At 36.4% G+C, this 115,343-nt stretch carries 99 protein-coding genes and 1 other annotated feature (1 of these 100 running past the window's edge); of the genes, 42 read left to right on the forward strand and 57 right to left on the reverse strand.

Annotated features, from left to right (window positions below; genetic code table 11):
* Nucleotides 1–318: 318 nt before the first annotated feature.
* From MT390_RS02965 to MT390_RS03000, 8 genes are all read left to right on the forward strand, one after another.
* Nucleotides 319–720 (forward strand): GIY-YIG nuclease family protein, encoded by a 402-nt coding sequence (locus tag MT390_RS02965; RefSeq protein WP_499439512.1) that lies wholly within the window; start codon nucleotides 319–321, stop codon nucleotides 718–720.
* A gap of 130 nt (nucleotides 721–850) precedes the next feature.
* On the forward strand, nucleotides 851–1,720 hold the full coding sequence (locus tag MT390_RS02970; protein ID WP_499439513.1) for a hypothetical protein: 870 nt from the start codon (nucleotides 851–853) through the stop codon (nucleotides 1,718–1,720).
* A gap of 153 nt (nucleotides 1,721–1,873) precedes the next feature.
* Complete coding sequence (locus tag MT390_RS02975; protein ID WP_499439514.1) at nucleotides 1,874–2,257, forward strand: hypothetical protein; 384 nt, start codon at nucleotides 1,874–1,876, stop codon at nucleotides 2,255–2,257.
* A gap of 35 nt (nucleotides 2,258–2,292) precedes the next feature.
* Nucleotides 2,293–3,057, forward strand: a complete 765-nt coding sequence (locus MT390_RS02980; protein WP_499439516.1) for a hypothetical protein — start codon at nucleotides 2,293–2,295, stop codon at nucleotides 3,055–3,057.
* 125 nt (nucleotides 3,058–3,182) lie between these two features.
* On the forward strand, nucleotides 3,183–3,911 hold the full coding sequence (locus MT390_RS02985; protein WP_499439518.1) for a hypothetical protein: 729 nt from the start codon (nucleotides 3,183–3,185) through the stop codon (nucleotides 3,909–3,911).
* A 129-nt stretch (nucleotides 3,912–4,040) separates the two neighbouring features.
* Nucleotides 4,041–4,583 carry a GNAT family N-acetyltransferase gene (locus MT390_RS02990; RefSeq protein WP_499439519.1) on the forward strand — a complete coding sequence of 181 codons (543 nt, stop codon included), beginning with the start codon at nucleotides 4,041–4,043 and terminating at the stop codon, nucleotides 4,581–4,583.
* A 148-nt stretch (nucleotides 4,584–4,731) separates the two neighbouring features.
* A complete protein-coding gene (locus MT390_RS02995) occupies nucleotides 4,732–5,130 on the forward strand; it encodes a hypothetical protein (RefSeq protein WP_499439520.1) in 399 nt (132 codons plus the stop codon).
* A 126-nt stretch (nucleotides 5,131–5,256) separates the two neighbouring features.
* A complete protein-coding gene (locus tag MT390_RS03000) occupies nucleotides 5,257–5,700 on the forward strand; it encodes a hypothetical protein (protein WP_499439522.1) in 444 nt (147 codons plus the stop codon).
* A gap of 3,982 nt (nucleotides 5,701–9,682) precedes the next feature.
* Here the strand turns inward: MT390_RS03000 and MT390_RS03005 are convergent.
* Together MT390_RS03005 and MT390_RS03010 are read right to left on the reverse strand one after the other, a co-directional pair.
* On the reverse strand, nucleotides 9,683–10,942 hold the full coding sequence (locus tag MT390_RS03005; RefSeq protein WP_499439524.1) for a Y-family DNA polymerase: 1,260 nt from the start codon (nucleotides 10,940–10,942) through the stop codon (nucleotides 9,683–9,685).
* Nucleotides 10,942–11,352, reverse strand: a complete 411-nt coding sequence (locus MT390_RS03010; protein WP_499439526.1) for a LexA family protein — start codon at nucleotides 11,350–11,352, stop codon at nucleotides 10,942–10,944. The genes MT390_RS03005 and MT390_RS03010 overlap by 1 nt, the downstream gene beginning before the upstream one ends.
* Nucleotides 11,353–11,608: 256 nt before the next feature.
* Here MT390_RS03010 and MT390_RS03015 point away from each other — a divergent pair, with 256 nt between their 5' ends.
* The gene (locus MT390_RS03015) at nucleotides 11,609–11,977 is read left to right on the forward strand and encodes a ribosome recycling factor family protein (protein ID WP_499439528.1); all 369 of its coding nucleotides are present in this window, start codon (nucleotides 11,609–11,611) and stop codon (nucleotides 11,975–11,977) included.
* Nucleotides 11,978–12,163: 186 nt separating this feature from the next.
* On the opposite strand, the gene MT390_RS03020 is transcribed toward MT390_RS03015, so the two are convergent.
* Complete coding sequence (locus MT390_RS03020; protein ID WP_499439529.1) at nucleotides 12,164–13,534, reverse strand: formimidoylglutamate deiminase; 1,371 nt, start codon at nucleotides 13,532–13,534, stop codon at nucleotides 12,164–12,166.
* 202 nt (nucleotides 13,535–13,736) lie between these two features.
* On the opposite strand from MT390_RS03020, the gene hutC reads away from it, so the two are divergent.
* From hutC to MT390_RS03050, 6 genes are all read left to right on the forward strand, one after another.
* Nucleotides 13,737–14,495: a histidine utilization transcriptional repressor HutC gene (gene hutC, locus MT390_RS03025; protein WP_166369507.1), complete on the forward strand. Its 759-nt coding sequence runs from the start codon at nucleotides 13,737–13,739 to the stop codon at nucleotides 14,493–14,495.
* 700 nt (nucleotides 14,496–15,195) lie between these two features.
* Nucleotides 15,196–16,728 (forward strand): histidine ammonia-lyase, encoded by a 1,533-nt coding sequence (gene hutH / locus MT390_RS03030; RefSeq protein ID WP_166369509.1) that lies wholly within the window; start codon nucleotides 15,196–15,198, stop codon nucleotides 16,726–16,728.
* Nucleotides 16,729–16,888: 160 nt separating this feature from the next.
* Nucleotides 16,889–18,094, forward strand: a complete 1,206-nt coding sequence (hutI, locus tag MT390_RS03035; protein WP_499439802.1) for an imidazolonepropionase — start codon at nucleotides 16,889–16,891, stop codon at nucleotides 18,092–18,094.
* Nucleotides 18,087–19,034, forward strand: coding sequence for an N-formylglutamate deformylase (gene hutG, locus MT390_RS03040; protein ID WP_499439531.1), 948 nt, complete (start codon nucleotides 18,087–18,089; stop codon nucleotides 19,032–19,034). The genes hutI and hutG overlap by 8 nt, the downstream gene beginning before the upstream one ends.
* Entirely contained in the window at nucleotides 19,034–21,031 is a 1,998-nt protein-coding gene (gene hutU / locus MT390_RS03045) for a urocanate hydratase (RefSeq protein ID WP_499439532.1), read from the forward strand. The genes hutG and hutU overlap by 1 nt, the downstream gene beginning before the upstream one ends.
* A 145-nt stretch (nucleotides 21,032–21,176) precedes the next feature.
* A complete protein-coding gene (locus MT390_RS03050; protein ID WP_499439534.1) occupies nucleotides 21,177–21,875 on the forward strand; it encodes a HutD/Ves family protein in 699 nt (232 codons plus the stop codon).
* On the opposite strand, the gene MT390_RS03055 is transcribed toward MT390_RS03050, so the two are convergent.
* The 3 genes from MT390_RS03055 to znuC all read right to left on the reverse strand — a co-directional run bounded on the left by MT390_RS03055 (nucleotide 21,864) and on the right by znuC (nucleotide 24,297).
* Nucleotides 21,864–22,403, reverse strand: a complete 540-nt coding sequence (locus MT390_RS03055) for an isochorismatase family protein (protein WP_499439536.1) — start codon at nucleotides 22,401–22,403, stop codon at nucleotides 21,864–21,866. The two genes, MT390_RS03050 and MT390_RS03055, sit on opposite strands and share 12 nt — an antisense overlap.
* Before the next feature lie 324 nt (nucleotides 22,404–22,727).
* On the reverse strand, nucleotides 22,728–23,510 hold the full coding sequence (locus MT390_RS03060; RefSeq protein ID WP_499439804.1) for an iron chelate uptake ABC transporter family permease subunit: 783 nt from the start codon (nucleotides 23,508–23,510) through the stop codon (nucleotides 22,728–22,730).
* Nucleotides 23,506–24,297, reverse strand: coding sequence for a zinc ABC transporter ATP-binding protein ZnuC (znuC, locus tag MT390_RS03065; protein WP_166372915.1), 792 nt, complete (start codon nucleotides 24,295–24,297; stop codon nucleotides 23,506–23,508). The genes MT390_RS03060 and znuC overlap by 5 nt, the downstream gene beginning before the upstream one ends.
* Nucleotides 24,298–24,527: 230 nt before the next feature.
* Here znuC and MT390_RS03070 point away from each other — a divergent pair, with 230 nt between their 5' ends.
* A complete protein-coding gene (locus MT390_RS03070; RefSeq protein WP_499439538.1) occupies nucleotides 24,528–25,643 on the forward strand; it encodes a zinc ABC transporter substrate-binding protein in 1,116 nt (371 codons plus the stop codon).
* A 761-nt stretch (nucleotides 25,644–26,404) separates the two neighbouring features.
* On the opposite strand, the gene MT390_RS03075 is transcribed toward MT390_RS03070, so the two are convergent.
* From MT390_RS03075 to htpX, 6 genes are all read right to left on the reverse strand, one after another.
* Nucleotides 26,405–27,286, reverse strand: a complete 882-nt coding sequence (locus tag MT390_RS03075; RefSeq protein WP_166372913.1) for an NAD(P)-dependent oxidoreductase — start codon at nucleotides 27,284–27,286, stop codon at nucleotides 26,405–26,407.
* A 754-nt stretch (nucleotides 27,287–28,040) separates the two neighbouring features.
* The gene (locus tag MT390_RS03080) at nucleotides 28,041–32,003 is read right to left on the reverse strand and encodes a translocation/assembly module TamB domain-containing protein (RefSeq protein WP_499439540.1); all 3,963 of its coding nucleotides are present in this window, start codon (nucleotides 32,001–32,003) and stop codon (nucleotides 28,041–28,043) included.
* Entirely contained in the window at nucleotides 32,000–33,718 is a 1,719-nt protein-coding gene (locus MT390_RS03085) for an autotransporter assembly complex protein TamA (RefSeq protein WP_166372911.1), read from the reverse strand. Before MT390_RS03085 ends, MT390_RS03080 begins: the two co-directional genes overlap by 4 nt.
* Nucleotides 33,718–36,246 (reverse strand): putative bifunctional diguanylate cyclase/phosphodiesterase, encoded by a 2,529-nt coding sequence (locus tag MT390_RS03090; RefSeq protein ID WP_499439543.1) that lies wholly within the window; start codon nucleotides 36,244–36,246, stop codon nucleotides 33,718–33,720. Before MT390_RS03090 ends, MT390_RS03085 begins: the two co-directional genes overlap by 1 nt.
* A complete protein-coding gene (locus MT390_RS03095; RefSeq protein WP_499439544.1) occupies nucleotides 36,239–37,216 on the reverse strand; it encodes an ABC transporter substrate-binding protein in 978 nt (325 codons plus the stop codon). Before MT390_RS03095 ends, MT390_RS03090 begins: the two co-directional genes overlap by 8 nt.
* Nucleotides 37,217–37,438: 222 nt before the next feature.
* Nucleotides 37,439–38,311 carry a protease HtpX gene (gene htpX, locus MT390_RS03100; protein ID WP_299667737.1) on the reverse strand — a complete coding sequence of 291 codons (873 nt, stop codon included), beginning with the start codon at nucleotides 38,309–38,311 and terminating at the stop codon, nucleotides 37,439–37,441.
* Between the two features lie 238 nt (nucleotides 38,312–38,549).
* Here htpX and MT390_RS03105 point away from each other — a divergent pair, with 238 nt between their 5' ends.
* A complete protein-coding gene (locus MT390_RS03105; RefSeq protein WP_299667734.1) occupies nucleotides 38,550–38,831 on the forward strand; it encodes a peptidylprolyl isomerase in 282 nt (93 codons plus the stop codon).
* 158 nt (nucleotides 38,832–38,989) lie between these two features.
* On the opposite strand, the gene MT390_RS03110 is transcribed toward MT390_RS03105, so the two are convergent.
* The 6 genes from MT390_RS03110 to yoaA form a co-directional block, all read right to left on the reverse strand.
* Nucleotides 38,990–39,544 (reverse strand): cell division protein ZapC domain-containing protein, encoded by a 555-nt coding sequence (locus tag MT390_RS03110; RefSeq protein ID WP_499439545.1) that lies wholly within the window; start codon nucleotides 39,542–39,544, stop codon nucleotides 38,990–38,992.
* 223 nt (nucleotides 39,545–39,767) lie between these two features.
* A complete protein-coding gene (gene pyrD / locus MT390_RS03115; RefSeq protein ID WP_299667729.1) occupies nucleotides 39,768–40,778 on the reverse strand; it encodes a quinone-dependent dihydroorotate dehydrogenase in 1,011 nt (336 codons plus the stop codon).
* Between the two features lie 235 nt (nucleotides 40,779–41,013).
* Nucleotides 41,014–41,826: a hypothetical protein gene (locus MT390_RS03120; RefSeq protein WP_499439547.1), complete on the reverse strand. Its 813-nt coding sequence runs from the start codon at nucleotides 41,824–41,826 to the stop codon at nucleotides 41,014–41,016.
* Between the two features lie 93 nt (nucleotides 41,827–41,919).
* Nucleotides 41,920–42,222 carry a hypothetical protein gene (locus MT390_RS03125; RefSeq protein WP_299667724.1) on the reverse strand — a complete coding sequence of 101 codons (303 nt, stop codon included), beginning with the start codon at nucleotides 42,220–42,222 and terminating at the stop codon, nucleotides 41,920–41,922.
* A gap of 68 nt (nucleotides 42,223–42,290) precedes the next feature.
* On the reverse strand, nucleotides 42,291–43,028 hold the full coding sequence (gene tsaB / locus MT390_RS03130) for a tRNA (adenosine(37)-N6)-threonylcarbamoyltransferase complex dimerization subunit type 1 TsaB (RefSeq protein ID WP_499439549.1): 738 nt from the start codon (nucleotides 43,026–43,028) through the stop codon (nucleotides 42,291–42,293).
* A 346-nt stretch (nucleotides 43,029–43,374) separates the two neighbouring features.
* Nucleotides 43,375–45,297: a DNA repair helicase YoaA gene (yoaA, locus tag MT390_RS03135; protein WP_499439551.1), complete on the reverse strand. Its 1,923-nt coding sequence runs from the start codon at nucleotides 45,295–45,297 to the stop codon at nucleotides 43,375–43,377.
* Nucleotides 45,298–45,476: 179 nt separating this feature from the next.
* Here yoaA and MT390_RS03140 point away from each other — a divergent pair, with 179 nt between their 5' ends.
* Nucleotides 45,477–45,863, forward strand: coding sequence for a nitrous oxide-stimulated promoter family protein (locus tag MT390_RS03140; RefSeq protein ID WP_499439553.1), 387 nt, complete (start codon nucleotides 45,477–45,479; stop codon nucleotides 45,861–45,863).
* A 73-nt stretch (nucleotides 45,864–45,936) separates the two neighbouring features.
* On the opposite strand, the gene MT390_RS03145 is transcribed toward MT390_RS03140, so the two are convergent.
* Nucleotides 45,937–46,170 (reverse strand): hypothetical protein, encoded by a 234-nt coding sequence (locus tag MT390_RS03145; protein ID WP_166372900.1) that lies wholly within the window; start codon nucleotides 46,168–46,170, stop codon nucleotides 45,937–45,939.
* Nucleotides 46,171–46,292: 122 nt separating this feature from the next.
* Between MT390_RS03145 and MT390_RS03150 the strand changes: the two genes are divergently transcribed.
* From MT390_RS03150 to hisA, 7 genes are all read left to right on the forward strand, one after another.
* Nucleotides 46,293–46,460: a DUF2986 domain-containing protein gene (locus tag MT390_RS03150; protein ID WP_166372899.1), complete on the forward strand. Its 168-nt coding sequence runs from the start codon at nucleotides 46,293–46,295 to the stop codon at nucleotides 46,458–46,460.
* Nucleotides 46,461–46,599: 139 nt separating this feature from the next.
* Nucleotides 46,600–46,715, forward strand: a sequence feature (His leader region).
* A 23-nt stretch (nucleotides 46,716–46,738) separates the two neighbouring features.
* A complete protein-coding gene (gene hisG, locus MT390_RS03155) occupies nucleotides 46,739–47,635 on the forward strand; it encodes an ATP phosphoribosyltransferase (protein WP_166372898.1) in 897 nt (298 codons plus the stop codon).
* 13 nt (nucleotides 47,636–47,648) lie between these two features.
* Complete coding sequence (gene hisD, locus MT390_RS03160; protein ID WP_499439806.1) at nucleotides 47,649–48,941, forward strand: histidinol dehydrogenase; 1,293 nt, start codon at nucleotides 47,649–47,651, stop codon at nucleotides 48,939–48,941.
* A gap of 106 nt (nucleotides 48,942–49,047) precedes the next feature.
* On the forward strand, nucleotides 49,048–50,109 hold the full coding sequence (gene hisC / locus MT390_RS03165; protein ID WP_499439808.1) for a histidinol-phosphate transaminase: 1,062 nt from the start codon (nucleotides 49,048–49,050) through the stop codon (nucleotides 50,107–50,109).
* 9 nt (nucleotides 50,110–50,118) lie between these two features.
* The gene (gene hisB / locus MT390_RS03170) at nucleotides 50,119–51,189 is read left to right on the forward strand and encodes a bifunctional histidinol-phosphatase/imidazoleglycerol-phosphate dehydratase HisB (RefSeq protein WP_499439555.1); all 1,071 of its coding nucleotides are present in this window, start codon (nucleotides 50,119–50,121) and stop codon (nucleotides 51,187–51,189) included.
* Nucleotides 51,186–51,785 carry an imidazole glycerol phosphate synthase subunit HisH gene (gene hisH, locus MT390_RS03175; RefSeq protein ID WP_499439556.1) on the forward strand — a complete coding sequence of 200 codons (600 nt, stop codon included), beginning with the start codon at nucleotides 51,186–51,188 and terminating at the stop codon, nucleotides 51,783–51,785. The genes hisB and hisH overlap by 4 nt, the downstream gene beginning before the upstream one ends.
* Nucleotide 51,786: 1 nt before the next feature.
* Nucleotides 51,787–52,524: a 1-(5-phosphoribosyl)-5-[(5-phosphoribosylamino)methylideneamino]imidazole-4-carboxamide isomerase gene (gene hisA / locus MT390_RS03180; protein ID WP_028867935.1), complete on the forward strand. Its 738-nt coding sequence runs from the start codon at nucleotides 51,787–51,789 to the stop codon at nucleotides 52,522–52,524.
* 171 nt (nucleotides 52,525–52,695) lie between these two features.
* On the opposite strand, the gene MT390_RS03185 is transcribed toward hisA, so the two are convergent.
* The 13 genes from MT390_RS03185 to MT390_RS03245 all read right to left on the reverse strand — a co-directional run bounded on the left by MT390_RS03185 (nucleotide 52,696) and on the right by MT390_RS03245 (nucleotide 64,389).
* Nucleotides 52,696–53,934 carry a class I SAM-dependent methyltransferase gene (locus MT390_RS03185; protein ID WP_499439557.1) on the reverse strand — a complete coding sequence of 413 codons (1,239 nt, stop codon included), beginning with the start codon at nucleotides 53,932–53,934 and terminating at the stop codon, nucleotides 52,696–52,698.
* Between the two features lie 29 nt (nucleotides 53,935–53,963).
* Nucleotides 53,964–54,746, reverse strand: coding sequence for a DUF1365 domain-containing protein (locus MT390_RS03190; protein ID WP_499439558.1), 783 nt, complete (start codon nucleotides 54,744–54,746; stop codon nucleotides 53,964–53,966).
* A gap of 44 nt (nucleotides 54,747–54,790) precedes the next feature.
* Complete coding sequence (locus MT390_RS03195) at nucleotides 54,791–56,110, reverse strand: NAD(P)/FAD-dependent oxidoreductase (protein WP_499439559.1); 1,320 nt, start codon at nucleotides 56,108–56,110, stop codon at nucleotides 54,791–54,793.
* Nucleotides 56,110–56,832, reverse strand: a complete 723-nt coding sequence (locus MT390_RS03200; RefSeq protein ID WP_499439561.1) for an SDR family NAD(P)-dependent oxidoreductase — start codon at nucleotides 56,830–56,832, stop codon at nucleotides 56,110–56,112. The genes MT390_RS03195 and MT390_RS03200 overlap by 1 nt, the downstream gene beginning before the upstream one ends.
* Nucleotides 56,832–57,512, reverse strand: coding sequence for a nuclear transport factor 2 family protein (locus MT390_RS03205; protein ID WP_499439563.1), 681 nt, complete (start codon nucleotides 57,510–57,512; stop codon nucleotides 56,832–56,834). Before MT390_RS03205 ends, MT390_RS03200 begins: the two co-directional genes overlap by 1 nt.
* A gap of 226 nt (nucleotides 57,513–57,738) precedes the next feature.
* Nucleotides 57,739–59,190, reverse strand: coding sequence for a deoxyribodipyrimidine photo-lyase (phrB, locus tag MT390_RS03210; protein ID WP_499439564.1), 1,452 nt, complete (start codon nucleotides 59,188–59,190; stop codon nucleotides 57,739–57,741).
* A gap of 111 nt (nucleotides 59,191–59,301) precedes the next feature.
* Nucleotides 59,302–60,261 (reverse strand): YbgA family protein, encoded by a 960-nt coding sequence (locus MT390_RS03215; protein ID WP_166372889.1) that lies wholly within the window; start codon nucleotides 60,259–60,261, stop codon nucleotides 59,302–59,304.
* A gap of 117 nt (nucleotides 60,262–60,378) precedes the next feature.
* Entirely contained in the window at nucleotides 60,379–61,071 is a 693-nt protein-coding gene (locus MT390_RS03220) for a ChrR family anti-sigma-E factor (protein ID WP_499439566.1), read from the reverse strand.
* A complete protein-coding gene (locus tag MT390_RS03225; protein ID WP_166372887.1) occupies nucleotides 61,064–61,690 on the reverse strand; it encodes a sigma-70 family RNA polymerase sigma factor in 627 nt (208 codons plus the stop codon). The genes MT390_RS03220 and MT390_RS03225 overlap by 8 nt, the downstream gene beginning before the upstream one ends.
* A gap of 278 nt (nucleotides 61,691–61,968) precedes the next feature.
* A complete protein-coding gene (locus MT390_RS03230) occupies nucleotides 61,969–62,544 on the reverse strand; it encodes an LON peptidase substrate-binding domain-containing protein (protein ID WP_166372886.1) in 576 nt (191 codons plus the stop codon).
* 97 nt (nucleotides 62,545–62,641) lie between these two features.
* The gene (locus MT390_RS03235) at nucleotides 62,642–63,247 is read right to left on the reverse strand and encodes a DUF3833 domain-containing protein (RefSeq protein WP_499439568.1); all 606 of its coding nucleotides are present in this window, start codon (nucleotides 63,245–63,247) and stop codon (nucleotides 62,642–62,644) included.
* Nucleotides 63,240–63,812 carry a chalcone isomerase family protein gene (locus MT390_RS03240; protein ID WP_499439570.1) on the reverse strand — a complete coding sequence of 191 codons (573 nt, stop codon included), beginning with the start codon at nucleotides 63,810–63,812 and terminating at the stop codon, nucleotides 63,240–63,242. The genes MT390_RS03235 and MT390_RS03240 overlap by 8 nt, the downstream gene beginning before the upstream one ends.
* Nucleotides 63,805–64,389: a DUF2878 domain-containing protein gene (locus tag MT390_RS03245; RefSeq protein WP_166372884.1), complete on the reverse strand. Its 585-nt coding sequence runs from the start codon at nucleotides 64,387–64,389 to the stop codon at nucleotides 63,805–63,807. The genes MT390_RS03240 and MT390_RS03245 overlap by 8 nt, the downstream gene beginning before the upstream one ends.
* Before the next feature lie 457 nt (nucleotides 64,390–64,846).
* On the opposite strand from MT390_RS03245, the gene hisF reads away from it, so the two are divergent.
* Nucleotides 64,847–65,620: an imidazole glycerol phosphate synthase subunit HisF gene (gene hisF / locus MT390_RS03250; RefSeq protein WP_299667670.1), complete on the forward strand. Its 774-nt coding sequence runs from the start codon at nucleotides 64,847–64,849 to the stop codon at nucleotides 65,618–65,620.
* Nucleotides 65,617–66,240, forward strand: a complete 624-nt coding sequence (gene hisIE, locus MT390_RS03255; RefSeq protein ID WP_499439572.1) for a bifunctional phosphoribosyl-AMP cyclohydrolase/phosphoribosyl-ATP diphosphatase HisIE — start codon at nucleotides 65,617–65,619, stop codon at nucleotides 66,238–66,240. The genes hisF and hisIE overlap by 4 nt, the downstream gene beginning before the upstream one ends.
* 229 nt (nucleotides 66,241–66,469) lie before the next feature.
* Here the strand turns inward: hisIE and MT390_RS03260 are convergent, their stop codons facing one another.
* The 7 genes from MT390_RS03260 to MT390_RS03290 all read right to left on the reverse strand — a co-directional run bounded on the left by MT390_RS03260 (nucleotide 66,470) and on the right by MT390_RS03290 (nucleotide 73,148).
* Nucleotides 66,470–67,429 (reverse strand): collagen-binding domain-containing protein, encoded by a 960-nt coding sequence (locus MT390_RS03260; protein WP_499439574.1) that lies wholly within the window; start codon nucleotides 67,427–67,429, stop codon nucleotides 66,470–66,472.
* 326 nt (nucleotides 67,430–67,755) lie between these two features.
* Nucleotides 67,756–68,316, reverse strand: a complete 561-nt coding sequence (locus tag MT390_RS03265) for a heme-binding beta-barrel domain-containing protein (protein WP_499439576.1) — start codon at nucleotides 68,314–68,316, stop codon at nucleotides 67,756–67,758.
* Between the two features lie 295 nt (nucleotides 68,317–68,611).
* Nucleotides 68,612–69,355: an amino acid ABC transporter ATP-binding protein gene (locus tag MT390_RS03270; RefSeq protein ID WP_499439577.1), complete on the reverse strand. Its 744-nt coding sequence runs from the start codon at nucleotides 69,353–69,355 to the stop codon at nucleotides 68,612–68,614.
* 2 nt (nucleotides 69,356–69,357) lie between these two features.
* Nucleotides 69,358–70,029, reverse strand: coding sequence for an amino acid ABC transporter permease (locus MT390_RS03275; protein ID WP_499439579.1), 672 nt, complete (start codon nucleotides 70,027–70,029; stop codon nucleotides 69,358–69,360).
* A 25-nt stretch (nucleotides 70,030–70,054) separates the two neighbouring features.
* Nucleotides 70,055–70,813, reverse strand: coding sequence for an amino acid ABC transporter substrate-binding protein (locus MT390_RS03280; RefSeq protein ID WP_499439581.1), 759 nt, complete (start codon nucleotides 70,811–70,813; stop codon nucleotides 70,055–70,057).
* Nucleotides 70,814–71,291: 478 nt separating this feature from the next.
* Nucleotides 71,292–71,894 (reverse strand): glutathione S-transferase family protein, encoded by a 603-nt coding sequence (locus MT390_RS03285; RefSeq protein WP_499439582.1) that lies wholly within the window; start codon nucleotides 71,892–71,894, stop codon nucleotides 71,292–71,294.
* Between the two features lie 9 nt (nucleotides 71,895–71,903).
* Complete coding sequence (locus MT390_RS03290; RefSeq protein WP_499439584.1) at nucleotides 71,904–73,148, reverse strand: DUF711 family protein; 1,245 nt, start codon at nucleotides 73,146–73,148, stop codon at nucleotides 71,904–71,906.
* Nucleotides 73,149–73,461: 313 nt separating this feature from the next.
* Here MT390_RS03290 and MT390_RS03295 point away from each other — a divergent pair, with 313 nt between their 5' ends.
* Complete coding sequence (locus MT390_RS03295; protein WP_499439585.1) at nucleotides 73,462–75,291, forward strand: sensor histidine kinase; 1,830 nt, start codon at nucleotides 73,462–73,464, stop codon at nucleotides 75,289–75,291.
* A 52-nt stretch (nucleotides 75,292–75,343) separates the two neighbouring features.
* A complete protein-coding gene (locus MT390_RS03300; protein WP_499439587.1) occupies nucleotides 75,344–76,675 on the forward strand; it encodes a sigma-54-dependent transcriptional regulator in 1,332 nt (443 codons plus the stop codon).
* Nucleotides 76,676–76,928: 253 nt separating this feature from the next.
* On the opposite strand, the gene MT390_RS03305 is transcribed toward MT390_RS03300, so the two are convergent.
* The 5 genes from MT390_RS03305 to yegD all read right to left on the reverse strand — a co-directional run bounded on the left by MT390_RS03305 (nucleotide 76,929) and on the right by yegD (nucleotide 83,288).
* Nucleotides 76,929–78,302: a TRAP transporter large permease gene (locus MT390_RS03305; RefSeq protein WP_166371452.1), complete on the reverse strand. Its 1,374-nt coding sequence runs from the start codon at nucleotides 78,300–78,302 to the stop codon at nucleotides 76,929–76,931.
* Complete coding sequence (locus MT390_RS03310) at nucleotides 78,302–79,015, reverse strand: TRAP transporter small permease (protein ID WP_166371450.1); 714 nt, start codon at nucleotides 79,013–79,015, stop codon at nucleotides 78,302–78,304. The genes MT390_RS03305 and MT390_RS03310 overlap by 1 nt, the downstream gene beginning before the upstream one ends.
* A gap of 133 nt (nucleotides 79,016–79,148) precedes the next feature.
* Nucleotides 79,149–80,147, reverse strand: a complete 999-nt coding sequence (locus tag MT390_RS03315; RefSeq protein ID WP_166371448.1) for a TRAP transporter substrate-binding protein — start codon at nucleotides 80,145–80,147, stop codon at nucleotides 79,149–79,151.
* Between the two features lie 596 nt (nucleotides 80,148–80,743).
* Nucleotides 80,744–81,466: a PEP-CTERM sorting domain-containing protein gene (locus MT390_RS03320; RefSeq protein WP_499439589.1), complete on the reverse strand. Its 723-nt coding sequence runs from the start codon at nucleotides 81,464–81,466 to the stop codon at nucleotides 80,744–80,746.
* Between the two features lie 484 nt (nucleotides 81,467–81,950).
* Nucleotides 81,951–83,288 carry a molecular chaperone gene (gene yegD, locus MT390_RS03325; RefSeq protein WP_499439591.1) on the reverse strand — a complete coding sequence of 446 codons (1,338 nt, stop codon included), beginning with the start codon at nucleotides 83,286–83,288 and terminating at the stop codon, nucleotides 81,951–81,953.
* 312 nt (nucleotides 83,289–83,600) lie between these two features.
* On the opposite strand from yegD, the gene MT390_RS03330 reads away from it, so the two are divergent.
* The 3 genes from MT390_RS03330 (at nucleotide 83,601) to MT390_RS03340 (ending at nucleotide 87,200) form a co-directional block, all read left to right on the forward strand.
* Nucleotides 83,601–84,044, forward strand: coding sequence for an RrF2 family transcriptional regulator (locus MT390_RS03330; RefSeq protein WP_166371442.1), 444 nt, complete (start codon nucleotides 83,601–83,603; stop codon nucleotides 84,042–84,044).
* Between the two features lie 91 nt (nucleotides 84,045–84,135).
* Nucleotides 84,136–85,344 carry an NnrS family protein gene (locus MT390_RS03335; protein WP_499439593.1) on the forward strand — a complete coding sequence of 403 codons (1,209 nt, stop codon included), beginning with the start codon at nucleotides 84,136–84,138 and terminating at the stop codon, nucleotides 85,342–85,344.
* Nucleotides 85,345–86,297: 953 nt separating this feature from the next.
* Nucleotides 86,298–87,200, forward strand: coding sequence for an ATP-binding cassette domain-containing protein (locus MT390_RS03340; RefSeq protein WP_499439595.1), 903 nt, complete (start codon nucleotides 86,298–86,300; stop codon nucleotides 87,198–87,200).
* 131 nt (nucleotides 87,201–87,331) lie between these two features.
* On the opposite strand, the gene trhA is transcribed toward MT390_RS03340, so the two are convergent.
* Nucleotides 87,332–87,958 carry a PAQR family membrane homeostasis protein TrhA gene (gene trhA, locus MT390_RS03345; protein WP_166371434.1) on the reverse strand — a complete coding sequence of 209 codons (627 nt, stop codon included), beginning with the start codon at nucleotides 87,956–87,958 and terminating at the stop codon, nucleotides 87,332–87,334.
* A gap of 214 nt (nucleotides 87,959–88,172) precedes the next feature.
* Here trhA and MT390_RS03350 point away from each other — a divergent pair, with 214 nt between their 5' ends.
* From MT390_RS03350 to MT390_RS03360, 3 genes are all read left to right on the forward strand, one after another.
* Nucleotides 88,173–89,102 (forward strand): M14 family metallopeptidase, encoded by a 930-nt coding sequence (locus MT390_RS03350; protein WP_499439597.1) that lies wholly within the window; start codon nucleotides 88,173–88,175, stop codon nucleotides 89,100–89,102.
* A gap of 210 nt (nucleotides 89,103–89,312) precedes the next feature.
* Entirely contained in the window at nucleotides 89,313–89,765 is a 453-nt protein-coding gene (locus MT390_RS03355; protein WP_166371430.1) for an Xre family toxin-antitoxin system antitoxin, read from the forward strand.
* Complete coding sequence (locus tag MT390_RS03360; protein ID WP_499439599.1) at nucleotides 89,765–90,235, forward strand: RES family NAD+ phosphorylase; 471 nt, start codon at nucleotides 89,765–89,767, stop codon at nucleotides 90,233–90,235. The genes MT390_RS03355 and MT390_RS03360 overlap by 1 nt, the downstream gene beginning before the upstream one ends.
* Before the next feature lie 143 nt (nucleotides 90,236–90,378).
* Here MT390_RS03360 and MT390_RS03365 read toward each other — a convergent pair whose 3' ends face one another.
* The 5 genes from MT390_RS03365 to MT390_RS03385 all read right to left on the reverse strand — a co-directional run bounded on the left by MT390_RS03365 (nucleotide 90,379) and on the right by MT390_RS03385 (nucleotide 95,526).
* Entirely contained in the window at nucleotides 90,379–90,996 is a 618-nt protein-coding gene (locus tag MT390_RS03365) for a MarC family protein (RefSeq protein WP_499439601.1), read from the reverse strand.
* A 360-nt stretch (nucleotides 90,997–91,356) separates the two neighbouring features.
* Nucleotides 91,357–92,178, reverse strand: coding sequence for a pseudouridine synthase (locus tag MT390_RS03370; protein WP_499439603.1), 822 nt, complete (start codon nucleotides 92,176–92,178; stop codon nucleotides 91,357–91,359).
* Between the two features lie 144 nt (nucleotides 92,179–92,322).
* Complete coding sequence (locus tag MT390_RS03375) at nucleotides 92,323–93,270, reverse strand: PhzF family phenazine biosynthesis protein (RefSeq protein WP_499439605.1); 948 nt, start codon at nucleotides 93,268–93,270, stop codon at nucleotides 92,323–92,325.
* Nucleotides 93,271–93,585: 315 nt separating this feature from the next.
* Nucleotides 93,586–94,704: a glycine cleavage system aminomethyltransferase GcvT gene (gcvT, locus tag MT390_RS03380; RefSeq protein WP_499439606.1), complete on the reverse strand. Its 1,119-nt coding sequence runs from the start codon at nucleotides 94,702–94,704 to the stop codon at nucleotides 93,586–93,588.
* 195 nt (nucleotides 94,705–94,899) lie between these two features.
* On the reverse strand, nucleotides 94,900–95,526 hold the full coding sequence (locus tag MT390_RS03385; protein WP_166371418.1) for a helix-turn-helix domain-containing protein: 627 nt from the start codon (nucleotides 95,524–95,526) through the stop codon (nucleotides 94,900–94,902).
* 389 nt (nucleotides 95,527–95,915) lie between these two features.
* Between MT390_RS03385 and gcvH the strand changes: the two genes are divergently transcribed.
* The 3 genes from gcvH to MT390_RS03400 all read left to right on the forward strand — a co-directional run bounded on the left by gcvH (nucleotide 95,916) and on the right by MT390_RS03400 (nucleotide 101,736).
* Nucleotides 95,916–96,293, forward strand: coding sequence for a glycine cleavage system protein GcvH (gene gcvH / locus MT390_RS03390; protein WP_299662120.1), 378 nt, complete (start codon nucleotides 95,916–95,918; stop codon nucleotides 96,291–96,293).
* A gap of 224 nt (nucleotides 96,294–96,517) precedes the next feature.
* Entirely contained in the window at nucleotides 96,518–99,433 is a 2,916-nt protein-coding gene (gene gcvP, locus MT390_RS03395) for an aminomethyl-transferring glycine dehydrogenase (RefSeq protein WP_499439608.1), read from the forward strand.
* A 590-nt stretch (nucleotides 99,434–100,023) separates the two neighbouring features.
* Nucleotides 100,024–101,736, forward strand: a complete 1,713-nt coding sequence (locus MT390_RS03400) for a hypothetical protein (protein WP_499439609.1) — start codon at nucleotides 100,024–100,026, stop codon at nucleotides 101,734–101,736.
* Nucleotides 101,737–101,949: 213 nt separating this feature from the next.
* Here the strand turns inward: MT390_RS03400 and lhpI are convergent, their stop codons facing one another.
* Nucleotides 101,950–102,897, reverse strand: a complete 948-nt coding sequence (gene lhpI / locus MT390_RS03405) for a bifunctional Delta(1)-pyrroline-2-carboxylate/Delta(1)-piperideine-2-carboxylate reductase (RefSeq protein WP_499439611.1) — start codon at nucleotides 102,895–102,897, stop codon at nucleotides 101,950–101,952.
* Nucleotides 102,898–103,067: 170 nt separating this feature from the next.
* Entirely contained in the window at nucleotides 103,068–103,598 is a 531-nt protein-coding gene (locus MT390_RS03410) for a paraquat-inducible protein A (protein ID WP_499439613.1), read from the reverse strand.
* Between the two features lie 669 nt (nucleotides 103,599–104,267).
* On the opposite strand from MT390_RS03410, the gene dgcN reads away from it, so the two are divergent.
* The 3 genes from dgcN to MT390_RS03425 all read left to right on the forward strand — a co-directional run bounded on the left by dgcN (nucleotide 104,268) and on the right by MT390_RS03425 (nucleotide 107,240).
* Nucleotides 104,268–105,272 carry an N-acetyltransferase DgcN gene (dgcN, locus tag MT390_RS03415; RefSeq protein ID WP_499439615.1) on the forward strand — a complete coding sequence of 335 codons (1,005 nt, stop codon included), beginning with the start codon at nucleotides 104,268–104,270 and terminating at the stop codon, nucleotides 105,270–105,272.
* A gap of 10 nt (nucleotides 105,273–105,282) precedes the next feature.
* Nucleotides 105,283–106,260: an N-acetyl-D-Glu racemase DgcA gene (gene dgcA / locus MT390_RS03420; protein ID WP_499439617.1), complete on the forward strand. Its 978-nt coding sequence runs from the start codon at nucleotides 105,283–105,285 to the stop codon at nucleotides 106,258–106,260.
* Nucleotides 106,261–106,382: 122 nt separating this feature from the next.
* On the forward strand, nucleotides 106,383–107,240 hold the full coding sequence (locus MT390_RS03425; protein ID WP_499439618.1) for a D-amino-acid transaminase: 858 nt from the start codon (nucleotides 106,383–106,385) through the stop codon (nucleotides 107,238–107,240).
* Between the two features lie 251 nt (nucleotides 107,241–107,491).
* On the opposite strand, the gene MT390_RS03430 is transcribed toward MT390_RS03425, so the two are convergent.
* The 5 genes from MT390_RS03430 to MT390_RS03450 all read right to left on the reverse strand — a co-directional run bounded on the left by MT390_RS03430 (nucleotide 107,492) and on the right by MT390_RS03450 (nucleotide 114,572).
* Nucleotides 107,492–109,393 (reverse strand): RCC1 domain-containing protein, encoded by a 1,902-nt coding sequence (locus MT390_RS03430; RefSeq protein ID WP_499439619.1) that lies wholly within the window; start codon nucleotides 109,391–109,393, stop codon nucleotides 107,492–107,494.
* 353 nt (nucleotides 109,394–109,746) lie between these two features.
* Entirely contained in the window at nucleotides 109,747–111,753 is a 2,007-nt protein-coding gene (locus MT390_RS03435) for a CHASE2 domain-containing protein (RefSeq protein ID WP_499439621.1), read from the reverse strand.
* A gap of 13 nt (nucleotides 111,754–111,766) precedes the next feature.
* Nucleotides 111,767–112,354 (reverse strand): OmpA family protein, encoded by a 588-nt coding sequence (locus MT390_RS03440; RefSeq protein WP_499439623.1) that lies wholly within the window; start codon nucleotides 112,352–112,354, stop codon nucleotides 111,767–111,769.
* Nucleotides 112,355–112,358: 4 nt separating this feature from the next.
* On the reverse strand, nucleotides 112,359–112,811 hold the full coding sequence (locus MT390_RS03445) for a FecR family protein (RefSeq protein ID WP_499439624.1): 453 nt from the start codon (nucleotides 112,809–112,811) through the stop codon (nucleotides 112,359–112,361).
* Nucleotides 112,812–113,090: 279 nt separating this feature from the next.
* Nucleotides 113,091–114,572, reverse strand: a complete 1,482-nt coding sequence (locus MT390_RS03450) for a carboxypeptidase M32 (protein ID WP_499439625.1) — start codon at nucleotides 114,570–114,572, stop codon at nucleotides 113,091–113,093.
* 670 nt (nucleotides 114,573–115,242) lie between these two features.
* On the opposite strand from MT390_RS03450, the gene MT390_RS03455 reads away from it, so the two are divergent.
* Nucleotides 115,243–115,343: the start of an alternative ribosome-rescue factor A gene (locus tag MT390_RS03455; protein WP_166371401.1), read on the forward strand. It continues 118 nt past the right edge of the window; 101 of the gene's 219 nt are visible here — the first part of the coding sequence; the start codon lies at nucleotides 115,243–115,245; its stop codon lies off the right edge, out of view.

Genomic DNA, 115,343 nt, shown 5'->3' on the forward strand with positions numbered 1-115,343 from the left:
GTTGCTTAAAAGATTTTGCGTATTTTTAAGGGCAGGATTACTGTTTTTATCAGCATTTAAGTAATAAGTTATCAATCACAGGAAGTGTTTACGCTCGGCCTCTATTTTTCAGCGTTCAAACTTCCATGTATTTCAGCTAGCTACTATGTTGGTAATCTCTACGTTGTTGATACAGTTGTGTCATAAAAAAGGTTGCAGTATCAGCAACTAACAAGGCGTGCAATCGGACAAATAACAGTTGGCTTTGTTCGCTTCGCTCTCTATTTTAGCCAACCATTATTTGCCGTTTAACGCGGCGTTATATTTTACGGAGAAGTCATGAGCCATTGGCAGGCTAAATTAGCTACTTTGCTACCAGAAATTGAAACTTACTTAGAGTCACTTTTTGAAATGGATCCTGTTTTATTTGCTGTTGCTCAACCATCTAAAAAGCCTGGAACTTACATCATTTATAACCATGACGGGATACTTTCTTATATTGGAGAGGCAAAGGGGTCTGGTGGCTTGAAAGATAGATTATTAAGTAAACATCTTTCCGGCGATGATAAGCATGCAATTCAAAGAGCATATAAATCTCAATTCCCTGACAGATTAGAGAGGCGAAATTATATCAAAGAAAATATTTCCGTTCGCTGGGTTGAGACTAAAGACGCTAACACAGCTTCAATGATTGAGCGCATACTAATTTCAATGTTTAATCCACCTTGGAATAAAAAGTAAAATATAACAAGTCACTCAAAAGGACAAATAACAGTTGGTTTTTGCTCCTTCGTCGCTTATTTTAACCAACTATTTTTTGCCTCTTAGTGAGGCGTTATACGAGTACTCGAATATCTAGGTGAATATGTAAATGGAAGAGTCAAAAACAATAAAAAAACTGAAGTCAGAATTAATCAAAGAACTACCTTTTTTCCCTAACACCAAAGATACTCTAACAGAGCTTGAATCTCAGGGGCTAAATGGAGTTTTAATTCACTATTTACATTGGAAAACAAGAATTGTTCCTCCACGCACTAGAAAAATCAAACTATCCCCAGAGGTTACGGCAGATAAACGCTGGAAAGAATTAAAAGGTGGCATAAATAGTTTATTAGATAAGGTTAGGGAAGGCGAAGATATATACCCTTACCACTCTCAAAGGGCGCATAAATATGGATATACACCATCTCAAAGGATTAGAGACGGTGAGGCTGATTCTTGGGAAGATAAAGATCAAATACTAAATACAAAAGGTTTTCATCATTTTCATTTAAATATGAATGTGCAAGATACTGGTTTATCAGAAAGAACAAATGATGTGCTCTTTGCATTTGTATCAAGAACTGAGTTTCATGCAATTGGTATATTTAATCATGACGTTTTCGAGTCGGCTAGTATTGATGGTAAAATGACTGAAGAAAGAGAAAGAATGTGGCACCTTCATGAGAAGTATACAACCATGGGCATGGAGCCGGGGACTACATATATGAGTAACCCAATAATGTCATCAGGTCACCCTATGTATATTATTCGAATGAGTGATTATTATGCTCAGTTAATTAGAGATACTGATATTAAACTTAACGATAGAGTATTTATAAATAGCTTATATGATCAGGGGAACCTACCTCATCCAAGCAAATATAATTTTGAATGGAAAATGGATAGTCTTGATTTAGGATTGCTAGATAAAAAAACTGGAGTCTACTTCCGCATCAATGAAGGCCAGTGTAATTTATAAACTCGTATAACAAGGCATTTAAACGGAACTAAAACAGTGGGTTACGTTTCGCTTCGCTACACATTTTAACCCACAATTTTTTCACCGCTTAACGCGGCGTTAGCACTTTTGCGAACATCGTAACAATATTAACTAAGTAAGGATTATAAAGTAATGGAAACATTTAAAGCATCAGTTCAATACGGTGATATGAAAGGCAGTTCAGCAGCAGATAAAGCAGATTTGGAACATGCTGCAACGTGGCTTGAGAAAAATGGCGATATTTCTAAGAGTGAGTTTGTCGTAGGGATTTCAATGCGGGCAGGGGAAAACCATGGCTCACATACTGACCCTGTAAGTGTCAAATTCTTAGTTGCGGAACTTAATGGTTACGCCAACATCCCAGAAATGCTCGAAGCCCGTGGTGACTCTGTTGAGGTTAAAGTTGTTCGTAAAGATATGAATATTGCAGATTTTCTAGCCTTATTTAAACGCTTAGAAATCACCCTTTCTACTTGTGGAATTATCGAAGGTAAGTCTTATACCGAAAAGAGCTAACAAGCGCTTAAGTCTCATCAAAGGAGTAGAGTAAATTGATAGATGAATCAAATCCAGCAGGAAGACTTTATAAAATTCTCGCTGGAGTTAAATCTCAGCCAGATAAAACGTCTGTAAAAAAAGTCTGGGCTTCAGCGTTTGCTATAGAAGAAAATGATGTTTTGATAACAAAGTCTGTTGTTGAATTGTATTCATTATCTCAAGAAATACAGTCATTAATAAAAATGAATGATGCTCTAAATCATGATTTATACCTTACTTCTTTTAATAAAATAGACCGGTCATTCTTCCCTCTAAATCTAAATGCGACATGGGCTTCGGTAAAGGTTCATTTAACTGATGAAGCCTTAACAAGATTGCAGTTTTGTGCCAATGAACTATCTCGATTTTACTCAGAAGAATCAATTTCAGAAGAAGATCTAAAGTTTATTATTCAAAAAACCGGAGAATTATTTGAAACATTATATAAATCAAGTTTACCTGCTGCTTTGAGGCTGTCATTGCTAGAAGAAGTTGAAAGAATCAGAAGTGCAATCAGTTTATATAAAATCAAGGGGGCTAAAGGTCTAAAAGAAGCACTACAAGGAACTCTTGGTGCTGTTGTTGCCAATCAAGAAGAGTTAAAGGCTGCATCAAAAACTGATTCAGATGTGATTAAGCGTTTAGGTGAATTAATTGAGAAAATGGATTCTTTCGCATCTAAAGCATTGAAAATTAAAAAAGCACTTACATCTCCTGTTAAATATGTACTTGAAATGCTTTCCGAAGCAGAAGATGAATCAGTCGAAATAGAGACTTAACAAGCTAATCAACTGGACGTATTACGGTTGTCATCGTTTTTGCATAAGAAAAACATGGCAAAAACAAAGCCAACCTACACGCCAGTTATTAGGGCGTTAGGAATATTTTTAACTACGAGTATTTAATGAAATTTGATAAATTAGCAAAGAAAAATATAAAGCTACTTGCTCTTTATAATGAAATAAACGATTGGATGCCTATTATTTCCGAAAGAGGCTCTTCGTCTGAATGGGGAACATCTATCAGTAATGGTAAAGCTGTGATTGAATTTTCACCAAGTGATAAATCTCCATCATCATTGGCTCATGAGCTGTTACATTTTAAAGTGCAAAAGTCTGGTTATAAAAGGCTTAAAGTTCTTGCTACAAAATCGATGTATCAGCCAATGATGAATTTATTGATAACAGCTTTGGATAATGAGTTGCAACATCATAAAATGTATAGTTATTTCATTGATTTAGGTTATAAAAAAGATAAGTTCTACAGTCCAGATGATGTCAATACGAAGCTATACATAGAAAGTCAATTAGCTTCGCTAGGCAATACATTTGACGAACTCATTATACTTTACCTCACTATTATTGCTCCTGGTGGCTGTTTGAGTTCTTCTGAACGAAACAATTTTAAAAAAACAATCAGATCAAAGTTTGGTAGTTCAGCACCATTTGATGAAATCGATGAGGATTTTTCTTTTTGGTCGTCAAGTTCTGATTATGATCTTGAACCTATTGTTAAGAAAATTTTTAATCTAATTGATAGTTCTGCAAAAACTTGGATTGGTTATGACGATGGAAGTGGTTTTCCTAAATCAGGGTTCTTTATAGGGAAACCATTCGCACTGGATGACTTTTGATAATTCCTAACAAGTCAATTAACAAGGACTAAAAACAGTGGGCTATCGCTCGTGCCTAACTTATTTTAGCCCACAATTTTTAGCCTGTTATTATGGGCGTTATATGCCTTAAGAGTTTACGAGTTCACTATGATTTCTGAATTGAAAACACCAAATCTTATTATATCTGTGTTAAAAGCTGAAGATTTACCTTTACTTGTTAAATATCAGAATGAAAATAAGAACCACCTTGCAAAGTGGGAGCCGAGAAGAGCACTGGATTATTATTCTATTGAAGAGAGTAGAAAGAGAATTGATATAAATTTGCAAAATTTTAAGTTGGGTACCTCGATTTCCCTTGTTGGCTTTAATAAAACTAAAACAGAAATAATTACACTATGTACCTTTTCAAATATTGTTTATGGTGCTTTTCAAGCTTGTAACCTTGGGTATTCCATTTCAGAGCGAGAACAAGGGAAAGGTTTAATGTTTGAAATGCTCGAAAGCTCTATTAGTTATTTATTCAATGAATATCATTTACATCGAATCATGGCTAATTATATCCCTCAAAATAAACGATCTGAAAAGTTGTTGTTGAGGTTAGGATTTGAAAAAGAAGGTCTTGCTAAATCATATTTAAAAATAGCAGGGAAATGGGAAGATCATATTTTAACTTCTAAAATTTCAAGTTAAGGCTGGCATATAACAAGTGCATTAAATCAGAACAAAAACAGTTGGTTATGTTTCGTTCCTCAACAAATTTTAACCAACAATTTTTGTCCGTTTATGCGGACGTTATATTTTTGAGCGTCATTAGCATTCAATAGATAGAGGTTGTTAAGTGGACTTTATAATTAACGATATTGAGTGGTGGAAAATTTCACTTTATAGCTTCATGAATGGATGGCTTCCAGGTGTGTTTACATTCTTATTAGGACTTTATTTTGAGAGAATAACTAGCCGTAGAAAGCTGAAGCAAGAATTAAAAAACAACCTTCTCGAAATTTTCATTCCTACGTTCAACTCAGGAGAGAGCATCACGTTGACTTTAGCTGAAGAATCCAATCGTAAGTTAAAAGCAGCATTCAACGCATATAAGCGGATATATCCTGAGATTTTTAACGAACAACCGGTTCAGGAACTAAGTAAAATCCTTGCTGATGGTTTTTGGGTAGAAGGTAAGGTCAATGGGAGATACGTAGATCCAGATTGCATACAAGGAATAATAAGTAAGTTATAGCTGACACTAAACATAAATAAAAATATAACAAGTTGCTTAAACGGAAAAATAACAGTTGGCCATCGCTGCGCGATTATAGCCAACCATTATTTTCCGCTTAGCAAAGCGTTATATGCCTAGGACACTATGAATTTAGATATCCATAACAAAATAGAAATTGCAATTGAGCAATTAGAAACTGCATTGGATCTATTTATATCTGGTAAGTCCTATGTCTCCGCACTTACCCTTGGCGGAGCCGCTGAAGAAATTTTAGGTATGGCACTTAAAATTGATGGAGTTAAGAACTCGATTCAGGAGTTATACAAAAATTATAATAGACCTGGTTTGGAATGGCTTAACCCACCAAAGAACTGGAAAGAATTCACTACAAATGGGGAAAATAAAGTCAGAAACGCTGTTAAACATCTCTCAAGTAAAGATGATTTAACCTTTGAAGCTGACATTCAAGATGAAGCTGTTTGGATGCTTGTTAGGGCTACGGACAACTACAACCGACTTGGTTTTAAGCCAACAGATTTAATGCATGAATTTAATGGGTGGTTCTATGAACATATCGTCGGCATATAATCGGGTAGCCGGAGGTATCTAACCTCCAGCCCCCACACCACCCTGCATGCGGCTCCGCACAGGGCGGTTCATCTTATGATCAATAGTGAATATTAATCCACAAGTCCTTTAATGACATCAAACCTTGTCTGGCTAAAAACGCATTACTGATCGCTATATTGATCCTTTGGTTTTCGAACTACATCCTGAAATTGATTACAGTAATAAAAACTTTAAGCTTCCACCATCTGTTAAAGGGATTTTCTTTTCATAACATTATGAATTTCCACCTTCCCAAATTAGGGGGATGGCGAAGAAGAGAATGGCGGAGAATTAATCAAAAATATCGAGTGGACTAATACGTGATTGAATATAGTTCTGAGTAATCAAAATATTAAATCATTTTTAACTGTGTATTATCCATATGAGTTGTATAACAAAGTATTAAAAATTCAACTAAAACAGTAGGTTGTGTTCCGCATATCTACACATTTTAAATTCTCTATTTTTGTCCGCTTAATACATCAGGAGGTTTAACAGAACAATCGAGAATTTTTGAAAATAGAAGGGCAGTTAGATTAATACTTTTTCTATGAATAGCATGTAGTTAAATTAAAATAAAAAACTTTCTGTAATTTAAGACAAACTTTTTATTAATAATAAAATTAATTCTGATTATGATCTTATTTTTAGGAGCTAGGATAGGAAAAGAAATAATTACTATCTGTAAAAATATTGGGGTGTAGATAGTATTTTTTTTATAACCAGAAAGTTTATTTGGTTTGTTAAAATTTTAATTTATTATTCCCATATTAAAATAAAATATTTGCAATCCAAGTGTAATGATTAAAAAATATTTTAACAATATTAAACTATAAAGCTAGTTAATGTGAGAATTTATCATTAGTCATTTAAAAATAACCGCATCAACAGGTTGATGAAGTGTAATAATTATTTTTTCATTCACAAAATAATTAAGTAACAGCAGTAAGTTAATGTCGTGGAAGATATTAGAATTCGAACATTAACCTATGTGACATAGAGATTAGTATTAAGATTAATTTTCTAATAGAAATTATTCGAACAATATTAAAACTATAAAGCTAGTTAATGTGATAGTTGATCATTAAATTATTAGATTATTAGATTATTAGATTATTAGATTATTAGATTATTCAAAATTATTCGCATTTATAAGGTGTGATGAAGTGTGTTGATAAATATTTTGTCCATGAATAAACCGATTAAGAAATTTAAGTAAGTTCATGTCAAAAGTAAAACTTCATGACAGAGTTTAGTGTTCAGATTAATCTGGTGGCGAAAAATATTCGTAAACGTTTGAACAAAAATGTTAGTCGGATACTGATGATTTATTAGGTTTGGACAATCCAGGTTAAATTTGAAGTGGCACTAATTCAGTATTTAAAATGATTCGGGCATGTTGGGGAAATATCACAACACTTATAAGCGATCTCATGCTTAATTTACATAGTCATAATTACCAAGCTGATTCGTGATAAACGCCAAAGCGCTGAAAAGCGCAAAAAACATAAAGGATAACAGTATGTTATACATTTTATGTTAAATAGAATTATGGTAAATAAAAGAAAGTTAAGGTGATACTGGATCTCATTCTTAATTTACACTGACACAAGTTAACATTAAAAACAGCTATATTAAAACTCTATTTAACATAATATACATTATGCGAAGTGTTGTTAATGTTTACGTTGGGTGGGTATTTTACTCTATTGTGCATTATTCAATATATTGATCTTATTTAATCTAATGTATTTTAACTAATTTAGATCCAGTTAATAATCCAGTTGCGTTATATTTCACGGATTACTCCTTTCCTCATTTATTGATTTTTTATTTGTTCATTATTATTGCTGATTAATAATTGAAACTATTCTTAATAGTTAAGTACGTTTTTTGTCTTGTAATGTAAATCTGACTTTGGTTTGTTTTATTGTTATCTCATAGCTTGAAAATTAACTAGGAACTTAGTTATTACCTTACTATTTATATTTAAGGCTGTTAAAACTGCTTATTTTGTTATTTCTTAATTCATATACTTAATAATTACCTTATAAATACGCCAAATATTCTGTTTTACTCTCAACATTGCTTTATTTGATTATAAATTAGGCGCTCTGTGTTGAAATCTGATAGATTATTAAGGTATTCGTCTATAAGTAGAAAACCTCAGAGCCTTTACTAAATATCTATTTCTTTTTCATTCGTTATGATTTCATGTCTAACTTATTTTTATTGTCAGTTTTTTCAATTATCAGATTAACTCTATTTTTTCTTTTCAATACCAACATGAAATATTAACGCATTATATTGATACTTATATTTATCGTATTTACTTCATACTTCATGAAGTAAAATTTAGATTTATACAGTTATGTTGGTTACTTGTTTTAAAACTATTATTATTTTTCTTTTGTTGAAAAATATAATGGTTAACTTTTTTGTAAGTTAAATTTATTTAAGTAACTTAGATATTAGGATTTAATAACTATTCGTTGCAATCTGGCCGCATATAAATATTTAAAAGTTTATATAAATAACCGGTTAATAAACTTTTATTTTAAAAATTAAGTTTTCCACTAACTATATTTATTTTTAGTCATATGAAGTTTCGATTAAAATTTAAATTAAGATTCCTAATAAAAAATATACAGTTAATTATTTTTTTAAATTAATTTTGGTGTCACATCGTGCCCGTATCACTTCATTAAATATAAATTGTTAATTGTTAATGACATTTAAATTTTAAATAAAATTCAGTTAATTTATTTTTTGAATGCTAAACATAAGCTATAGAAGCTTGATTATCCTTATTTATCTTTTACCTTTGAAACATTACAAATAGACTAGTCAAATACAGATTATCATCTTGTTATTTTCTACGGCCATAGAGGATTTCTTTTATTGGTTATGAAACTCAAAACTAAAATTTACATGTATATGCCATGATATTTTAATAAATGAAGATTTTTTAGTAGTTCATTGCTAACAAAAATAAGCATTATCTCTTAACCTTTTTATTTATTAAAAAATTAACAACCACCCTATTAATTTCAATATATCACTTAAATTTCAACTACTTATTTAAAAAGTTCAACGCTAGTATTTAATTTATCATCTTATTTTTAGGTTCGATTTTTTATAACTTAAAAATTACTGAGTAACAGTAAAGGCTAATAAATATGTTGTTGCAGCTCATCATTACCGGTTAAGCACTTAAATTTTTATAAAAATAAATGAAGAAAGGCATTTAAAGTTATTAACCAAGTTTTTATTTAATGGATTAATGGATTAATGGTTAAGTTACCTATCGCTATTTACTAAATACATGATCTTTTTGAATTATTACTTACAATTTTAATTTTAGCCCTCCATAAAATCCAATCAGCACAATCCCAACAGTATAAGCATTAACATCCGCCCTTTTAAATGAATATTTTTTGAATAGGCTAAAGTTAATTGAAATATTTATATTATGTATCTTGTAGTGCATCGATAGAAAATTTTATGTCTAAACTCCCTGTTATTGTTTCAAAGTGAGCATATTTAGAATTAACTCGCGGATTAACTGACACATAATATACGTTGCTAATGTAGTAACGGGCTAATAAAAATACTTACACTTACTACTATAATTCTCACCTTTTTACCTTCTGATTAACGTTTTAAATACGCCTGAACACCTTCTTAAAAAAATGAAGATTAAATCAAAAAAGTTAGTAGTAATGCTTCTTTATATGTTGATTTTTTATAAAATTAAATCGATTTCCTATATACAAAAGTACTCACTTATTACAGCTAATAAAGGGAGATTTTAGTATTTAAATGGCATTTATATTAAAATTATTTTAAATTTTATTATATAAAAAATATGGTAATAAATTTCTTTAACTGAAATTAATTACCAATGTAATCAATATTTTAATTTAAATATAAGAAAAATTATTTGTTTTAACCCTACTAGCTAACAACCAATCTTAGGGATATGTTTCCAGTGTGTTGTGTATTGTGGCGTTAATAACTCTCTGCGCATTGACCATTTTTCTTCAGTGCCTTGAGCTGCAAAAAATAAACTATTTGTACCATAGCGGTGATTAATTCCATCTAATATTTTCATCAATGACGCGTTATGTTTATAAGGGTTGAAGAGATCAAGTTGTTGGTGTTTTTGACTACTTAAATTCAGTAACCCAACGCCAATTTTGTAATATCGTACACCGGGTTCAAATAGCAGATGTATATTCTCACTGATTGCATGTAACAGTTGTGAAGTATCGTTGGTGGCCTGAGATAAGTGGATAATTACTTTATAACTCGCCGGTGATTTATCAAAGGGACTACTGGCCGCAAACGCTAATAATGTGCTACATAGTGAATATTGTTCTCTGGCTTTCACACAAGCAATGGCAATATGTTTGGCTAATGCTTGGTTTAGACTTTGAATATCCGTAATGCGTTGTCCAACACTGCGCGTTGAAAATATTTGTAGTTTATCCGCCCTCACACCATCCCATATCTTACAAGGTTGGCCGTTTAGCTCATTGATTGTGCGTTGTAATTCGACATTAAATAAACTTTTTGGTAATAATTTAAGGTTAGCTTTACTCAGCTGCGATACTGTTTTTATCCCATTCTGCGCTAACTTTTGATTGGTTTTTTTACCGATCCCCCATACATCAAGTGGTGATAATTGTGCAAAAATATCCTGTTTAAATGCTTCGTTATTTAGCAAACAGACGCCATTAAATCCGGCCCACTTTTTGGCAACATGATTCGCAACTTTAGCTAAGGTTAAGGTTTCGCCTAATCCCACACAAACCGGTAAGCGGGTTTCCTTCCAAACTGTACGGCGTATTTTTTGCGCCTGAATGGTTAAATCTGTAATGCTATCGCTGCAGTTGCTAAAGTCTAAGAATGATTCGTCAATCGAATAGATGTGTTGCTCTGGTGCAAAGCGCCCTATTACTTGCATCATCTTATGCGACAAGTCTGCGTACAGTTCATAGTTTGATGAACATACGATGATGCCTACTTTTTCACAAAGATAACGCACTTTAAAAAAAGGTTGGAATTTTTTAATGCCCAGTGCAAGAGCTTGTTTATTGGCGGCTACAATACAGCCATCATTATTAGACAATACAATGATCGGTTTTCCTCGCCACTCTGGCCTAAACACTTGTTCAGCGCTGCAATAGAATGAGTTGGCATCGACTAATGCAAACATTATAGGTTTGCCGCTAATAATTGACTGCTTCGATGGCAACGAATTGAACGTGTGACTACACCTTCGATTGTAAATTGATCGTCTTCATTAATAGGGATAGTTTTATAACGAGGGTTAGCAGATAGTAACAAACGCTCATTTATATTAATGATCTTACAAATAAACTCACCATTATAATTTGCGACAATCACATCGTTATTTTTAGCTGTTACGTGTCTATCTACAATAAGAATATCACCACTGTATATACCCACACCTTGCATGGAATGACCATCAGCTTTACCAATAAAAGTGGCATTTGGGTGCTCGACAAGCAGTGCATCTAAGCTTAATGGTAATTGCAAGTAGTCACTTGCTGGGCTTTCAAAGCCTGTAATGCCTGCACTTGCTGTAATTAGAATGAAGTTCATAACGACTCTCACAATTTAACTGTTTATTTATACAGTTAAATTATAAGTGAGTTTATTATAAGTACAAGCAGAACTTAATACATGGTGATAGTATTACTGTGGAATTGATGTGCGTTTAACCCTAGGTAGCCTTTAACTCAATCGCCTCCCTTTATTCTGGTCTAATTTAACCTGAGTAACTTTATATTACATTTTTTGTTATCATGCTTTTACACTGTCCCCATTCGGCAAAGCGTTAACTTATTAAAGGTACAATGTGTTAAATAATGCTTCAGATTTATTATCTATCAAGTTGAATAATTTTGTTCATCGTATTGATTCTAAATCGTTAATAGTAGAAATGGCTATTCAACATCGATGTACTTTAAGGCGTATTCGTCGTTCTAAAAATTGGTCATTGATAGGGGTTGAAAAAGATCTTATTCAAATAAGTCTATATTTTCGTGAAAATAATAGTCGTTGGATTGCAGAAGCGATTGATAAAGCATTACCAAAACCAACTACAGATTTATCCCTATTATTGAAATCGAATCCAGGCATGACAGTTAATGAGTTAGTTGCTGCTTCTGGCTGCTCATTGGTTGAAGCGAGATCTGCAATTGATTCTGCTGAACAATTTATTTGATGTGGTTAGTTAATAATGAAACTTTTTTTTTCAAAAATACACCGTGATGCTGATAAAGCGTGGCTTTGTCTAATCGGCAGAAAATAGTCTAATTAAGTGCTCTATTTTACTGTTTAAAATGGCTTATTACTTCGCTGTCTGTTTGTTAAAAAATAACTATTAACACCCAAATATATTAGCAAACCATTATTTATCCATAAACAAACGTTTTAACAAAGCAGTAAACTCAAAACGAGTTTGATCTTCATTAATATGTTTGAAATCGCTGATCACTGGTTTTCCAGCTACGTAAACATGCTTAATTAGGTTTTCATTACACGCAAATAACCACCGATTAATAATATCTTCATTGCTACTTGCGGCAATAAAAGGATGTTGATTATCTAGAACCATAAAGTCTGCACGATGCCCTACTGCTAAACCTAATTTTACTTGTGCCGCTTGATTCCCGCCAAGTCGTGCTTGGTTTAGTAAAAAGTCACCGACATGATTTTGTTGATCACTATAAAGCCGATTACGTTGTTGATCTCGTAGCCGTTGACCGTATTCGAGCGATCGCAATTCTTCTACTAGTGACAAACTAACATGACTGTCTGAACCAATTCCCCAACGGCCTTGAGCTTGCATAAATTCTACCGCAGGGAAAATGCCATCACCTAGGTTTGCTTCTGTTGTTGGACATAAACCAACGACTGCTTTGCTTTGAGCGATTGTTAATAATTCATTTCTATCAAGGTGCGTGGCATGAACTAAACACCAACGCTGATCGATGCCTATTTTATCACTTAACCATTGCACAGGACGTAGCCCACTCCATGCTAAGCAATCCTGAACCTCTTTTTGTTGCTCTGCGATGTGGATATGAATGGGTGTTTGATTAGATATCGCGCTTGATACTGTTTGTATTTGTTCTTGAGTGACAGCTCTTAATGAATGGAAACAAATGCCTAAACGATGTAATGGATGATCTGCTAATTGTTTTTCACAGGCTTGATGCAATGCTAAATATTGCTCACTATTGTTTATGAATCGCCTTTGCCCGCTATTAGGCAATTGTCCAGCAAAACCTGAATGAGCATACAGTACTGGTAGCAGTGTTAATCCTATTCCAGCTGTATCAGCCGCTTGCATTAACTGCACTGCCATTTCATTGATTTGAGAATAAGCCTGGCCATTTTGTTGGTGGTGCAAATAATGAAACTCTACTACCTGGGTATAACCCGCTTTGAGCATATCAATATACAATTGAGTTGCAATAATACGCAGATCATTGGGAGTGAGTTTATTAACCACTTTATACATCAATTCACGCCAACTCCAAAAGCTGTCATTAGGATCTAAGCTGACCTCTGCCATACCTGCCATCACACGTTGAAAAGCATGTGAGTGAAGGTTTGCAACAGTGGGTATCACTGGTCCGTTTAAATAGATTGCCCCGTTTACCATGGTGTTGATAGTGATGCTTTTGATGCTACCATCGATGACGTCGAAGCGAACATTGTTTGCCCATCCATTTGCTAACAATGCTTTTTTTGCAAAATAAATCTGCCTAGCCATGAAATAACCCCACTATCATCGATTACAAAATACACGCTAAAAAAGAGGTTATAAGTGTAGCTGAAACTATCTTGTATATACAAGATAAACTTAGATCTATCTCTATCTGTTATAACCACAAAATACTGGGTATAATTGCTTATCAAAATATTTTATTTTTAAACGTTGCATTAATGGCCCCTTCATAAACCAAGGTAAAATCGTGATCGAAACTACCAGTAGCATGATGAACAAGCTTTCTCAGTCGATAGAAGATTCTCCAGCACCTATTTATGCACGCGTGAAACAAGCAATCTGTCTGAAAATTAATAGTGGTGAATGGCAAGCCAACCAGCGAGTGCCTTCAGAATCGGAGATGGTTAAGGCATTAGGCGTGAGTCGAATGACGGTGAATCGTGCATTAAGAGAATTAACTGATGAAGGAATTTTAATTAGACAACAAGGCGTCGGCACCTTTGTTGCAAAGAAGAAAACACATTCAGCACTTTCAGAGATCCATAATATCGCCGATGAAATTGCACAACGGGGTAATCAACACCGCGCGGAGTTAATCGAGATAATACGCACTAATGCGAGTATGGAAGAGGCGATCAACCTTTCAGTACGTACCAATCACACGATATTCCGTGCAACCATCGTACATTTTGAAAATGAACTACCGATTCAAATTGAAGAGCGAGTGGTCAATGCGACCCTTGCCCCTGACTATGACAAACAAGATTTTCAACAGAATGAAACCTATGATTATCTAATGAAAGTGGCCCCGATGACAGAGGGCGAACACCTTGTTGAAGCAGTAATGCCTTCAGCTTACGAATGTAAACTATTACAAATTGAAGCCAATGAACCTTGTTTACAAATAAAGCGTCGTACCTGGTGTGATGACCAACTAGTCACTACCGCTCGTTTGCTTTCTCCTAGCTCACGGTTTCAACTATTCGGCCATTTTGGCGGCAAATAACGTCCTATTTTATATAAACCTCACTGCTCTTAAGCAATAACAGACTGAATGTTCTGCTATTGCTTTGTCTACTTTGCACTGTTCATACTCATTAAATACTTTAACTTATACTTATTCCGCTAAATTGCTGCTCATTGTTGTTGGTTCAAATACTCCATTTCTGCGTTAAAAACTTTACAGAGGGAAACAATTATTTGGCAGACTAAACTCTGTCTTGTTTTCCTGAATAAAAGTCAGATCACATATTTAGAAAATACCCGTCACCATTCAAGATGCAAAAATCAGCAAGCCGTGAGGTGAACAGATTCTAGGCATAAAGGCAAAGATCTAATGGGTTAAATCGAAACTTTATAACAACGAAGATAGTTGCCTCAGGACTTGTCCTGTGGGTCGTCAACTCGAAAACCAATACTGCATTGCAACATTCGTTAAGGACTATCCATTGTCATCATATTACGTCTTGTCTTGATGCCCGAGTTAGCGACTGAATATATATCTTGATTGATAACGGGTCTAATTCACATGATTACTTTTACAAATGACTTGCACCGAATATTAAATGCAATTAGTATCGAATTTATAGTTGTATATACATGTATTGTTTATTGTATATAGTTACATTTACTAAAAAAATACAAGTCACTTTTACCTGACAACAGGTAGATAAAACTAAGTAACCAATGTTATGGAGAATTGCACCATGTTTGAATTGACCATTAATCCAGGAAAACTGACGCTTAATGAATTACGCAAGATTAGCCGTGAAGCCGTAAAATTATCTTTGCATGAAAGTGCCATTGAAGGGATCCACGCCAGTAATCAGATCGTTAATGATGTTATTGCCGATGACCGTGCCGTCTACGGAATTAATACTGGATTTGGTCTACTAGCCAACACACGTATTAAAACTGAAGATTTAGATGAGTTACAACGAAGTATCGTACTATCACACGCGGCAGGCATTGGTAAATTAATGAGCGATGCCACCGTCAAATTGGTGATGACTTTAAAAGTAAACAGCTTAGCACGCGGTTTTTCTGGCATTCGCTTATCGGTAATTGAAGCATTGATTACTTTGGTTAATAAACAAGTTTATCCATGTATTCCACAAAAAGGTTCAGTTGGTGCCTCTGGTGACCTTGCCCCCTTAGCACATATGAGCGCCGTACTTTTAGGTGAAGGACAAGCTCGTTATAAAGGTGAGATTATTTCTGGACAAGCTGCTTTAGCGATTGCAGGGCTTCAACCTATTACACTAGCACCGAAAGAAGGTTTAGCATTGCTTAATGGTACGCAAGCATCAACAGCTTTTGCTTTAGAAGGTTTATTTCATGCCGAAGATTTGTTTGCTTCTGCCATTGTTTGCGGTTCGTTATCCGTTGAAGCTGCGCTAGGTAGCCGCAGTCCTTTTGATGATCGAGTTCACCAAGTTCGTGGTCACCAAGGACAAATAGATGCAGCCGCTGCATACCGTCATCTATTACGTGATAGCAGTGCAATAAGTGAATCTCATGTTGATTGTGAGAAAGTGCAAGACCCGTATTCTTTACGTTGTCAGCCTCAAGTCATGGGCGCTTGTTTAGATCAAATTCGTAATTCAGCTAGAACATTACATATTGAAGCAAACTCTGTTTCTGATAATCCGTTAGTGTTTGCACAAGATGGAGATATTATTTCAGCGGGTAATTTCCATGCTGAGCCCGTTGCGTTTGCAGCAGATAATCTAGCATTAGCAATTGCAGAGATTGGTAGTTTGTCAGAACGCCGTATGGCGTTATTGATTGATAGTGGCTTAAGTAAGTTACCGCCTTTTTTAGTTAATAATGGGGGTGTTAACTCTGGCTTTATGATCGCGCAAGTGACGGCAGCGGCATTAGCAAGTGAAAATAAAACCTTTGCGCACCCTGCCTCTGTGGATAGCTTACCCACTTCCGCAAATCAAGAAGACCATGTTTCGATGGCAACCTTTGCGGCGCGTCGTTTAAAAGATATGTCTGAAAATACACGTGGAATTTTAGCCGTTGAAATTCTATCTGCAGCTCAAGGTATTGATTTCCGTGCACCACTTAAATCTTCTGATGCATTAGAACAAGCAAAAGCAGAATTACGCGCACAAGTGCCATTTTATGATAAAGACCGTTACTTTGCGGCGGATATCGAAAAAGCGAATAACTTGTTAATACAAGCCGTACATAATGAGTTGATGCCTGCACAATTATTGCCGAGTCTATGATCTCGTGTTTATAAATAACCATACAAAATCTTGTTTTGGTTAATTAAATGTAACGTTAACGATTGGGTGGTGTTTAAGGAAAGTATTCTTTTATTGAACATCATTTTTAAGCTTAATATTTCAATATAACTGTGGGGCATTTATGAGTACTTCCCTAAAAATTGATTCACTTTGGACTGGGTTTCATGTTGCTACAATGTGCGATGGTCAATATCACTGCATAGAAAACGCTGCGATAGGCGTTACCAACCAACGTATAAGTTGGATTGGAAAGGAAGCCGATTTACCTGCTCATCAATCCCAAATAGAACATGACCTTGGTGGTGGCTGGGTTACCCCTGGCTTAATTGATTGCCACACACACTTAGTATTTGGCGGTAATCGTGCCACTGAATTTGAACAGAGACTGAATGGTGTAAGTTATAAAAGCATCTCTGAAAATGGCGGCGGTATTGCTGCTTCCGTGAAATCAACACGAGAAGAAACCGAGCAACAATTAATACAATCAGCACAAGTTCGATTACAGGCGCTGATCAAAGACGGTGTGACGACTGTAGAAATTAAATCCGGTTATGGGCTCTCTACTGAACACGAAATAAAAATGTTGCGTGCCGCTCGAGCTTTGGCAAACGAACATCCCGTTGAAATTAAAACCACTTGTTTAGCTGCGCACGCTTTACCACCTGAGTTTAAAGGCCAAGCAAATGCTTACATTGATTATTTATGTAATGAGTTATTACCTGAAGTCGCTGAATTAGAACTAGCCGATGCTGTTGATGCTTTTTGTGAAAATATTGGTTTTAGCACCGATCAGGTAGCACGTTATTTCAACACTGCACAATCTTTAGGGTTACCCGTTAAAATCCACGCTGAACAATTATCTTCTCAAGGTGGCACTGAGATGGCTGCCAACTTTAAGGCACTTTCAGCGGATCATATCGAATATATAACCGAACAAGATGTAAAAGCCATGGCTAACGCAGGCACGGTTGCGGTGTTATTACCGGGCGCATTTTTTACCTTAAAAGAGACACAAAAACCACCTATTGCCCTACTACGGCAATATAACGTACCAATGGCTATCGCTACCGATTCAAACCCTGGGACTTCGCCTGTACTTTCTCTACGATTAATGATGAACATGGCTTGTACTTTATTTGCACTTACCCCTGAGGAAGCCCTAGCTGGTGCGACCATTCATGCTGCCAAAGCACTTGGATTAGCTGAAACTCATGGTGTTTTAAGTATTGGTAAAGTGGCAGACTTTGTTTGCTGGAATGTACAAAGTCCCGGTGAATTAAGTTACTGGATAGGCGGCGACCTTTTGAAAACACGTGTTAAAGCAGGAGAAATTACTCATGGCTAATTTCTTAGGGGATGATGTAGAGAAGGTAGTAAATAGTGAAGTAAAGCGTGCTGTAGATGATGCGGAAGAAAAAGTAATAGATAGCGCAGCAAAAAGTATAAAAGAAAACGAAGTAAATAAAATGCGATCACCCTTTAACTTTTTCCAAGGTGATAGCCCAATCCTAGTCAGCATGCCACATTCAGGTACCAAACTTATAACGGGTATGGAGCAAAGGTTGAGCGAACAAGCGAAAGCATTACCTGATACCGATTGGTTTGTTCCTGAACTGTATGATTTTTTACAAGCGATGAATATCAGTCACATTAGCGCGAATTACTCTCGTTATGTAATTGATTTAAATAGACCCGTTGATGATCGGCCACTGTATACCAGTAAAACAACGGGCCTATTTCCTGACATTCTATTTTCCGACCAGCCGGTATTCTTAGCAGGTCAAACACATTCAGAAACATTGAAAGCGCAAATAAAAAAACAAATTTGGGCACCCTACCATCAAAAAATTACTGATGAGTTAATACGTATTAAAGATAAGTTTGGATATGCCATCTTGTTTGATGCACATAGCATCGCTGCATTTGTACCTATGTTATTTACTGGAAAATTACCTGATTTCAACTTTGGAAATAATAATGGGCTTGCTTGTGCGCCTGCGTTGCTAAATATTTTAAATAAAATAATTGCTTCAACACCCTATCAACAAGTGAGTAACGGTCGTTTTAAAGGCGGTTATATCACTCGTTCATTCGGCAAACCGCATCAGCAGATTCATGCCATTCAATTAGAATTATCACAGGCAACCTACCTCAAGGATGACTGTAATAACTATCAACTTGATCCCGCGAAAAAAACACAAGTAAGTGCGCTTTTACAACAACTATTTCAAGCTTTACTCGCGGCAGGTAACCCAAGCGATTTAAATATTAAGGAAAACAGATAATGAATTTTAAAGAGATGATTTTAGAAGGGATCCCAAACACACTACCAGAAAAAAAACAACGTAGCACCGAGTTAAGCCATGCACCTAAAAGAAAAGATATTTTAAATCCAGCTGAAAAGAAACTAGCAATAAAAAATGCATTAAGATACTTCTCTCCTGAACATCATCAAGTACTTGCTGAAGAGTTTTACGAAGAGCTGCAAAATCACGGTAGAATTTATATGTACCGTTTTATGCCAAATTACAAAATATCAGCAAGGTCAATTGAAGAATTTCCACATCAATCAAAGCAAGCTGCGGCTATTATGCTGATGCTGAGTAATAACCTTGACGATGCAATAGCACAACATCCTGAAGAATTAATTACCTATGGAGGGAATGGGTCTGTTTTTTCAAATTGGGCACAATACCTTTTGACCATGAAATACCTGGCTGAAATGACTGATCAGCAAACCTTAGTTTTATACTCAGGACATCCAATGGGCTTATATCCATCAAATAAAGAGGCACCTAGAGTGGTAGTCACAAACGGGATGATGATTCCAAACTATTCTAAACCGGATGACTGGGAAAAATTCAACGCACTTGGTGTGACTCAATACGGTCAAATGACGGCTGGTTCGTTTATGTATATTGGGCCACAGGGTATTGTTCATGGCACCACCATTACGGTATTAAATGCGGTACGAATGATCAAGGAGCGTGACCAATCTACATTGCCTATTTTTGTTACTTCAGGTTTAGGTGGCATGAGTGGTGCACAGCCAAAAGCGGCGGTTATTGCCAAAACGATTGGTATTGTTGCTGAAGTTAATCCTAAAGCAGCTTATAAAAGGCATCAACAGGGGTGGGTTGACGAAGTGCATGAGGAGATGGATAAGCTGATTGAACGTATTCGTTTAGCAATCAAAGTGAACATCCCTGTTTCTTTAGCTTATCTTGGTAATATAGTTGATCTGTGGGAACGCTTAGCAATTGAAGATATTACAATTGACCTTGGTTCGGACCAGACTTCACTACATAACCCTTGGGCCGGTGGTTATTACCCAACAGATTATAGTTTTGAAGAAGCCAATGAGATGATGGCGAATGACCCCGAAAAATTTAAACAAGCAGTACACGACACTTTAAAAAGACATGTAAATGCAATTAATACATTAACGGCTAAAGGCATGTACTTTTTTGATTATGGTAATGCCTTTTTATTAGAAGCAAGTCGTGCTGGCGCGGACATTTTAAATCAAAATGGATCATTTAAATATGCTTCCTATGTGCAAGATATCATGGGCCCTATGTGTTTTGACTATGGCTTTGGTCCATTTAGATGGGTATGCGCATCATCTGATGGTAAAGATCTTGATACCACAGATCAAATTGCAGCAGAAGTATTACTGGCAATGCACAAGACTGCGCCAGCGGAAATAAAGCAGCAGATTGCTGATAACTTACTTTGGATCCAAGAAGCTAAAGAAAATAAGATGGTAGTTGGATCACAAGCTAGGATTCTATATGCCGATGCTGAAGGCCGTATGAGAATTGCCGTCGCCTTTAATAAAGCTATCAAAGAAGGAAGATTAACAGCACCTGTCATTTTAGGACGAGATCACCACGATGTTTCAGGAACTGATTCACCCTATCGCGAAACCTCAAATATCTACGATGGTTCTCAATTTACTGCTGATATGGCAATCCATAATGTCATTGGTGATTCATTCCGTGGAGCAACATGGGTCAGCATTCACAATGGAGGCGGTGTTGGTTGGGGTGAAGTGATCAACGGTGGTTTTGGCATGATGTTAGACGGTTCAGAAGACTGCGATCGTCGTGTTAAATCGATGCTGCATTGGGATGTAAACAATGGTATTTCAAGAAGAAGTTGGGCTAGAAATGATGGTGCGGTATTTGCAATTAAACGCGCCATGGAAGTGGAGCCAAACCTTAAAGTAACTATTCCAAACTTTGCAGATGATGCACTGCTTGATCAACTTATTAATTAACATTAGGTTCACCTCTGCTCTATCAAGTAGAAGTAAAATAGCTATTTAACTGTCCTAGTTCATGTCTCTGTTCATATTAAATATATTATGGGCAGGGACATAAGTGCAGGCAATGATATAAGTGATTCAAATAAAGGTAAATCACGTGCTTAATTATCAAATATTATTACCACAGCAGTACAAATCGATGCCTTGGAAAAATGGCCTTGGTAATACGCTTGAAATTGAACGTTATGACGATAAAAATGGGCTATGTTTTCGCATTAGCCAAGCGAGTGTAATTGAAAATGGTCTTTTCTCTGACTTTAGTCAATTACAACGGACTTTGGTATTGCTGTCAGGTAAAGGCATAACACTTAAACATTTTGCAATTGAGTATTTGGATCAACAACAGAACCATAAAGTTAGGTATGTTAATGAATTAATCAAGCCATTAGATATGGCTCATTTTGATGGAGGCGATAAAACGTTAGCAACACTCCATGATGGAAAAATTGAAGATTTAAATATTATGATTAGAAAAACGGATACAACTGCAAACGTTACTGTCATGGAGTTGGGTCGACAATTAATAATATCAGGTTCTCAGAAATGGTTATATAGCGCTTATTATGCTAATAGTATTTGTAGCTTGTGCCTAAATGAAAATAAAGGTAATTCTCATTTTGTTGAATTACCGAAACATAGTTTAATACGTTTAAAAGTAGATCCCAGGTTAATAAACAGTTCTGACAGTAATTTTGCTACTGGCTCGAGTGGTGCAAGTGAACATACTCAGGTTACTTCTATAACAGTAACTAAAGGCTCTGGTGTATTCATCGACATCTCAAGTTTAACGGATTAGTTCTAATATTTGTTTGAATTCGGGATCTCGGCAATCTTTTACTAATTCATATAAGCACATTTCTAAACCAGTCGTATTAACACCGCTATTTTGTAATGCATTAATAGCAAGTTGTTTATTCACTGCAAGGCGAGAGCCAATACAATCACTAACAAGTTCGACCTTGTAACCTAGCTCCGTCAACCCTTTTGCAGTTTGATATACACAAATATGCGCCTCAATGCCGCATATTAACCAAGTTGATACATTGGTAGCACCAATTAGATCTAGAAAATCAGGTGAATCACAGGCATTGAAGGTATATTTTGTTATCAGTTCAATATCATCAAGCAAAATGCTTAACTCATCAACGGTAGAACCTAACTTTTCTGGGTTTTGCTCTAGCCAAATAATAGGTAAATCAAGCACCTGTGAGCCTTTGATTAACTTTTCACAGTGACTTATCAAAGTATCACTGTCATCCACTAAACGCGCTAGTTTTCCCTGAATATCAACGACAATAAGTCCGGTATTTTCTCTCATTAACATATGAACCTCTTATTCGAGCGACTATGTTTCTGATATTAATCTGAATCATTGATAATCTAAAGCTATTTTCTAGCGCACGTGTTGGAGATGACTATACTGCTACAAATAATCAATTCCTTTGAATATAGATTAGCGAAACTCTATAACCGCCACCTGTCACCTTCTATTTATACCCGTTACTTATACCTGTTGATGCCCATTAACGATATCCATTGTTTGGGCAACTTACAGTTTTATATTTTCACTTTAAAAGTAACGGCTATAGAGCAGTCTGAATTCGCACTTGAATTAAAGCCTAGATCCGCATAAAAAGTGCAAGTGCAATTATTTTCGAGGAATAATAATACTCAGTAAAAACAATAAACAACCACTGACCACAATCGATGGACCCGATGGTGTATCGTAATAATAAGAACCAAGTAATCCGCCAATCACCGAAAAGCAACCAATAACAATAGCTAATATAGCCATCATTTCAGGTGTGCTAGCAAAACGACGTGCGGTCGCAGCGGGAATAATCAATAAAGCTGTTACTAATAACATACCCACTACTTTCATCATGATCGCGACGGTTAAAGCTATCAAGCCTAAGAAAAGCCAATTAGTGCGATCCACTGGAAGCCCTTCAACTCGCGCTAAATCTTCATGAATGGTGATCGATAATAGAGGTTTCCAAATCCACATTAGCCCCAAAAGAGCAACGCCACCTGCACCATAAATCCAATACAGATCGGTAGCACTTATTGCAAGAATGTCACCAAATAGATACCCAACCAAATCTATTCTTACATCATCCATATATGCTAAGGCCACTAAACCCAAAGAAAGTGAACCATGCGAAAGGATACCTAGTAAGGTATCACTGGTTAATTGACGTTGATATTGGCTAACAAAAAGTAATATCGCCAATGTTTGGCAAATAATAAAAATACCTAGTGTAAGGTTAATATTTAAAATAAAACCTAATGCAACGCCTAGTAATGCTGAATGAGATAAAGTATCTCCAAAATAAGCTAAACGGCGCCAGACCACGAAAGAACCAAAGGGACCGGCTACTAATGCTACGCCAATTCCCCCTACTAAAGCTCTCAATAAAAAATCATCAATCACTTTTTTTACCCTCTAAATGTTCACAAAATTGGTTATGTTGATGGCTGTGATCATGCTCAGTAAGTGCATGGTTGTGCTCGTGACTTTTTTCATGAACGTACAATGCCAAATGACTTGCTGCATGCTTTCCAAACAACTGTGCATAAGCAGGATGACTAACAACGACTTCAGGCGTACCACTACAACATATATGCTGATTTAAACAGAGCACCCTATCTGTGGATGACATAACAAGATGAAGATCATGTGACACCATCAAAATGGCACAGTTTCTCTCAGTTCGAACTCGGCTGATAAGGCTATATAGTTCAGATTGGCCATGCACATCAACACCTTGTACAGGTTCATCAAGCACTAATACATTGGGATTACGTATTAACGCACGCGCCATCAGCAAACGTTGTAGTTCACCGCCTGATAATGTGTGTAACGGAGCATCAATGATATGTTCTGCACCGACTTCTGCTAATAATTCTTCAAACGGTTTTTTATGAGTTGTTTTTGCTAATGCTAAAAAACGCCTAACTGTCATTGGAAAAGTGGGATCAATATGAATTTTTTGAGGCACATAACCAATGGTTATATTGTCGGCAAGCTGCACCGTACCGGAGGTTGGTTTTTGTAATCCAAGTGCGACTCGTAAAAGCGATGTTTTACCTGCGCCATTTGGCCCAACGATGGTCACTATTTCGGCGGGATTTAGTTGTAAATTAATATTCTCTAAAAGCGTTCGTTCTCCTAATACTAGGTTAATTGCATTTAAATTAAGTAATGCTTTATTCATATAATTTCTTATTCCTTACTCGGCTACAAAGTTATAACTTTTGGCCTGTTCAATGACTACTTGCTCTTGTTTAATTATTACAAGCGACTATTTACTAATAGAAAATAGTGCAAGAAAAATATAAATTAAAAATAAGTAATGTTATCTTATAACAAAATAATGCGTTATATTATAACACCACGTACCGTTATAATATAACAAATTTCATATACTACTTAAGAGAATGCAAGATGAAAAAATTATTATCCCAATTCATATTGATTACAGCCCTACTACAACATTCAGTAAATGCGGCTGAAAGCCCGCAGGTTGCTGTTAGCATTAAACCGATTCACTCCCTGGTGAGTGGTGTTATGGAAGGGGTTGGTACACCACAGCTGATCGTTAAAAGTGGTTCACCACATGGATATACTTTGCGCCCATCAGAGGCAAGAACATTATCACATGCAGATCTAGTTATTTGGGTTGGTCATGAGCTGGAAAGTTTTCTTGATAAGCCGTTAAAAACCTTAGCAAAAGATGCCAAAAAACTTGAACTGGCAGACCAGTTAGCTGGGTCATTGTTGACAAAACGAGACTTTGGAAACTGGGAACATCATGATCATAGTGAGCATGCTGCACATGATGATGACCACGACGATCATAAAGAGCATGTAGCACATGATGATGACCACGACGAACATGAAGAGCATGTTGCACATGATGATGACCATGAAGATCATAAAGAGCATGCAGCACATGATGATGACCACGGCGAACATGAAGAGCATGTTGCACATGATGATGACCATGACGAACATGAAGAGCATGTTGCACATGATGATCATGAAGGTTCTATGGACCTGCATATCTGGCTTTCACCTAGTATTGCTCAAAAAATTGTTGATCAAACTAGCATAATGTTAATTGAAATAGATCCAGCTAATGCTAAGCAATATGAAATAAACACAGTGAAAATGACAGCTAAAATAACAAAGCTTGATCAACAATTACAGCAGAAATTAGCACCAATACAAACAGTTCCTTACTTAGTGTTCCATTCTGCATATCAATATTTTGAAACGAGTTATAACTTAAATGCTGTTGGTTCTGTAACCATTGACCCTGAAAGAAAGCCTGGAGCGAAAAGAATTACTGAGATACGAAAAAAAGTGCGTGATTTGAAAGCACGTGCAGTATTCAGTGAACCTCAATTTGAATCAAAATTGGTTACTACCATTATTGAAGATACTGGTGCAAAAACAGCAACCTTAGATCCACTGGGTGCGAATATTACAGCAGGACCAGATGCTTATTTTGAATTAATGAATAACTTAGCTGACGACTTAGTCAAAGGTCTTGAGTAAGGTATTAACTAAGTTTTTAAATTAAGAAACTGGTGTTAATAATTTTTAACAAAATAATTTCACCATTTTCCTTATAAACATTAATGATAAATCGGTCTTGTGATCAACTTTCAAAGTGATTCAAGACCGATTCTCCTTAGCTTTATGTGTGACCGTTATTTTCTGCAAAATTATATGCTTCAAGGTTACAAATTCCATTACGATTAATGACTCTTCCCTCTTCTATATTGTTGATTAAGTACTACAAATACACAGGCACATACTGCCAATTAAGATGCGATTTCCCGTCACTAAACCAACTATAAGGTAAGATGTCAGATGATTATATTTAGAGGAATGTAGGGTGTTGATGGTTAAATTAATGGATGAACTAATAGGATTAATGTATTAAAAAGCAGTTATTAACATAAGTTATTTGTTGCAATGCTTGTTGTTTTATAAGGAATTAAATTGACATGCAGCAGGCATAGAAATGATATGGGCAAATGGAACAGTATAGTGATTGAACTTGGGAAAACTGTAAAGGGAAATCTATTCGGTTATAATAAAACCTTACTTAGGATAAGCAAAGCAAAAAAATACTGCTACTTATGTGAATGTTTATCTTTAACAATCGACCAATAATTAATTAGTGGTTGAGTCGTTAACCTTGAACAACACAAAAATAACAGTACTGTTAAATATTTATTTAACACATTGATATAATGCTAGCTTTAACCTTCATTATATCAAGGGTAGTGTAGTGATATATTTCTTGAGTATTATTTGTTTAGCTTTAAAAAATAATCAAATATTTCTGGAACGTTACCGTTACCCATATCAGCATCAACTGCTGCTTGTAGATTTGCAGAAGTACCTTCAGCAATTTCAGAAACAGTGCCTAAATCTTTAACCATTTCTAAGAAATAACCTAAATCTTTATTTGCATTGGCAATAGAGAAACCTAAGTCACTTACGCCATCTACTGCATATTTTTTACAAAAGCCCATAAATGGTGAGTTAGATGGGCCTGTCGACATGATATCGAACAATTGTTGGCGATCAACACCCGCTTTATCTGCAACTGCAAATGCTTGAGACATTGCAGTTACTGTTGTCATACCCATGAAGTTATTGATCAACTTAGTTGTATGACCAGCACCTAAAGCACCAAGGTGGAATACGTTTTCACCTTGTTCTGCAAGTACAGGTTTAACTTTATTAAATGTTTCTAAGTCACCAGCAGCCATGATGTTTAATAAACCATCTTTAGCGTGTGCAGGAGTACGACCAAGTGGCGCATCAATCATACCTGCGCCTTTAGCAGCAAGGTCTGCACCAATTTTACGAGTAGATGCTGGAATAGAAGTACCAAAATCAACTAAAACAGAACCTTCTTTAATACCAGATAGGATACCGTTGTCGCCGTAAACAACCATTTCTACAACTTTAGAAGTTGTAAGACAAAGCATAACGATATCACTTTTTTCTGCTAATTCTTTTCCAGTAGCAACTTCAGTTGCATTACCGCGAGCGATAACAGCAGCAACTGCATCTTTATTAAGATCCATTACATTAACTTGAAAACCACGTGTTTGTAAGTTTTCAACCATGTTGCCGCCCATAAGGCCAAGTCCGATGAAACCGATGACTGGTTTAGTCATAATCTAACTCCTTAAATAGTATTTATTTGTATGTTTGTATTATTATATAATTGATGTAGCTAGAATATAGACCTATTACACAATAAGCAACGTCGAAGCACTCAAAAATGTAGATATAGTCGATTATTTACTTAATTAGTTACTAGTTATGTTACCCAACGCTAATTATTTAAATTGAATAGATTATTATTTAGACTACAAAAAAAGATTTAACACATTGATAAAATAAGTAATACTCGCAATTATTTCAGGGATACCAAAACTAGAATATTATAACGTAAAGAAATGTAAGACCTTGAAGTGAAGAGTTAACATGGAAATAAATAGAGTGAAAGGCAAAATTAGGATGAGGTTGACTTGTTGTTGTAATCATCATATTTGCAAGTAATAACAAATACCAATCCGCATAAAAACTGATCAATATTACTGGTTAAAATTAATGAACACTTCGTTGTGGTCAATCTCAATAGCTAGCTATTACTCAATCAAACGCCTTGCCCTCATTGAGTTTCCTTCGTGATTTTTGACCATTTAACTTTTAACCATTTAACTTTTAGCCATTTAATTAAGCGGGACAGTATGAGACGCAATAAATGCAATGTAATAGCTTGAGGTGACGTCAATGTAACGTTTTTGTTAATATAACTGCTAAAGCTCTCAAGAGTTATAGCTGAAAGCTTTAGCAATTTGATGATGAAGTTGACTGTAATATTCATTCAAGGCTGAATTAACATTATAACTATAAAAACGTTAACTAATCCCAATCCCATTCGTAATAAGCATCCACGGCTTGATATAGACCACTAGAAGCTTCTATATAAAACTGTTTAAACAATTCATAACGTATAGCAAAAATGGTAAATGAATCGAATACACCAACACCATAGCTGATTTCAACGCCCGGTGCGATAGTCCCTTTAATGCCTACAGATTGTTGGTCACCCTGCCCACTTGAGGCGAGTGATAAATCATCAATACCCACACTTTTACCAATGTTACCCATTACGCCATCGGTTTGGCCTGCCCCTAAATCTATTAATATAGAAGCAAGTTGATTGTTATTGCTATCACTTGAAGCATTAGCAATAGAGTAACCTCGAGTAATGTAAGATAAAGCATTCTGTTGCGACATCGCAGGCTCAGAGAAAATAGTTAACTGCAATTGGTGTGGTGTCCCTGTTACTCGCACACCAGCGGTTACGTTGTCTTCGGTATCATTAGGATCACGTATAGCTTCAATGTTGAGATAAGGTGCATCCGGTTGTCCTTGAAAAACGATACGACTATTTTGTAACACTAACTGTTGTGCTAAGGCTTTATAACTTCCCTTTGAAAAGGTCAATTCACCGTTAACAGTCAGTTCTTTTTTCAGTGCTTTTTTAACAATTAAATCTCCGTGAATATAAGAGTCTAAACCGATTGCTTTTAATCGAAGCTGGTCACCTAATGATACTTTTACTTTCATTTTAATCGGTAAATCAGCACTAGTCTCTTTTTCTTTGGCATCGACAACTATCACATCGTTAGAGACGCTAACGGCACCTTCAGGTAACTCTTTGACCGTAATATTCCCTTTATCAACGGTGATCACGCCATCTACACGGACATGGTCATCTAAAATAACATCAATATTAGGACTCACATAAAGCTCAATTTTTCCGTAATCTTGAATTAACATCTGATCGGCTTCGAAGTGTATTTTACCTTTCAAATTTTGGTTCCAATCGAGCAAACCATTGATATCAGCACGCCCATTCGTTTCTTTATTAGCTGCATCCGAATTACGCATGTTAGCAATACGTTGCGGTATATTAATGGTACTGACTGCTGTGTCTTTAATTGCGACTATGGTATCCAGTAATACATTTGATTTTTTCTTAGCTGGCTTTTTAGTATTTGTGAAAAAATAACCATCAATTTTTGCTTGATTGTCATCTATATCTACTTTTGCATTTAGATCAGTAATTCGTAAAGGTGCACTCGGCGCTTTTACAGATGCATCAGCGATTAATACCTGTCCTGCTAAAGAAGGTTTTTCAAGTTTTCCTTTAACTTTAATATCTGCTTGTAGCTGCCCTGTTAGCTTATCTACCTGTGGAATTAAAATGGCAAAGTTGTCGAAATCAGGCACTGATAAATCTAGGGTTGCATTGATTTGTGGAGTTGCCTGATAAGGTGTTATGTACCCTTCAACGTTTGCGTTAATAAGACCTTCAGATAATGCTTTTACACTAAAATCAGTTTGTTGCTTACCTGTCTTCATTTCAATATGAAATTGTTCTACAGGATAACGAATAACTTCTTTGGTGTTTTTATCAGCATTGATATTTAAAGCTATTGCATCACCGTTAACTTCTAGGTCAATACTTGGTTTCTGATTATTTTTCCAAAATACATCTACATTTGCAGCAAGTGCGCCTTCAAGTGTTAATGTATCGGGAATAAAAGGCGTTAATGATGCAAGTAAAAAGTCATCAATATTAATTTCTATATCACCGTTTTCACCCGCACTAAATTTTTTAATACAAAGTTGGCCATTTTGATCTTTGTTATTGTTAGTTGCTAACCAACAATGAGGGGTTAAATTTATTGTTTGTTGCTCTGTGGTAACTGTAAATGGGTCCTTTAACACTAAAATTCCCTGTACCGTTTCAATAACTCCCTTATCTAGAATAGCCGACCAAGTATTAAGTTGTTGTTCAAAAAGCACTGTTAAGTCGGTGTTGACCATTTTACTTTTTAAATCGACATTAACTTGATGCTGGACTTTTATATCGGCGACCGCATTAGGTTTAACATCAATTTTTATTGAATCTATTTTTTGACCATTGCTTCGAATGTTGTTGGCGTTAATGGCAAGGTTAGCCACAGGCAAATCAGATAGCATTGCTTGCCCTTTAATGCTTAAAGCTTCAATATCGTTATCCAAATAACTTAAGTCTTCGACATCTAAGTTACTGTCTATTTCAATTTTATCAATGCTACCCGCTAAGTTAACCTTGCCTTTGATTTTACCGCGGCTATCTACAATAATGTTAGTTAGGTTTTGAATATCCAAATCGATACTCAGGTCATTTTTATCTGCCACTTTACCATTCACTAACATTGAATTTTCAGCATTGTTAATCGCTAGATTATTAATGCTGAAACCTTGATTGGCATTACCACTTGCTTTGCCTTTAATCGTTAATGGGCGTTTAAGGTAGGAGCCATTGAGGTCTATAACAGGTAAATTAAAGGTCCAAGCTGGTTGTTTGTTGTCGGCTAACGGCACACTAACAGAATGTTGAATATGGCCACTTAATTGGCCTGGGTAGTCTTTACTTAATTCATTAAAGTTAATGTCATTAATACTTAAGTTACCCTTCCACGCAAGGTTGCTTAGCCAATTTAAATTCCCGTTAAGTTGTACGTCTCCCTGTAATGTTTTAACCATTAACGTTGATAAATCAAAGGACTGTAAATTACCTTTACCCTTTAAATTGATATCCGCAGGCGGTAAGTCTGTCAGGTTAAGGTGACTATCAAGCTGTAATTGGTAATTATTCAAGTTGCCTTTACTAGCAAGGTAACCTTTACTACTGGAGATTTCAGGCTCGCCGGATAAAGGCCAGTTGAATTCATCCCACTTAACGGTTAATTGATGTGGTAAGTTTTCACTGTATAAATCCACCGTACTATCAATTTTTGCATTAATTAATTGGCTCAACGTAATTGAAGAATGTAAATCAGCTAAATCGCCTTGACTGTTTAACTTTAATTGTTGGCCTTTTAATAATGTTGTAGGCTGAAGATCTTTAATTTCTTTGAGTGTTGCTTGTAAGGCTAAATCCATCGGATAACGTTGACTAAGGTCAATATCACCGGAGATGGCTAGATCTGCTTCAGGCAAATCTAGGTCAAACTGTTCAATAGTTAATTTAGAACCAAAAAAGGTAAATTGGCTGTTTAATTGATTAATAGAAACTAAATCTTTTTTGTTTTGGATTAGTTTAAAACCCTTCACGTCTAATTGTTTAACCGTTAAGTTAACGGGTAAGATTATTTCAGGTAACGTTGTGTCAGTTAAAATAGCGGGAAAACTTGAAAGTAGTTGCTGGCGTGTTTGTTGGTTTGTTTGATAGTTACTCTTTTTAGTTGCGCTATCAACTTCAGCATCCGCTAAAATAACCGTTAATCCTTTAATACTGGTACTTAGTGCTAAATTATTATCTTGCCCATCAGCTTTTAACAATAGCTGTTTAAGATCAACCTCTACACCTGCCACCTTCACATGGGTATTGTTAATCGCCAGATCTTTAATATTTACACGTAGAGGAAACTCTAAAACAAATGGTTCTGCATTTGGGTCTTCTGGTTCTGCGGGTGTTTCTGATTCTGGTATATTTATATCTGCGCTTGCGATTGTTAATGACTCCAGGCACAGCTCTTCTATTAGACAATTCCAATCAAATTCGTAACTAAGATCCTTGAATTCATACAACGCATCACCATCGACCCAACGTATTTTTTCATAAACAGGTGAATAAAAAAGACTGCCCTGCTTTAATGACATGGTTAATCTAGGTTCAAATTTTTGTATGGTATTAAGAATTAAATTATTACCTTGGTGCGTAAACAGACCTAAGCCAGTGATAAAAAGCACTAAAATAATGAAAACAAATAGAGTAAAGAAAATACGTTTGAGATATTTTCTAGTTAACAACAGATAACTCATAGTTCAGGCCCAATCATTAAATGAATCTTGAATGCATCACCGGTATCAGTTAAAGGTACGGCAACATAAAAACGAATAGGTCCGACGGGCGATGCCCATACAACTCCTGCGCCAGTGCCTACTGAGAGAGGTTCAGAAAAATCTTCGGTTGCTGTACCGACATCAGAAAATGCAGCTATTTTCCAGTTTGGTGCGACTGGAAAACGATATTCAAGGCTCGCTGTCGCAAGGTATGAACCACCAATCAAATAATCTTCGGAGTCCCTTGGTGCCACTTCTTCGTAATCATAACCCCGTATACTTTGGTCCCCACCTGTAAAGAAACGCATCGATGAAGGCACGTTATAGATTGAATCAGAAAAAATGGCGCCGGCTTCAGCTGACGCAATAAACTGGTGGCCACTATAAGTTCTGATAAATTTAGTTTGCCCATAGACTTTGATCGCATCCGCCGTAGAAAATAAACTTTCATTAGCAAACTCAAAATATACTAACTGTTTGTCCCCCCAATCGATATTGATTCCACCTTTACTTCTAATTCGGCTAAAACTAACACCAGGTAAAACTAATGAGGTAGAGAACTCCTGTTGACCCTGGGTACCGGACTCATTATCAAATCGAAGATAAATAGTACGCAACCAATCATTATCTAAACGCCAATTACGATTAAAACCAACTACAGACTGTTCAGTATCGGTATCGTTTTGATCCAGCACTTTATAACCGGCTTGAATTGAAAAGTAGTTATAAAGCGGATCTTCTAAGGGGATTTTATAGGTGGCAGACGCTTCCTGTTTAGGGACTGAAGCGGTAATATTTGTTTCAAATGAATGACCATATTGATTGATCCATGGACGTGTCCAACGAAATTTACCTCGCACACCTTCATCGGTGCTAAACCCTAAACCTGCATTAAATGAATCCTCTGGTTGCATATAAGTTAATACGTGCAAAGGAATCAATCGACCTTGTTTTTTTCGTATGTCGGGTAAAATGGTGATGCTTTTAAAATATCCAGTATCGTTAAGGTCTTGATTGAAAGCATTTAATATTCCCGTATCAAATGGGTCACCTTGTTTAAAATTAAGTAATGATTTAACAAACTCTTTAGCGGGCGTTTCTAGGTCAAAAATTAAATCGCCAAACTGATATCGCTTACCACTTTCAAACCATAAATGAATAATTGCGGTATTGTTTTTTTGTGTAACCTCAACTGACGACTTAGTATATTTTGCATCAAAAAAACCATAGCGTAAGGCCAAGCTTCTAGCACGACTTTTAGCAGATTCGTATTCACCGTGATCTAAAAAGTCACCTTCCTTGATTGGAAAGTTAAGCATTAGTTGCTGGAAGTTTTTATCGTGTAATGCTTCACCTGTAATACGTAAATCAACCGCTGAAATGGTGGTACGAGTACCAAGATCTACATCGACGGTAACGGTTTGCTTTTTCTCATCGCCAGTCACTGAAGGAGTGATTTTTGCTTGGTAATACCCTAATGCCACTAAACTCTCTTTACCTGTTACAACGACTTCATTCAAATAGGTCTCATCATCGGCGTTGTCAGGTACCGATAGGCCATTTAAAAAAACTTTTAAATTTGCGCTGGCTTTATTGTCTTTGATACCTTTTATCTCGAAGCTTACATTTGCAACTACGTTGCTTGAAACAAGACTTAGTAAACAGCATAAATAGAGTTTATAAATATTTTTCATTAACTATTAGGCTTCTCAAGTTTGATTGTCGAATTTTGCAATTTAGTTTCTTTGTCTTTCCTATTATTTAATAATTTTTGGAAATCGATGGTCGTTAACGGTGCACTTACCAGATACCCTTGGAACTGATTGCACCCTTTATCGATCAAAAAGTCCAGTTGTTGCTGTGTTTCAACACCTTCAGCCACAACCTCTAGATTAAGGGATTTACCCATATTAATAATAGCGGTCACAATCAGTTGTTGACTGTGTTGTTGCATCAAATTAACAATAAAAGATTGGTCAATTTTAAGTGCTGAAACCGGTAATATACTTAAGTATTGAAATGAGGAATAACCAGTACCAAAGTCATCGATAGCGAATCGAAAACCAAGTCGGCGTAACTCATGTAATTTATTGATAATCAATTCAGTATTAGAAACTAACACTGTCTCAGTAATCTCTATTTCAATCAAGCTTGGATCCACGCCTGTTTGTAATAAATATTGTTCAATGGTCTCAATAAAGTTGTCTTGTAATAATTGTTTAGGACTCACGTTAAGTGATAAAGTTTTGAAATATTGCGGTAATCCGGTTTTAACCCAATGCTTCAATTGAGTAAACGCATTTAGAAGAACCCACTCTCCTAGGGGAATAATCAAATCAGACTCTTCTGCTACAGGGATAAAATCTGCGGGTTCAACCCAAGTGTTATTAACTTGATACCAACGGCAAAGGGCTTCTGCCCCAACTAAGTTGCCATTACTGTTAGTACGAGGTTGAAAGCAAAGCGTAAACTCATTGTTATCCAATCCTTGACGTATTTTGCTTTGTAATTGATGTGTACGATTAATTTTTTCCTCTATTGCTTTTGCAAAAAAGCTAATATTACTTAAAGGGTTATCTTGCGCTGTTTTCATTGCCATTGCTGCTTGGCGAAGTATATCTTCAGCTTGCAATCCTTCACTTGGGAAATGTGTAATACCGTAGGCAAATTTTAAGCTTAACTTTTCACTCGTTAAATTGAACGGCTGTTTGAGTGTTAATGCTATTTGCTCAGCAAAGCGCATTGATATTTGAGCCGCATGTTCACGGTCTGAGTGTAAATCAGATAAGACGATAACAAACTCACAACCTCGAAGACGTGCAACATAATCAGGCACACTAATGAGTTTTTCTAATCGTCTGGCAATTAAACTTAATAATTGTTCTCCTTTGTGATTACCATCAAGCTCATTAATCGCTGAAAACTGTTGGGCATCAATGACTATTAACGCACCAAATAATCCATTGTTTTGCTGTCTGATATTTTCATCTGAAATATGAGAGATTAAACCTGTCCGATTCGGCAATTCAGTTACTTCATCATACTGTGTCTGATATTTAATTGAGGTATGTAACACCTTGTAGGCAGAAACATCAGTCATAGTGCCGATCACACGTAGCGGGTTACCTTTGTTATCCCATGATACCGTTTGACCTCGCGTTAATACCCAACGGTAATCACCATTTTTGCAGCGGATTCGATGGGAGTTTTCAAAAAATGAATCTCGACCAACAAAGTGCTCACAAAAATCATTAAACACATTGTAAAGGTCATCCTCATGAATGCGAGTTTCCCATTCTATAATGTCTGCTTTTATATCTTCTGGTTGATAGCCTAATATCTCTTTCCAACGGTTGGAAAAAAAGACCTGATCCTGTTTTATGTCCCAGTCCCATACCCCGTCTCGTGCGCCTCTAAGTGCATATAATAAACGTTGCTCACTACCCGCTAGTTCGTTCATGTTATCGGACACATCGACAATTAAATCAGAAAAAGCACGTTGTAAAAAACCTATTTCGCCAACACCTTTTTCAGTTAATTCAGATAGGCTTGTTAAGTCATAGCTACGCATCTCATTTACAAGGCGTTTAAGTGGCACTATCACCAATCGATTGAGTGAATATACGGATAAGCTAACCGTCAGCAATAATAAGGCGCACTGCTTAATGAGTTCAATGAGTTTACTGTGTGCTAGCTCACTGTAGGCACTCTCTAATGAATAGCGTATAAAAATAATGCCATTAAATTTACGGTTTAAGCTGTTACCTTTAGAGATCATCTGTAAAGGGGCATAAACCACTAACTCTTTACTTTGTTTGAAGTATTTGACTACTATTTCATTATCATTAATAACACGATTTAATACGGCACCTTCATAACGTTCAAGTTGTAGTTTTGAAAACATGTATTTTTCACGGAAGTTATTACTGAGAATAATTTGTTGATTTTTGTCTACCACTGCGACCGTTTGTACGTTCTCATTTAATGCAGCGGTGGATACAAAATCTTGTGCACGCGCCTTTTCAAGGCGCATTAATGCATTGGACAGTGAAGTTTGTAATTGCCCAGCTAAGCCTTTGATATCTTGCTCTGCTTCAACATATAGCTGGTCTTGACTTTGACGAAAATCTTGAATAAAGATCATTGTTTGTAAAACAAAAAATATGCTTAGAAATATTGCGGGCAATATAATTAATAGTGAAACTCTACGAATTTTATTCATAAATTGCCTGCTCTAAGATACGTGTTGATATTAGCGTGGCTAGGTTTGTTTGTATTTGACTTAACATCCTTCTATCACTCATCAACTTACTTAATTCTTCTGCTCTCAATTGCATATTTGAAGGCGAACCAGATAAGAACATTAACGCCTCTTTGGGAGGAATAAAATGCGTATTCCCAAAGGCATTTTTTAGAATATAAGGATATAGTTGTAACCTTACTGACATGCTGGCTAAAGCCTCCGCGGTATGCTCTTCATAGAATGCTTGAGCACGGTAAAACTGTTTTAGAAAGTGTGTTATTTGCACTTCTTTTTCTTGCTCCAAATTACCCCGGACGACCATAAGATTAATAATGGGTAAACTTAAGGATTTAGAGTTAATAAGTTCTCTTGCGCCTAATGCTAGTAATTGTTGTTTTACCGGCTCTTTAACAATTAAGGCATCTATATCGCCTCGTAGATAAGCATCTTTAAGCTCATTTTGTTTGACTTCAAAGAGTTGTACTGTTTGATTATTTAACTCTGTTAACGAAAAAACTTTATCTAATAGCAAGGCACCTGCTGCTTTGTTTTCATAACCAATAGAATGCCATTTTAATTGTTCCAGTGTTTTGATTTCTGGCTTTGCCATTAACGCGTCCCCGCCTCTAGAACGGTCAATAACTGAGACTATTTTTAAATCGATTCCTAAAGCGACTAGTGTTAAAACTTCATCCAATGAAAGGAAAGCAACATCGAGTTTAGCTGTCTGAAAAGCTTGAATGACACTAGTAGGGGAAGTCAGTTCAAGTAATGAATATTTATCTTTATCTAGATAGCCAAGTTCACCGGCCAAAAAAGCAAACTCGAAATTTGGCCAAGGTGCGGCACCAATAGTCAGCGGCTTTTGATACGGAGTACATGCCACTATAAACAGAGTAAGGCATAGAGAACTGACAATTTTTAGGCATTTGTCGATATAGATATTCATAACAAGTACATCAGATTAATTAGGAGAGCATTGATTTTACAGTAAAACAGATAAAAAAATAGCGCGTAACAAGTTACGCGCTATAAATACGGGTTGCGGATCAAAATACAAAAAATTAACTACCGGTGTAATCAACTGATGAATGGTCTAAATGCACCTAGCACAGGATTCTCCTTACACCTTTAATCTTCCTACTTCCATACTTTGATTCCCTTCACAAAGTTACATCATCTGACTATTTTGTAATGCTTTAATACGATCTTCTAAGGGAGGATGTGACATAAATAAACTTCTTTTCTTTTTACCCGATATACCAAATGCCATTAAGCTACCCTCTAGCTGTGGCTCTGATGTTCTTTGTAATTTTTGTAATGCGGCAATCATCTTATTTTTACCGACCAGTGAAGCAGAGCCTGAATCAGCTTTAAACTCACGTTGACGTGAATAGTACATAACAATCGTGCTTGCAAGTACACCAAATACCATCTCTAATATAAATACAATGATGTAATAAGAGAAACCATGTCCTGAGTTTTCATTGTTATTACGCATCGCATTGTCAATTAAACCACCAATAACGCGTGCTAGGAAAATAACAAAGGTGTTAACTACACCTTGGATTAACGCAAGCGTTACCATATCTCCATTTGCCACATGACTAACTTCATGGGCTAAAACGGCTTCGGCTTCATCACGTGTCATTTGTTGTAACAAGCCAGTACTAACTGCTACTAACGCATCATTCTTTTTCATTCCGGTGGCAAAAGCATTCATATCCTGTGCGTTATAAATTGCTACTTCAGGTGTTTTAATACCCGCTTGTTTAGCTTGTCTTGTTACTGTTTCTAGTAACCAACGTTCAGTATCATTACTAGGGGAAGTAATAACGACAGCACCTGTACTTCTCTTTGCCATCCACTTGGACATAGCTAATGAGATGAAAGAACCACCAAAACCAAATACGGTTGCTAGCACCAATAACCCACCGATACTTCGAGAGTCCATGCCAGTAACTGAAAAAACAATACTTAATACAATACCTAACACTAATATAACGGCTAAGTTAGTTAATAAAAATAATGCAATACGTTTCATGCTGACCTCAATTAATAAATAATACGCCACGAACAGTGGCTTTTGTTAATGTTACTTACGCGTGATAAGTGAGCAATATAAATAACAATCTTTTTGACATAATATGACTTTATTTGCAATATGCAAGTAATAAAACCAATATAATTTATAAAAAATGCATTACTCTGACCACTGATATTTGCACCTTATATCTTCTGCCGTTACAATCATGCTCTTTTATACCATTTAAGGAATTACCATGGCTTTAGCTCAAGCACGTCACATATTAGTTAGCTCTGAAGAACAATGCTTAACATTAAAAAACGATATTGAAGCAGGTACTGATTTTGCTTCAGTTGCTAAACAACATTCATCTTGCCCATCGGGTGCACAAGGTGGTGATTTAGGTGAATTTGGTCCAGGTATGATGGTTCCTGAATTTGATAAAGTTGTATTCAGTGCGCCAGTGGGTGAAGTACAAGGTCCAGTTAAAACACAATTTGGTTACCATTTATTAGAAGTAACTAAACGTAACGATTAATGATTAACCTTTGAAGTGATTTTTCCGCTTAGTTTTTTATAAGCCGAATAGAGTAAACTCAAATAGTAATTATTAATAAAAATAATAATTACTAACAAAAAACCGCTTTATAAGCGGTTTTTTTATTGCAAAATTAAAATGAAAAGTTAGCAGCAAGGTTATCCGGCATTTTGAAACGAAACCCATTCCTGTGGTTGCGATTCTAAACATGGCGTTAATTTATCGGCGGTGACTTTAATAATTTGGAATTGTTTGAATATTTTTCCATTAGAAAAATTATGTATTTCGTCAAATAGCATGCACAAACAAAAGTTATCCTGTTGTTCTAATACCATATACTTAGCAGACTCAGGCATGCCAGAGGTTGTTAACATGGCTAACTCACCGTTATTATATTGAGTTTGTTGATGTTCTGATGTTTGAAATAACCAACTTTTAGGCATCATTGGTTTATGAAACAGATCTATCGCGATTAAATGTAAGATTATCTTACAACGCAGAGACTCTTCAAAGTGACTTAATGATTCACTTTCAAATAATTCAATATAACGCGACACATCATCAACGGTAAACGACAACACTTGGCTTTCTCTTAAACGTAACATATTCGATTCGTAAACAATGGGGAAAGTTCGCTCACGGTCTACAACAGATAGCTTCCCCTGTTGCAGGTCAAAGACCCATTGCCATTCTGCTTTTGGAATATAATCCATTACTTTCTCCTCATGTTCTATAACTATCACTTAACCTTATATATAAAAAGGTAAAGCCCACTAATAAAGTAGTATTAATAAAGTACCATTAATAACGCGCCAATAATAAAGTAATGTTAAATACTTGGGGCAATGACTCTTCTTTCAAGACTCGAAGATATATCATGTTGCTGTTTTTAATCGCTAAGCAACATGATTATGGCGTTTACTTGGTAACCTTATTTTAAATATAGTTAACGATATTTTTAACTAATGGTGGGCCTTGATAAATAAAACCTGAATAAATTTGCACCAAGCTTGCACCGGCATTAATTTTTTCTTTTGCTGCGATAACGCTATCGATACCGCCAACACCGATGATTGGAATTTGGCCATTAAGATGTTGTGCAAATTTAGCTATCACGGCAGTACTTTTACTTTGTACCGGTCTTCCACTCAAACCACCTGCTTCTGAAGCATGCGACATACCTTTAACCATTTCACGGTCTAAGGTTGTGTTGGTTGCAATTAACCCATCTATTTTGTATTTCAATAATGATTGAGCGATAGATTCAATTTCTTCGTCACTTAAGTCTGGCGCTACTTTCAATGCAATCGGTACATATTTACCATGTTTTTCGGAAAGTTCTTGTTGGCGTGTTTTTAATGAATCTAATAAGTCATCTAATGCTTCACCATATTGTAAAGAACGTAATCCCGGTGTATTTGGAGATGAAATATTGACTGCGATATAACCTGCGTGTGCGTAAACTTTATCCATACACAGCAAATAATCCTGCTTGCCCTGTTCCACTGGCGTATGAATATTTTTACCAATGTTTATGCCAATCACACCTTTAAAATTACTATTTTTTACATTTTCAATGAGATTATCTACACCGTCATTATTAAACCCCATACGGTTGATAATCCCCTCACCTTCTAATACACGGAACATACGAGGAGAAGGGTTTCCTGGTTGACCAACTGGCGTCACCGTCCCCACCTCAATATGACCGAAACCCATTGCACCAAAGGCATCAATGCATTCAGCATTTTTATCAAGACCAGCAGCAAGGCCAAGTGAATTAGGAAACGTTAATCCCATTACTTGCACTGGGCGATGTTGTACTTTTTGGCGGTATAGAAGATCTAATAATGTACCGTGCGTTAATTTGAGCTGCTTAATTGAAAGATCGTGCGCTTTTTCTGGATTCATTTTGAATAATAAACTGCGCATAACTCGATATAACATAATAGGACCTTGTATTATTGGGTATTTATTAATGAAATTTTCATTATTGTATAGAAAAAATGGAAAAATCAACACTCAAATAATGACAAAAGGATGAAATCAGAAAGTTAATACTGTCAACTATTGCATTAATAAAGAGGAAATTATTGATAAGTTGCAAGGAACAATCAGCAACTCTTGGCATTAATACCAAGAATATTTAATCAGATCAATTACTTGCTAAAATTCGGTTATATTATTGAATGTTACTAGTGGTAATGTTTAATGAGGGATAATGATGAATACGTACTCTCCATCCTTTTAACCAGATCAGCTCATCTCTAGGTGCATTTTTAACACGTCTTGTAAGCATTTCATCGGCGGCCAAAGCAAAGCTACGTAATACATTATCTGTTTTTTCAGGCATCGCTAACAAAACTTGTTTTAAGCCCCAGCCTTGACCTTGATATTTTTCTTTATCCGAGGTGCCCTCGCCCTTAAAATTAATATAATCTAATAAAACAAAAATACCTTCAGGTGTTGCTTTTAATGCGTCTAAACTTTGATTTATTTTAACTCTTTGTGGTTTAGAGCTATTCGCTAAGATCGCAGGAATACCCTTTTCTAAGCGTTGAATAATAAACTGAGCTTGTAATGCAGCAGTATCTTGCATTAATTGTCTTAATTGAGTCAGTTTTTCATTGTTAAACTCACGATAAAATTCTTCTCTTGTTTTCCAAGGAGCTGTTTTTGCGTTAATTAACCACTTAGGTACGGGGACAGCATTGCTAGTAATATAATCAAGTAAAGCTGGGAATTGTTCGATGTATGGCCCTTTTTTTACCGTTGGGTACCAAATAAAATGCCCGATCCCCATCGAAGGAAAATCTTCATTTCTATTCCATACCGTAAGATGTTCCTTTTTGCCTGCACCTTCATTTTCCCAAATTAAAGTCGCTAGCACATCGATTTGCGCAAGTGAAAGTGGAATAGGGTAAGTCTCAGCAAAAGATTTAAAGGGAGAGAGAGCAAATAATAAAGTAAGTGACAGTATAAAATGACGCAACATAATTTACCTAAGAGATTATAAATAGTGGAGTTGATAGACTGTGATATAAATTTAAGGTTCAATTTAGCGGTAGTTAATACTGGATAACGTTAGTTAAACTACAAAATGAAAGCTCATGCTATCAATCACTTGTTCTCGTTTTTCTTGTGTCGCTACTTGATGGTATGCATCTAATGCGCCACGCCCTTTAGCACTTGGCTGGTCATAACCGATGGTGTCGTTGATCGACTGTTGTTGTTCTGAAGAAAGGACTAAAGAAAACTCAGTTGAATCCGATTTCTTAGAGACAGGACTAATTTCGCTAACGGGTGGCGTATTTTCATTTTTTTTAACTTGCGACAATTTACCCGTGTTAATTGGGTTATTTGTCATTGCAACATTATTATAAATGGCCATAGGTTATTAGAACTACCTCTAAGTGGATGTTATTTCTATCTGAACTTTTATAGTTGCATTATAGACAATTATTCACGACCTGGTAGTTTTTTCCACGTCACAGTGTCACGTAAATAGACCGGCGTTGCATTTTCAGGATGCACTGCAGCGTTATCAGCGATTAATTCACAAGCAGATTGCAACATAAATGCAGCATTAGGGTATAAAACATCAGAAACATGACTGACTTGAAATGCGTTTAATAACTCAGGATATGCCGCCCATCCAGTACCGACTAATAAGCTATTTTGTTGAATAGATTGACCTGTTTCAGACATTGAATTGATCAAGTCCAGTGGTTTCACTACCGTTTCTTTGCCCTGTAATTCCATGATGCCATTTACATTTAGGTAATGAGCAAAATACACTTCGCCCATACGAGCATCAATAGCCGCATAAATATGTTCAACTGCTGTGTTTGCTTGCTCACTCGTACTAAGGGTTAATGCTTCCTGAGCCATTGCTTGTAACGTTGAAACACCTACCATTTTCTTTTCTAGGCCAAATGCCAGTCCTTGGGCGATACTGATTCCAATTCTAACGCCAGTAAAACTCCCTGGACCTTGCCCATAAGCAATCACATCAATATCTGCTAAGGATAAGTTTGCCTCTTTAATCACCTCATCAACGGTTGGTAATATACGTTGAGTATGTTCGCGAGGAGCCAGCATAAAGCGTTGAAAAATGGTTGCCTGTTTAGTTGACACTGCAACCGAACATGCTTCTGTTGAAGAATCAATGCACAGAATATTGTATGAAGATGACATAAATTGCCTATTTAATGAATATGAAAAAGTGGCCGGCGTTACGGTTAAATAACTGATGTATACCGTCATTAAGTTAAATTTTTTATGTGCTTAGGCACAAAATATTGTTTTAAGTAGTACCTTTTTAAGCAGTACCTTTGTAAGTAATACCGTTTTAAATAAGATTGTTCTAATTAGTTTTGTTTTAAGAACTCACATTTTAAAAACTACTATAAATTATAAAAAGCATTAGAAATCGATATTAAGAATTAGCTTGTCGATTTTTTGGCCGTTTGTGTGTTAAAGTATTTTGGTAATACTAGTTACAAACGAGCCATTGAAAAAGGCGTTAGTTTATTCGATTAATTTATTCAATTAAAGTCAGAAAATCGATTGCCTTGTTAAGGTCTCTCGTTCGCGGCATGCAAGGTAAACTATTAAGGAAGAGATTGCCATATTTTCGACTCACTAAACGTGTATCACAAACAATTAACACACCTTTGTCTTGTTCCGCTCTAATTAAACGCCCAACCCCCTGTTTCAAGGTGATCACCGCTTGTGGCAATTGTACGTCAAAGAACGGATCTCCGCCTTTTAACTCTGCATCTTCCATGCGCGCTTTTAACAAAGGTTCTTCAGGCGATGCAAAGGGAATTTTATCGATAATCACACAGGATAACGTTTGTCCGCGTACATCAACCCCTTCCCAAAAACTGCCCGTTGCCACCAATAGTGCGTTACCGTGATTAATAAACTCATCTAACAGGGCTTGTTTACTTTTTTCACCTTGCAATAGGACGGGTAAAGTTAACGATTCACGAAAAGCTTGTGCGAGCTGATTCATCATCGAATGACTGGTACAGAGGAAAAAACAACGTCCTTTACTGGCATTAATAACAGGCGATAGCATATCAACTAATTTTGTCGCTAATCCAGGAGTGCCTGGTTCAGGTATTAATCGAGGAACCACAAAAAGGCTCTGTGTTGCATAATCAAAAGGACTGCTTAATTGTAAGCAATTAGCCGCAGTTAACCCAAGTAACTGAGTAAAATGTTTAAACTCGCCTTTGACTGACAAAGTCGCGGAGGTGAATATCCAACTAGCCTGCTTTTTTTGACACTCTGTTTGAAAACGAGTGGCGACACTAAGCGGCGTAATATTCAATGAAAAGTGTTGCTTAGTACATTCATACCAATAACTGAAACCGCTTTCGTGGGTATTATTTAAACGTTCAAACAATAAACTGTATTGATTAATTTTTTCAAAACAGTGATCTAATACTTCGCTTTTACCCAAACGCTCGGTCAATACTTGTTTTAAAAAGGTCATTACTTGTTGTAAACGTGTAACATGCATTTGCATAGCGCGATCTTTACTTTTATCTCGCCAACTACCCGAGCCTTTTTCTATTGCAAAGGCTAGCCTGAAATCTAAAGATGCAGCTCGTAATTGCTCTGCCGCTTTTGCCATCTGTTTTGCTTCTTTTAATTCAGTGCGATAGACAAAATCGATTTCTTTGGCTAGTTCTGTAAGTTGCTTACTTGATAAGGTTTCACCAAAATATTGACTGGCGATGTCTGGCAGCTGATGGGCTTCATCAAACACATAACAATCTGCTTCTGGAATTAATTGACCAAAGCCTGTCTCTTTCACTGCTAAATCGGCAAAAAACAGATGATGATTAATAACGATAACATCTGCATCCATTGCTTTAGTACGAGCTTTTACAACAAAACAATCTTCATAGCTTGGGCATTCTTTACCGAGACAGTTATCATTACTGCTGGTGATTGAAGGAATGATCATTGCATCTTCAGGCAAATCATCAACTTCTGCAATATCACCGGTCCCCGTGCTAATAGACCAATCTTTAATTGCGACTAATTCACTATGCAGATTGGGTTGTTTGAAACGAGTTTCAAGCATGAAACGGTTAAGTCGTTCAATACAAAGATAGTTCGCGCGACCTTTTAATAAGGTGCAATGTCCAGTGAAACTAGTGGCTTGTAATAGAAGAGGAAGATCCTTTAAGTATAATTGTTCTTGTAACGCTTTACTGCCCGTTGAGATAACTAGTTTTTGCCCTAAGCTTTTATCTAAATTCAATAGCGCAGGTGCTAAATAAGCAAAGGTTTTGCCTGTACCCGTTTCTGCTTCGACTACTAAAGAACTTTGTTGTTTAATTGCTAGGTCAACGGACTCGGCCATTTTAACTTGTGCGTCACGACCGATAAAGTGAGGAAGAATATTGGCAAGTGCGCCTGTTGATGAAAAAAATGAAGCAATCAATTTATTAAGCTCTGCCGTTGAATAATGTATAATATTCTACGTTATTAATCTTAAACTGAACATGCTTTAGTGCGCAGTAAAACACAAACAGTCTTTACTCGTAAGATCCGCAACGATTACTAAAGCAACAGCGATCACTAAAGCATACCATCACAACGGGAAGCGACCACGGGGACATAATGACAGAGCAAAAAAAGGCAGATTTATTAACAGGTCATTTAGCCGTCGAACTCAACACCATTCGAGCGATGACGACAATTTATTGCAAAGCACACCATCAGCATTGTGTTTGTGAACAATGTTTAGCTCTGATTGAACATGCACAAAAAAAATTAGATAGATGTGTATATGGTGATAACAAACCTGCTTGCAAGCACTGCCCTATTCACTGTTACAAACCTCAATTTAGGCAACAAGCACAAGTGGTGATGCGTTACGCTGGCCCTAAAATGTTGCTTAGACATCCCGTGTTAGCTATTAAGCATTTAATCAAATCAACTAAGAAATTTCCGGAAGTCATTCCAACTGGATTATCTAATTACCATCAACGTAAAAGTAATAAGTGATTCAGCTATTGTTGACCATATAGTCACTGGATATAGTTAAGTTTACTTATTCCTTAAATACAAAATTTAACCATCAAATGGTGATGTCGATATGTTTTGTTTCTGGCTTTTCATCCTGATCTGTTTTTTTAGTGGCTGTGATAGGTTTCAGAAAGTGTACACTTTCTTCTATATCTTCAGGTGAGGCATTATTATTACGGTTGGATGCTTGATATTTAACCACTTTACCAGTGGACATTTTATTGGTTTGGAAAGGTTTAAACACATAGGTTCTGTTGATGAAGTCATTAATGAGATGTTGGCTCATATTCCCTCCCTATTCAGATTGTGTGCATTGATAGATAAATGGATTGTCATTGTTATCAAATTGAACTTTGAATTTATCCCTAGACTCTTTACAATACAACTCATATTAATAAGGGTTTTAACATGAATCGCAAAAAGAAACTAAATAGTATCCTCAAAAAACGCATGAAAAAGATTAATGCAAAAGCAGCACCCAATACAAAGGGCAAATATATTTCTAAAGCTGAAAGAGCAAAATTAGAACAAATAGATGCACAAAATAGTGAAAATGAATCTATTACGGGTGAATAATCAAAGTTTTTGCATAATTATTCCAATTTGGTCTTAGATATGTACAAAAATAGTTTCACATTTTGGATTGAGATTGGTAGGCTTAGTGTCAATTAAATTACAGAGTTTTAATCACAATGAAGAAAGTAAATCTGAAAGCACATCACCATCATATTACCTAATCTTTCAGGATTTTTCTTGGAAGAGATGTTATGTGCTTCCAGTGGTTACCCAAATTTAAACCCTCGGAAGTAAATCTCCCGAGGGTTTTTTAGTTTTAAATGCAAGGAAATGAGTTTATGTCAGAGCAACGTTTAAGAATAGCAATACAAAAAAAAGGTCGTTTAAGTGACGATACAGTTAAATTATTAAAAGCCTGTGGAATTAAAGTTAATTTAAATACCCAACGTTTAATCGCACACAGTGATAATATGCCAATTGATATCCTACGCGTGCGCGATGACGATATCCCAGGCTTAGTAATGGATGGTGTTGTTGATTTAGGTTTTATTGGTCAAAACGTGCTTGAAGAAGAAAGCATGATGCGTAAAGTTGCTAACGAACCGACTGCGCATAAAGTAGTGAAAGAATTAGCCTTTGGTGAATGTCGTTTCTCTCTAGCTGTTGACAATGACTTTGATTATCAAGGTGTTCAATCTTTAGCAAACCTTCGCATTGCAACAACTTATGTACATATCCTAAAACGTTTCATGGCTGAAGCTAACGTACCTTACACCTCTTGTATGCTAACTGGTTCAGTTGAAGTTGCACCACGAGCAGGTTTAGCCGATGCAATCTGTGATTTAGTTTCAACGGGTGCAACACTTGAAGCTAATGGTTTAAAAGAAGTTGAAGTGATTTACCGCTCTACTGCCGTATTAATGCAACGCAATAAACCTTTAACGGACGAAAAGCAAGATTTAGTAGACCGTATTCTTACTCGAATTGATGGTGTTCAAACGGCAAAAGAATCTAAATATATTATGCTAAATGCACCAAAAGCTAACCTTGCTGCGATTACTGATCTATTACCTGGTTCTGACTTACCAACGGTGATGGAATTAGCGGGTAGTGAAGATCATGTTGCATTACACGTGGTCAGTAAAGAGAATCTTTTCTGGGAAACAATGGAGCAATTAAAAGCATTAGGTGCAAGCTCAATTCTAGTATTACCTATTGAAAAAATGATGGAGTAATCCAAAAATGGCAATGCAAACGGTCAATTGGGAACAACTAACACCTGAACAGCAAGTTAAATTACTTGCTCGCCCTGCAATGGCAGATTCTTCAGGTTTAACCTCTACTGTTTCTGAAATTATTTCTAATATTCGTCAACATGGTGATCAAGCATTACTTGAGTACACTAAACGTTTTGACAAATTAAGTGGTGATAATTTCACATTAACGCAAACGGATATTGAAGCCGCGACCCAGCGCCTCGGTAGTGATATCAAAAATGCGATTACGGTAGCTTATGAACAAGTCGTTAAGTTTCATAAAGCACAACAGCAAGATGTGATCCGCGTTGAAACAATGCCAGGTGTTGTATGCGAGATGCATACCCAGGCAATTGAATCAGTTGGTTTGTATATTCCTGGTGGCAGTGCACCATTGCCTTCTACGGTAATTATGACTGGAGCTCCTGCTCAAATTGCAGGTTGCACAAGATTAGTGCTGTGCTCTCCACCGCCGCTTGCAGATGAAATTTTATACGCGGCATCACTATGTGGTGTTAATGAAATTTATTCCGTAGGTGGTGCGCAAGCTATTGCAGCTTTAGCCTACGGAACTGAAACTATTAAACCGGTGGATAAGATTTTTGGACCAGGTAATTCGTTTGTAACAGAAGCAAAACGTCAAGTCAGTAATGACTTTGCAGGCGCAGCCATTGATATGCCCGCAGGCCCTTCTGAAGTATTGGTAATTGCAGATAAAGATGCAGATCCATCTTTCATTGCTTCAGATTTATTATCACAAGCTGAACATGGCCATGATTCACAAACTATTTTAGTCACGCCTTGTGCAAAAATTGCAGAGCAAACAGGATTTGAAATAGAAACGCAGCTTGCTTTATTAGAGCGACGTGAAATTGCTGAAAAAGCAATTGCAAATAGCGTTAGTATCGTCTGTAAAGATATTGAGCAAGCTATCACTATTTCAAACCTTTATGCACCAGAACATTTAATTGTACAAACCGAGCAACCAAGAACATTACAACCTTTGCTTAAAAATGCCGGTTCTATTTTCTTAGGTGCATGGACGCCAGAGTCAGTAGGTGATTATGCCAGTGGTACTAATCATGTATTACCTACCTACGGTTACACTAAAACCTATTCAAGTTTAGGATTAGCTGACTTTGTTAAGCGTTATACAGTACAAGAGTTGACGCAGGAAGGGTTACGTAACCTCGCCCCTGCTGTAACTTGTTTAGCAGCCGCTGAAGGCTTGACTGCACATAAACGTGCGGTGACTATACGTATGGAAAAACTACAGCAGCAATAGGTCATTTAATAGCCTGAAGCTTTACGGTTCAGGCTATTATTTAAAGGTATTATTTAAAGGCTTGATTTAAAGGCTTTAATTTAGGAAACTATCATCGATGAGTACTATTCAGCAGCTTGCTAGAAAAACAGTGCAAGCATTAACACCTTATCTTTCTGCACGCCGAATTGGTGGCCGTGGTGATGTTTGGCTTAATGCTAACGAAGCACCCGATTGCAGTACCTACCAACTTGATTCATCCAATCTAAATCGTTATCCAGAATTTCAACCGCCACAAATTATTAATGCCTACGCAGCTTATGTAAAACTAAACTCAAACCAAATCCTTACCACTCGTGGTGCCGATGAAAGTATTGAAGTATTAATAAGAACATTTTGTGAAGCTGAAATTGATAGCATTTTGATCTGTCCACCTACTTACGGTATGTATGCGATCAGCGCTGAAACCTGTGGCGTTGGTATACAGCAGGTTGCATTACAAGCAAACTTTGATGTTGACTATGAGGCTGTTGAAGCGGCAGTGCTCGCATCAAACGGACAAGTTAAAATTGTCTTCTTATGTGCACCGAATAATCCAACTGGTAACATGCTAGATAAACAAAAACTTGCTAAGTTATTAACGGCAACGGCAGGTAAAGCATTAATAGTCGCAGATGAAGCTTATATTGAGTTTTGTCCTGAATTAAGCCAAACCGACCTGATTGCTGAGCATGAAAACTTGGTGATCACTAGAACGCTTTCTAAGGCATTTGCATTAGCATCAATTCGTTGTGGTTTCACCTTAGCGCAAACTTCTGTGATCGAGATGATGGGTAAAGTGATAGCACCTTACCCAGTGCCCGGCCCGGTTGCTCAAATTGCAGCTCAAGCATTGTCTAGTGATGGCTTAGAAATAATGCGAGACCGTGTTGTTGTATTAAATAATAACCGTCAAGTATTAGCCAATGCAGTTCGTAAGCTGGACTGCGTAACAGAGGTATTCCCAACCACGGGAAACTTTTTATTGGTACGTTTTAAGGACTCTGCAAAGGTATTTCAAGCTTTTGCTGACGATGGCATCATCATGCGCGACTTTGCAAACAAACCTCGTTTAGAAAATTGTGTTCGTATCAGCATTGGTAACAGTGATGAAATGAGCAGAACATTAAAGACTTTAAACTCACTGTAGGGAACAAAAATGAGTACACAAAAATTTCTATTCATCGATCGCGATGGCACCTTAATTGATGAACCTATTAGTGATAAACAGGTTGATAGCTTGGAAAAACTGGTTTTTGAACCCTATGTGATTCCGAGTTTATTAACTTTACAAGATGCTGGTTATATCTTGGTGATTGTTTCTAACCAGGATGGTTTAGGCACAGATAGTTACCCACAAAGTGACTTTGATATTCCCCAAAACAAAATGATGGAAATATTTGCATCACAGGGTGTTAAGTTTGAAGCAACCCTACTTTGCCCTCATTTCCCTGAAGATAATTGCAGCTGTCGTAAACCACACTTAGGTATGGTTAAAGAGTATTTACAGTCTGGTCGAATTGACCACAAACATTCGTATGTTATTGGTGACCGTCATACTGATATCGGTCTTGCTGATAATATGGGTATTAACGGTATTCTTTATAATAAAGAAACCTTAGGTTGGAAAAAAATAGTCCAACAATTAACGACCCTAGGCCGCACCGCATCGGTGACTCGTACTACCAAAGAAACAGATATTAATGTATTTGTTGATTTAGACACAACAGGCGAGAATAAAATAGATACAGGTATGGGATTCTTTGACCATATGTTGGATCAAATTGCTACGCACGCAGGATTCCAAATGAATGTTAGCGTCAAAGGTGACTTGCATATCGATGACCACCATAGTGTAGAAGATACTGCATTAGCGCTAGGTGAAGCATTAGATAAAGCACTAGGTGACAAACGTGGTATTGGCCGTTTTGGTTTTGTATTACCAATGGATGAAACCAAAGCAAGTTGTACTTTAGACTTATCTGGTCGCCCTTTCCTCAAATTTAAAGCTAACTTTCCACGTGAATTAGTGGGCACTATGTCTACAGAAATGGTTGAGCACTTTTTCTATTCACTAGCACAAGCAATGCGTGCAACCATTCATTTAGAAGTTGAAAATGGTAATGCGCACCACATGGTGGAAGGTTTATTTAAAACATTTGGCCGTACTTTGCGTCAAAGTATACAGATCATTGGTACTGACTTGCCATCAAGTAAAGGTGTTTTATGATAGTTATTATTGATACTGGTTGCGCTAACTTATCATCGGTACGATTTGCAATTGAGCGTTTAGGTTACGAAGTTACCGTCAGTAAAGACCCTGCTATTTTACAACAGGCTGATAAATTATTTCTGCCCGGTGTTGGTACTGCAAAAGAAGCGATGGCAAACTTAATTGAACGCAACTTAGTTGATGAAATTAAAAAGCTAACTCAGCCTGTTTTAGGTATCTGCTTAGGTATGCAAATGCTTGCGCAAGGTAGTGAAGAAGGTTTTGGCGATCAAGCGATGATAGATACATTAGGCTTAGTTGATGGTTACGTTGAAAAAATGGATGTCGCTCCTTTACGTTCTCCTCACATGGGCTGGAATCAAATCACGCCTAAATTAGACGACCCTTTGTTTAAAGAAATTCCTGCAGGCACTTACTTTTATTTCGTGCACAGTTATGCGTTACCTGTTAACGAAAACACCATCGCAAGTTGTGAATACGGTTCACCATTCACAGCCGCTGTGAATAAAGATAATTTTTACGGTGTACAATTTCATCCAGAGCGCTCAGGAAAAGCAGGCGCTCAATTAATCAAAAACTTTTTGGAGCTTTAAAATGATTATTCCAGCACTTGATCTTATCGATGGTAAAGTTGTGCGATTATACCAAGGTGATTACGATCAAAAAACAGTGTACAGCGATGATCCACAAAGCTTATACACTATTTACAATGAACAAGGCGCTAACTGGTTACACCTTGTTGATTTAGATGGCGCTAAAGATATTACTAAACGTCAATTAACTGTGATCGAAAGTTTGATTAAGAATACGCCTGCTAAAGTACAAATTGGTGGTGGGGTTCGTACAGAAGAAGATGTTAAAGGTTTATTAGATGCAGGCGCTCACCGTGTTGTTATCGGTTCAACTGCCGTTAAAGAACCTGAAATGGTCGCGGGTTGGATGGAAAAATACGGGCCGGAGCATATTGTATTGGCGCTTGATATCAATATCGATGCACAAGGTAATAAAATTGTTGCTGTATCTGGCTGGCAAGAAGACAGCGGCCAGACAATTGAATCTTTACTAGAAATCTATCTGAAAGTAGGTTTAAAGCATGTTTTATGTACTGATATTTCTAAAGATGGCACATTAACAGGTTCTAATGTCGACCTTTACAAAGAGATGGTAGTTGCTTTCCCTAGCGTCTCTTGGCAAGCATCTGGCGGTATTGGTTCTTTGGATGATATTGCTGATGTAGCTCGTTCTGGTGCTCAAGGTATGATTGTAGGACGTGCTTTACTAGAAGGTAAGTTTACCGTTGCCGAAGCGATTAACTGCTGGCAAAACGCCTAATTTTTAGTAAAAATTTTAGTAAAAAGTTTAGTAAAAAGTTTAGTAAAAATATTTGAAAAAAATGCCCTAAGATTTTTAAATCTTTGGGCATTTTAGTTTCTAAATTAGAACAATAATATTGAGTAAGTATTCTAATTTTGTTTGATGGTATGTAGTGATACAGTACTTGTTTTATTTTCGAGCAACTAAATGCACTGTGCTGATTGAACGTTCTAAAAACGCACCTTCACAGTAAGCAAAGTAATATAACCAAAGGCGTTTAAACTGTTCATCATAACCAAATTGCGTTAATTCAGTCCAAGAATCAAGAAAACTGCTACGCCAATCTGCGAGTGTTTTAGCATAATCCAGCCCAATGTCGTGTAAACCTTCAATCACCATTTCGCTACTTTCAGTTAACTGTTCTGATAACACATTAACAGACGGTAAAAAACCACCTGGGAAAATATAACGCTGGATGAAATCGACATTATTTTTGTAATGTTCAAAGCGTTGATCTGCGATAGTTATTGACTGAATTAATAGTTTACCGCCCTCTTTTAAACGGTCATTACATTGTTTGAAAAAGCTAGGTAAGAACTCATAACCCACCGCTTCAATCATTTCAATGGAAACGACTTTATCGTAAGTACCCGTCAGGTCGCGATAATCTTTCTTCAATAAAGTGATTTTACCTTCCAAGTTTAATTCTTTCACTCTTTGCTCAGCATATTCATACTGCGCATCAGATATAGTAGTAGTCGTTACTTTACACCCAAAGTTTTGTGCCGCATAAATGGCTAATCCGCCCCAACCAGTGCCTATTTCTAATAAATGATCATCCTCAGTTAAAGACAAACGTTCACATATTGTTTTTAACTTGTAAAGTTGAGCATATTCTAAAGAGGTTGTCGGAGATGGATATATCGCTGATGAATACATCATTTGAGGGTCAAGAAAGCGAGTATATAATTCATTACCCAGGTCATAATGAGCGAGTATATTTTTCTTTGAACCCGATTGTGTATTTCTATTTTGCCAGTGGGTGATGGCATTTTTAATTTTATTAAAAAAAGATTTTTTTGACTCTAATTTATCAGTTTGTTGCTGAGCTTTAGCAAATATTCGAATTACATTGGTCAGATTTGGACTACTCCACTTACCTGCAATGAACGCCTCAGCGACACCGATACTTCCACCTTTTACAAAGTCTTTATAAACACTCATGTCATGGATATGAATTTTACCTTTTATAATATCCGTTTTATTATCTGACTGAGTGTGTTCTGGAAAAAAATGACTAAGCGATGCTTCTACTAACTCTAATTGACCATAGCTAAGCTTTGAAAATACAGAATGGACTAAATGACGACAACGTTTATCAAACCACCCCGTCGTATTTTGTGTACTAACATTTTGTATTTCTTCCATTACGTTCTCCTAAAAAATAAACTGTCTAGCTAACTGATTTTTTGATAACCCACAAAAGGTATTTTTTTAATAAATAATCGTAATGCTTGCCAATAAATACTGGTTACGATCTTAATGGTCATTATTGGTAATTGGATCCACACACCTAACATATTGCGTTTGGTAAAAGGCTGCTTTCTCAGTACTAGACTTGCTTCGAATAACTTACTTATATCCCCAGTGTTTTGGTTTAAACGCTTATTTTCAATTTTTATTAGTAATTTATCATCGTCTATTTTTGGTGCTTTGATATGCCAGGTATAACTCATATCTAAATCCATAAATGGCGAAACTTGAAACACTTTATCACTAATTTTAGGTTCATCTTGTTGTAATAAATCAACCAAATAATAGTGTCTTTCATTCCAAGGCGTATTACTAACTTCTGCTAACATCTGTGTACATTGTTGTTGCTTGTCATAACAAAAATAAAAATTAACTGGGCTAAAGTAGAGACCAAAACACCTGACCTGTACAACCATTAAGATCCGTTCTATATCAGCGTAACCCTCTAATTGCATTACTTTATTCTTTATACGACGCGATAATGAATCTGGTTCACTTCTGAGATAATCTTTTTCCACAAATCGTAAAGGATGATACCAAGCAAACCCAAAAATCCCTTGATTCTTTGGTCTCTTTTCAATCTCATCTACGTCTAATGCGAGCATGTATAACGTTGAATTAAAGCTATGTTTCCTCGGCTGAAAACGTTTATGAATAACTTGTCCAACATAGATGGCACTTTGGCTAAGCGGCGATGAGTTAGGCATCTTTTTATTCCTTGTTGTAGAACAACCTGTTATACCGAGTGCTATTAATTACGGTTTTCTGCAAAGGCATCTAGGTGGCAATCAAAGCGCTTAGCAACTTCTACTGCGCTTCGAACACCATCTTCATGGAAACCATTATGCCAATATGCCCCTGCAAAGTGTGTGTGATTAATCCCGCAAATAAGATCTCTTTGCTGCTGTGCTCGAATCGATTCAGATGAAAAAATGGGATGGTGGTAAATAAACTCCCTTATAACTTTACTTGGGTCGATATCTTGTTTTTGGTTCAAGGTAACGCAGAAAGTATGCTTGCTTTCTAATCCCTGCAAAATATTCATGTTATAAGTTACACTCGCCGCTTTCTCTCTATCTTGACTTAATTGATAATTCCAACTTGCCCATGCAGCGGTTCTATCGGGCAGTAAACTAACGTCAGTATGCAGTATCACTGAATTTTCACTGTATGGCATTGAAGATAGCAAGGTGTCTTCATCTTCCGTTGCATCGACCAATAAGGCTAACGCTTGATCCGAATGGCAGGCTAGGACTACTTCATCAAAGGTTTGTGTGTTGATATAATTATCGCTAACGGTATTATTCTCGTCATTGTTAACAGCATTGCTAAAATGCAAATGAACTTGACCTTCTTGTCGGGTAATACCGGTAATATTAGCATTCAAATGAATACGCTCTTTGAACGGTTCACAAAGTGGTCCTAAATAACTACGAGAACCATTAGGTACAACATACCACTGTGGTCTGTCGGCGATATTAAGCAGGCCATGGTGGTGGAAAAATTGCACAAAGAAACGAAATTCGAATTCTTCCATTTGTGATAATGAGCTGGACCAAATAGCCGCCCCCATTGGTAAAATATAATGCTCAGCAAAAAAGGCACTAAATTTATTATCATTCAGGAACTGACCAAGTGTTAACCCTGGTAGGTAAACATCCTGTTCAAAAATAGACTTACACAATTTATTGAAACGCAGGATCTCTTTTACCAAATTCCAGAATGAAGGTCGAAATAAATTGCTTCTTTGTGCAAATAAAGAATTTAAATTGTGACCGTTATACTCCAAGCCAGTTTTACAATTATGTACTGAAAAACTCATTTCAGTCGCTTGCTTACCAATCCCTATTTCATCCAATAAAGCGAGGTAATTCGGATAAGTTTTATCATTGAAGACAATAAAACCTGTATCGATAACATAGGGTCTACCATCTTTTTCAATATCTACAGTGGCAGTGTGTCCGCCAATATAATCATTTTTCTCAAACACAGTGACATTGTGCTTTTTCGATAATAAGTAAGCACTAGTGAGTCCAGAAATACCGGAACCGATAATTGCAATATTTTTCATTATTTTTGGTCTCTTAAGATAATTTTTTGCCACATAGAAGCAGGAAGGAAACTGAAGAATTTAAGTAATAACGTAAGACGTTTCGGGAAATGAGCATATTTTTTACGTTGATTAACGGCGTTGATTATTTTTGTTGCTGCCACTTCACTGGTTAATAAAAAAGGCATCGTAAAGTCATTTTTATCCGTTAAAGGGGTCTTAATAAAACCAGGGTGTACCAAAGTCACGTCAATCTCTTCTTTGGCTAAATCTAGGCGTAAGCTCTTAGCTAAATAATCAATACCAGCTTTTGATGCACCATAGGCTTCACTTCTTGGGAAAGGCACGATAGTTGCGCTTGAGCTGATAAATACAACTTGTCCGCCTGGTTTTACCTTAGGCAAAAAATACTCTAGCAACCAACCTAATGAGATTAAATTGGTAGTCACAACATCAGCAAAGAGTCCTCCATCAAACTGTTTAGCGTTGTCGATATAACGACAATTTCCTGCATTCAAAATTAATATATCTAAAGACTCAATAGATTCAGCATAAGCAGCAATTTCTGATTTAATAGTAATATCAAATGCACAGGTTTTATAAGCTAGTTTTTGCATTTTCTGTAGCTGTATTTGGTTCCTACCACAAGCAATAACTTGTTCACCAAGTTCACTGTATTGTTCAAAAAGTGAATGCCCAATACCTGAAGTGGCACCAGTAATAAGTATCTTTTTATTCGCCATTATTTAGCCGCCTTATTTTTTATCCAGCTTACTATTCGACCAAATAAAGGAAGTTGTTCGTACAGCATTGCACCAAGGTCTAAATAGTCACGATGATAAATAACTTTGCCTTTTTTAGCACATAGGTGCGAGGTGCCAAACACACTAACTACTTTGCCTTTATTTAATTTAGGATGCTGATAAGTCATTTCCCAATATATCGATGCTTGATTGGGCTGTGCAATCACATTACTTATCTTGAAGTCACAACAGCTTAGGTTTTGATACAGATTTTCAAAGTACTGATGTAAATTTTCTAAACCATTTATTTCATGAATAGGATCGATAAAGGTAACCTGTTGATCATAAATCGATTCTAATAGTATCAAGTTATTGGCTGATAGGTTTTGATATACTTCCATGAATGTATTTAACCAGTCAGGATGAGGGTCAAAATAAGGAGGATGTGTAGAATTATCTGTTGATTCGATTGCTTGAGAATGATCTGACTTGGAGTCTTTTAAAACTAAAAAGTCTTCCTTCTCAAATACATTTTGTTGTTGAGTCGTACCTGAATTTTGTTCATCTTCGGTGGCAGGATCACATTGCTGTGGCTCGGAAGCTAATGCTTGCTCCTTAAATTTTTGATCGCTTAATGGTTTATCGCTCATCATATTTACCGTCATCAAAATAACACTCATGGAAGTCATAGTGTTGTAAGTGAATAAACTAAATCAACTATATACCTGTGATTAAAACCTACTGTAATCTACCAACTTACAATGTCGAATATTGCATCACAGCAATCACGACATTAACAAGTATTTATCTTACATATTGATAGCTATGTTACATATCAAGATTACGTACAAATGTTACGTATCAATATTCGAGTATTTATTAAATTACAACTTCTAGCATAATGATTTAGTGTGATTTATAGAAAGCTAAAGCATTTAATCTGGCTTCTTTATGATCAACAATCGCAGGCCAATAAATAGATAAGTGATTTTGCTTAATATATTTATGTGGAAAATGAATTTGCTTATCAGGTATTTTGCTTAGCTCCGGTAAGTACTTACGTATGAAAGTTCCTTTAGGATCAAACCTTTCACTCTGTGTAATTGGATTGAAAATTCTAAAATAAGGTTGTGCATCACAGCCAGTACTCGATGCCCATTGCCAACCACCATTATTCGAAGCTAAATCTCCATCAATGAGATGTTGCATAAAGTATTTTTCGCCTAAACGCCAATCAAGTAGTAGATGCTTTGTAAGAAAGCTAGCAACAACCATACGTAAGCGATTATGCATCCAACCCGTTTGGTTCAACTGACGCATTGCAGCATCTACTAACGGGTATCCTGTTTTACCTTCACACCACGCGTTAAAAAGTTCCTGGTCATAAGGCCACACTGATTGATGATATTTGTCATTAAAACATTGGTGCTTACAGAGTCGTGGCTGGTCAAACATCAAATGACGATAAAATTCTCGCCAAATTATTTCATTTAACCAACAAAACTCTTCACTATCACTTGAGATTAAGATGTCTGGAAATTTGTTTAATAATGAGTTCAATACATAGTTAGGGCTCAATACACCGGCAGCTAAATAAGGTGAGAGGCCACTGGTACCTTTTATTGAAGGAACATCTCGGTTAGTTTTATAACGTGATATTTTGTCTCTATAAAACTGTGGCATTGCTTTTTTCATTACCACATTGATTAAAGGCCATTTGTTAGAGATAGAATCAGATTCTTTGCTTTGTTGCTGTTCATTTACCTGTTCATTTTGAATTGCTTTACTGTTAGTAATAGCAGTCGCATCATCAAGATAATTGAAACCAAATTCTCGAATATGAGCTAACCAAGCACGCTTAAAGGGGGTAAATACTTTATACATTTGACCAGACTGATTAAGCACTTTGCCCTTGGGTACAATAACATCAGCTTCAAATAGCGTTAATGAAATGCCCTGATCTGAGAAAGCAAGATCACGCTGTTGCTCATTAACTTCAAGTTCACTATTGGCGATCACGTTAGTAATATTATTTTGTAAGCAATAATGTTTAAGATAATCGACTTGTGCATTAAAATCATCAACAGTAACAATTGTTAAATTTATATTTAACAGAGCTAGTTCACTGACTAAAGCTTGAGCATGACGTTTTACAAAATCAATTTTTATGTCAGACCAATGATGAGCTAACCATTGCGGCTCGGAAACAAAGAAAATAGCTTGAGCTGTGGTGTCAGAATCTGATTGGTTAATGAAGTATTGCAATGCAGGGTTATCATTAGTTCTTAAGTCATTACGAAACCAAAGCAGTTTTGAAGATGTTTCATGGGATGAATTTAGTAAAGAAGAGGAAGACAAAATAGTTCCTTTTAACATTCAAGATGAATAATTGTCCTTCGAAAGAAGGACAATATAGTGCGTTTATTAAACCCGCTTCGTAATGTTGACGATTGTTAGTACGCGTCTAAATTAGTAAGCGTATCTTAGTCTCAAACTATCAGGGTATGGCGACAAGTACGACTGCCCTTTCAAGTAATCTTTTGGATACTGCAGTAAGTAGTGATTAATCAATGTTAACGGCGCAATTAAAGGTAACAAACCTAATCGATAACCATCTATCTGTTCGCATAATTCCTTACGTTGTGGAGCCTCTAAATGCTTAGAGAAGTATCCTTGAATATGAGTCAACGTATTAACATGGTTTTTACGCGTAGCAGGGATTTTTAACGCATCCATTAGTCCCGAAATATACTGTGATGCTTTCTCGGCTAGAGGCAAGTCAACATCTGCAAGTAATTGACCTAACTTTCTGTAAGCAACTAAATTATGGCTCATGACGGTATATTTATAATGACTGTGGAACGTTGTTAACTTGTGTTTTGTTAAACCAGAGTCACTGACCATTTGCCAGTGTTTGTAAGCATAAATACGTGCTACAAAATTCTCTCTGATATGCATATCATTGAGTCGACCATTTTCTTCACAAGGTAATAGTGGATTTGCTTCCATTATCTCTTTTGCAAAAGCACCAATACCGTCCGATGTCAGAGAGTTTCCTTCGGGTGTGTATACTTTAACGCGCTCCATTCCACATGTTGGGCTTTTTGCACAGAAAACATAACCACTCAAGTGTTTAGTCATGTCGGCTACTTTTTTACCGTAAGCCTGTAATGCTTCTGTTACATCGCCGCTTCCATCTGGTCTTGCAATGGTGATCATGTCATCTTTTTTAATCTGACGTATAGTTGGTCGTGGGATCGGTAAGCCGATAGCAACTTCAGGGCAAAATGACTCGTATTGAACGTGCTCCCCAAGTTCATCAATACAAAAGCGAGATGGTTTGTTGCTCGCATCAAAGCGAACTTTTTGGCCAATTAGACAGGCACTAATGCCAATTTTAATATCTTCTTTTTCAACTGAATAAATCATTATTCACTCCATGAACTAATAACGAGAGTTGCTAAACTACTTACGTATTTAAGTAATAGTTTATTTGAAAACAAGCAATTAGCAACTAACAATCTAACCTAAAAAGGTAATAAACACTTAATATATAAAACTTCCAATCGGGTTAAGTAGTTTATTAATACCTTGTGTAAAATGTAAAGCGTCATTGGCAACGGTGTAACATAAACACCCTTTTTCAGAGATTGGATTATGTGTAAATGTACCGTCTAACATAATAAAGTCGCCTTTATGATATTGACCTCGGTCATCACTAAAGGATCCGTCTAACAAAACCGTTAATTCAAAACCTTTATGTGTATGTTCTGGTACACCGCCACCTGGATTAATGTGCAATAAATTTGAATGAATCTCATTTTCATCTAATTGCAGACGTGCTCTTGAAAGCTTGCCAACATTCACAGCTTTTCCCATGGAAACATTATTCAGTGCACTTGGCAGCGTATAAGACTTATCTTTAAAGATAACCTCCTTAGGCGCTACTTCTACTAATGTGTCAATGTCATTTGAGTCAGTAATATCATTGATCATTAAGTCAAAAAAATCATCTTCAATATTATCACTCTCAAAATCAAGTTTGTTCAACTCATTTAAAAGCGGATTACTTAATTGCTCAAAACTACGCTCAGCTACTTGCTCGGTGAGTTGTGCGATTTTTTGTTGGCACACAGGACATAGTTCAGCGTGCAGTGTGATACCTATTGATAATGAAGCTGGCAACTCACCATTAACATAAGCCTGAATTAATTCGAATTTAGGATGATGTTTAATCATGCTCTTCTCCTAATTGCACTTTCATTTTGACTAAGGCTAAACGTAACCTAGATTTAATCGTGCCTAATGGTAAATTAAGATGGGTAGCGAGTTGTTCTTGTGACATTTCCATTAAATAAAAGCCTTTTACAACTTCTTGCTGTGGTACTGGTAATGCTTCAATGACTCGTAACAATTGTTTATTTTCAAGATGATCTTCGTAGCTATGATCTTCAGCGACAGCATTTTCAGCTATTGGCCAAATATCATCACTTAAATTATCTTCACGGTTATTTTTTATTTTTCGTAGTAGGTCAAAAGTAACATTACGCATAACGGTATAAACCCATGTCGTTGCAGCACCTTTGTTTGAATCAAACAAGTGAGCCTTACGCCAAACATTGCTCATAGTATCTTGTACTACTTCATGTGCTTGTGCTTCATTAGGGAATTTACTACGCGCAATACGCTGAATTTTAGGTGCAAAGAACTTAAACAAATGTGTAAATGAAATTTTGCATCGGTTTTCTGCTACTGCTTTTAACCACTCACAAAGTTGAGTGTGATCTGTATTTTCTGTCATGTTAGTAGATCTAACATGACTGACTTGTGTTGGCAATTTAGTTTGTACAGCTACCATAATTAATTCTCAATTTTGGACTCTGCATGGTAATACGCAGGTAAATTAAAAACGGATCACCTTCTCACTAAAATAATTGCATTAATTGAAATAATTATAATTATTAGAGTATTACATTCGTAAAATAAGTCATAGGAATAGTTTTGCGGAGGTTATGTGATAATTGATGCGGCCACTGGATATAAAATAAACACATGCCGATACTTCAGTTGTAGCATTTAATTTTAATCCAGCATAGTAGCCATTCACAAGGTAGTTATTTACAGCTTCTTAAGCACTCATAATTGCTCAGCAATGATCGAACTAACCAGTTTTTCTGCTTCAGAATATGTGGATTCGTAAATGAACGAGTTTTTAACATCAAATGGGATAGGTAACAATTCAATCCACCTTGCTACAACCCAATAAGGGTTTAGTTGCAAGTTATGATCATATAAGTCTTTCAATAAACCATTACTCTCTACTAACGACTGTAATGAATCCATTAACAGAGGAATTGCTACAGATGATTCATTTTCCGCCCAGTGTTTGAAAGGAACAGCTGTTGCAAAGTGAAGTTGCTCCTTATTTTGATCAACCTGATTTACTTGTACTAACGTTTTACATTTTACATCTATTTCTAATACACCATCATCACCTTGATCAAAATTAATAATCTCAACCCAGCTTCCCCAAATAGCCAACTGCTCTGACTTATTGTCTATATCAGGACAAATAATAAAGCCGCCATTACTTGTTGCTAAGCTCACCATTTTTAAATAACGCGCTTCAAAGATCCTTAAGCGAGTTATGCCACCTGGTAGCAAAAAGATGCTCAGTGGAAAAAGGGGTAAATTAACTGTTTTATTGTGCATTTATTATCCTATTTAATACCTTTGTATTTATCTCTTCTGATTAGTCATTAATAGCTAATCACGAAATAATTTTTTCTGTAAGACGCTCTATTCATTTTTATTGACACTTTTTAACCGGCAATTGCTTATCAAAAAACAACGTCACATTCGCAACATTAAAACCAAGCTTAGATATTGACGTTTTGTTCATTACTCGATATTCATCCAACTGATACATCCAATCATTCATGGTGACGTTGTAAGTGCTTTCATCAACTTGCAACGCTAATGTATATTGCAGTTGGAAAGCAAAACCTTGATGCTTACCTACTGCTGTTCCAATTACATCTTCAGCGGTGCCTAAGTAACTACCATCATGTTGTTTGGTCAATAACCAATTTCGGTAACTGATTTCGCCATCGTCAAAATAAAATTTCTCAGCTAATACTCCGCTATCACCCTGCCACCTACCGGATAATTCAACACAGAAACGTCTCGTTACTTTATCGCTTCTATCCTGTAATGTTCCCCAGGCAATTAAATCCCCATTAAAATACTGTTTAAGGTCAAATTGTTTACCCTGCTGTTGGTAATCTTCTATATTTGCAGAGCAACTCATTAATAGTGTCGATGTTAAAACAGACGTTAAAGCAACCGACATAACTTTTTTATATTTAAGGAGCGATTTTTTAGCATTATTCATTACTTTTTTAAACTTAATCATTAACTGTTCTCCCTAACAATTGCTCACGTAATTTAGGCTCGCTGGTCTCTTTTGATAACCAAATATCTAAAAATAAAGGAGCAAAATTCTCTCCATCCATAGCACCTAACAATTCACCGTTATAATAAAATGCACTTGAATTATTTTTCACTACTAACGCCAAACTATCTCCTGCTTTTATGTTCGGCCAAATAGCCTTTAATTGCGGTAAGTAGTCTTTATATAGTTGCTCACTTACTGCTAAGTGCTGCCATTGTTCAATGGTGTAATCAACTAAATCTACAGCCGTTACATCCTTTAAATAATCAATTTTATAAATTAAGTTATCGTGATTAGATGATTGTGGATATTTACCTGAACCTGTTGATAATTGGCTCTTATAAAGATCCCAAAATAGTACTGAAAAAATCGCATTGCCAACCACTTTCAACTCATTCTGTTGTTGAAAATTTGACAATGTTGTAGGCCACTGCGCTTTATCATCTGTCTTATTTTGCGCATTTATGTCATTGCTGAAAAACAATGCAAATGATAACAATCCCACATAGCTTATTTTTTTAAACATTTGGATACTCTCTATCTGCCGATTTATCTGTTTTTAATTTAGTAAAAGCAACATCGTTTGATCGTGTATTGGCTGATTTAAACGAATCAGCACTGCTTTTAACCAAGATCAGTGACTTTAATAAAAATATAACAATGAATAACAACGCCCAAATTACGCCAAGCACTAGATACGTTTCAACGAGTGGATATGAAAAATCAACGGCATTGAATTTCTCTCCAGCCACAATATAACTGAGAGGTGCAATAAAAAATCCGACACTGACTTGTAACAATTTAGAATGCTTTAAAAAAGATAAACTATGTGAAACCGTACTTGCAAAACATGCCCACAGTACGATTAACCAGAACGGCGTATAACCAGAACCCATAAAAATGAAGAAGTTACTATAATTAAGCATTGAATCGATTGAAACACCGATCACGGTGATCACTAAAACAAGCTTTGCCTCATTTTTATTATCAGATAAAATCAGTAAATGAATAGCTAACATTAGTAGCGCAACAGGTATAAATATGTTCCCCCAATATATGAGGCCGAACCAAGCAAAATTAAATCCAATCATATTCACTAACATGTTAACTCCTAACCATCTTTCTATTCGTTGACGGTTAATACGAAACTAAAATGCATTTAGATCTTTTATACTGTTTTATTTATCCCTAGATTCGCATAATAAGCTCGATTAATTAATGCACTTCGAAAAATAGCAATACAGACAAACAATAATGGATTTGATCAATTAGCCTCTGAACTATTTAAATATTATGATTTTGTGTCGCGATAATGACCGAATAAAGCCCTGTGATAGGTAATGCTCTTTGATGAGTATAAATTGAAGCACTAAAATTAAAATAGTCGTTCAAGATAAGTGAGAATAATTATATACTTAGTGCATTGACGTGAATAACAAACTAAAAATATTAGTGAGTAATTATATTTCTCTGTGCATTTACAATGCTGATGGAACTAAAGCTAATGAATAAAATAGGTAACATATTGATGTATAATAATTTATTAAAGGGATTTTTATTATGTTAGCAAAACGTATCATTCCTTGTTTAGATGTTAAAGATGGGCAAGTAGTAAAAGGTGTACAATTTCGTAACCACGAAATCGTAGGCGATATCGTACCGCTTGCTAAACGTTATGCTGAAGAAGGTGCTGATGAACTGGTTTTTTATGATATTACAGCAAGTTCAGATGACCGTGTTGTTGATAAAAGTTGGGTAAGCCGCGTAGCAGAAGTGATTGATATTCCTTTTTGTGTTGCCGGTGGCATTAAAACTGAACAGGACGCACAGCGTATTCTTGAATTTGGAGCTGATAAAGTTTCGATCAACAGCCCTGCTTTAGCCGATCCTAGTCTAATTAATCGTTTAGCAGAAAAATTTGGTACACAGTGCATCGTTATTGGTATTGATTCATACTTTGACCAAGAAACAGGTCAACATCAAGTTAAGCAATTTACCGGTAATGAGCATGCAACAATTACAACTAAATGGAATACCTTTGATTGGATTAAAGAAGTTCAATCACGTGGCGCTGGTGAAGTTGTTCTTAATGTGATGAATCAAGATGGTGTTCGATGCGGTTATGATATTGACCAATTGAGTCAAGCGCGAGCAATTTGCACCATTCCGTTAATTGCTTCAGGTGGTGCTGGTGAAATGGAGCATTTTGCCGATGTTTTCAATCAAGCTGATGTAGATGGAGCTCTAGCAGCAAGCGTGTTCCACAAACAAATAATTAATATTGGTGAGTTAAAATCTTACCTTCAAACACAAAAGGTAGCGATTCGTTTATGAGTTTAATGAAACAAGAACAGCTTCAATCACTGGATTGGGCAAAAGTAGATAACCTAATGCCAGTTGTTGTGCAAAATAAAACGTCGGGCAAAGTTTTAATGTTGGGTTACGTTAATCAAGAATCATTAGCGGCAACGCTTGAATCTGGAAAAATGACTTTTTTCAGCCGCACAAAACAACGTTTATGGTGTAAAGGTGAACAGTCAGGTAACTTTTTAAATGTAATTGAGATTAGTTCTGATTGTGACAATGACACATTACTTGCCATTGTTGAACCAATTGGGCCAACTTGTCATTTAGGGAATGAAACTTGTTTTAAAAATGATCTAGAACCATCATTAAGCTTTCTATCTGACTTAGAACAAGTGATCAAAAGCCGTAAAGGTGCAGATCCTGAAAGTAGTTATACTGCCAGTTTGTATGCACGTGGCACTAAACGTATCTCACAAAAAGTAGGTGAAGAAGGTGTTGAAGTTGCACTAGCTGCAATGGCAAAAGATATGGATGAGTTAACCTGTGAAAGTGCAGATCTTATCTATCACCTAACTGTATTACTTCAAAACGAAGGTTTATCATTAGCAGATGTTGCTGCTAAGCTAAAACAACGTCATAGCAAATAAAGTTAACTACCCTACTAAATTTATAAGCTAAATGTTACAAGCCTAATGGTTTTAGTACATTTTCTTAGCTTTAATAAATATAATAAAGCCGCTAGTAGCTACCTACTTAGCGGCTTTTTTGTAGATGATTTTTTTTGCCATTTTTTACTTTCATAAAAAAGGCCACCAACTATTGGTGACCTCATCTCTATATTGGTAGTGTTTTTTTTATCGGAAGCGTTGCTATAGGTTATTTATCTATAGAGGTTTTACGACGCCATAAACCGAGACCAAGTAAAGCAGCCGCAAATATCAATAAAGAAGAAGGAGCTGGTACGGGAGTAGGAACACTTACTGTCGGAATTGGGTTATAAGCGATATCACCATTAAACACTGGGTTATGTATCTCACCGTTTTGGTAAAAGTTATCAACTACTACAGAACCTTCAATATAATTAGAAATAGTTAATGTTGCTAAAGGTGCTAATAGACTACCCTGCAAACGTTTATCTAATTTAATATCAATAGCTTCATAAAAATTCCAAATTATAAAATCACTATTAGCTTTGTTAAATCCACCGACGGGATTACCCAAACTTGCATCTGTGATATTCTCTCCTGCGACATTTATTACTACAGCAGATGGAGATTGGTTAGCAAATTTAATATCGTATTGTTGTACTAAACCATTACCAAATAAGTCACTAGTATCGATATTAAATACAGCCATTCCATTACCAACACTTGAATCAATATTAAAATTTGCAGCGCTTGGTTGGTTACCATTTGGTGAGTCCAATAAAGAGTTGGCATTGAGGTTAGCTAAGTAAGATGAAAAATCTGTCAATTCATTTTTCACTAAACCAAAATCCACTGGCGAAGACCCTGTAACGGTAAGCGCTGAGTTTATTGTTCCATTATTATTTCCAGCAACCGTGACTGTGTGTCCATTTGCATTGATAGTCGAGCCTGATGTTACGTTACCACCTACCACTAATGCATTAACAGCAGGTGCTAGCTTAATACCATAATTTGATGCAGGACCTGAGATATTACCACCGACTAACGTTTTACCTTCAACTTCACTATTTGACTGTAAATCACCAAATACAATCAGGTTATATTCATTGAGCAACTCTATCGGCCCTGCGACACCAACCTGTGAATATAAACCTGTGACTAACGCTATAATCGTATAAGTTTTTTTCATGTTTACCTCTTAATTAATAATTACGATGTAATAAGCAATTATAAGGCCAAGTTAGCAAGCCATTGTTACTACTACTATTTATATATACCAATATAGGTAGAATTTAAAAATGTAAATTATTTCGACACATCTATAGTTTTAAATTAACACTTTCAAACTATAGATGGCAGCTTGCGAAAGAGTATTTAAATCATCATGATAAACTAATATTCCTTCAAATCCGTTGATAAGCATCTATATAGCTCACGGCAATTTGTTAAAAAGATAGTTACTAAAACATAAGTCGCGATGGCTAAATTGCCTCTGTTTACAGCAATCAGAAATGTTTACGTTATTTTAGTTAAGGTATTTTTATCATTATGATCAAACTCTCTACCATAAATATCGAGTAACATATTTTGTTGGTATTGAAGTGTATTACCCGATACCTGTAATTGTTGTTTGTAACTTTTAGTTTTCGCTTTTTGTACCAAGAAGCAACTTTGGATAATAGGACACTGTTCACTATCTAACGATGCTGCCACTGAGAATATTGTTGTATTTTCTTGTTGCGATGATGTGCCGCCCGCAAGTACACAAATTCCACGAGGAGTAGTTAAAGAGTGCATCACTTTATCAGTACCCTGTTGCCACATCCAATATCCGGTTTCTTGGTGAATTATTTTATTATTACTAATACGTTGTACTTTTTGAGTATAATGTACAGCGCTCAATCTTTCTTCTTCTGCATTTGCTAAATCAACGGCTTCGGTAAACACAATAGTTTCATAATATTCATTATGTTCAGTACCATCAGGTTCCGGAGCAAGATCTTTACCTTTATTTCCTTCCCATGTGCCTACTAACACCGCCAACGGTCCATAGTCGATTAATTTTTGCTCTTGCATTGTAAAGCCCTTTATTTTTAAATTAATGTGTTTGAATTAAAAGTATTGAAATCGAAATTAACTAATGGCTAGTATTATAACAAATAAATGTAGTTAAATAGTTGAATTTAAATGTTAAATGATATTTATCAAAGAGATGTTTTGATAAAAAATTTAAAGGCAGAGAAGTTAAAGAATAAGCTTGTATAGTGGTTGATTGTTGTTTTTGTATTCACCCGTTACCATTCAAACTGTATTACTATTTCTATAGCTGAATGATGACGGATACAAAATAATCAAGTTTACTAACCTAAAGTTAATATCCTTTTTTTAACGCTCTTTTTACAAATGCTTTAGTACGTTGATGCTGCGGATTTTCAAAAATTTGTTGTGGCGAACCTTGTTCGACAATATATCCATCTTCCATAAAAATAACCGTATCGGCGACTTCTTTTGCAAATTGCATTTCATGGGTAACGACAATCATGGTCTGTCTTTCAACGGCCAATTGCTTCATTACTGCTAATACTTCATCAACCCATTCAGGATCTAATGCCGAAGTAGGCTCATCAAATAGAATAACTTCACCCTTCGCTGCCATTGCTCTAGCAATACCAACACGCTGCTGTTGACCGCCAGATAATTGTGAAGGATAAATGTGAAGTTTATCTTTTAAGCCGACTTTTATTAGAATAGCCTCGGATTTTGCTAACGCTTCCGTTTTAGGTACTCCCCAAACCGTAATTAAACTTTCAGCTACATTTTGCAGCGCAGTTTTGTTGGCAAATAGAGAATAGTTTTGGAATACAAAGCTACTCTGTTTACGTAACGCAGTCACTTCTTTTGCGGTATGTGACGATGCATCAATATTGACATCACCAATGTGTATTTGACCACTAGTTGGTGTTTCAAGGTAATTAAGGCAACGCAATAAGGTAGATTTACCGGTACCAGATGGACCAATAATAACAATTATTTCACCCTGGGAGACTTCAAAATTGATATCTTTAAGTACTTCTAAATCGCCAAACTTCTTAGTTAGACTGGTTACTTTGATCATGATTAATAAGCCTTATTAAGTTTGTATTCTAGAAGATGCTGTATACGTGTAAAGATGATAACAACAACCCAATAAACAATGGCTACAGCAAGAAAACTTTCAAAAAACTTGAAGCTTGAAGAGGCTTCCATTTGCGCTTTCGCCATAATTTCAACAACACCTAATGTAAACGCCAATGACGTACTTTTAATCATGTCGATGAAATAGTTCATTAATGAGGGGGTTGCGACACGTGAAGCCTGTGGCAAAATAACACGTTTCATTGCTTGTAAACGTGTCATCCCTAAACTTAAACAGGCTTCCATTTGTGATTTATCTATGCCTAAAATTGCAGCTCGAATACTTTCAGCCATATACGCAGAAAAGTGTAATGAAAGGCCTATAATAGCTGCGGTAAAAGCATCCATACCAACAAAAATAGGCATGAATTGTGGGAATCCATAATACAAAAGAAACAGTTGTACTAATAATGGCGTGCCACGAAAAAAGGAAATATAGAGAGAGACAAGGTGTTGTATAAAAGTAATTTTAAATACACGCACTAGGGCTAACCCCAGCGCGAGTATTAATGCAAATACAAACCCCCAAAGTGCCATTTCCATTGTCACCCCAAGATATTTTAATAAAATGGGCATTAATTCAATTATGTATTGAAAATCAAATGAACTTTGCATAAAAACGACTCTTTAAGGATTAATATTATTGCGTGATGTCAGTATCAAACCATTTGTTTGAAATTTCAGCTAATTTCCCATCTGCACGCATTGCTTCAAGTGCCTTATTAACTTTGTCACGAATAATCAATTGTGATGGTTTATTTAAAAATGGCATTGCATTTTCAATTTTTTCAAAAGGTTTACCTGCTAATTGTAAAGGTAACCCAGCTTTTTTAATTAACTGTGCAGAAGAAACTCGGTCCATTACGAATGCATCAGCACGGCCTAATGCTACATCTTGCGCAATACCTGTATCGTAAGTAACAATATTGATTTCATTGCTTGTATCAATTTTACGTAATACTTGCTCAAAGTTACTCCCTAAATTAACTGCAACTTTTTTGCCCTTAAGATCTTCAACACCTTGGATATCATCCCGTCCTTTACGAACAGTGATTTGAACACCGTCGATCACATAAGGAATTGAGAATGCATATTTAGCAGTACGTGCTTCTGTAATGGTAATTTGGTTTGCTATAGTATCAATGTGTCCTGCTTCTAACATGCCAAATAAACCAGAAAAGCTACTTGTCACAAATTCAACTTTATAATCAGCGCGTTTTGCAACTTCATTCCATACATCCACTTCAAAGCCCTGAAGTAAATCACTTTTAGAAAATGTAAATGGGAAGTAACGACCTGACATACCCACTTTAACTGTTTCCTGTGCAAATGCAGGTACGGTTAATAAACTTGTTGCAGCTACTAGCGCAACCAATGCTTTTTTAAAAAATACGTTCATATTATTCCTAACTAAAATCAATTTGGGTTTATGTTATGTGTTGGCTATGCAACATCAATAACTGGATACTTTACAGCGACTATTTACAATATTTAAAAACTAACCAAACTAAATACATAATACAAAGCACCATTCAGTTGATAAAAGCTGAACCATTTATAGGTAACACTATCGATTGATGTTAAGAAGTAATATTTTGTTGTCAGGAAAACATCTATAAATAAATTTAATTTATTATCAGCAGTTCACTTAAATTCTACAGTAAAACCTGAGGGTAAGGCATAATAATCATTATATTTTAGCCTAATTCAGTCTGATTGAAGCGAAAGTGTACACATCTGTAATTTTGTATTAAACCATTAAGTGTTATCCCTGTCTTTAGTAATGTTATAACGAAATGTTATAACTTAGGGTCACTTGAACGATCGTGTACACTTTATAATCAGCGCGTGTGACACAGTACAGTATCTAACAAAAATTACCCTATATGGATAAAATCTTTCTGATGCTCAATGCGAGATATCCAAGCAAGGATCGCGGGAAATTCATTTAAATCAAATCCACCTTCATAGGCCACATGCGTATAAGCAAATAAACTAATATCGGCGATAGACATTTCATCCCCTAATAAATAAGGCGTTTTCTGAAGTTGTATTTCCATCACCGCTAACGCCCTATTACCCCCTTCTTTTTTACTTTCTAGCTCCTGCAACCTATCTGCAGGGCTGCCTAGGTATTTATTAATGAAACGAGCAACTGCTATATAGGGTTCATGGCTATATTGTTCAAAGAACATCCATTGTAAACACAACGATTGTTGTAAGACAGATTGTGGGAACAACTGGCTACCTTGCGCGAGGTAATAAAGGATAGCGTTAGATTCAGCAAGCGCTTGCTTTTGTTCGGTTATCAACAAAGGTATTTTAGCATTTGGATTAATAGCTAAAAACTCACTAGTGCGTGTTTCCCCAGCCATAATATTAACTTCAATCCACTGGTGTTCTATATTCAATAGTGAACAAAGTAGCTTAATTTTATAACAATTACCCGACAAACTATCACCGTAAATAATCACTGACATATTAAATCCTTAGGGTACCGATAATACGGCACAGTTACATAAATCATCACTTTCAAAAGCAGTCATATCACCCTCTTCTAAACCAGGTACTGGAAACAACCTAACCGTAAGTGGTTTATTTAATCGAAAGGCCATCGTACCGGTATCGCGCATTAAAGCAGAAATTTTATCAATTGGTGTGTCTCCAGGAATAGGCACAGTATCTAATCCAATGCCACACACTGCGCTATAGGTTAATAATGAACGTATATCGAAATTCTGTAGTTGGCTACCTTCCGCTAATCCTCTATCTTCGGTTAGAGCTAGCATCAATCCAGAAAAGCCCACCAGCGGAATATGTTTAATGGATTTAAATACACGGGTTAATAATGCAGAGGCTTCAACTGTACCCGATGCACCAAAGTACTCAACGCCTAATAATTCATAGACTTCTGTCATACTTGCACAATCTTTTGAAGGCGCGGCTGAACTGTCTAAACCTGCAAACTTGAAATCTTTATCAAGATGATCGTTTTCAATAACCCTTTTAATTTGATCCACATGGTATTGCAATTGTTGGGACAATGATTTGTAATAACCTGCACTTGCTTGCTGATGATTTAAGACCGGATTGTGATGACTAAATGCTTTCAGTGTTGCCACTAATAAATCAGGGGTTTCTAATCCAATAACAAAACTGTTTTCACTGGATTGATTGCTGTAACCAGCAGGAAAATACGGTATCAAAGGATCACAGTTGAAATTAACAGTGAAGTTAAAATTACCTTCTCCGCGGGGAGTGATCTGGCTGATCTTATTCACTGCTTTGGTCGCTTCTTCAATCAATTGATTATCTAAAACACCATTTTCATCCATCTTTATATTGACGCAGACATTACATAAATCACCAAACTCTTTAATCAACTCTGGTATTAATCCTAATTGATGAGCACTGGTCGCTTCACCGATCGCAAATCGTAATCTTAAACCACTTTGCTGACCATTATTTAACATCTCATTTAAGATACGAAGATCCCGTTGAGCAGAATCTAGATCCGTAGTATCAATATATTCAGCGAATGCATTAGTCACAATACGAATAGATTGAACAATATAACCATTTTGTTTTAAATCATTTGCTAGTGTTTGGCAAAACGAGTTCGCTTTTTGAATGATTTTAGGCCATTTGGTTTGATCAAAGTCTAATCTAACAAAAGTGGTAATTGTTCTAACTTTACATAAATTTTTATCCAATAAAATTTCAGGTAATTGCATATGACATCCTTTTATAATTAATATTCAACATAACATACTCTTTTCGCTTTCGTCACATTGAAGCAAGCACCATATACTTTTTATGGAGTTTATACTGATATAAGCAATATTTTTAGTCCCTTAACTATAATGAAACACCTATAAATTAATTGGAAATAATCAGATAATATATTTGAATCAATATGTTAAATATAAAAATTTATATAAAAGGTGACCTTTTAAAGGATAAAGTTGCGGCCAATACCAAATAATCGATATCACTAACATGTTATTTTATTGCATATAAATGGATTAGGTTAAGCAGGGATTTTAAATGGCAGTATTGATCATGGATAGCCTCAGACGCAGAGTGACTTTGTTATGGCTATTTTTATATTGTTTAACCTTGTTAGTAAGCATCCACTGGCTATGGCAGTACAGTTATCAACAATTACAAATAACTAACCAACAACAGCTAGATAGATTCAGTCGTCATATCGATAGCCAACTCGGCCATTTTTCATTTATTCCTCAGCTATTGTCTCGCCAAGGTATTATTATTAACGCTTTAATGGCTTCTGATAATAGCGCGCAACTTGATTTAACTAATCGACACCTTAATACCATCAACACAATCGTCGGCGCTTCAGATACCTACCTATTAGATAAAGATGGCACTACCATTGCGGCGAGTAATTGGAATAAAAAAAGCACTTTTATAGGCAATAATTTTGCGTTTCGTCCCTACTATCAAGATGCTATTCAAGGCTCTCCTGGACGTTATTTCGCATTAGGGTCAACCTCAGGAAAACGTGGTTACTACTTTTCATATCCTGTTAATTATGCAGCTGAAACGATTGGTGTGGTAGTGATTAAGATGAACTTATCTTTGATAGAAAAAGATTGGGCAGGCAAAGAACAATCCTTTTTGGTGACCGACCTTAATAATGTGGTTTTTATCTCATCTGAAATCAAATGGCTTTACCACAGTTTATCTCCACTCTCAGAGCAGCAAAAAAATGATTTACGAGAAACACGTCGCTACCTTGAGCGTAAAATAGACTATGTACCAATTTCAGGGAATTTAAACACTAACGCCGACCTCCTAAAGTTAGATAATAAAAAATTAGATAATAAAAAGTGGCTACCTACTTATTACCTCTCATTAATTAAAGCCTTTGATGATGAACAATGGAATGTACGCGTGTTAGCGCCTATTACCCCAATCCTGTTCGATATCCTTTTGTTGTTCTTATTGATTACTTTACTGTATATGCTTTTATACCTGACCCTTATTTTAATTAAGCAAAAGCAAACTCGTCATCAGGAACAAGTGCTTGCTGAAATAAAGTCCAAACAAAAGTTAGAATTTACCGTAATGCAGCGTACTTCTGCATTACAAGCTGAAGTAGAGGAGCGACATAAGGCTGAAGCCGCATTAAGATCTACACAAAAAGAATTGATTCAATCTGCTAAGTTAGCCGTATTGGGACAATTGTCTGCCAGTATTAGCCATGAACTTAATAATCCCTTATCGGCTATTCGTACTTATGCTGAAAATGCAGTGCTTTTCCTAGATCGTGATAAGTTAGATCAAGTGAGTAATAACCTAAGCCGTATTACCCACTTAACGGAACGCATGGCAAAAATAAGTTCACAACTTAAATCTTTTGCGAGAAAGTCCAATGGAGAGTTAAAGATAATTGCTTTGCAACCGGTTATTCTCGCCGCCCATGAACTGTTAAAACCACAATTAAAAGCCAATAGAACAGAGCTAACAATGCATTTACCTAAACATTCCATTAAAGTAAAAGCAGAACCTATTCAGTTAGAACAAATTGTTGTTAACCTTCTCTCTAACGCTTTGCAATCGATGCAATACAGCGATCATAAATTGATTGAAATTGAATTAATTGTTGAATCCGATATTGCGAAGATTAAAGTATTAGATCAAGGGACTGGAATCGATGAAGCTCATCTCCCTCACCTTTTTGAACCCTTCTTTACCACCAAAGAAACAGGACTGGGCTTAGGTTTATCAATTTCTCAGCAAATCATCAATAATATGCAAGGTACATTAACGGCTAAAAATAGAGTATCCAGTGGTGCAGAGTTCTGTATCTCACTCCCCGTCAATAATAACAATATAAACACCAAACAATAATTAACACCGTCAGATTAAAGTAACAGAAGTAAATCAAGATTAAGGAAAATGAATGAGCACAGTATTTTTTATTGATGACGAAATAGATATGCGTCTAGCTAACCAACAAACGTTTGCTTTAGCCGATATAGAAGCAGAATTTTATGCAGATGCCGAGTCTGCATTAATTGCAATGAAAGAAACATTACCCTTGGTGGTGATATCGGATATCAGGTTACCCGGTATCTCTGGCTTACAATTATTAAATACCTTAAAACAACGCGATGCCGACTTACCGATCATCTTGATAACAGGGCACGGGGATATTTCTATGGCCGTTGAGGCGATTAGAAATGGTGCCTATGACTTTATCGAAAAACCCTTTGCATCGGATAGATTAATTGAACATACACGCAAAGCCTTAGAGAAACGTCAACTCACACTTGAAAATAGAGAATTAAAAAAAGCCTTACAAAATAAAGAAACATTAGGGCCACGGATCATCGGCAACACTCCCAGCATGCTCACACTCAAGCAAATGGTTAATCGCGTTGCAGATAGCCATGCAGATATATTACTCTATGGTGAAACAGGGACAGGTAAAGAATTAGTAGCTCGCTCCTTGCACGAACAAAGTCAACGTCGTTCCAATAACTTTGTTGCTGTCAACTGTGGTGCGGTACCAGAAAATTTGATTGAAAGTGAATTATACGGACATGAGAAAGGCGCATTTACTGGTGCAGATACACAACGAATAGGTAAATTTGAATATGCACAAGGCGGTACGCTATTCCTTGATGAAATTGAGTCAATGCCAATGCAGGCACAAGTGCGTTTGTTACGAGTATTGCAAGAACGCAGTCTAGAGCGTGTTGGTTCAAATAAAGCTATTGATTTGGATATTCGTATCATAGCGGCTACTAAAGTAAATTTAAAAGAAGCGCCCAACTTTAGACAAGATTTATACTATCGCCTGAATATGGTCACCCTTGATTTACCCCCGTTACGTCATCGCAAAGAAGACATCGCCAAATTGTTTCATCACTTTTTATTAATTGCGGCGGCGCGATATGGTAAAGCTGCTCCTGCGTTACCCGCAAATTCATTACAAGCGTTACTAAGTCATGACTGGCCAGGTAATGTGCGTGAATTACGAAATGCAGCAGAACGTTATATTTTATTAGGTTCCTTATCAGACTTAAATGATGTCAATAATGATGTTAACGCCGGATTAAGTTTAGCTGAGCAGGTAGAAGCCTTTGAAAAAACATTAATCGAACAAGCTTTAAGTATAACCAATGGCAGTATCAAAAATACAATGCATGCACTTAATTTACCGCGTAAAACGCTATACGATAAAATGCAAAAACATGAGATCGAAAAGCAAAATTTTAAAACAGAATAACGGTAACTGTTGACAATGATTAGCGAACTTTACTGGCGAGGAATATAAGTCATAAATAGGTAATTGAATTGGATCTCTTGTTCATAAAAGGTGTTATGTATAAAAAGGTCTGTGCATATAAGATGTTATGCATAAAAGCCTTGGCCATAAAAAAGGTGCTGATGTAAATAAACCACCAGCACCAACTAAAACTTTTTAACTTGTTATGTAGATTAGTGACTGTTTTATAACAGCCACTAATCTAGTTGACTCTCTACTTGGTGACGATTTCAGGTCCCATCATCATATTAGGTAACCAAGTTGAAACCCAAGGTACATAAGTCACAATCATTAAGAATAAGAACATCACCCCTACTAATGGTAACGAGGCTTTGACCACTTTCATCATGGACAGCTTGGCCACCCCTGCCGTTACAAAGAGATTCAAACCAACGGGAGGAGTTATCATCCCTATCTCCATATTTACCACCATCATGATGCCTAAGTGAATCGGGTCAATACCTAATGCAATCGCAATCGGGAACACTAAAGGTGCAACAATAATCAATAAGCCAGAAGGCTCCATAAACTGGCCGCCAATCAATAATAATAGATTAACGACAATTAGGAATTCTATTGGACCTAAACCAGCTGACAACATTGACTCTGTTATCATTTGTGGAATACGCTCTTCAGTTAATACATGTTTAAGAATTAACGCATTAGCAACAATGAACATCAACATGATGGTTAGTTTACCCGCATCATATAACGTCTTGCGCGTATCTTCATGGCAGAATACATGCATCGCTTTAAACCAATATGCTTTGGCTTTTTTCTCTGCTGGTTCCTTATCTGCTAATGGGCCCATATCCTTATAAACAAAGTTTGAAATAATAAAGGCATACACAGCGGCAACAGCAGCAGCTTCAGTCGGTGTAAAAATACCACCATAAATACCACCAAGGATAATAACAATCAGTAATAATCCCCAACCAGCATCTTTTGCAGAATTGAACACTTCGCCCCAACCAACAAAAGGTTGTGCAGGAATGTTCTTATAACGCGCATAAATATAAATGGCGATCATCAGCATTACTCCGGCTAACAGGCCAGGAATAACGCCACCTAAGAACATGCGACCAACGGATACATCGGTTGCAGCTGCATAAACAACCATAACTATTGAAGGTGGAATCAGAATACCTAACGTACCAGCATTACAAATAACCCCTGCAGCAAACTCTTTTGTGTAACCATTTTTGACCATACCAGCAATAACAATACCACCGATTGCCACTACCGTTGCGGGTGAAGATCCAGATAAAGCAGCAAACATCATACAAGCAACAACGGATGCCATGGCTAAACCACCACGTAATGACCCAACCAGTGCAATTGCAAATCGAATAATACGTTTAGCTACACCACCCGTCGCCATAAAGCTAGAAGCAAGAATGAAGAAAGGGATCGCCAATAAAGTATAATGACCAGTAAACGCATTAAGTAATGTTTGTGCGATAGACGCTAGTGATGCGTCAGAATGCACCATCAAAAAGACGATACTTGATGCACCTAACGAAATCGCAATAGGCACGCCGATGATCATCAATGCAATCACCATAATAAAAAGCATTAACATAGCCATTAGTTACTCTCCTTGTTAACATTCGCTTTTTCTGTTTTATTTTTTTTCTCATTGCTTTTGTTGGCAACGCTTTGCTTAATTTGATTGAGTTCAATATTGTCTTGTTCTTGATGAAACTCATCTAGTTGTTCTTCAGCTTCATGACTGGCAATCATACGGTCTAATTTATTAGTCATAATTAACCAAGTGATTTGCAAGAATCTGAACGTCATTAATGCCATACCTAAAGGCAATGCAAAGTAAGGAATAAATCGAGGTAGTCTTTCGTATCGCTCTCCTTCATTAAACCAACCTGAAAGAAACTGTAAGATGTCAGGCATTGGAATATCTTCCGTCTCATACCAAGCTCGGTCAGTAATAAAAGGCACCCAATAATTCCAAGAACCAATTAATAATGAAACAGAAAAGAATAAACAGAAGAATACAGAGACCAAGGCAAATGTCTTTCTTAAACCCTTTGGCGCAATATTGATAACAACATCAACACCAATGTGAAAATGTTTTTTAATGCCATAAGAGGCACCTACTAAGACCATCCAAGCAAACATAAATACAGTTAGCTCAAGTGCCCATAAAATATTGTCGTTAAATACGTAACGTACTACTACATTTGCAAAAGTTAGTAATGTCATTAACCCTAAAAATGCTGCGATTAGGGTTTCTTCCATATAATCAGTCATTTTGCCTATTCGGGTTAAAATTCCCTTTTCCATCTGCCTTACTCCTTTACCTTTAACTTACTGTGCTTTTTATTATTTTTATTAACTTAAGTTATATTGTTAACCTGTACTGTTAATTAAGGCACTGCCTACCTAACAATGGTAAACAGTGCTTAAACAGTTAATATTATTGGTTAGCGGCTTGAGCAGCTTCAAGTAAGTCACTACCGATATCTTTTTCAAACTTTTTCCAAACAGGTTTAAGAGCAGTAACCCATTCACCACGTTGCTCAGGTGTTAGAGTACGTACTACGCCACCGGCTTTGATGATATTTTGTTTATTAGCTTCATTCACCATAGTTGACTCAGCATTTCTCACTTCAGTCACTTCTTTTAAAATGGTGCCTAACTGAGTACGAATATCGTCAGGTAGGTTGTCCCACCAATCGCCAGATGTCACAACTAAGTAGTCTAAAATACCGTGATTCGTTTCTGTAACGCCATCTTGAACTTCAAAGAATTTTTTACCGTAAGTGTTAGACCACGTATTTTCCTGACCATCGATAACTTTAGTTTGCAAACCACCGTAAACTTCTTTAAAAGACATTTTTTGAGGATTCGCACCTAGTTGTTCAAATTGTGCCACTAACACATCAGAAGCTTGTACACGGAACTTAAGCCCTTTAGCATCACTTGGTAATAACAAAGGTTTATTCGCCGACATTTGTTTCATACCGTTATGCCAAAACTCTAAGCCTTTAAGGCCACGACGATTCATCGCATTTTTTAACTTATCGCCCGCTTCAGAGTTCTGAAATCTATCAACAGCAGCAACATCGTCGAATAAAAACGGCAAATCAAAGAGTCGATATTTCTTAGTGATTTTTTCAAACTTAGATAAAGAAGGAGCGGCTAATTGTACATCTCCATTTAACAGCGCTTCTAATACTTGGTTATCATCGTAAAGTGTTGAGTTAGGGAAAACTTGCATACAAGCTTTACCATTCATTTCTGCATTCACTCGTTGCTCTAATAATGAAGCAGCTACGCCCTTAGGATGCTTGTCAGAGTTAGTAACATGACTAAACTTGATCACCATTTCTCCTTCATCACAATTAGCATAAGCATTAACACTACTTAAAAGTGCAGCACTACATAGAGAAATAACGGTTAATTTTTTAAACATTTTGAGCTCCTATATCCATATTGGTACGCAACAATGCGCTGTTTTTAAAATATGTAAAACGACTGAGTCATTACATAAAGCATATATAGCAAGTGCCGAGCCAATGTTACCAATTTGTTGCAAACTCAGTGATAGCAAGCGATGTATGTTAAAGAAGTGTTTCTTAAAAGGTTTAATAAAAAACAAATGGGCGGGATCCTACCCATTATAATTTGCTATATGTGTCAGTAACCGCCCTTTTAAATATCTAACTTACTCGTAGCCAATGTTATGCACAATATTATGTAATTATAGAAGACGCTGGGCGCACCAATTTTAGTGTTGAAAGAGTAATAATATTGAGGGGTATAGGACAGGCAAGCTTTAGCTAGATACAGGTTAAATTTGTATTAGTATTATAAAAAAGGTTTATAAGAGAAAGGTCTAATAACAGAAAGGTTCTGTGTTAAAAGAGTGGCATTAAATAGCAAAAACAAAAAAGGTCACCTGAGTGACCTTTTGTTATTAATATTATACCTTGTACTTCATAGTTTGTAGATACAAGATTCTAATGTCTGATTTAGCTTAGTTTTTAATTAGTTTTAAGTTTATTTAGCTTATTTAGTTTTACGGCGCGACACACCAGCAAATCCTAATAACGCCAAACCTAAAACAGCAAAAGTAGAGGGTTCAGGGATAGCAGTCGCCGTAAAATCAAGGTTACTAATCGCTCCTGAACCGTTAAGATGTATCTCAACAGAGTAAACGTCAGCAATATCAAAGATTAAACGGTCCCAAGTATTATCTCCACCCGTTCCGAGTGTATTAAATTGACCAGGGTTAATTTCAACACCATTTAAACCATATAAGTGGATAGCATTATTTTGTGTCGCTTCTTCTTTTTCAGTATCAAAAAAATCTAAGCTGTTTAGTGTCACACTATTTTCAAAATCAATACTAAAAAAACCACTTGGACGCTTTCCTTCATCATCTGGATTAGCACAAGAAGTTGCATTACAAGACGCTTCATTTTCATGAATGATTAATACATTTCCCGGGTTAGCGATGCCCAAATTAAGTTGGTTAATTTGATTAACATTAATAAATGGAGATTGTAAATCAGGATCTAGCGTATTAAGTAGTGATGTATCAAACGCTACAGCTACATTATCTGTATTTCTGGCGACGTTAGTACCGTTAAAAGTCACGCCATATTGGGCGCTATACTGACTATTAACAATGTCTCCGTTGCTTAAATCATCAAATGTAATCGTCGTTGCCGATGCAAGTGGCATCATGGCAGCAGAAAGGGTTAGTGCAATCCAGTGCGTTAATTTCATAGTTATTCCTTAACTTTTAAATTATTTATTTACTTATTTCTTTAAGTATTTATTTTCGTTGAACTGTAGTTACAAATTTATAACAATACTTATTGCTTTATTTACTGCTTCACTAATTACATTAATGAATTCGTTAACAAGCAATCAACCTTATATAATATTTGATTTTCAATTCGAATTTTTACTATTGGATAGTAACAAAAATTAACAGTCATTAATTAATGTAAATAATATAAATATACTAATTAAGTATAAGAAAACTACCTAAAAGGTATACATTAAGACAATGTATTTAATATTGACGTTGATCATTCAAAGAAAAAGTATCACTTAATAAAATAGTAACTAAACTGCACCGTATTAAAATCGGGTGAAGTTTAGCAAATAAATAGTAAATGCTCAGAGTTAAGCTATTTATGCTTAGCTCAATAGGAAAAGCGGGATTTAGTCGTTTAAATGAGCATTTTTCAACGAACAAATAGGCTTAAATAGCAACGCTCTGACTAGTTCCAGAAAATAAACGTTTTGCTTTTAATAGTGCACCAAATACAACTGAGCTAAATGCATCAGCGACAGAAATATCCACATCAGGGAAACGCTGTGTGAGTGCTTGTTGAACTAAAGGAGATAACCCCATGCCACCCGTTAAATAGATTATTTCAGGTGTTTTTTGTGCTTGTTTTATTGTGTCATCAATCATCACAAACATTTTATCAAGCCAATTATCCATAGTTTCAGCAACTTGTTCGCGCTCTATATCTAAATGCAATGTACTCTCAATAAACGATAATGATAATTGTGTTTGTTGTTTATCACTCAGTTTTATTTTAGACAACTCTATTGCATGCATTAATTGATGCGTCAGTCGTTGTTTTTGTACTCGTTGCAAGCGCATTAAAGGCAATGGGTCTTGGCTTTGATAAATATATTCAGCGATTGATTTGCTTCGTGTTGGTGAGTAAAAGTCACTCATCAATGGAATATTATCAATGTCATAAACCCCAGAGAACAACATATTAGGGATCGCTTTTCCATTATCAGTGCGTCCACCTCGTCCAAATAGAGGCGAAACAATGCCACTAGCTAATAATTTATCGCAAACAATTCCACCTTGGCGAATACCTTGTGTTGAATGAATATCTTCGTCACGATCTAGTTTTTCAGCATTTTCCTGACTTAATAAACAGAAGGTAACATCGGATGTACCGCCGCCGAGATCCACCACCATCGCTTGTGTAGGCTTCTGTATTTTCTGTTCAAAGTGATAAGCAGCAGCCAAAGGTTCATGAATAAATTCAACTTCTACAAATCCGACTTTATTTGCGGCACGCAACATTAAAGCTTCGGCTTGCTTATTGCCTAACTCGCCCATGGTGGAGTGATAATTCACAGGACGCGCAATGACAACTTTATTAATACTTATATCGAGTTGTTTCTCTGCGCATTTTTTTAAATAGGAAAGAAATCGTACCACTAAAGTTTCAAAGCTATCTAGTAAACGTTTCGGTATCTTAGCCCCTAAGAAGTTCTTCGGGCTATTCACATAACGCCCTTCATGCGGAGTTTGTAAAAAAGCATTAAAGCCCTGCTCCCCAAATAAAATTTCGCCCGCAGCTAACATTTCGTTGAGTGTTTGTTCATTTGCTTTAGCATCATGGCTATCAGCGCCAGACTCATCATGTGCAAGATAAATAGCAGAACGTATTTTGTAAGGATTGTCACTGTTTTCATCGACAACGATCAAGGTAGGTTGATCGTTAACAAGTGCGGCTACGGCACAATTACTTGTCCCAAAATCAATTCCAATAAAATCAGATGGCATTATATTTCCTAGTCATGCAAAAAATGAAAAGACGCGATTCTACAGTAGGCAATTATAAATTTATACCCGTTATCTGTTCATATTCAGGTCAATAAAAGCAGCACACTCCTACTTGCTTATTTTTTCATCTTGATTAGCAACAAATTAATATTCAAATATCAAATGAGTTAATTTAATAGTACTTGTTTACACCTATCTAATTAAAAATGACTCCCTAAAATTTTTCTTTTAAAACGTTTCATGAAAATAAATATTTACAGTAAGACTTAAAGATGTAAAATAAATACATCTTTAAGTCTTATAGGTTTTTATATGCATATTACGCGTTATACCGACTATTCATTACGTGTCTTGATTTATCTAGCAATCCATCAAGAGCAATTAGCGACCATTAGCGAAATAGCCAACAGCTACGGTATTTCAAAAAACCATTTGATGAAAATTGTGCAACAACTTAATCAACAGGGTTATTTATTAGCAACGCGTGGAAAAAATGGCGGCATAAAATTAAATCGCCCTGCTGAGCAAATCAACATTGGGCAATTAGTACGTGAAATAGAAGACAAAAATAAACTAGTGGAGTGTTTTGGGACTGACAACCAATGTGTGATAACACCAAGTTGCCAATTGAAAAATATTTTTGCAGAAGCACAAGAGAACTTTTTTTCTACCTTAGATGCTTATACATTGAGTGACCTTGTAGGACCAAAACAACAAGGAAAGTTAGCTGATCTGTTAGCAATTAAAGTTATCTAAGACTATTTAAAGCTGTCTAGCGAGTTTGAAAAGTTATTAACTCTCAATCAATAAATTACAATTAACAAGAAAATACTAACGGTGATATACCATGATTAAAATAACAGATCCAAATGATAATAGCCGTGCGGCTAATCAACCCATTGCTTTTCTGGAATTTGCATTTCGTCCTTTATTTTTATTTGCAGCCATATTTAGCATGATCAGCTTACTTGTTTGGAATGGAATATTAACCGGTAATCTAAACATTAGGTTATTTGGAGGTAGTCTTTGGTGGCATATGCATGAAATGTTATTTGCCTTCGCGACCACGGTTATTGTTGGGTTCCTGTTAACCGCAGTGCAAAATTGGAGTGGTGTACGCAGTTTGCATGGTAAAGGGTTAGGTGCTCTAGTCATTTTATGGTTATTAGCGCGTATTGCATTCTTTTTCCCAGATCAATTACCGCACACATTAATTATTACCCTAGATGCCTTATTTTTACCATTATCTGCCTTAGCTTTAGCGATACCTATCGTTAAAACGAAATTGTGGCGGAATTTAATGTTTATTCCTATTTTACTGATCATGGCCATTACTAACCTGATCACACATTACAGTGCCATCACTAACAATCCAATACTGATGGGACAGGCTGCTACCTTTATGGTGTTATTAATTACCTTAGTGATGTGTATTATGGGCGGTAGAGTCTTCCCTATGTTCACTGCCAATGGAACAAAAACCCCGCGTGTAGATGCACTGCCCTTATTGGAAAAATTATCACTGATTAGCATACTAATTACCATTTTCGTTGCTGCATTAGCAACATCAACATTGATTGATGTCCCTGGTCTATTGGTTGCAGTGTTATTTATTACCACCAGCGTCATACATGCAATACGTGTATTCCGTTGGAAGTTTTCAGTGACCTTATCAACTCCCTTAGTATGGTCACTCCATATTAGTTATTGGTGTATCGTGATTGGACTCTTAATGTTTGGTTTATCACAAATCACCTACCTAGTTAGTCATTCTCAAGCTATCCATACGCTTACTATCGGCGCAATGGCAACAATGATTTTGAGCATGATCTCTCGCGTTTCGCTAGGTCATACGGGACGAATAATCGCAGTTGGAAAAACCATGAGTATCGCATTTATCGCGATCATATTAGCCTTTGTAGTACGCGTATTTGGACTGTACTTTATTGCCAACTATAGCCACGTGCTATCACTTACCGTGGCTTTATGGATAGTTGGTTTTGGCTGTTTTGTTGTCATTTACACACCTATTCTATTGCGCCCTAAAGCACGTTAGATCAGGACTTATAAGGTAAGAAGCACACCTTAAGTTGTTTCAACTAAATAAAATTTAAACAAACTGGAGATAAAATATGAGTTGTTGTGGTGGATGTGGCGGTTCGGGTCATGAAGAAGATAAAAAGAAACAAGAAGAACAACAAGAAAAGCAAGATAAAGAATAACTACTATCATTTTTAGCGTTATTTTCTTATTAAAAATCTGCTAAGCATAATGTTGTCAATATGTGTTTAGCTGGTTTTATCTCACTCTATTCTCTTCAATTTTTGTATTCTCAAGCTCATGTTTACTCACCTCATAACAGAACACTAAATCACTTCTAATGAAAAGCTGAGTTTGAATTGTCCTCACAATAGTTTTAATTGTCTTCACAGTAGCTTTAATCGTTTTCAAAGTAGTTTTAATAGCCTTCACTCTGTTTTTGATGGTATTTACTCATCACCGCGACGACTAATTCAACTTTACTAGCACCTTCTCAGTGCGATTAATCAATGTTTTTCTTTTTTGGTGCAATTACTCGGTAATAAAACCAGTAATGATGCTTATAAAAAACAGCAAGTAATTGATAATAATTACATTTCTACTCTTGGCACCTATCCTGCTATATCCAATCTGCTATAACGAAATAACATAATGCGTTAAATAGCCAATAACGAATGTAGATAATACGGACATTAATAATCAAGTCTAAATTACCCGTTGGTATTAAAAAAATAACAATGAATATTAAAAAAATACAAATGGATATTTATACTTGGTTAGACAGCTAATCACCTTAGCGACTGCATACCGATTAATGAAGATAGTGAATAAATTGTAAGGGCTCAATGGTAAGACATTAAGCAACATCCATACAATGACATTTACATATTAAATAATAACGACGTTTATAAAGCCTTGAGCATTAAAGTATATTAATACGCGTTGTTTGGTCAAATTAAGGAGGAATTCATGAGCATTTTAAATAATATCGATAACGTCACAAACCATAATAATAACAATAACGCTATCAACAACACTGATACAACCTTCAGCAGTCCGAGTTATTCATCTACCAAATTAGCAAACCTTACAATAAAAAAAGGTGAATTTATATCACTAATAGGCCACTCAGATTGTGATTCATCGATATTAAACACCCTAATTAAACATGGCTCGATAACGAGTTACAACCCATTATTAATAGATAACAAAACTTACAACCCTGATTACGATATGACATTTGAAACAGCTTTTGTTCCTAGTACAAAGCTTCCGGTAATACTTGATCAACAATCTTTATTACCTTGGTTAACCGCTTATCAGAATGTTGAATTAGCCGTTGAACAAGTATTTGCCAATTCCATGAAAAAATCAGAGAAAAAACAATGGATAAAATACAACTTTACTGTGGTGAGAATGCAGCATGCCATGCATAAACGTCCAAATGAACTGTCTGAGGAGATGAAACAACGCGTTGCAATTGCACATGCATTGTCTATGCAACCTAAAGTCTTAATAATGAATGAGCCTTTTTCATGTTTAGATGCGATAACCAAAGCCGATATGCAGAATGCTTTAATGGATATACATAAAACAGTTAATAACTCGATGATATTGATTACTCAGGATATTGATCAAGCATTATTATTATCTGATAAAATCATAGTCATCTCGGACGAACAAAGTGCATCCATTGGTGAATCAGTGATAGTGGACTTACCACGCCCTCGCGAACGAATGAGTTTATCTGAAAATGTACACTTTAAACGCCTTAAGTCTGAGTTGTTAGATTTCTTATATCAGAAAAAATACAAGCTAAACTCTGTACGTCACAAAGTCATTAATACAAGCAATCAATCAATGACTGCTTGATGGTTATTTAAGCACAGATTAAGCTTCCGATACCCGTAGATCACTTTGCATGTCAGTTTCCTTTACGTGCGGATTTCAAAGGCGATCTACTTTTTCTTAAGACGATCTAAACGGACTTAAGGTGAATACAACTACCTGACGTACAAAGCAATAGATATGAAATGGCTGAATGAGCCCATTAAAACAAACAAGTGCCAGATACCATGCGCGTGTTTTAACTTATCAAAGTCATCCAATACATAAAACACAATACCCACTGTATAAGCTATCCCCCCTACCGTTAACCAAGTAATGCCAGGCCCTGGAATAGCATTTTGCAAACTACTGTATTTAAAAACACATATCCATCCCATGGCTAAATAGATAATGATTTGCAACCACTCTATACGTTTCACAATCAATACATCAATGACCAAACCAATGACAGCAAGTCCCCAGACTAACCCTAACATCAACATGCCTCCATCACCTTCTAAAGAGAGCAACATATAAGGTGTGTAGGTACCTGCAATTAGCAGATAAATTGAAACATGGTCTAACTCTTGGAATATTTTTTTTAGCTTAACGCTTTGTAAACTATGGTACAGAGTAGACATGGTATAAAGCATAATTAAGGTTAACCCAAATACAACATAACTCACCACTATGCGCCAATGCGCTTGTTCAAAAGCGATGGTTAACAAGGACCCGAAACCGACTAATGCTAATATAGCCCCAACAAGGTGAGTGATACTGTTTAACTTTTCTCCATAGTACATAAATACGGTTCCTTGCTGAATAAAATTTCAATAATAACAACAGCAACAACAGTTAAGTCTCTCAATAATAAGGGTATAATCTCTGAACTTACTCATTGAATTCAAGATTGCTGTACTATTGTTTGTATTATCAGTTGTACTATCAAGAGAACAGACAAATATATTGCTAGCAAATTCAGTTTACTCTGTTTTTAAGCATCTAAGAGGAAAATACATGTCACCAAATACATTCTACCCGATCGGACAAGCAGGAGTTGCTTGGTCTGTTAATGAAAAACAGCAATGGGCAAATAGTTGTGTAAAATCTCGTTCTTATCAACAACAAGTTGTCACTTTATTAAAGCAATTCTCCACTGACTTTGAACTTGTGCAATACGGTGCATTAACAATTGATCCTGACAGTTATCCTTTGTATGCACTCACTAATAAACAATGGCATAACAACAAGCCAATTATTTTAGTGACGGGAGGAGTACATGGTTATGAAACCAGTGGTGTTCATGGTGCGATACAATTTTTACAAAGCATTGCGAGCGACTATACCGACCATTTTAATATCGTGGTGTTACCCTGTGTCAGCCCATGGGGTTACGAACACATTGTTCGCTGGAACCCCTACGCAATCGATCCTAATCGTTCGTTTGTAAGCAATAGCCCAAGTGAAGAAGCCAGTAATGCCATGCAATATATTGCACAGTTACAGGGTGAAATACTGCTCCACATTGATTTGCATGAAACAACAGATTCAGATGAAAGTGAATTTAGACCCGCTTTAGCAGCGCGAGATGGTGAAGATTATATAGCCGGTACCATTCCCGATGGTTTTTATTTAGTCGGCGATTCAGCTAACAAACAAATTGATTTTCAAGCGGCCATTATTGAAGCTGTTAAACAAGTAACACATATTGCACCTGCCGACGAGCAAGGTGAGATCATAGGTTCTAAAGCCGAAGCTGAAGGTGTTATCTATTATCCTGTTAAACAATTAGGATTATGTGGTGGTATCACGAATGCCCGATATACAACCACCACTGAAGTTTACCCTGACAGTGAGAAAGCAACTGCTCAAGATTGTAATAACGCTCAAGTAGCCGCAATAAAAGCTGCTTTAGACTTTGTACTTACATCTGTTAACAATACTTAAATTAAATGCTGATAGAAAATAGCAGAGCAGGCTGAAGATAATATTGAACCTATGATGGGTTATTGGTTCAATATTTTAACGCAAACAGCCATACAAAATTTAGTGTTTACCTAGTTTGCTTACAGCGAATAAAGTTTAATTATTGAACAGTTGAAAGTATGGCTCATTTGAACCATAATGATAGGACCATATGGTCTAAAGGAGGTTTTTATGGCAATGGCTGAATTGAAAAGTTTCAAACCCAAACAAACCTATAAGAAAAATTTTTGGTTTACGCTTGGTATTGAAGATGCGAATACAGTGCGTACTGACGCAGTGCATAAAGGCTTTAAACCCAAAGTTTATAGAAACATTATCAAGCGAACTAATTTATCTCAAAACGAGTTCCATCACGTCACGCATATTCCACTTAGCACCATAAAACGTAGATTAAAAAATGACGAGCGTTTCAACACACAAGAAAGTGATGCGATGTATAGACTGGCGATGCTAATAAAGTTAGCAACCGACTTGTTCAATGATGAAGATCGCGCACTGCAATGGATGCGAGAAAGTGTTTATGGGCTAGGAGGAAAAAGACCCTTAGATATGGTATCAACAACCGTTGATTTTGAAATAGTAAAAGATCTTATTGGTCGAGTTGAACACGGCGTATTCTCTTAATGAAAATGTACCGGCTTACTCAAAAAAGACACGCCGAGACACCTTTTAACCCAACCGGCGCAAAGTTATTTGGAGGCAGGTGGAATTCAAAAGGAACAGAGGCGCTGTATTTTTCTGAATCAGAATCACTATGTTCCCTTGAAGTATTTGTTCATGTTAATAACGAACCCAGCATGATAGAGCAATATAATTTATACCTTATTGACATGCCAGATGAGTTGATAGCCAAATTAGACCATGAAGATTTACCTACAACATGGCGAGCCATACCTGCCAGTGAAAGTACGCAGGAAATTGGCGATCAGTTTCTAAATGATCCCGAACCTGAATATGCCGCATTACAAGTTCCCTCAACTATATCCCCAAGGGATAAGAACTACGTTATCAATCCGAATCACCCTAAAATACAAGAAGTGCTAGAAGATTACGAACAATTAGACTTTTCATTTGACCCAAGAATATTTAAGTGACGTATCCCCGTATGACTAATAAAAAACCGTATGACTAATAACAACCCGACGACTTATAAAATAATGGCAAGCGCCCTCTCCAGTTAAACAGACAAAGCACTTGAGCAGATAATTACTCGAGCCATATTCATATGGGTGAATATCTAATTAATAGTAGTAATAACTTCCGTTATTCCAACAATCAACATTTGCATACCTATCACAGCAAGAATTAATCCCATTAATCGAGTGACAATGCTAAGCCCGCTTTTCCCAATAACGCTTAAAATACGAGAGCTGAAAATAAAGCACAAAAAAGTAATTATACATAACACGGCAAAGACGGACATAGTCAATAATATGCCAGTTAATCCACCTGATGAAGAGTAATTCATTGCGGTTGCAATAGTGCCAGGTCCAGCGAGTAGAGGAACCGCTAAAGGTGATACAGCTATATCAGCTTCATCATTGTTTTCGGCTGAATGCAGTTTGGAACCATGTCCATTAAGCATATGATACCCGACAAGAAAGACTAAAATACCCCCTGTTATTCTCAATGCAGAAATAGTAATACCGAATAAGTGAAAAATTGCTTTTCCAAGTAAAGCAAAAGATAAAATCACAATAAAAGTGATAATAAGTGCCTTAGCTGCAATTTTGATTTGTTCAGCTTTTGGCTTATCGCCCGCCAAACCTGCAAAAGCAGCAGTATTAGCGATGGGGTTCATGATGGCAAAAAATCCTAAAAATACCGTGATTGCTTGTGTATATAAATCATTCATTTAATGATGATCCTTTAATAAACTATGTAAATATCAATGTGACGCCCAACGAGAACACTAACTCTAAAAAAGCTTTATCATCAAGTTAACTAACTCATAAATGACTAAAACAATGAGTTAATTGACTCATAAAACAACCATTTAACAGCACAAATAACCCATGATACGACTATTTTATCTGATTTATAACGTACCTAAGACACAAAAACGCAGTTAAGAATACAAGCATCGAGGCTGAAAGTTATAATAACTGAGGATAACTGAAATTATCTTCCATTCTAGAAGTATCAAAAAAACTTAAGTGTTAAAAGTAGAGTGAAGTATGACAAGTCCGAGATGGTTTAACAATTATTTGTACTTTTATTGTTTTAAGCTTCCATTATTTTGAACGTCTGCTGTTTTTAAATTATAGTACTGTGATTTATTAAATGACTGTATTTCGAAATCAGTTAAATTACGCCACTTACCCACTGCAACATCCAATGTCACACCACCAATTTGTTCACGATGTAATGATTGAACACGATTACCAATCACAGCAAACATTCGTTTAACTTGATGAAACTTACCTTCGGTAAGGGTCAGTAAAACTTCACGTTCGCTAATGATCTGTAATGAAGCAGGTAACGTTAGTTGCTTTTCGCCTTGTAGCTGAATTCCCTGTTCAAATTGAACGATTGCTTGCTGCGTGATTGGTCGGGACAACTCGACGCGATAGACTTTTTTACAACCATTATTTGGCAAGGTGATATTAAAAGTCCACCGTCCATCATCGGTGATCAATATTAATCCCGTTGTATCTGCATCTAAACGCCCAGCAATATGTAATTCCGATAGTTGTTCAACCTGAGCATCATTATAAATACCTGAACCTGAGACATTATCAAAGCCGGTAATATTGTTAGGGTCAGTAACATTTTTAAGTAATAAATTAAGCGCAGAGGGATAGCATTCATCGACATTAGAACAAATAGTCTTGGCGGGTTTGTGCATTAATAAATAGCGAAAAGGACGCAGTGTTAAGACTTCGCCGTGAAATTTAATAGTATTGTTCTCATGTACTTGTGTTGCAACTTTCTTTATCACTACATCATTTACTGTGATATCGCCGGATTCGATGAATGCTAAAGCTTGGAGTTTTGTTAATCGTGTACTTTTACAAATAAATTTATCTAAACGCATTACGTTACCGAATTAAATAGTTAGGCATGAAGGTTTATGAAGACAGAATGATCAGCTAAATATTTAAATACATAAACCTAGCTTGGAAAATATCTAGCTTAACGCATGAGTGCTAGCAAACTCTAACATTCAGTGAACGCAGAATTAAACAGATATTTTACCTTGAAGGTATAGTACAGCATGGCCAGATACGCATACACGTTGATTTTTTAGTTCACAGATTAATACACCTCCGCGTGCAGATGCTTGGAATGCATGAAGCTTATTTTTATTTAATACTTTAGCCCAGTAAGGGGCTAACCCTGCATGTATAGAACCCGTTACAGGATCTTCATCCCCTCCATTAGCAGGCCAAAAATATCGAGATACAAAATCATAATGCGTTGCAAGGTAAGCTGGATTGTCAGTGACATGAGTATTTAAATCAATATCTACGCCTTGAACACTCGCTTGAGCAATAGATACAGCAATGTTTTCGGTGTGATTTTTACTTTTACCTTCAATAACATTATTAATATCAACATCAGAGAGCCTTGACGCATCACTTGCTGTCACCACTAAGTCATAGGGGGCGAGTGTTTTTAATAAATGTGCTTGGTAAGTAACATTAAGTACATCTTGCACACTATTAAAAATAGCAAAATAGGCTTGTCTATTTTTCAACACTTGCAGCGGTTTGATAGATAAACCATCAAGTAACGCAGGTGGTACCTCATTAACTTGTTCTGGATTTTGATTAGGAAAATCCATTTCAATACGATTATCATTTAATTGATTAACGGTTAATGAGCCAACTTCTAAGGTTGTAAATTCAATCTCACCTTTCACATCATAATGGTTATAAAGAACGAATGAAGAAGCTAAGGTTGCATGCCCGCAGAAGTCAATTTCAGTAAGTGGAGAAAACCAACGTATTGCAAATTTATTAAGGGTAATTTTTTTGATAAAAGCGGTTTCTGAAAGGTTATTTTCATAGGCAATATTTTGCATTAATTCATCTGAGATCCAAGAATGCAAAGGAACAACCGCAGCGGAATTACCTCTAAACTGAGTATCCGTAAAGGCATCTACCACAAATATAGACAATTCCATTTATTCCCCTTTTATGCGCATCCATTAACTACATTTTTTGACAGTATTTTTTACAAAAATGAAAGCATGCTGAATTGAAAGGTAAAAATGCCCAATCATTAAATTAAGCATCATTCATAATTAAAGTAACATTCATAATTAAAGTAACGTTACTTTGGTTCATATTTAAATCAGAACATGAAAGTTAAGTGATCATTGTTAATAAATTTTCTTATAACAATGATCACTAACTCAGTTGTTAAACCAACTCTATCAAGAATTTGAACAGCTATTTAACGGAATTGATATTAACACTCTAATGATAAGTGCTTAGCTTTATCCGCGATAGTAACTCTGTGCAATAAACGGCATTTTTTCTACTTTCATGGCTAATTTTTTGCCACGAACCTCAGCAAAGACTTCGGTGCCTATAGCAGCATATTCAATAGCTACATACCCCATCGCCACAGGCATCCCTTTCGACGGACCAAAGGTGCCACTCGTTACTACACCAATTTCGTTATTATCAGCATCGAATAGTTGAGCACCTTCACGAACAGGCGCTTTAGAAATGCCAATTAAACCAATACGTTTACGTGAAACATTCTTAGTGGCGATTTGTTCAAGAATGATATCACTACCAATAAATCCGCCCGCACGAATACCATCTGCACGGCGCGCTTTACTCACTCCCCATAATAAACTCGCTTCCACAGGCGTTGTTGTTTCGTCTAAATCATGACCGTACAAACATAAACCACACTCTAAACGTAATGAATCACGAGCACCTAAACCGATCCATTCCACGGCTTCATCTGATAACAACTCACGCGCTAACTGTTCGGCTTGTGCTGCAGGTACCGATATTTCAAATCCATCTTCGCCTGTGTAACCAGATCGGCTCACATAACATTCAACGCCAACTAGCTGTACTTTCTCTGCATCCATAAACACCATGTCATTAACACTTGGGTTTAAAACAGCTAAAACTTCTACTGCCTTTGGTCCTTGAAGTGCGAGTAAGGCTCTATCTTCGATAATTTCTAACTCAACATCAGCAGGTAAATTTGCTTTCAAATGCGCAATATCTTGTGTTTTACAAGCGGCATTAACTACAACAAATAAATGGTCGTCAAAATTAGTGACCATTAAATCGTCGCTAATTCCACCTTGTTCATTGGTAAAAAAAGCATAACGCTGTTTACCCGCGGGTAAATCTATAATATCAACGGGTACCAAAGCTTCTATCGCTGCGGCCGCGTTAGCACCTTTTAAACGTAATTGGCCCATATGGGAAACATCAAATAAACCCGCCGCTTGGCGACAATGTAAATGCTCTTTTTTTACACCTAATGCGTATTGCACTGGCATATCATAACCAGCAAAAGGCACCATTTTTGCCCCCATTTCAATATGTAAAGCATGAAGAGGTGTAACTAATAATTGTTCTGACATTGTTTGTACTCCAAAGGCTGTGATTTATTAAACGTCATTTACGTTTAGCTAGTAAATAATAGTGATTACAAGGTCGTACTTTTAAGGTAGTACTTTTGTGATTCTGCTTTTAAGGTTTTAAATTTAAGGCTTTCACTTTAAGGTGTAGCTTTTCAAATTAAGAGTCATAGACTCGTATGCTCTCTGTGAAATACGTTAAGAAGCCGTAACCCATAGAATGCTTGCATCCTCTTCACTCACCGAGATCAACATGTGTCCCATATTGGCATCGTAATAAACAGAATCGCCTTCACTTAAATTAACCGGTTCATAGTATTCAGAGAAAAAAGTAATTTCTCCGCTTAATACTAATAAAAACTCTTCTCCATCGTGGCGTATCCAATCGGCATAAGCATCAAAGCTACGTGCGCGGATCAGCGATTTAAAAGGCATCATTTTTTTATTGGTTAATTGTGTTGCTAATAACTCATGTTCATAGGTAGAAGTAGGATGAGGTTTTCCTAACTCGTTACGCGTAATATCACGTCGACCAGTTGTACTGACTTGTTTCGGCGCAGCAAACAGTTGTGGAATATCAATTTGTAAACCACTAGTCAGTTTTTGCATCGCTTGAAACGTCGGTGATATTTGTTCATTCTCAATTTTGGATAACGTCGAACGCGCTAAGCCGGTTTTTTGACTTGCTTCTTCCAACGTTAAACCTAAAGTTCGGCGGATCTGTTTTAAGCGTTCACCCAATTTAATCGGTGCAATCTTCTGTTCATGCTGATCGCTGGTAATGGTCATTGATGGATAAATATCTTGTTGTTGCTGATCAGTCATTACTACTCTCCTATTAATAAACACTATATTAACGAACCAAAATAAAAGCGCACCATAAAATAAAGATCTACATCACACTCCTGAAATAATGTTTCCTTTTGGAAACTTTTGCTCAACTTTGAGAGAATAATTCCTTATAATAATCTCCACTTGTTATTGCTTTGTTAACACTACGCACTATAAAGCCTATAGATTCAGTGCAGTTTGATGTTAATTAATTGTGTTCACACACAGTGAAACAATTCCCTTATCGGAAACTTTAAAGGTGATTAACGCGAATTTTGGCTAAATAGAATGTTAATAAGGTAATAGAAATAGATTTTATGAGTGTTATGCTGAGTGAGCGTAACACTCAGTCTCGATATCATTTACTAGCGAAGGATTTAACTATGGAAAGTGCATTAAAGTTCACAGAGTCACACGAATGGGTATTAGACAACGGTGACGGTACCGTTACTATGGGGATTTCAAACCAAGCACAACAATTATTAGGTGATGTGGTATTTGTTGATTTACCTGATGTAGGCGATGCAACTGAAGCAGGAGAAGCTTTCTCTTTAGTTGAATCAGTTAAAGCCGCTTCTGACCTTTATGCACCTGTTACTGGTGAAGTTGTTGAAATCAATGAAGAACTAGAAGGTAGCCCAGAATTAATTAACGAATCACCTTATTCTGCGGGTTGGATAGTTAAAATTAAACTAGATGACGCAAGTGAGCTTGATAACTTGATGTCTAGTGAAGATTATCACGCAGCAAACGAAGAATAAGCAATTTACTTTTGTATAACTTTGTTTAGTTAATTTATTTACTTAGTTAATTTAACTTAGCTTTTATATGAAGTTAGAACAAAGGTTCAATAATATCTGGGGCGACTTCATAGGAAATCGCCTTTCTTTTATAAGTTCTTCAAGCTCGTTCTGAGCTGACTGACTTATCAAGACAAAAACATACGACACACACTTTTCTGTAACTGCGACTGTTTAGGATGAATATGACTGCTCATACATTACTCGATTTATTAAGTGACCAACAAGAATTTGCAACGCGTCACAACGGCCCTAACCCTGCACAACAACAAATCATGTTAGATACCATTGGTGCAACCAACTTAGATCAATTAATTAACCAGACTGTACCCGCTGCTATTCGCCTTCCAGAAAAGTTAAATCTCGCTGAACCACAAAGTGAGTCTGATATGTTGGCGTCGTTAAAAACTATTGCTGAAAAGAACGTAGTTAACCGTAGCTTTATTGGCCAAGGTTATTACAACACATTCACGCCAAACGTTATTCTACGTAACGTCTTAGAAAATCCAGGTTGGTACACTGCTTATACGCCTTATCAGCCAGAAATCTCACAGGGTCGTTTAGAGTCTTTATTAAACTATCAGCAAGCGGTGATGGATTTAACGGCGATGGATTTAGCCAATGCGTCGTTATTAGATGAAGCAACTGCAGCTGCAGAATCAATGACATTGTGTAAGCGTGCGAGTAAAAGCAAAAGTAACGCCTTCTTTGTGTGTAATGAACTACACCCACAAACAGTTGATGTGATTCGTACACGTGCAGAATATATCGGCATTGATATCATTACCGGTACGGCCCAAGAATTAGATAACCACGATGTATTTGGCGGTATTTTACAATATCCAAACACCACTGGTCATGTCATTGACCTAACAGACATCATTGAACAGGCACATTCTAAAAAGACCTTAGTCGCTGTTGCATCAGACCTACTAGCATTAACGCTATTAAAAGCGCCGGGTGAAATGGGCGCAGATGTTGTTATTGGTAGTGCACAACGTTTTGGTGTACCAATGGGTTTTGGTGGTCCGCACGCAGGATTCATGGCAACACGTGATAAATTCAAACGTACTATGCCAGGTCGTGTTATTGGTGTATCAAAAGACAGCAAAGGCAAACCTGCATTACGCATGGCTATGCAAACACGTGAACAACATATTCGTCGTGAAAAAGCCACTTCCAACATTTGTACTGCACAGGCACTATTAGCCAATATGGCTGCATTCTATGCGTTATATCATGGTCCAGAAGGTCTACTAAAAATCGGTCGCCGTGTACATCATTACACCGCTATTTTAGCAGCCGGTTTACAGAGTGAAGGCATTGAATTAGCCAACCAAACTTTCTTTGATACCTTAACGCTTAATACTAATGAACACAGTAAAGCAATTTACCATCGTGCTCTTGCTGAAGGCATGAACCTTCGTAAAATCCCTAATCCCGATAAAACAGCACCAGACAATATGCCAGTGCAGTTGGGTATCAGTTTAGATGAAACTACAAAAGCAAAAGACGTAGAAGATCTATTATTGGCGATCACAGGTAAAGCACTTGAAGTAAGCGAGTTCAGTGACAACATCGCAAAAGATGAATTCGCAGCGATACCAGAATCTTGTCGTCGTACTAGCAAATACTTAACACATCCAGTATTTACTGCACACCAAAGTGAAACGCAAATGATGCGTTACATGAAAAAACTAGAAAACAAAGATTACTCACTAACTCACGGTATGATCCCGCTTGGTAGCTGTACCATGAAGTTAAATGCTGCCGCTGAAATGTTACCAGTGACTTGGCCTGAGTTTGGCCAAATGCACCCTTTTGCACCAACAGAGCAAAGCTTTGGTTACCAAGAGTTAGCAGAAAAACTATCAACCATGTTATGTGAGATCACTGGTTACGATGGTATGTCATTACAACCTAACTCAGGCGCACAAGGTGAATACGCAGGCTTGATCGCCATTCAACGTTATCACCAACATAACGGTGATGCACACCGTAACGTTTGTTTAATTCCAAGTTCAGCACACGGCACAAACCCTGCCTCTGCGGCAATGGTATCAATGAAAGTCATCGTGGTGGGTTGTGACAAGTTAGGTAATATCGACCATGCCGATTTAAAAGAAAAAATCGACAAACATCGTGATAACTTATCTTGCATCATGATCACTTACCCTTCTACACACGGTGTTTATGAAGAATCTATTCAAGAAGTTTGTGAATGGGTGCATGAAGCTGGTGGTCAAGTTTACCTTGATGGGGCAAACATGAATGCACAGGTAGGTTTAACGACACCGGGCTTTATCGGCTCCGATGTATCACACCTTAATCTACACAAAACATTCTGTATTCCACACGGTGGCGGCGGTCCAGGTATGGGACCAATCGGCGTTAAAGCGCATTTGATCCCTTTCCTACCGGGACACATCGAAGTAACAGAATCTGCAGATAACAAACATTACGCGGTTTCTGCAGCAGAGCTAGGTTCAGCATCTATTTTACCAATCTCATATGCTTACATTGCGATGATGGGTGAACAAGGTTTAACAGAAGCAACTAAGTTGGCTATCTTAAATGCTAACTATGTAATGGAACGTCTTCGCCCACACTACCCTGTCTTATTCCTTGGTAAAGAAGGCCGTGTTGCGCACGAATGTATTATCGACATTCGTCCAATTGAAGCGACATCGGGCATTTCAGGTGAAGATATTGCTAAGCGTTTAATGGATTACGGTTTCCACGCGCCGACTATGTCATTCCCTGTAGCTGGTACGCTAATGATTGAACCAACGGAATCTGAAAACCTAACTGAGTTAGATAGATTCTGTGATGCAATGATCGCAATCCGTCATGAAATTAGCCAAGTAGAGTCAGGCGAATTCACGTTAGAGGATAACCCTCTAGTGAATGCACCGCATACACAGGTTGACCTAATGGATACAGAATGGGCTCACGTTTACTCACGTGAAGTTGCCTGTTTCCCAACTGAATTTAGCAAAGGCGCTAAATACTGGCCAACGGTAAACCGTGTAGATAACGTGTTTGGTGACAGAAACTTAATCTGTTCATGCCCAAGTATTGAAAGCTATATGGAAGATTAGTGTTTAATGGTTTTACTTGGGGTTTGTCTAGGTTCAAGTCTTAGGCAAACTTAGTAATCATCGTTAAATAAACTAAAAAAGCGAACCCTTTATATAAAAGTGGTTCGCTTTTTTATATCTTCCACTACAGCTAATAAAACGCTGTTAAGACGACGCGCTTTATCACAAACGTGATTAACTTATTAAACACTGCACTGTTAAAAAACTTTACCCTCCACTACCATCATTTTATGCTCAGCAATAATAAAAGGTGTATCTTCGTCTATTAAATTAACTAAATACTCATTTGGATTTTAAAGCCCAACAACGTAGATGATTTCGACTTTAGTCTTTATCACTTACTTCAATCTAATATCTAAATGAGCAATCGTCATAACACTCTTAATACTTTTACAAATCGTTCCTACTATATTGAAATTGTAAACTTAAAATGATATCAGAGGAATTATGCTTAACTATGATGATAGAGTCATACATTGAGATGAAGATGTAATATATGCTCTAATTAAAATTTAAAGATTAACTCAAAGCTATGAAAACCATATTCTATAGCTATCAAATACTCTTAATTTATAGGTAATCTACGAAATATGCAGCTAGCAACACTATTAAGAAATATGCTACTAGGTGAAGACCATTCAGGCCGTGCAATAGACTTTGCGAAAATAAGTAAATGTCCTAAGGCAAGTTTTTTCTCTTTAGATCTAACTGATGGTGATAATCAATTATTACGACATTTGATATGGCCAATGAATACGTTCCATATTATCGCGAAAATTCTCGATACACATGATGTATACCAAAAGATTGTATCCATAGAAAATGAAACTGATTATTTGGTACAGCTTAAAACAGGAAACCACGCGATAAACTGGTCAGAGTCTCTACTGAATACATCAAGATCTGATAAAATCACTATAAGCTCCAGATTTTATGAGCTATTGTACGAGTTGTTTGGTCCCGCCAAGGTAAAGACTCAAGTTGAGGAGTTAATTCAAAATACTAATTACTTAAAGTTACTTTTTGAATTGTATATAGCTTCCGACGAATGCGCATACAGAATCCAAAAAGAGATGTATAAAACAGATAATAAGTTAATCCGCACATATGTAAAATCACTAATTAAAGAAAAAGATACTTCAATTATATATAGCTTATCTCAATGTGATCAAAGTAATGGAGTGATTCAATTTAAAAGTCAAACTCCACAAGCAGGAATATCACTCAATAGCTTAAGTCATGACTTAGCATACATTAAACCAGGTATTGAAATACCAGCTTTAGTTGGAAAATCATTTCAACCACATGAACCAAAATATTATGATATTTTAATTCTACCTTGGCCTTTAGAGGTTAAGGATGATTTTTTCAAACAAGACAATAAAGCTTCATTACAAATGGGGGAAGAATTTGGTTTTTTTGAATATGTCAATAAGCAGAATATTACTTATCAAATGATTGTATATGCAATCGAATCAGCGGAAAAAATACCTGACCTTGTAGTAATTCCCGAGTGTGTAGTGAAATCTGAACACAAATACCTTTTACTTAATGGTATCAGAGAGTATTTTACAAATATTAATATCCAACCTCCTGTTATTATTTTTGGTGTTTTCGGAGAAAGTAATGCAACTACAACTTACGGAGAGAATAGCTTAGAGTTACTTTATCTAAACAGATTTATTAACGATTATATTGGAGAAAATCAGGCAAAACATCATCGTTGGGCTCTAGATTCTACCCAATTAAAAACTTATGGACTAGATAAAGTATTGAGTACCGATAAAGTTAAATGGTGGGAAAATTGCTTAATCGGCGATCGAAAACTGATTTCATATAGAGATGAAAATATTCATATATGCCCATTAATCTGTGAAGACTTGGCAAGACAAGATCCTATAGCGCCAGTAATAAGATCATTAGGTCCAGACCTTGTTGTTGCCCTTTTATTAGATGGACCACAGATTGTAACACGTTGGCCTAATAGATATTCATCTGCTTTAATAGATGATCCTGGTTCAAGTGTTTTATCCATTTCACCATACGGAATGACGCAAAGATCAACAAATGAAGGAAAACACCCACCCAGCTCCAATGTAGCTTTGTGGAAAGATCCAGTGGAAGACAAAGAACTTACATTAGAACCAGGAAAAATAGGTATTATGTTAAAACTAAATTTAATACAACAAAAACAATGGTCAGCAGATGGAAGAGCTAAAAATAAAAGCAGATTATTTTATGCTAATCATACTTCAGTTGGCGACATGCAAAGTCTTTATTCCATAATGGATGATAATACTTAAAATAGTATCTATTAGGCATGCTCCCTAGTTTATTTAATCCCAAATAAGTTCAACGAACATTCAAAAACTAAACAAAAATCTGATTATCCTTAACGAATTAAAATATAAATTTACATCTCAGCTTGACCGGGACTGCTAAGGGGCCAATAAGCCCCTATAATATATTAAATTAAACGAACATCAGATCAATTTGTTAATATTGCTAAGGCAAACTTACTTTTGTAATAACTGGTAAACATGATAAGCACTAGCAACATCAGCAAGTGCTGTGCCTACTGACTTAAATAAGGTTATTTGGTTATTATTAAACCTGCCATTAACATCACCTGTGCAAAGCTGTGCAAGTTCGCCTTTGACATGTGTCTTTTCTATGTGACCTTCAGATAATGGGATTAATACTTCCCCTGCTTCATGAAAAACATTAAGGCAACTATCTGCAATAACATAAGACATTTTTACCGTTTCAGTATCACATTCACGACAGGTTTGATGGTGATTGCCCACTAAATCAATATGCGTACCCGCCGCTATTAAAGCGCTATCAAATAATGGAGTTGGGCTACCTGTCGCACAACTTACGATATCAACATGGCCGATCACTTCTTCATATTTATCGCAAGCTAATACCGTTAAGTCTGGGCGAGCAGCTTTAATTTTATCAATGGTTTTTTGTACCTTCTGCTCACTACGCCCTTGTATATAAATGTTTTTTAAAGGACGCACTGTTGCATGGGCTAATGCCATATAAGGTGCTAATTCGCCAGTACCAAACAATAATAATGAACTAGCATCCTCACGTGCCATCATACTACTTGCCAAACCAGAAATTGCAGCAGTACGCCAATAGGTTAAGCTAGTGCCATCAACAAGGGCTAATGGAGATCCGGTTTCTCTAGAAAAGAGTAATACCTGTGCGGCTACCGTTAAGCGCCCTTTTTCTGGATTTTGTGGATAGTGAGTAAAAGATTTAACACCAAGCACATCCTGTGTCCATGCGGGTAATACTGCAAAAGTATCGTGCTTTGCTTCGCTACCACCGGGCAATGGGTAAATTTGTCGCTGAGGCATTCCAAAATCGGCACTAAAGGCATCTTTGAGAGCGGGAATAAGGCGCTCAAAAGATAAGACTTGTTGCACTTCTTCACCATTAATTATTTTCATTTTTATCCTTATCCTTTGTATAAGTTATCTTTTAATAAGTTATTTTTACTTGCTTTGTTTCTATTTAAGCTGTGTTTAATGTCAGCGTTCTTTAATTCAGGTATTTTTAATTCGACTATTTTAAATTCAGCTACCTTTTATGATTATTTATTCTTCAATAATATATGTCATCACGCTTTGTTACGTTTTTCACATCCGTTTGTTTCTGTGGTTAATTTAGATACTTTACTGGTGATAAACATTAACAATAATACAGCAAGACCGAATAAATAAAGGCCTACATGTACTTGAATACTGGCAATAACACCTAGTTTTACAGTGACGATCAGCATGGCAACCACCATCACATCCAACATCGTCCACCTTCCATACTCGTGCATCAGATAAAGTAATTTTTTGTATTGTTTGGTGGTGGTTATGGTTGATTGTAATAACAAAAACAGAAATCCAATTTTAAAGATGGGCAATACCACACTGAAAATTCCAACGATCATGAAAATTAATATTTGTCCCTCATTAATAAGCTCGGCCAAACCAGAGATAATGGAAATGGAGTTGTTTATCACCATAAACTTAGAAATAGTGATCATCGGGAGAAACAAACCGAGTAAAAAGAACAAAGTCGCCACCATTAAAAGCCAGCGTAATGCCGTTACACTCGATAAAACGGCATTAACTCGGTAAGCATAATTTTGTAACATTTATAAATCCTGTTTTCTGTTATCCCCTACTTCCAATGATTTGGAGTCGTTATGTTTCGACTAAAGAATCTGGATATTTTTTAACGACGAGGGCTATTGCGGTAAACATTATCACATATGCTTTATAAACTAGATGGATGCTTTAGATGAGAATACTAAACGCAGCACTTAACTCCGTAAGTAAAGTCGTCTTTAAAGTATCAATATGTCAAAACATTACACACTGCACTAACGCACCAAAACAGCACTAAAATTAAATTTAAGATCCAAAATGGTGCGCGTCATCACTTTTTTAAAAATTATTCAAATTAATAAACAATAACTTAGATTCAAGTAATAAACCATCTTACCTTTTTGAAGCTACAGATAGTAAAAATACGCTTCAGTATAAAACACTAAAAATGTCGAACAAAACGAAATTAAAAACTACCGAAGTAATTATATTTATGCATAACAGTTTTTTGTTCTGTTGTATTTATTCAGTTGATTTATCTACAAAAAATTCACATTTATTTTTATAGAGGATAAGTTAACTAATATTTATTTTTGGCACAAAAGGTGCTGTATTAAATTTAACTGACTGATGATAAGTTCCGTATTTAGTCATTTCAATGAGCAACTAAACGTTAACCAATGAGGTTAGTTTTACTACTAATAGGAATTAGAAAAATGGAAATTAAAAAACCTTATTTATTATTTTTAGGTGATGCACAAGATCCTCTTGCAGCAAAAGTTGCTCAGGGTATTAGCCAATGGCATCCAGAGTATTGTGCTGGTCAATTTCGCATGGAATCATGTGTTGCTGATTGTGGTTTAACAGATATGGATATTGCACAGGCAAAAGCAGCGAGCGTTAAAACATTAGTGATTGGCGTTGCTAACCGTGGCGGTATTATCTCTGATCAATGGATATCTATTCTAACGCAAGCACTTGAAGCGGGTTTTGACCTTGCAGCAGGCCTGCACAATAAATTGAATGATATTCCTGTACTTAAAACATTAGCAGACAGCTTAGGACGTGAATTGTTTGATGTGCGCTTTCCTACACAAACATTCCCTGTGGCAAGTGGTTTAAAACGCACTGGTAAACGCGTTCTTCAAGTTGGCACTGACTGTTCAGTGGGTAAAATGTATACCGCTTTAGCACTTGAAAAAGAGATGCTTGCACAAAATATGAATGCAAGTTTTAGAGCAACTGGCCAAACGGGTATTCTTATTAGTGGCTCTGGCGTGAGTATTGATGCAGTAGTTGCTGACTTTATTTCTGGCGCGGTAGAAACTATTGCACCAGATAATACGGAGGATCATTGGGATGTTATTGAAGGTCAAGGTTCTTTATTTCATGCTTCATTCTCAGGTGTTACAGCAGGTTTGATCCACGGTTCACAAGCTGATGCATTGATTTTATGTCACGAACCTACGCGTGAACATATGCGCGGTTTACCGACGTATCCATTACCTGACTTAAAAACCTGCATGGACCTTAATTTGTCTTTTGCTCGACTTACCAATCCGAATGTGAAATTTGTTGGTATCTCTGTTAACACATCCAATTTATCAGAAGCTGAAGCGGAAAAATACTTAACAGACATTGAAGCCAAATTTGATTTACCAGCAGTTGATCCTTTCCGTGAAGGTGTTTCACGTATTGTAGAAAAACTGAAAGCTATTTAGGGGTTTTAATATGAAGGTTAAACTTGTTAGCGAGAGCTTCCTTATTCGCGGTACTTTTACGATATCACGAGGCAGTCGAACCCATGCCAACGTAGTTGTCGTTGAATTACAGCAAGGTGAATATATCGGTCGTGGGGAATGTGTTCCCTACGCGCGCTATGGTGAGTCTATTGAATCGGTACTCGCTGAACTTGAAACCTTGGTCGCTAAGATTGAATCTGGTTTAACCCGCGAGCAGATGCAATCTTTATTACCAGCAGGTGCTGCTCGTAATGCTTTAGATTGTGCTTATTGGGATCTAGCCTGTAAACAACAAGGGCAACGTATTTGGGAGCGTATACCCGTTGCGCAACCAATATCATTGACCACTGCTTTTACTCTTTCTCTTGATACACCAGAGCGCATGAAAAAAGCTGCAATCGACAATGCGCATCGTCCACTATTGAAACTTAAATTGGCGGGCGAAGGTGATATTGCACGAGTAACGGCAGTTCGCGAAGGTTCTCCAAAGGCACGTATTATTGTAGATGCAAATGAAGGTTGGGATGAAGCTTTGTATATAGAAATCGTTCCAGAATTGGTCAAACTCGGTGTTGAAATGATTGAGCAACCTTTCCCTGCTGATAATGATACTGCATTGGAACATCTACCAAGACCCATCACGCTATGCGCCGATGAATCTTGCCACGACAGAACCAGCTTGCCAAAAATAATCGGTCGTTATGACATGATTAATATAAAACTGGATAAAACCGGTGGTTTAACTGAAGCACTCGAACTTAAAAAAGCAGCGCAACAAGCAAATCTACAGATAATGGTTGGTTGTATGCTTGCCACTTCTTTAGCGATGGCACCTGCATTTGTTATTGCACAAGGTGTTGATGTTGTCGATTTAGATGGGCCTTTGCTACTAGCTGAAGATAGGGAGTCGCCTTTTACTTTCACCGAAAGTTTAATGCACGTTTGTGATGCTGATCTGTGGGGGTAAACGCCCACTTTTTTATGACAATAGTAATAGCTTTATAAAAAGAGTCATTATTTTGTGGCAACAGTAACTATTTTATAACAAGAGTAATAATAAAACTGTTGTTACCTAACGAGGTATAAATTATGGAACGTATCGTCTACTTAGATGGTCAATTTATTAACGAAAGTGAAGCAAAAGTTTCTATTTTCGATCGTGGTTTTTTATTTGGCGATGCGGTTTATGAAGTGACTGCCGTCCTTGATGGTAAGTTAGTTGAAAACGAGGGGCACATGCTTCGTTTACAACGTTCATGTAACGAGTTACAAATTTCATTACCCGTTACGACTGAAGAAATAACGACAATTCAAAAAAGTTTAATTGAAAAAAACAATCTCAATGAAGGTGGTATTTATCTGCAAGTAAGCCGAGGCTCTGCAGGTGACCGCGACTTTGGTTACCCTTCGGGTATTAAACCAACATTGGTTTTATTCACGCAAGCGCGCTCATTACTTGATACGCCAAAAGCGGTTAAAGGCATGAAAGTGATCACCATCGAAGATATTCGTTGGAAACGTCGTGATATTAAAACCGTTAGTCTACTTGCACCGTGTATGGCAAAACAAGCAGCTATCGATGCAAAAGTTGACGACGCATGGCTTGTTGAAGATGGTTATATAACCGAAGGTAGTTCAAACAATGCCTATATCGTTACTCAAGAAGGTGTATTGGTAACTCGTCCATTAAGTAATGATATTTTGCACGGCATAACGCGTAAAGCTTTATTAGAGCTTGCAGAGAAAGAGAAAATTACTATTGAAGAACGTCTTTTCACCGTTGCAGAGGCGTATCAAGCAAGTGAAGCCTTTGTGAGTTCGGCGACGACTTTTGTTTGGCCTGTTGTTGAAATTGATGGAAGAACAATTGGGACAGGTGCTCCTGGCCAAGTTGCCAATAAGTTACGTCAAATCTACATTGAATTAGCAAAAGAAACTGCAGAATAATGTTTGTTGCTTGTTAATTATTGTTGATGCGCTTTCCTGTAGAACAACTTGATTTGCGCGCAGAAATATTTATCAACTCAGTAAAAACTAAACACAAGTTCCCACGGTGATCCAAGAAAGATCCGTGGGAACTTATTGAAATGTAGCTATGAAATATAGATACAAAGTAATATTAGAAAACAATATTAGAAAACAATATTAGAAAACAACAACATAATCTAATACTACAAACTAATACTACAAAATAAGAATCAATTTACACTTGGTGTCACTGTAACTTCAACGGGAGTGTAACAAACCGAAGCAGAAGCTTCTTCACCATATAATGTCGCGTTAGTTGCCGCACATACATCCTGCGAAGCTGATAATCTGCCATCGCTGGTCGACCCCCAAGCATAAACAACATTCTGATCTGTGACAGCAAAGTGACTTGAAGTATTGGCACTAAAAGAGGTAATAAAGAGCTCGTCTAAAGCAGCTACTTTAACCGGTTCAATTGCAAGTTGGCGTTCAATACCACTAACATCAGTTTCGTAGCCATTCGCCATATAACCCGTTCCCATATCACCCCAAGAATAAATGTCACCGTTCAAACTTAAAGCCTGTGCATTACGACTGCCACCTTGAAAACTGATCAGTCGATCATCACCCATTGTTGCTGATCCTGTAGATAAATTAGTGATGACTTCGGGTATCAAAATATTTGCAATATCCGAGACTTTATAGACAAAGCCTGTACTTGTCGGCGTACCTTGCGCTAAAGCACCATAGCTATTATTGCCCCAACCATAAACGATACCCACATTATTAACGGCAAGGCCAAAGTCAGCACCTGCTTCAATAGCAACAATATCTTTCCCTTCAAGAATTTTTAAAGGAGTAGATCGGTCAACACTAGTAGACCCGTCTCCCAGTTCACCACCACTAGAGTTATTACCCCAAGAGTATACATCGCCTTTATCTGTCAACGCATAAACATGGATATCACGTATTGCTACATCAACTACCACTTCATCTTCCGGTATAAGCACTAAACCAAAAGTACTTTGATCATCAGAAGAGTCATCAAGTCGTCCTAGTTGCAAATTGCCATTATCTCCCGCGGAATAGAGCTTGCCAGAACGTGTTACCACAAAGCTACTATTACTTCCCGATGTTGCATAAACAGCTAGTTCTCCATTTGGTAATGTTACTTCAACAGGAGTAGTGACAGGGTTTTCGTTGCCTGTTCCTAGTTCACCACTAAAATTGGGGCCGAAAACAAACAATCTACCCTCGGCTGTTACTAGCGCACCATCTACTTGGTCTGTTGAAACACTTTTAAAATCTAATGATTGATCACTTAATGACATCCAACCTGAGTCGGCATTATAGAGCCCGTATTGGCGCGTAATATTGCCTTCGATATAACATTCATTCTCAGCGTCGGTTAAGGTGTCTTTACCCTCTTCATTTAGTTCAGTACCTGGCTCTAAATCCATATCAGATTCACGACCTAACTTGAGACGTAATTCACTACCGCAATATCGACTTGGAGATTCGGCATAAACAATCCCAGCATAGTTTTCACCAAAGCTGAAAGGTTTGCCTGCTGGAGATAAACCGAGTGTGTGATGGTTACCGGCTGATAAGATGATATTACGATCAAAATTCATCCATTTTAGATATGCATAAACTTTAGCATCGCCTAGCGTATCGATAATATCTGAATATTCACCGTCAGTAATATCTGCAAACGTTGTGCTTGTTTCGTTGAGATCCGAGATATCTAAAGCCAATCCATTGTATACATCGTTGTCTTCATCAAGTGCGATCATTGCTTTTAATAATTTAACACTTTGTGTTTCTTGGTATCTTTGCTCACCGACGAGTGAAGCTAGTTTAATATTGGCACTTGTCTCAACTTCATTAAGGCTATATTGCCCTAAGCTAAAGGTGATCGTCTCTCCATTTCGATATTCAAATGAGCCGGTTTCATCGGTTGTTCCTGATATAGTTTCAGTTTCATATTTTAGACCTGAAACAGGCACTTCTAACTGCCCTAAGGAAATAGGGGCTAGCACTTCGACTTTTTCAATAGAGTTATCGTCACAAGCCGTGGTTAGTGCAACCGCTGTACCCAATATAAAAACGTGCTTTAATCTTTTGTCCATACTGATAATACCTTCCCTATATTTTTACATTCAAAGTAAACTTAATGATAATCAATCGCATTGTAAGTCATTGAATAATTTAAATCTAGTTTTAAGCTCAATAAATGAATAAGAATCATTAACAATAATCCGTGTGCATATATGGTGATAAAAATAGTTTCAGGAAGTTTGGAAAATGGGAAGTTGAAGCAGATAAAAATATGCAATCAAGTTTTTTTATTTTATTAGCGATGTAGAAAAAGGTCAAAAACTGAACATAATTGTATTAACTTTTGACTAACGTTTAGACAGTTAAAAGCTAAGTTAATGGGAGTAGAGTGAATGGAAGCTACGAGAACAATAAATACGTTGAATTAATCATCGATAGTTTTTGCGATATAAAGTAAATCTTTTTTTATTTCAAAAAATGCTTCGACAACATTAGGATCAAAGTGGGTACCAGCCCCCTGTTTAATATAGTCAAATGTATCATCAAGACTTACCGCCTTTTTATATATTCGCTTATTAATTAACGCATCAAAAACATCTGCTATTGCCATCACTCTTGCTGAAAGAGGTATCGCTTCACCTTTCAACCCTAACGGGTAACCTTTACCATCCCACTTTTCATGATGATAATTTGCAATTTCAATTGCTATTTTTAGGTATGGATTAGGACCCACTTTTTGTATTGTTTGCCTTAGGATATCACCACCCAATGCAGCGTGAGTGCGCATAATAACAAACTCATCTTCTGTTAATTTTCCTGGTTTAAGTAGAATATGATCTGGAATTCCAACTTTTCCAATATCATGCAGAGGCGCTGCTGCACATAAAAATTTAATGTAGTCATCGTTAATTTGATCTTTGTATTGTTGTTTTGTTTGTAGGTGCTCGATAAGGGCTTTAACATATAATCTTGTTCTAATTATATGCCCGCCAGTTTCAGAATCTCGTAATTCAGCGACCGTTGCCATGCTATCTATAATCGATAGATTTGCTTTAGAAATTGAATTAAGCACAGATACTAAATGTTTTTCAGTTGTATAATATTTTAAAGCACTAACCACAATATAAACGGTTAGTAAGCTAACAACGGATAGGAATGGAGAAAAATATATCTGAAAGTTATACAGTAAAATCGCTGGTGAAATGATTAAAAAGCTAAGTAATGAAATAATGAAAAAGTTATAAAATGAGGCACCTTTTTTAAAAATCAATATGGAAAGTAAAGTGCCAAATACAAAGATGATCATCATTTCAAGTAGTTCAAACCAAATTGGTATTCTCAAAACATCATTATTTAACACATTATCTATTAACGTTGCATGCGATTCGATATTAGGAAAAACAGGGTCTAAATGAGTGTTAACAATATCATTCAAGGCTGATGCTGTTGCACCTAATAAAACAACTTTGCCCATGAAGTATTGTGAAGGGATTGTCCCGCTGAGTAACTTTAAAATTGGAATAGTCTGATAGTGTCGCCCTTTTCCCCTAAAGTTGATCAGCGCATTACCCTCGTTATCAACGGGAATTTGATAGTTATTTAATTTAACCACATTGCCTAGGCTATCATGATCAATTTCAAAGTCAGCCCCCAAAAGCACCATTAACCCCGCCAAAGATAAACTCGGTAATAGTTTATCTTTGTATTGTTTTATAATTGATGTACGTCTCAATAAGCCATCTGCGTCTATCGTTGCATTGATGAAACCTATCCCAGCACTATTTTCAGAAAAGGAATTTAATGGACAAATAATCCCTTGGTATTGTGCTTTGTCCAGGTTAAGTTTTTTGTCGCCATTAAGCTTTTTGTAATAGTTGTGCTGATTATGATTTTCTTGTTTAAAGAAACGGTCATAACAAAACGCTTCTTTGTAAACTTTATGTTGTGTTAACACTGATGGAAGGATTACAGGAGTATTTTTAATAACCTTTGCAAAGTACACATCGTTATCTTTTAACGCTTCCGGAATCTCTTTTAAATTGAGTTGTATGCCAAACTCAGTGGCAAATAAATCCTCGATATTAACTAATGATGAACGATCTTTTTCTGCAAGTAATATATCAACTAAGACAGCAGATGGTCTTCCATCAAGGATCAAACGTAATGCTTCAGCTAGTCGGTACCGGGGCCATGGCCACTGCCCTAGAGCTTCTAAACTTTGATCATCAACATCAATAATAATAATGTTTTTTACGGCGGTTGTTTGAGGGTAATAACGATTGTATAAATCGTAAACTTTCCAATCGATTGTTCTTTCATTGAGGGAGGTTGTGATTGCATAGTAAGCAAATGAAAAAGAAATCAGAAAGCCCATTAATAATGGTAAGAATTTTGATAACTCTTTAAAATAAGACAAAGAGAATATCTTCATTGTTTAAGTTCCATTACCATATTTCTACTTCAACGCATCTATTTTTAGGCTCTATCTCTTTTCCTGATTTAACTAGCGGGTCGTTTTCTCCATGGGAATCAATTCTGTATTCAACATCTTTGATATTCTCTGATTGTAATAAGTTTGCTACAGCAGTGGCTCTTTTCAAGGAAAGCGCTAAATTATATTCACTACTACCAGCAGCATCAGAATGACCAATAATATTGATAATCGGCGAGCTTCGGTCATTAGCCGTTGCTATAATTTTGTCGATTAATAACTTCGATTCACTGAGTAAATCAGCGCCATTGTTTTCAAAATAAAGCAAGAAGGTCTCAGATTTTTGGGGTTGTATTGCAAATAAAGAGGCATGCTGTAATGTTATTTTTTCAAGGTCAACAGCTTTAGGTGCTGTAGGACGAGCCGATTGTGAAGCTACCGCTACAGCATCCCCGGGTTTATCTACAACCTGGGTACCTGACTCATTAAAGACGGTAATTTGGCTGTTTTCTTTTTCATCGGGCAATAAAGTGACTTTAGTGGTTGTTGGGATATTCAACAACACTACAAATACAACTGAAATTATTAGAAATAGTTCCATGATGTTAATCTACCTCCACTAAGAATTTTGTTCCGCGGACACCAATAGTAGCTTCAGGTGTTTGTACTTTAATTGACTCTGGAGATAACGCGCCTAGTTTGCCTGATGTATAAATAGCCGAACCATTATTGAGCATGACATCAAAAGCGTAACTTTTTTCTTTAGGTGAAAAGAGATAACGATTGATAATCACCTGAGAACTAGGGCCAATTGACAGTTGAGTTCCATCAATGAACACAAGTCCAATATTACCGTTCTTTTCAGTCTCTATTACATACCCTTCGTAAATTTTATCATTTAATTTAGCATCAAATTTTGTTGAGCTTTCTTGAATGATTACTTTTCCTTGCACTGTTTTTACTGTGCCAATAAAAGTAGTGTTGGCTAACGTTGAAAAACAAAATAGAGAAAATAAAGAAAAAGTTAATATAGTACGAGATAACATCATAGATACCATATAATTACCTTTTAAAATGATGTTTATTAGATAAATTTAAGATAACAGAAGTTTTAGATAATACAACAAGATTGCTAACTATATGTGAAGTTATTATTACACATATTTATCGTTATTATGCGCGTTTAAAGCTTTGACTATCATTCTTGCATTAACTTTAAATAACAAGCTTTTAGCTCTAAATAGATATTTTTTATAGGTAAGTATGAAAAGCTAGACAGAAGTCTGCCTAGCCTTGATTTATCTGCTTATCTACTTAAGATCAAAATCTACCTAAGATTATAGGTAGCGAGTTTCCAAGTGTTTTCTAAAGTGTGCGGCGTTGAGTGTTTCGCCTGTTGCACGTTTAATCAACTGATCGGTAGTGTGAAGGGAGGCTTGTGACCAGATGTTATCACTTAACCATTTGAAGATTGGACTTAGGTCACCACTTTGGATAGCCGCATCTATACCGACTGTTTGTTGCATGGTCGCTTTGTATTGTGCCGCGTACATTGCACCTAATGTGTAGGAAGGAAAATAACCAAATGCGCCATCGGTCCAGTGAATATCTTGCATACAGCCATTTTTATAATTACCTTCAGTTGATAAACCAAGGCTAGCTTTCATTTTTTGATCCCACAGTGCAGGTACATCTGTGTGTTCGATAACGCCATTGATTAAGTCACGCTCAATTTCATAACGCATGATCACATGCGCTGGATACGTAAGTTCATCTGCATCTACGCGAATGTAACCTTTTTTAACTTGCGTATAAATGTTGTAAAGGTTTTGTTCATCAAATACCGGATCATTATGTACATTAAATGCATCTGCTGATAAGCGAGATAGATGAGAAATAAAGGGTTTGCTACGTCCAATCTGCATTTCAAAGAACAATGATTGAGATTCATGAACGCCCATCGAGCGAGCTTCGCCAACAGGTAATCCAGAAAATGCAGCAGGTAAACCTTGTTCGTAACGTGCATGCCCTGTTTCGTGAACTATTCCCATCAAAGCTTGCACAAAGTCTTTTTCGTCATAGCGCGTAGTAATACGAACATCCGACGGTACACCACCACAAAACGGGTGCACACTTTGATCTAAGCGACCATGGTCGAAATCGAATTTCAACAACTTCATGGTTTCTAAACCAAGCGCTTTTTGATTGGCGACTGAAAAAGTGCCTGATGGCATAATAATCGTTTCTGATTGTTGCTTATGTAAGGCTTTTTCAATTAACGCTGGTAACCATGTTTTTACATCTGAAAATAAAGTATCAAGAGACGCAGTTGTTGTACCAGGTTCGAACTTATCTAGCATCGCATCGTAGGGCGTTAACCCCAACGCTTCACCGCGGATTTGTGCTTCTTCACGAGACAGCTTAACGACCTCTTTCCAATTTTTTTCAAAGCCTATCCAGTCATTTTCTTGTCGTTGTGAACGCCACGCATGTTCACATTTAGAACCCGCAATAGATTGTGCTTGTACTAAGCCTTCTGGCACGATGGTCGCTTGCTGCCATTGACGCTTCATTTCACGTAAACTTGATTGTTGCTCGGTGCTTAAGGATTCTTGTTGTGCTTTGTCAAACCACTCTCCAAGTTGAGCTTGTGTCGATAAACGATGCACATGCACAGATAATTCAGCCATGGCTTTAGAGCGCGCATCATTGCCACCCGATGGCATATTAGCGGCTGCATCCCAACCCAACATAGATTGTGCATGATTGAAGTGATTGATTGTTTGATAATGAGCGGTAAGTTGGTCGTAGTTTGACATAGTCTGATTCGCTTCCTATTTATTACATGACGCAGTATTGCAACGATAGTGAATTTAAACTCACCATTACATTGAGCTGAAAAGCATACGATGAAAAATAAAGTACTTATGTTCTAGTATTCAATAGCCCTAAACTTAAACCAAAATCGGCCTGTTTAAAAGCCATATTTTAAGCTCGGTACAACGTTAAAGCATTAAGTGAACACTTTATTGGAATGTAACAAAACAAGTTAAAAAACATAAATATTTTAACTTATGTTTTTTAACTTGTTGCGGTTATTGAAGCTATTTAAGTTACTAGCCAAACTAGATAGTCTGTTTAATCCACCCCGAGCGTTATGATGTCAGAAATAATTAACCGGATTGACACGACGCGAAACCTTATCATAGGTGCACTATGCCCTATTTTTACGATTATATTAGCCTTGTATTTACTCGATGAACCTATCATTTTAACTATGATCTTAGGTATGAACTTAAGCATGGTTTTGGTGATACGGTGTTGCTGTTTTATTCTTCAAGAAAGCAAATAGGACTTAATGGACGCCATGAATGATTAAAGAAATAGAGGCAATTAATAAGATAAACAATCTTTAAAAAAATGTTAATAATAGCTATTAAATTTTATTTTCAATGATAGACTGCGATCACCTACATAGGAGACAAAATCATGGGTAAAAAGAATAAAATGACTAAAGTTGTTGTAGAAAAAGTGACAGCTCAAAAATCAACAGACTTAGGTCGAGGCACTATCAATCATTCTGCAATGGG

It is taken from the genome of Vibrio sp. 2-Bac 85, assembly GCF_037546705.1.
Classification (GTDB): domain Bacteria; phylum Pseudomonadota; class Gammaproteobacteria; order Enterobacterales; family Psychromonadaceae; genus Psychromonas.

Coding starts and splice junctions, on each gene's coding strand:
- MT390_RS02965 (WP_499439512.1), top strand. CDS start 319: ATGAGCCATTGGCAGGCTAAATTAGCTACTTTGCTACCAGAAATTGAA.
- MT390_RS02970 (WP_499439513.1), top strand. CDS start 851: ATGGAAGAGTCAAAAACAATAAAAAAACTGAAGTCAGAATTAATCAAA.
- MT390_RS02975 (WP_499439514.1), top strand. CDS start 1,874: ATGGAAACATTTAAAGCATCAGTTCAATACGGTGATATGAAAGGCAGT.
- MT390_RS02985 (WP_499439518.1), top strand. CDS start 3,183: ATGAAATTTGATAAATTAGCAAAGAAAAATATAAAGCTACTTGCTCTT.
- MT390_RS02990 (WP_499439519.1), top strand. CDS start 4,041: ATGATTTCTGAATTGAAAACACCAAATCTTATTATATCTGTGTTAAAA.
- MT390_RS03000 (WP_499439522.1), top strand. CDS start 5,257: ATGAATTTAGATATCCATAACAAAATAGAAATTGCAATTGAGCAATTA.
- MT390_RS03005 (WP_499439524.1), bottom strand. CDS start 10,942: ATGTTTGCATTAGTCGATGCCAACTCATTCTATTGCAGCGCTGAACAA.
- MT390_RS03010 (WP_499439526.1), bottom strand. CDS start 11,352: ATGAACTTCATTCTAATTACAGCAAGTGCAGGCATTACAGGCTTTGAA.
- MT390_RS03020 (WP_499439529.1), bottom strand. CDS start 13,534: ATGGCTAGGCAGATTTATTTTGCAAAAAAAGCATTGTTAGCAAATGGA.
- hutH (WP_166369509.1), top strand. CDS start 15,196: ATGTTTGAATTGACCATTAATCCAGGAAAACTGACGCTTAATGAATTA.
- hutG (WP_499439531.1), top strand. CDS start 18,087: ATGGCTAATTTCTTAGGGGATGATGTAGAGAAGGTAGTAAATAGTGAA.
- hutU (WP_499439532.1), top strand. CDS start 19,034: ATGAATTTTAAAGAGATGATTTTAGAAGGGATCCCAAACACACTACCA.
- MT390_RS03055 (WP_499439536.1), bottom strand. CDS start 22,403: ATGTTAATGAGAGAAAATACCGGACTTATTGTCGTTGATATTCAGGGA.
- znuC (WP_166372915.1), bottom strand. CDS start 24,297: ATGAATAAAGCATTACTTAATTTAAATGCAATTAACCTAGTATTAGGA.
- MT390_RS03070 (WP_499439538.1), top strand. CDS start 24,528: ATGAAAAAATTATTATCCCAATTCATATTGATTACAGCCCTACTACAA.
- MT390_RS03075 (WP_166372913.1), bottom strand. CDS start 27,286: ATGACTAAACCAGTCATCGGTTTCATCGGACTTGGCCTTATGGGCGGC.
- MT390_RS03080 (WP_499439540.1), bottom strand. CDS start 32,003: ATGAGTTATCTGTTGTTAACTAGAAAATATCTCAAACGTATTTTCTTT.
- MT390_RS03085 (WP_166372911.1), bottom strand. CDS start 33,718: ATGAAAAATATTTATAAACTCTATTTATGCTGTTTACTAAGTCTTGTT.
- MT390_RS03090 (WP_499439543.1), bottom strand. CDS start 36,246: ATGAATAAAATTCGTAGAGTTTCACTATTAATTATATTGCCCGCAATA.
- MT390_RS03095 (WP_499439544.1), bottom strand. CDS start 37,216: ATGAATATCTATATCGACAAATGCCTAAAAATTGTCAGTTCTCTATGC.
- htpX (WP_299667737.1), bottom strand. CDS start 38,311: ATGAAACGTATTGCATTATTTTTATTAACTAACTTAGCCGTTATATTA.
- MT390_RS03105 (WP_299667734.1), top strand. CDS start 38,550: ATGGCTTTAGCTCAAGCACGTCACATATTAGTTAGCTCTGAAGAACAA.
- MT390_RS03110 (WP_499439545.1), bottom strand. CDS start 39,544: ATGGATTATATTCCAAAAGCAGAATGGCAATGGGTCTTTGACCTGCAA.
- pyrD (WP_299667729.1), bottom strand. CDS start 40,778: ATGTTATATCGAGTTATGCGCAGTTTATTATTCAAAATGAATCCAGAA.
- MT390_RS03120 (WP_499439547.1), bottom strand. CDS start 41,826: ATGTTGCGTCATTTTATACTGTCACTTACTTTATTATTTGCTCTCTCT.
- MT390_RS03125 (WP_299667724.1), bottom strand. CDS start 42,222: ATGGCCATTTATAATAATGTTGCAATGACAAATAACCCAATTAACACG.
- tsaB (WP_499439549.1), bottom strand. CDS start 43,028: ATGTCATCTTCATACAATATTCTGTGCATTGATTCTTCAACAGAAGCA.
- MT390_RS03140 (WP_499439553.1), top strand. CDS start 45,477: ATGACAGAGCAAAAAAAGGCAGATTTATTAACAGGTCATTTAGCCGTC.
- MT390_RS03145 (WP_166372900.1), bottom strand. CDS start 46,170: ATGAGCCAACATCTCATTAATGACTTCATCAACAGAACCTATGTGTTT.
- MT390_RS03150 (WP_166372899.1), top strand. CDS start 46,293: ATGAATCGCAAAAAGAAACTAAATAGTATCCTCAAAAAACGCATGAAA.
- hisG (WP_166372898.1), top strand. CDS start 46,739: ATGTCAGAGCAACGTTTAAGAATAGCAATACAAAAAAAAGGTCGTTTA.
- hisD (WP_499439806.1), top strand. CDS start 47,649: ATGCAAACGGTCAATTGGGAACAACTAACACCTGAACAGCAAGTTAAA.
- hisB (WP_499439555.1), top strand. CDS start 50,119: ATGAGTACACAAAAATTTCTATTCATCGATCGCGATGGCACCTTAATT.
- hisH (WP_499439556.1), top strand. CDS start 51,186: ATGATAGTTATTATTGATACTGGTTGCGCTAACTTATCATCGGTACGA.
- hisA (WP_028867935.1), top strand. CDS start 51,787: ATGATTATTCCAGCACTTGATCTTATCGATGGTAAAGTTGTGCGATTA.
- MT390_RS03185 (WP_499439557.1), bottom strand. CDS start 53,934: ATGGAAGAAATACAAAATGTTAGTACACAAAATACGACGGGGTGGTTT.
- MT390_RS03190 (WP_499439558.1), bottom strand. CDS start 54,746: ATGCCTAACTCATCGCCGCTTAGCCAAAGTGCCATCTATGTTGGACAA.
- MT390_RS03195 (WP_499439559.1), bottom strand. CDS start 56,110: ATGAAAAATATTGCAATTATCGGTTCCGGTATTTCTGGACTCACTAGT.
- MT390_RS03200 (WP_499439561.1), bottom strand. CDS start 56,832: ATGGCGAATAAAAAGATACTTATTACTGGTGCCACTTCAGGTATTGGG.
- MT390_RS03205 (WP_499439563.1), bottom strand. CDS start 57,512: ATGAGTGTTATTTTGATGACGGTAAATATGATGAGCGATAAACCATTA.
- MT390_RS03215 (WP_166372889.1), bottom strand. CDS start 60,261: ATGATTTATTCAGTTGAAAAAGAAGATATTAAAATTGGCATTAGTGCC.
- MT390_RS03220 (WP_499439566.1), bottom strand. CDS start 61,071: ATGATTAAACATCATCCTAAATTCGAATTAATTCAGGCTTATGTTAAT.
- MT390_RS03225 (WP_166372887.1), bottom strand. CDS start 61,690: ATGGTAGCTGTACAAACTAAATTGCCAACACAAGTCAGTCATGTTAGA.
- MT390_RS03230 (WP_166372886.1), bottom strand. CDS start 62,544: ATGCACAATAAAACAGTTAATTTACCCCTTTTTCCACTGAGCATCTTT.
- MT390_RS03235 (WP_499439568.1), bottom strand. CDS start 63,247: ATGATTAAGTTTAAAAAAGTAATGAATAATGCTAAAAAATCGCTCCTT.
- MT390_RS03240 (WP_499439570.1), bottom strand. CDS start 63,812: ATGTTTAAAAAAATAAGCTATGTGGGATTGTTATCATTTGCATTGTTT.
- MT390_RS03245 (WP_166372884.1), bottom strand. CDS start 64,389: ATGTTAGTGAATATGATTGGATTTAATTTTGCTTGGTTCGGCCTCATA.
- hisF (WP_299667670.1), top strand. CDS start 64,847: ATGTTAGCAAAACGTATCATTCCTTGTTTAGATGTTAAAGATGGGCAA.
- hisIE (WP_499439572.1), top strand. CDS start 65,617: ATGAGTTTAATGAAACAAGAACAGCTTCAATCACTGGATTGGGCAAAA.
- MT390_RS03260 (WP_499439574.1), bottom strand. CDS start 67,429: ATGAAAAAAACTTATACGATTATAGCGTTAGTCACAGGTTTATATTCA.
- MT390_RS03265 (WP_499439576.1), bottom strand. CDS start 68,316: ATGCAAGAGCAAAAATTAATCGACTATGGACCGTTGGCGGTGTTAGTA.
- MT390_RS03270 (WP_499439577.1), bottom strand. CDS start 69,355: ATGATCAAAGTAACCAGTCTAACTAAGAAGTTTGGCGATTTAGAAGTA.
- MT390_RS03275 (WP_499439579.1), bottom strand. CDS start 70,029: ATGCAAAGTTCATTTGATTTTCAATACATAATTGAATTAATGCCCATT.
- MT390_RS03280 (WP_499439581.1), bottom strand. CDS start 70,813: ATGAACGTATTTTTTAAAAAAGCATTGGTTGCGCTAGTAGCTGCAACA.
- MT390_RS03285 (WP_499439582.1), bottom strand. CDS start 71,894: ATGTCAGTGATTATTTACGGTGATAGTTTGTCGGGTAATTGTTATAAA.
- MT390_RS03290 (WP_499439584.1), bottom strand. CDS start 73,148: ATGCAATTACCTGAAATTTTATTGGATAAAAATTTATGTAAAGTTAGA.
- MT390_RS03295 (WP_499439585.1), top strand. CDS start 73,462: ATGGCAGTATTGATCATGGATAGCCTCAGACGCAGAGTGACTTTGTTA.
- MT390_RS03300 (WP_499439587.1), top strand. CDS start 75,344: ATGAGCACAGTATTTTTTATTGATGACGAAATAGATATGCGTCTAGCT.
- MT390_RS03305 (WP_166371452.1), bottom strand. CDS start 78,302: ATGGCTATGTTAATGCTTTTTATTATGGTGATTGCATTGATGATCATC.
- MT390_RS03310 (WP_166371450.1), bottom strand. CDS start 79,015: ATGGAAAAGGGAATTTTAACCCGAATAGGCAAAATGACTGATTATATG.
- MT390_RS03315 (WP_166371448.1), bottom strand. CDS start 80,147: ATGTTTAAAAAATTAACCGTTATTTCTCTATGTAGTGCTGCACTTTTA.
- MT390_RS03320 (WP_499439589.1), bottom strand. CDS start 81,466: ATGAAATTAACGCACTGGATTGCACTAACCCTTTCTGCTGCCATGATG.
- yegD (WP_499439591.1), bottom strand. CDS start 83,288: ATGCCATCTGATTTTATTGGAATTGATTTTGGGACAAGTAATTGTGCC.
- MT390_RS03330 (WP_166371442.1), top strand. CDS start 83,601: ATGCATATTACGCGTTATACCGACTATTCATTACGTGTCTTGATTTAT.
- MT390_RS03335 (WP_499439593.1), top strand. CDS start 84,136: ATGATTAAAATAACAGATCCAAATGATAATAGCCGTGCGGCTAATCAA.
- MT390_RS03340 (WP_499439595.1), top strand. CDS start 86,298: ATGAGCATTTTAAATAATATCGATAACGTCACAAACCATAATAATAAC.
- trhA (WP_166371434.1), bottom strand. CDS start 87,958: ATGTACTATGGAGAAAAGTTAAACAGTATCACTCACCTTGTTGGGGCT.
- MT390_RS03350 (WP_499439597.1), top strand. CDS start 88,173: ATGTCACCAAATACATTCTACCCGATCGGACAAGCAGGAGTTGCTTGG.
- MT390_RS03355 (WP_166371430.1), top strand. CDS start 89,313: ATGGCAATGGCTGAATTGAAAAGTTTCAAACCCAAACAAACCTATAAG.
- MT390_RS03360 (WP_499439599.1), top strand. CDS start 89,765: ATGAAAATGTACCGGCTTACTCAAAAAAGACACGCCGAGACACCTTTT.
- MT390_RS03365 (WP_499439601.1), bottom strand. CDS start 90,996: ATGAATGATTTATATACACAAGCAATCACGGTATTTTTAGGATTTTTT.
- MT390_RS03370 (WP_499439603.1), bottom strand. CDS start 92,178: ATGCGTTTAGATAAATTTATTTGTAAAAGTACACGATTAACAAAACTC.
- MT390_RS03375 (WP_499439605.1), bottom strand. CDS start 93,270: ATGGAATTGTCTATATTTGTGGTAGATGCCTTTACGGATACTCAGTTT.
- gcvT (WP_499439606.1), bottom strand. CDS start 94,704: ATGTCAGAACAATTATTAGTTACACCTCTTCATGCTTTACATATTGAA.
- MT390_RS03385 (WP_166371418.1), bottom strand. CDS start 95,526: ATGACTGATCAGCAACAACAAGATATTTATCCATCAATGACCATTACC.
- gcvH (WP_299662120.1), top strand. CDS start 95,916: ATGGAAAGTGCATTAAAGTTCACAGAGTCACACGAATGGGTATTAGAC.
- gcvP (WP_499439608.1), top strand. CDS start 96,518: ATGACTGCTCATACATTACTCGATTTATTAAGTGACCAACAAGAATTT.
- MT390_RS03400 (WP_499439609.1), top strand. CDS start 100,024: ATGCAGCTAGCAACACTATTAAGAAATATGCTACTAGGTGAAGACCAT.
- lhpI (WP_499439611.1), bottom strand. CDS start 102,897: ATGAAAATAATTAATGGTGAAGAAGTGCAACAAGTCTTATCTTTTGAG.
- MT390_RS03410 (WP_499439613.1), bottom strand. CDS start 103,598: ATGTTACAAAATTATGCTTACCGAGTTAATGCCGTTTTATCGAGTGTA.
- dgcN (WP_499439615.1), top strand. CDS start 104,268: ATGGAAATTAAAAAACCTTATTTATTATTTTTAGGTGATGCACAAGAT.
- dgcA (WP_499439617.1), top strand. CDS start 105,283: ATGAAGGTTAAACTTGTTAGCGAGAGCTTCCTTATTCGCGGTACTTTT.
- MT390_RS03425 (WP_499439618.1), top strand. CDS start 106,383: ATGGAACGTATCGTCTACTTAGATGGTCAATTTATTAACGAAAGTGAA.
- MT390_RS03430 (WP_499439619.1), bottom strand. CDS start 109,393: ATGGACAAAAGATTAAAGCACGTTTTTATATTGGGTACAGCGGTTGCA.
- MT390_RS03435 (WP_499439621.1), bottom strand. CDS start 111,753: ATGAAGATATTCTCTTTGTCTTATTTTAAAGAGTTATCAAAATTCTTA.
- MT390_RS03440 (WP_499439623.1), bottom strand. CDS start 112,354: ATGGAACTATTTCTAATAATTTCAGTTGTATTTGTAGTGTTGTTGAAT.
- MT390_RS03445 (WP_499439624.1), bottom strand. CDS start 112,811: ATGGTATCTATGATGTTATCTCGTACTATATTAACTTTTTCTTTATTT.
- MT390_RS03450 (WP_499439625.1), bottom strand. CDS start 114,572: ATGTCAAACTACGACCAACTTACCGCTCATTATCAAACAATCAATCAC.